This is a genomic window from Saprospiraceae bacterium, assembly GCA_016710235.1.
In the GTDB taxonomy this organism is placed as follows: domain Bacteria; phylum Bacteroidota; class Bacteroidia; order Chitinophagales; family Saprospiraceae; genus Vicinibacter.
In genome coordinates this window covers 2,623,671-2,739,013 of record JADJLG010000001.1, presented here as the reverse complement: position 1 = coordinate 2,739,013, position 115,343 = coordinate 2,623,671, and the positions used below count along the sequence as shown (strand labels likewise).

The following is a 115,343-nucleotide window of genomic DNA, read 5'->3' as shown; positions in this document are numbered from 1 at the left end:
GGATCACTTTGAAAAAGTCGATGATAAATCGGCTGCTCTGGCATGTCGCCGTTTAGCAAAAGAGGAAGGACTCCTCTTAGGCTATTCAGCAGGTTCTACATTAGCGGGTTTGCACCAGATCAAGCAAAGCTTAAAGCCAGAAGATTTAGTAGTCCTCATATTTCATGATCATGGCAGCAGATATCTAGGTAAAATCTACAATGATGATTGGATGCGTGAAAGAGGATTTCTAAATGAAGAACTAACCGTTAAGGAGTTGATCCGAAACAAAAAAGACAAATCATTCTTCTCCACCAAAGCTTCAGAAAACATCCATTCTGTATTGCAAATCATGAAACAATATGATATTTCGCAATTACCTGTACTATCAGATGAGGGAAAAATCATCGGCACTGTGTCTGAAAATGCCATATTGAAATTCATTCTTGAAAACCCGCAGCAACACCCGGAAAAGGAGGTCAGATCCATCATGACAGACGCTATGCCGCAAGTAGAACTAGACCTTCCTTTAAAAAAATTGAATTATTTTTTTGAAGAAAAAATACCTGGTGTAATTACCAAAGATCATATTGGCAATTATCATGTGATAACTAAGTACGATATCGTAAGAGCATTGTAATACTACTTATAAGCTGATGGATGGAATCCGCAATTATCGTGTCCTATTGTGGTCAACTTTAGTACTTTTCATACTTTGCTTATTTAAAGGAATTAATATATCAGGAGAAGATATGGTAGAAGTGATACCATATCTCCTCAAATGGGAAGATCCAACACTTTATTCAAAGGACTTTTACTTGAATTATGTATGGGACCTCAAGTTTTTTGAAAGAAGTACACTTCTCTATATCTTTCATTACTCACCATTCTCAATTGAAATTACATCATATTTTCTTTTTATCTTCTTTGCTTTGCTGATGATCAGTTCCATGATTTTAATCTTCAATTACTTCTTAGAAAGTATAAGAATATCCGTTGTTTTTACATTATTGTATTGCAGTTTTTCGCATTTGACAAGTATAGGGATGAACGAGCTGTATAACAATGTCCCTGTCAGTTCATTTTTTTCTTTTTCGATACTCACCTTTGCTTTTTATGTCATTCTACTTCAACGATATATTATTGCTATCATACTGATTACCCTCGCAGCTTACATCCATCCAGTATGTGGCATGCATGGTTATATTTATTATTCACTGTACATGCTTTTTAAAGAGGGAAATATTCGAAATAACATACGGAAGCTAATAAAGCTCAGTACAATTTTCTTTCTATTTTTCATACCTTATGTTTACTTTTTGCTTCGCTCATCTAAACCGATCAATATAAATTCTACTTTGGTTGCCCAAATCCTTGAATTCAGGATCGGTCACCATTTTTATCCACAATACCAAGGAGCAATACATTGGTTCATTTTCATCCTACTCTGCACTATCTCAATTGCGTATTTCAGAAAATATAATCGTGGCATAATGGGAGTCATCACAGGAGGTTTAGGATTGATAATCCTTTATAGTCTAGGCTTGACAATTTTTTCTATCGAATTTTTGACCAATTCAGTATTATTAATCAGTTCAGTCTGGTTGGAATTTTTCTCCATTGTGGCAGTAGCCGCGATTACCTGGATATTTATTCAAAGCAATTTTAAATTAGAAATTAGGAGTTGGGAAATTTTTATAACAGTGGGCGTATTAATATTAATACTCACCTGGGTAATCGCCGGAAAATACTTACATCAGGAAACTCAATTGCTTCTAAAGGAGCAAATTGAAATTTCAGAGAATGCAAGCAGGATCAGTTCCAAAGGTGATTTATTCATTATCCCTCAAAATTTTACTTATTTCAAAACCATTGCCAAGAGGTCATGCTATGTAGATTATAAATCCATAGCCCACCACCCTGCTTTCCTTTTAAAGTGGTACGAACGTATTCAATCTATATATAATATCAATATTGACGACAGGAGATCAATGTTAAATCTGAACTCATTAGCAGATTTACATTTGGCAAAAACGCCGGACTCTACACTTTCAGTATGGAACAAAAATTTTCAAATTAACTACATTATCAGACCAATTCCAATATCGGAATCAATGTACCCGATTCTCTATAGAACTAAACATTATTGTCTTCAAAAAATTGAACGTGAATAAGTTATAAAGTTCGATACAATTGGAGTGCTTCTTCGATTATCACTAAGGCAATTTCCTTATCATCAAATTCGTCTACGATTACTTTTTTATTTTCCAGTACGGTATATTGTTCAAAAAAGTGTTTTAATTCGGCAGTCCAGAAGTCAGGCAAATCGCGAATGCTCTCCATGAAATTAACACTAGGATCAAAATTAGCCACAGCAATAATTTTGTCGTCTTTCTTGCCGCGATCGTCCATATGCATCACACCGATTACTTTTGCACGAACGAGACATAAAGGAACAATATCCACTTGGGAGAGAATTAAAATATCAAGTGGATCTCCATCATCCCCAAGTGACTGTGGAATGAATCCATAATTCACAGGATATTGAAATGATGTACGTAAGACTCTATCCAGCTTGATCAATCCATAATCCTTGTCAATCTCATACTTTGATTTCATACCTTTTGAAATCTCAACAATTGCATTTATCCGACAGCCTTCCAATTCTGCCGAAATACCATGCCAAGGATGAGCTATGATTTGTGATTTATTCGTAATCATATTGACTGTATTTGATTCGCAAAGATAATGTTTAGGCTAATTCAAATGAATAGAATAGAAATCAAAGATCGACACACCAATCACGGCAGTCATGGTCCTTTATCCATTCTACCTATCATTCCTTACATACTGGCTTGAACTCTTTATACATTAAATATGTTTGAGAGCTTATCATGTTTTTCCGATTATCAAAGATTCTATTAGCAGGTTCATATTGCATAACTCTTGCAGTTATGAGTATTTCTTGCAGTTCTACAAAAAAAATCACAAGCCTAGTGAATTCAAATGATTCTCCTATACCGGTTTATCCGAGTCAATTCAGTTTGCCGATTTCCGTTAGTCGGGAAGAGTTAAACAGTTTGGTTTACAGGCTCTATCAAAACAGTTTTGCTGAAGGATTTCAGTTGGAAAGTGGATATATATGCAATGTCAATTTAAAGGAAGTTCCAGATTTTGAAGCATCAGGTGCTACAATCAAAAGTATTATCCCTTTACAAGTCAATATAATCGCCCACAAAAGCCTGCAACAACTTCAAGCAAATGGAATAATCAGATTGTATATAGATTCACATTTTGAAATTCAGGATAATAAATTTTATTCAAAATCCATTATCAGTAAATATGAGTGGATCACACCTCCAAAGCTCAATGTACTTGGATTTCAGCTGCCTATCCAGACTTTGGCAAACCAAATTATAAAATATGCTGAAAATAAAATGATGGCATCCCTTGATGAATCCATCCAAAATCTAATTGATATCAAGAAGTTGGGATCCCTGGTACAAAAGTACTTTTCTACGCCTTTTTATTCGACTGAGGATTCAATATTGAATGTCTATATCAAGCCCTTGGAAATAGCTTTGGGGCCGATTTCCACCACGGAACATTCTTTATTGATCCCTGCCCTTTTTTATGCAGAATCCACTTTGGATATACAAAGCAATAGAAACGATGATGCAGAGATGAGTTTTTCAATCAGACCTCAAGTTGATAGTATCTCTCACATTTATATATTTAATCGGATTCCATTGGCCTACATAGAGCAATCAATCAGGGAGTCCGTGCATCAGCAGGTTTTTGGGAGCGGAAGAACGAGTTTCTCAATAAAAAACATCAAATTGAGTGGAAATCTTAAAACACTAAATGCAGAAACGGAGCTATCAGGAGCTTTTAATGGTAAATTGAACCTCAAATTTGATCCAAATTTCGATTCTGAAAAACGTAAATGGGATTTGCTCAACTTTGACATGAAAATTGCTGAGGGGCGAACCATTGATAAGACTTTATTTTTTCTAGTCAAATCGGTATTGCAGAGCAAGGTAAAAAACACCATAGAGGACCAATTGAACACGATGGTTCGGGATATGTCACAGTCCATCGAAGCAGAATTAAAACTTAACGAGGTCTCCAAAGGATGCTTTTTGAGTGGTCAAATTGAAAATTACCAAATCCAAAATTTTTTAATACAAGACAATAAACTTCAGTTTATACTCAAAGCTCAACTTTGGGCTAAGCTCGATGTATTGGATTTACCCTATCTTAAAGTGAATTGACACCTTGAGCAAATTGAAAATTACCCATTAAAATTAGCAAGTCCAGTTTCATTGTTCGGTCGGGAGAGGTTTCATTTGAGGAAAGAACAATACTTCCTGGATTGATTCCTGACCGGTCAGCAACATTGTCAGCCTGTCAATGCCAATTCCTAAGCCTGAAGTTGGAGGCATACCATACTCCATTGCTTGTAAAAATTCTTCATCCAGAGCCATCGCTTCCTCGTCTCCCTTTGCCGCTAATACCAACTGATCTTCAAATCTTTTCCTTTGGTCGATAGGATCATTTAGCTCAGTATATGCATTTGCAATTTCTTTCCCATTGACATAGAGTTCAAATCTTTCAACCAATCCAATTTTGCTGCGATGCTTTTTTGCAAGTGGAGTCATTTCGATCGGATAATCGATTATATAGGTTGGCTGTATCAACTGATCCTCAACCTTTTCACTAAATATCTCGTCAATCAGTTTTCCCGTACCCATTGTATCATCGATTTTTATATGCTGTGATCTACAATATGCTTTCAACTCCTCTTCTGATTTGGACTCCACATCAAAACCTGCGTATTCTCTGATAGCATCAAACATACTTAATCGCCTATATGGTTTTGCAAATGAGATTGCCTTGCCAGCAATTTGTACTGTTTTGCTTCCGGCGACCTGAGGCACCATCCAATCCATGAGATCTTCTAGCATTTCCATCATCCAGATATAATCTTTATAAGCAATGTAAATTTCCATAGAAGTGAATTCTGGGTTGTGTGTTCGGTCCATTCCTTCATTTCTAAACATTTTCCCGAATTCATACACACCATCAAATCCTCCGATTATTAATCTTTTAAGGTAGAGCTCGTTGGCAATACGCAAATAAAGAGGTATATCCAAAGCATTATGATGGGTCTTGAAAGGCCTTGCTGCTGCTCCACCATGTATGGATTGAAGTGCAGGAGTTTCTACTTCCAACCAACCCCTGACATTAAAAAAATCTCGCATAAGCTGAATCAATCTGGCCCTTCGTATGAAAATTTCCTTGATATGAGGGTTTACAATAAGATCAACATATCTTCTTCTATATCGCCCTTCGGGGTCAACAAAAGCATCGTGAACTTTGCCATCAGCGTCAACTTTTACAGTAGGCAATGGGTGTAGGCACTTTGAGAGAAAAAAATACTCTGAAACATGTATGGATATTTCTCCTGTTTGGGTAATAAATCCATACCCTTTGACTCCAATAAAGTCTCCTATATCCGTTAATTTTTTGAACACAGTATTGTAAAGAGATTTGTCTTCAGCCGGACAAATCACATCACGGTTAATATAAAGTTGAATTTTGCCATATGCATCTTGTAACTCCACAAATGAAGCCTTTCCCATGATACGCTTCATCATTACCCGTCCGGCTATAGATACTGTGCCAAATTTCTCCGGATCCGCCTTAAACTGACTCTTTAATTCTTGCGAATTGCAAGTTACATCGAATGCCTGTGGTGGAAATGGATTGATATTTAAATCCATCAATTCCTGCAGACCTTCTCTTCTGATGACCTCCTGTTCACTCAATCCTTGCATATGCTTTAAAAGTTGATTAAATTATTTTTTGAATAGTGCACTAATCTAAAATCCAATACCAGTAAAATAATGAAGCCGCTTTGCAAGACAATGGTAATGTGAAATCAAATACCAGACTCAAAATTTTAGTTTAAAAAACGACTTTCGCTTAGTTTTGACCAGCATCGGTGGATTCCAATCTTTTCTGGCGCGAAGATAGAGATATATATTTACTTTATTTAATATATAAAAGTCATTCAGTTCAATTTTGAAAGAAAAAGGGAAATGGTTTACTATCTTTCCATTTCTTCCAGCACGATCTCATGGTCATATTTTCTAAAATCCACAGAGGTCACTCCAGAAATTCCCTGTTCTTCCATGTATACGCCATATAGAACATCGACTTCAGCCATGGTCAATTTATTGTGTGTGATGATGATAAACTGGGAGCTCTTTGAAAACTTGCGAATGATGTGATTGAACTTTTCAATATTGATATCATCTAAAGGAGCATCTACCTCATCAAAAATACAGAATGGGGCTGGTTTTAATAAGTATAATGAGAAGAGTAATGCTATAGCAGTGAGTGTCTTTTCACCTCCGGAAAGTTGATGGATTGACTTTGGACGCTTACCTTTTGGCTTTGCAATGATATCGATATCGCATTCTAATGGATCATTTTGATCCAACAAGATCAAATCACAATCATCATCAGCCGTAAACAAACTCCTAAAGACATCCTGAAAATGAGTCCTTACCTGATTAAAAGCCAACATAAATCCAGCTGTTGCTGTATTCTCAATTTCTTTAATGGTCTCTAACAGTTTTTCTTGAGCCTGGAGAATGTCGGTACGTTGCTCTTGAATTTTATCATGTCGTTCCTTCATCTCCTCATAAGCTTCAAGGGCTAATGGGTTGATTTCGCCATAATTGTCCAATCTCACTTTATAATATAAAGATCGATCTCGCAATTGGTCTTCATCCATATCAATTGTTTCTTGATCCGGAACAAACTGTGATAGTTTCATACTAAATTCAATCTCCGCTTTTTCTTCAGTAGATTGAATCTTATAGCTAGCTTCTGAACGATTGTCTTTCAATGCATTGATGTCACTTTGTAGATCGTTTGACGCTTTCTGAGCTGCCTTTATTTTATTTTCATAAAGTGTGATTTCATTTCTTGCCTCATAATACTCTCTTTCCAAACTTGACAAGTCAGTCTCTAATATTTTCTTAGCTTCGAATCTCTCCCTCAATAATTCTCTTGCTGCTGTCAATGAAGATTTTAATTCGACAACCTCATCTCTATAATTTGCGATCTTTTGCTCATCTTCATTATTCTTACCTGTAATTTCTTCTTTTTGCTGTTGGCGAAAACCCAGTTCTCGCTTATTTGTTTCATGTCTATTTTGCCATTTGAGAACTTCGATTTTAGATTGATTGAATTCATTGAGCACATGAGATAATTCTGCTGATACTTTTCCGAAAACATCATCTTTGTCGGCAATGGATTGAAGCAATAAATCGTATTTATTTCTTGCCAATCCCAAGTCGGAATTTTGGTTCTGAATTTGATTCTTTAGATCCGCGGCTTGACTTTTATTTTTCAGTAGCCTGGATGAAACACTTTCCTTAAACTCGATAAAATGTTGCAATTTAGTTTGCAGTTGTGCCTGGGCTGCTACCAATTCCGTCTCGCTTTTTCTCAGATCAAGTAGATCTGAATTGCGATGATCTAGTTCGAGCTTTTTCAGATCATTCTTAACATCGACTAAATTTCTATCCAGAGCTAAAATCTCAAGCTCAAGGTCTTTGATTTCTTTTTCGAGTTTCTCCAAATTTTTCTTTCTACCGAGTTTCTTACCTTCAAATAAACCCACTGAACCACCTGAAATAGCTTCAGATTTTTTCAGTATTGATCCACTCACACTGACCACGGATATTTCATCCGGAAATCGGATGACATCGTCAAGTTGTTTGTCATCATCCGGAATATATACATTATTGAGCAAAGAGTTGAATAAAGGTTGATACAACTCATCTACCTCAACCAAATCAGAAGCTTTCTTGCAATTTTTAATATCTGCCTGAGTTTTGTGGATTTGCCTGAATTTATCTAAGATAAAAAAATGTGCCTTTCCTTTACCACTACTCATCAACAACTTTATCGCTTTCAATGCTTCGTCCTCGGTATGAACAACATAATAATTCAGATAAGGCTCCAGAAACATCTCAATAGCGTTTCTATATTTTTCAGCAGTGTAGATTAGATCTGAAAGTACAGGAATATCTTTTCTCCAGTTTTGGTGCAGGAATCGAATCGACTCCGGAAATCCCTCCATTTTTTCCACCATGCTTTTGAGCAACTCGAACTCATTTTTCTTTGCATCCTTTGAGCGGTTAAGTTGGCCAATTTTGCTATTCTGCGACTCAATCTCTTTCTGTAAGTTTTTAACTTTTTCTTGACGAATTTCCTCTTCTCTCAGACATTCGGTTATTTTTTGCCTAACGACAATCAAAGATTGATCCTTCTCTATTTTTTGGATTTCAAAATGGGAGAACTCTTGAACTTTTGAATCAAGTTCATTTTCCAATCTTTGATTTTCGACTTGAATATTTTCAATTTGGTTTTCTGCAATTGCGATTGTTTTCTCCAGATCAAAAATAGCTTTTTCATTCAAGCTTTTCTCTTGATTGAAAATATCGACACCTGCTTTAAGATCGTCAAATTCAGTTTGTTTTTCAATATAGATCTGTTCTTGAGTCAAAGACTGATGAGAAGCCTTCTGATATTCAACGGCGCTGTCATCTGCTTCTTGTAAGCGTTGTACTATTTCGAGTTCCAAGCTTTGGAGTCTAACACCCGCAGTTTCTATCTGTTGAGCTATCTGCAATATCTGAGACTCCAAAAGATTTCTTTTTTGATCTTTGACTTGAACATCTCCTTCTGCGTTTCTGATTTCATCCAGGATAAGATTCACTTTCTTTTGAAAATCCCCCAGGTTTTTCTCCTTATCCAGATTTGACTTTTTGAATTGCTCAAGATCGGCTTCTGTATTGCGTACTATAATTTCCTGCTCTCTATGGAGATCAAGTTTTTGATTAATTTGATCTGAGAGGGAATTAATTTTTTCGCGAAGATTGTTCACTGAAATATGGTACAGTAACATGGCTGTAGATCTGTACTTGTCCCGCATTTCAAAATATTTCTTCGCTCTTTTAGCCTGCTTCTCCAGATCTGTCAGGTTGTTATTGATCTCGAAGAGCAAATCTTCTATTCTTGCGAGGTCTTCATTTGTAGCTTTCAGCTTTTGAATGGATTCTTTTTTACGAGCTTTATACTTTGAAATGCCTGCAGCTTGCTCAAACATTTTACGTCTCGCATTCTCCTTATTGGAGAGAATGTCTTCCACCATACCTAAGGCAATAATTGCATAGCTATCCGGACCCACTCCAGTATCAAGAAACAAAGATGTAATATCTTTCAAACGGCAATTGACACCATTCAAACGATATTCACTTTCGCCGCTCCGATAAAGCAGCCTGGAAATGGATATATCCTGATAATCTGAAGGAAGAATGTTTTTGGTGTTTTCAAAATTGAGAGTGACCTGAGCCATCGGGGCGGCTTTCCTCTTCTTTGTACCATTAAAAATGACATCGGCCATTTGAGCCAGTCGGAGTTCCCTGCCTTTCTGTTCACCGAGTACCCATCTGATAGCATCTACGATATTGGACTTTCCCGATCCATTCGGGCCAACTATCCCGGTGATTTCCTCATTAAAATGAATTACCGTATCGTCTGCAAAGGACTTAAATCCTTTTATTTCAAGGCTTTTTAATCGCATATCGGCGCAAATATATTTATGAAAATCGAATATATTAATTTCTCAATGCGACGATCAAAGTATTGCTATATCATTGACAATCAATTATATATAATTTTTTGTATTATATTTTTTTCAAAAAATCAAACGCTTACATATGGCTAAAACAAATTCAATGTTTGTTATTTTTTTTAAAAAAAATGACTCAGAAGCAGCTTTTTCACATAGTTCAGGGGAGCTACATAGATAAACTGTGAAAATCAAAGTTTTAAAAAATTCCACTTACCACTACGTAATACCATCCAGGATAAAACGAGCTGAACAGCCCAGAAAATGATCTCAGCACCCCAGGCCCATGGTAAGCCCATGGTCGCGAAATTGCGAATCGAAAACCACACAAAAATCAGATAACAAATTGTTGATAAAGTCTGGATATAAAAACCTTTGCGAGTCTCTCCAGTACCACTTACGCCATTAAAAAAAATGGTTGAAACGGAATAAATCAACATAATTGGCAATAACAATTTGAAGTAAAAAATACTATCCTGAAAGATCTTCAGATCTTCTCCGCCCAAAAAGGGATGTAGTAAAACTTCAGGAAATAATAATACAGGTGCTGAGATCAAAAATGTAGTGACAAATGCTACTATCGATGAATGATATACTTCCTGAATCACCCTGCGTTGCCTTCCTCTACCTATTGTTTTACTTACTATGGTGTTGATTGCAGTAGCATAACCCCAACATGGAATAGACAATATGAGATAAACCACCCGAATCAAATTAGAAATCGCAAGCTCGTGTTCTCCCAATTTCTCCACCATCGCAAAAAACAAAAACCAAGCTCCTATCCCTACGACTGATTGCAATAAAATTGGTATAGAGATTTTATAAATCGTCCTCACCCATTCCATATGTATCACAGGTATTTTCCGAAGCTTAAAAACCAGGAGTTCTTTATCTAAAGCCATGTACCCAGCAAAAAAAATAAAAGCGATTATCTCGGACAGTGCACTTGCCAGCCCTGCTCCCGCTATTCCCATTTCCGGAAGACCTAACTTTCCAAAGACAAGACCGTAGCAAAGGATCAGATTTGCTATACCTAAAATAAGAGTGTCAATAAAGATGATAGCAGGTCTTGATATTGCCATGTAAAGTGCTACCAGAGCCAATCCCACATAAGCGAATACCAATCCATATACCCTAAATTGCAAAAACTCAAGTGACTTTTCAAGGATAAGATCAGAGTCAATGAAAAATCCTAGGATGAATCTTGCACCAAACTTGAGTATAAGAAACAGCAAAATCCCAATTACCAGTTCAAAGAAAACTATTGCATAGAAGTACTTTTTGACGAAATCATTAGATTTTTCGCCAAATTTTCTGGCCATTAAGATTTGGCCTCCCTTGGAAAACCCAAAAGCTATCGAAGCAATAACAAGATAGAATACGCTAATAACACCTACAGCTGCAAAATCCTTTTCATCGTATTTATACAAAAAAATACTATCCGTCAGGGCTATAATATTCTGACCCGCACTGCCCAACATAATTGGCAGGGAGAGCACGATCAGTTTTTTTGCATTATGGTAAAACGTCTTCACTAAAATCAGGATAGTTTTGGCTTAAAGATATATTTTTTCCTAAAGCAGCTTAAATTTTCATAAAACTTAATCTTTTGACTGTATTGTTCGTTTCCTACCTAAAATTTCTAAAATGCCTGTTTTTCCTAAAGCTGAAACACCCTATGCTACTAAACACAACCAAGTTCTCTCCTGTCATGGGGATAACAGAATAGATCCCTACTATTGGCTGAATGACAGATCCAATCCCAAGGTGATCGAGTATTTGAACTTGGAAAACAGTTATACTGATTCGATGCTAAAGCCTTATGAGACCTTGCGCAAGCAGATATATGATGAGATCATTTCAAGGATCCCTCAAAATGATGATTCAGTGCCATACCTGAAGAACGATTTTTATTATCAACATCGCTTTGTGGAGGGTAAAGAATACCCCATTTACTTGAGAAAAAAGGAGATTGACAGCAGCGAAGAATCAATACTTTTGGATGTAAATGAAATGGCCAAAGGACACAATTACTACCAAATAGGGTCGATAAGTGTAAGTCCGGATAATAAGATCATGGCATATTCTTTTGACTCCATGAGCAGGCGATTATTTGATCTTTGTTTCAAATCAATTGAAACATTTGAAAATTATCCGGAAATAATTCATAACACTGCAGGTTATGCTGTATTTTCCAAAGACAACAAAACTATATTTTATGTAGTCAAAGATCCGATCACATTGAGAGATTATAAAGTAATGAAACATATACTTGGCTCAGATCCAGAAATTGATACTTGTATTTATGAAGAAAAAGATCCAAGCTATTATGCTTCTATCGGAAGTAGTAAGTCGGAGGAATATCTACTAATTCTCAGTAATTCAACACTAACTTCCGAATATAGATATTTATCCATGCATCTGCCACACGAAATACCGGCTGTATTTAGATTGAGAGAAAGAGGACATGAGTATTATATTGATCATCACCCAAATGGATGGGTGATTCGAAGCAACAAAAAAGCGCCCAATTTTAAACTGTTGACTTGCAGTACGAATGACACACAATTAAAAAATTGGGTTGAAATTGTCGGCCATAATAAAGATATTTTGATTGAAGATTTTGAACTTTTTGAGCATTATATAGCAATGCAATATAGACAAAAAGGGTTACAACAAATATGGATAAAACCTTGGAATGAAAGCGCTTTCATGGTACCATTTGATGAAGAGGTTTATTCCTGTTCATTAGGTGTGAATGCTGAAATCAAAAGTTCTTTTGTCAGGATAAATTTTCAATCGTTAAAAACTCCAGTCAGCGTTATTGATTTTAGCTTCGAAGATAGCCAATTTACTATTAGAAAACAGCAACATATCTGTGGATCTTTTCAATCTGAAGATTTTACAACTGAAAGAATATATGCTACTGCTCATGATGGAGCAAAGATCCCAATTTCTTTAGTTTATAAAAATTCAACGCATGTTAAGGCTAATCGCCCCTTGTTACTTTATGGTTATGGATCCTATGGCATCAGTATAGAACCTACCTTTAGTATTCCAAGGCTGAGTCTGCTCGATAGAGGATTTGTGTTTGCGATTGCACATGTCAGAGGCGGCGAAGAAATGGGTAAGAAATGGTATAAAGATGGAAGGCTCCTGTTGAAGAAAAATTCATTTTTAGACTTCATTTCATGCGCAGAAACACTTGTGGCTAAAGGATATGCTGATCCAGCACGATTATGTGCTTATGGTGGAAGTGCAGGAGGATTGTTGATGGGTGCAGTCGTCAATATGAGACCAGACCTGTGGAAGGCAGTAATAGCAGCTGTGCCTTTTGTTGATGTATTGACAACGATGTTAGATGATAGTATTCCCTTAACAACAGGAGAATACGATGAGTGGGGCAATCCAAACGATCCTGTGTTTTACGAGTATATCAAATCCTATTCACCTTATGATCAGGTAAAGCCCCAGGATTATCCTTCCTTGTTGATCACCACCGGACTTCATGATTCACAGGTACAGTATTGGGAACCGGCAAAATGGGTCGCAAGATTGAGGGAATTGAAAACAAACGACAATCCTCTCCTGTTACATTGCAATATGGATACCGGACATGGGGGTGCATCAGGTAGATTTGCCGTACACAAGGAAACAGCAATGAATTACACATTTTTACTAGCCGCAATAGGTCATGAAGATTCCAAATAATATAAATAAACAGCCCCAGTCAAGATACCGCATTCGATTTAAAGATTGTGATCCCTTGGGTCATCTGTATAATACCAGATATTTGGATTACATGCTTGAAGCAAGAGAAGATCATGCCTTTCATGAGTATGATTTAAATCTTGAGGAATATACCCGCACCAGAGGTTTGGCCTGGGTCATTGTTCATCATGAGATTTCATATCTAAGAGAAGCTGCACGAAATGAATTTGTTCAGATCAAATCAAGTCTCATTTATTTTTCTGATAAAATGATCATGAATGAGTATCAAATGTGGAATGATGATATGTCGGAATTGAAGTCACTGATGTGGACTAAATTTCTACACATTGATTTGAAAATGAAAAAATCAATTGCACACCAGGAGGATATAAAGGAACAATTAGGATTACTGATTCATCCAATTGAAGAAAAATCATTTTCTGAAAGACTGGATGTCCTGCGAAAATCTTCCAGTCAATAAAGAGTTAAGGATCTCCAACTTCTAAAAAAGGATTAAAAGGACTTTTATTTTTGCCATTATTTAATTTACATGAATTCAAGTATTCAAACTGATATAGCTATCATCGGAGCAGGTCCTTGCGGTCTATTTACTGTGTTCGAAGCAGGTTTAGTCAAACTTAAATGTCACCTCATTGATGCGCTTCCGAATGTTGGCGGACAGCTTTCGGAAATATATCCTAAAAAACCTATCTACGACATTCCGGGCTATCCTGAAGTACTGGCGGGAGATTTGGTAGCCAATCTGATGAAGCAAATAGAGCCTTTCAAGCCTGGTTTTACTCTAGGAGAAAGAGCTGAAACTCTTGAAAAGACTGAAGATGGAAGGTTTAGAATCACTACCAATCGAAACACTGTAATAGAAGCGCCTGTGGTTTGTATTGCTGGTGGATTAGGTTGTTTTGAACCGCGAAAACCTCCTATAGCCAATATCGACGGTTTCGAGGATAAAGGAGTAGATTATATTGTCAGAGATCCTGAAAAATTCAGGGATAAGTCAGTGGTAATCGCAGGAGGAGGTGACTCCGCACTGGATTGGAGTATTTTTCTTGCTCCAATTGCGAAACAATTGGTTCTAGTCCATCGAAGGACCGAATTCCGAGGTGCTCCGGAGTCAGTAGATAAAATTATGGAACTGGCAAATGATGGTAAAATAAAACTTATAATTGAGTCCGAAGTGATCGGATTATCAGGGAACTCAAAACTGGAACAAGTGGATATCACCACACCACAAGGAATAGTTAAAGTAGCTACCGATTACTACATTCCTTTATTTGGTTTGACACCAAAATTAGGTCCAATGGGAGATTGGGGACTTCAGGTGGACAAAAGTGCCATCGAGGTCAATACCTTTGACTATTCAACCAATATTGAAGGAATTTTTGCCGTAGGGGATATAAATACATATCCGGGTAAGTTGAAATTGATCTTATGTGGTTTTCATGAGGCTACGCTAATGGTTCAATCAGCCTACAAAATTGTACATAAAGGTAAAAAGCCAAGTTTTAAGTATACCACAGTAACCGGAATCAATAGAGAATGAGTAAAGAGACCATACAAATAAATGTAATAGACCGAGATGGTCAGGAAAAAATGATCGAAGCGCCATTAGGTGAATCGTATAGCTTGATGGAAATTCTAAAGGCTTGGGAACTTCCGGTTGATGGCACTTGCGGTGGAATGGCATTGTGCGCCAGCTGTCATATTTATATCCTGAACAATAATAAATTGCCAGTTATGAGGGATCCAGAACGCGATATGCTGGACCAGGTTTTTCATGTATTACCGAATAGCAGACTGGCTTGTCAGATTCCAATTACGGAGGATCTAGATCATTTAAAAATTGAATTAGCACCAAATACCTAATGCAGAAAGTTTCAGGCAGAGCTATTTTTGCTTTGGTTGTTGTTTGTCTGATATGGGGAACTACATATCTGGTAAACAAACTTGGTGTCAGCCGAATGCCACCATTATTTTTCACTACTGTGCGGCAACTGGTTGCAGGTACATTGATCTTGATTTATTTTTTTGTCATTAGAAAGAATCCCTGGCCTGATAGAAATTATTTTATAAAACAAATTCCGTTAGGAATATTGCTCATCAGTGTTGGAAATGGGGTTGGTACGTTCGGATTACAATTTATCGATAGTAGTATATCTGCAATCATGGCTGCACTATCTCCGGTAATAATAGCGATCATGACCATGTACTACAAACCTGAAGACAAATTGACTCCTGAAGGTTGGATTGGCATTGGTGCCGGATTTATAGGTATTCTAATTATCTGTTATGACAAATTGCATACTCCAGGAGATCACAGCAAATTAATTATTGGGCTAAGTCTTAGCTTTTTGTCCATAGCATGCTGGGCTCTTGGTACTGTTTGGAGCAAAAACTATTCATTCCCTGTGTCTCCCTTTATCACGGCCGGATTCCATATGGTTTTCGGTGGCATTCCTGTAGCGGTTTTAAGCTTTTGTCTGGAATCTTGGAAGTCGGTGCACGTAGGCCCTGACTTGGTTTTCATATGGTTATACCTGATCTTCTTTGGTTCGATTGTGGCATATAGTGCGTATATCTACGCATTGAAACACCTTCCTGCAACTATAGTAAGTATCCAGAGTTATATTAATCCTATCATCGCGTTAATTTTAGGGGCTGTGATACTTCACGAGCCTCACAATTTTAAAATCATTACCGGAGCCGCCATCACTTTGCTTGGTGTTCTTTTAATTAACTACTCCTATATCCGTAGCAAAAGGAAAAAAGCCAATATTTCATTCGTTGAGTAAACTTAATTCTTAAAATTGGAGATCTATTTCTAATTAAAAAAAAAACAGCAAAATTGTATTTGGTTTATCCAATACAAATCTAAACAACAAATAAGAAAACACAAGTTTACGCTCTAAAAACCAACTCCAAATTTTTGGGTTAATGATGAATATTTCTACGTTTGACTATCCCTCCTTTTGTCTCCCTTATTTTATAAGTATAAACAAAAGCATGTGGGTCAATTCCTGATATTTTATCCTTTATATCTAAAAGTTCAAACCGAGTGACTATAGTCATTAACACGTCACACGGAGTACTGATCTCCGATGACCCAGGTAAAAATCCTCTCTCTGCCTTGTAAACCGTAATACCTTTTTCAAAGTCGCCCACCAATATTTTTTTTATCTCCTCAGATTTTCCTGAAACCACTGTCAATGAAATATACTCTTCAATACCATCAACCACGTATTCGAAAGTCTTTAATGCAGCGAAATAAGTGATGATCGAGTACATAGCTGGTTCTATACCAAATTCAATTGCAGCAAGCAAAAATAAAATAGTATTCAAAAAAAGAATAACTTCGGTGATACTAAAACCAATTTTTTTAATGGTCGATTCAGCTAGTATTTCAAAGCCATCCAATGCAGATCCGGTACGTGCAACTAAGCCCACTCCTACCCCCAAAATACACCCGCCAAAAATGGCAATTAACAATTTGTCACTGGTCACAGGGTGAATGTGAATCCATTCAACTCCGATCGATAATAAAAAAGTAACGATCAATGATCTAAAAGCAAAATACTTGCCCATATAAAAATAAGCAGGCACCAAAAACAACACGTTCAGAATAATAAAAACAATGCTAAATGAAAAATGGAATTTTTCATGCATAAATATCGAAATACCAGTTACCCCACCATCTAAAAACTTATTTGGAATCATGAATCCTTTTAGAGCAAAAACGGAAAGACCGACACCAATAATCATCAATAAAAATTGCTCAAATGTATAGAGCTTTTTTCCTTCAATACGCCATTTTTTAAAGCTGTAGCTCATTTTCAATTGGAATTATTCAGTTCTTCAATAACCTTCTGCAAGTTTTCTGCCTTCGGCAGATTATAATTTTCGATACAATATTCTGTATGAAAATGATGGACGTTCAAAAAATCTTTCTGAATTTTATTCCATTGCATACGCGTGGAAACCAGAGAGTAGAATTTTAATTCCTGAAACAACTTCTCAGCAGTATCTAGGAACCGATCGGTTCCTAGATAAAGAAGATCTGCATCGGCGATAATTCTTTCCATAAGATTTGTTGGCTTTTGGGGAATTCTAGTGACCTCAATCAAATTGCATATAGTATTAATTTCGACATGAGTGTAATTGAACTGCGGCAGTATTTCACGAGCCAATTTCTGACTTTCAGATTCGTGGTCTTGATACTTCAATGAAAAACCAGAATCATGCAACAAAGCTGCTGTTTTTAAAAGCACAAGTTCATACTTAGTCACTTTCTCGTATCTTGAAATTTCACTTATATTATTGAGCACTTCTAATGTATGCCCAAGGTCATGATAGTAGAGATTCTCTGCTAGCTTTTCCTCTAAAAATTGCAACATGTACCTCTTCAACTTTCCATATAACATATACAAAGATACTTAGACAAACTAGATAAATCGGTTAAATGGTTTTTAAAAAATACATTTCAATTTCGCCTTTGCCTTTAACTGCAATTTTGCCCCTTTGATCAAATTTAAAGAAATTATTAGTCAGTTCATAAGTAGTGTGACCAACATTAATTTTACCTGGGTCGCTTGCGCTCTGCATTCTGGAAGCAGTGTTCACAGTATCACCCCATATATCAAATGCAAATTTTCTCACCCCGACTATTCCAGCCACCAAAGGTCCGGAATGGATTCCTATCCTAACATCGAATCGGCCCCCATCAGACATTTTTCTTTTTACAAAATTCAATAAATCCTTTGCAGCAGAAATAGCATGTATTGCATGATCCGAATTCTGCTTTGGCAATCCTGAGACAGCAAGATATGCATCACCTATTGTCTTTATTTTTTCAAGACCATGCAACTCAATTATATGATCAAACTCTCTGAAATAAGAATCTAATTCCCCAACTAATTCCTCAGGAGAAAGCTCTTCACTCAGTGATGTAAAATCCACAAAATCTGCAAATACAACCGTGACGCTTTGATAATGCTTTGCGGTAGATCTTCCTTTTTCTTTTAACTCATTGACAACATCATTTGGAAGTATATTGAGCAGAAGTTTATCGGCATTCTTTCGCTCTTCATCCAACTGATTGTTTTTCCGATCAAGATTAAGTAGGGCCTCATTCTTAGTATTTTCAAAAACATTTACAATCAAGAACAATATCAAGCTCAACCCTGCCAAATTCCCAACAATAAAATAATGTCGAAAATGCTCTTTCATTTCGTTTTTAAATCCAAATCCTGAATAATCTAAAATTCCGACTATAATTATTGCCAACAAGTTAGCAATCAACCAGAAAATTCCATTTTTTTTGTTACTCAGCAAAACACTCAAAACAGGAAGCAATGACAACCATGGCAATATGCTGGAGACCAGTCCTCCATTCACAAATGCACATGAAAAGGCTCCTACCGATCCAACAAAAATAAAAATGTTGGTTAGAAAACCTAGTTTAATGATATTTCTCTTGAATAAGAACGGCAAAATCGGGAACACGGTTGCATTGAACAACATAGACCAGAAAGTCACCTTCATGTCATACAGTGTAGATACGACGAGATAATAGCTTGAAAACATCGGTGTAATGAAACAGATAATTACAAACAATCTGGCTTGCCTGAGCAATTCATCATTCTCAAAATATTCCTTCGGTATAAAATAATTAATCATAATGAGTCTCTGATTCAAGAAAAGAAATGAAAAGCAAATATGCTTGCTATCAACATTACTAATCCTTGCAACACGCCAAGAATTATGACCATTCCATACTTCTGCCTCAAAGTGTGATCAAATAAATAAGGGATAGAAAGCATAAGTATTCCTTCTGCCACATAAATATACCGGGGCACAATCCCCCAGAAATGAGCATTTTCATAATGCCACCATCCTGCATGTATAGCAAGATATTCATAAAAAGGTATCACAGAACATCCTAACACTCCTGTAAAAATGGTAGCGAGGACTATATTAAATTTATGATGAAATAAATGACCGATATAGCCTATCTGTATTAAGACCACAACCCAACTAAAGGGCATATATATAGGAGAAGCAACCAAAAAAGGTTCATCCTGAGGATAAAATAGTGTATGAGTATCAACGATCCATTTGTCAGCAATCAATTCAGTAAATCCAGCCGCAATAGTAAATAGTACAAAGCGCCACATCGCGACGTCTTTTTTATTCTGTGCATATATGATATACATTGCAGCAAACCCAAAACTCCAAACCGCTCCTCCAATCCATCCCCAATCAACCTTATCCAAAAGGAATATCGCCAACATCGAAATGGGCATGCTCAAAAGAATAAACCATGTTCTGAAATTTTCACTTTTCATAATTATGTGGTTATTGAAATTTTTTCATAATTATTTTAATCAATGTCGGCACTGTAAGCAATATTGACCAAAGGAAAACAGTTGCAGTCAACCAAAATGGAAATTCATCCGACCAAGGCAAACCCCTTTTCCAACGTTGTTTATCATACCATTTAAAAGGCAATAAAATAGCAGGTTGATGTAGGTGCCAAAGTTTGCAAAGTGAAGCAGAACTTTTGTCTTTCTTTAAAATACAATTAACAGCACGACGTGCTGCTTCATTTGCACCTTCCATGGTAGCTAAATCAGTATAAGTCCGGACATAATCTGAAGCGAAAAATAAGTTTTCAATATCAGAGCCTGCTTCAGGTCTCAAATCCCAAGAATTTACAGTGTTGACCAAAAGTGGTTCGCTATTCATGAGCTGGTGCTGATCACCAATTGCTTTAGCGTCTGTAGCATCTTTGATATCCCTGTCTAAATAATAGTCTATCCACATATCATCGGATATTAAAATATTACCGTTGATATTCAAACTGTCTTTGAGTTGAGCCCACACTTCTATGGCGACTTCCTCTCTCGTACATTGACTTGCCCATTTTTTATTATACCTTCCAGGATTAAACCAATTACTGATATCTACGCTAAGTATTCCCTTAACATTGCCATTGCCTTTCGTAGTAATATCATAGCCATCCCAGAATTGGATTTGAGAAATACTTGTCAAAGCCCACTCTGTATCACTATAAATTACATGACCCTCATTTATTTTTACATCTTTGGATAAATAGTACTGAATCCCATTCATCCAGCTTACACTCGGAGCCAGTTGTTTGATGACTTTGAGACATGGATCTGCTTTGATAATTTCATCTGAAATTAATTTTGTGACTTGTTCAACAGGCATAGCAAGGATAAAATAATCTCCACTGATTTCAAATGAACTTTGTTTTGTTTTAATTTCTGCAGAAATAATGGTCTTTGAACTATTAATATTTAATTTGATAGCTTCATTACCATAATTATATTTTACTCCTTTACTGAGTAAATAATCCTTCCAGGGATCTAGCCATTTTTGATTCGTTGGTCCATTGAGCACACGATCCGTGTTGATGGTTGGATCTAGCATACAATATAAAAGCTGAATGAATATACTGCCGCCAGTTTTAGTACTTGCTGTTTCGGCTTTAGCAGCAACGAGGGTTCTGGTCAAACCTTGCACGAGCAGACTTTGATAAGGGCAAGCTTTTCCATCTTGGCCTGGAAACCGATCTGCCTCAAGGAATTCCCACCAACCAATCCTTTCATAAGCATCATTGATACGAATATCACAACAAGTCATCAGCTGCCAGACTTTACGTGAAAAGACTTTGACCTCAGACTCAGTGAGACCTGTGTCAATTCCACTGAAAAGATCATGGATGATGAGTTCAAGATCGGACAAACGTTTAGGAAAAGAAGAAGTCGTCACAATTGGTTTAAAGCCGTATCTGGCAATCATGATACGTGTGGTAGTAGTCAAATTATCAAAAACTCTTTTCTTTTTACCTCCAGATTGAAAAGGAATCCTCTTCATTGTATCCGTGATATGTTTGTAAAAGCCAGGAAAAAAGCGAAATCCATGCTCTCCAGGCAAAGCCACTTTGTAAGGCTGTGCCTCAGGACCGAAATAATCAATACTTCGCGCTTTGCCACCCACATATACGGGATTCTTGTCGTAAACTTCGACTTCATATCCACGTTCAACCAGCTCGTGTGCGGCACTCATTCCTGCAACGCCTCCTCCAAGTACAATAACCTTTTTCATGCTTGTAATCATTAATTCTAACCCCAAAGGGATAACAAAAAATTTATACTATGCGAACAAATCGAATAAAATTTGATTTGCCTGCGAAATACCAAAATTAACAAATATTAGTATAATTGAAATTTTTTTAAACTCACCGAGCTGTTGTATCACACTTTAAGCATTCATTTAATTTAGGAGGCCTCAATTACCAAACGATGTGAAACGATCTACATCACATTCTATAAGCATTAAAAACTGTAGATGAGTCACTCATCAAAAAGCTTTGGTTTTGTATTCATATAAATTCACGCTCGCGAATAGTATGCGATGGCCCGTTTAAACTCCATCCAGAATTCGCATTGCAGGGGCCTCATCAAATTAAGTGCTTGTTCTCAGGTCAATCAAATATTCCCAAATAATATTTGGGCCATTTTGCAAATCACTTTAGATTCAAAAATCCGAAGTCATTCTCAACCAATCTCAAAACTATGATTGGAATAAAAAGATGTAATCACTCTGCTAAAATAAAAAACAAGCCGATCCAGAGATAAGTCCGGATCGGCCATTGCCCAATAAAATATGCTTCTAAAAAATTAGTTACAAACGATTTTTAATGTTCTCATTCCAAATCGCGTTAGACTGTCAAGTCTCGTCAATATTGCTTGAATGTCATTAGCTCCTATTACATAATATTCGGTCTCGATCCTGACCGATTTGCCGAAAACATTACTTTCTGACTTACCATAAAAACTTGTAAAATATTTGACTGAAACGGTTGAACTGCCTGCATCGACAAACAAATTCCTGCAAAATTCAATTAATTTGTCGCCTTTTTGATTATGAACCTCACAATACCTTGCGAAGGTAAAATTAGCAATACAAATAAAAATAAGTAAACTAATAATCTGCTTCATATAGATGGTTTATTTCGGTTACAAAATCAGGTGCATATGTTTTTGTTACTTTTAGAAAAAGATTGCCTTCCTAGAATTATCAGACCAGCAAGTAATCATCCTTTAAATTAAATCAACATGTGCATCAAGACATAGTGAATCGAATTGGAAATTTGTTACCCTAAGCGCAAGACTATTTTATACAATTATTTAATGAATATATAATACTAATACAAACAGGCTAATAAATATGTAATTAATGCAGGCAGTTTTTGCGTCGAACGACACAAATTAATTTATCGAAAAAAATATTAAAACAGTCTAGATTAAGCTCTATTATACAGCTGACCAAGGACGTGTTCCATTATTTTAGATTTGATTTGATCTGCAACTTGAGGGTTAATCTGATTGAGTTTAAACTGAAATTTAAACTTTACTTCATCTTTTGCAAGGGCGCTGATTCGTAGTTTATTTTGACCTGGCTCCAGGTATTCTTCAAAATTTGAAAGTACTTCTTTGAGCTGGTTGTCAATTTCATTTAGTTTGCGTTGTGGATAAACCGGAATCGAAAATTCGACGTTGTACTTTCGGATTTCCTTCTGGGTATAATTCACAATATTGTCATAATATGCTTTAGAGTTGGATATATATATGATATCGTCATCATCATTATGCAGCACAATTTTATGAATATTAATATCGATCACCCGTCCTTTAGCCTCTCCTATTTTAACATAATCTCCTATGGCAATGTCTCTTGAAAATGTAATACTGATACCACATAGAATATCTGCAATGATTTCTTTACTTATGATCGCAATTGCAGCAGCCACGATACTAAGCGCTGTGAGCAGCTTGTTGAATTCGATTCCAAAAAATCCAATAATCATTATCACCAAGCCAATCACCGACAATATATAATAGATATTCTGAAGCCCTCCAATGACATTATCAGAATATCTATCTCCCATTCGTTTGCGCTTTCTATATATAAACTGAGCAAAACGAATGATTATATTGACAGTCAGCCAATAAATTAAAAAATGTAGGATTGATTTTACGACCGCTGTATAATATAAAGCAGGAAGTAAGCTTTGGTCATAAAAGCTCTCTTTCAAAACCCAAAGGAAAAGAACCAATATGATTTTGATGATAAACTTTGCTATTCTGAACATTGGATTCATTCTTCGATTTCTTATCCATCGACTTTTGCGTTATTCACTGATTACGAACGCCTGACTTTTTCCTCTTCCAAATTCTTGATTTGTTATAAAATAAACACCAGGTTTGAAATATGTACAGTCGATAGTCTGTTTTCCTTTAGACATGAAAACTCTCTGTCCAAAGGAATTATATATAATGACAAGATTGTTCGAAACAAGTTCATCCAACTCCAATAATTTACCTTTCTGCTTCACAATAAACTTTTCATTTTCTGGAATATTATCATTTCCAACAGGCGCTGACAACGACACCTCCAATGTCTCAGAGTACTGAAAACAATTACTTGCTTCAACTAACATTTCTACTGGAAAAGAAAAATTGTAAGGTGTTGACGAGGATACAGGGAGGGTAAATGTGAAAGATTTATTGCTTAACTTGTCGATAAATAAATTTATACTGGAAGGTGAAACAAAATCCTGATCAGACATGATAATGATTTTCAAACTATCAGACGACAAGCCCAGATTTGTTACTCTGATTTCAAATACAAGTGAGTCCTTTTTTGATTTTTGATATAATTTCTGCCATTCAACTTCCAATAAGGAGCCACTGAACTTTGCATGACGCAAATTCATCTCTAACGTAGCTATACAATTAGGAATAATTGCCGCTGCCGCGGGCCAAAATGTTCTTTCGGCACCAACTTCCGGAGACCATGAATAAATTTTAGATTTCAAACTGGTATCGCCATAGAGCCAATCATTGGAGCTGCCATTGGTTCTGTACAAAATTGCAGAAGGAGGCCCGGCGCGATACTGATTTGCTTCAGTCAGCAAGTTGCTCAACTCACGAAACAATGAATCATCTTCACAGAACAAAGTATCATACCCAAATGGGTATAAGAGCAAATTTCCGTAAGAATGATAACTCAATGCAGAAATAAAATGATGCTGATTACAAAAATCCTTTACTGCTTCAGTTTCAGGTTCGGAAAAAGGAGCAGAACCTCTGTATGTCTGTGCGCCCGGTACACTACTAGAACCATTTTCATCGTAACCCCAATAATAACCGTAGTTTCTATTCAAATCAACGCCTACGCTTCCATCAGCATTATTACGCAAATTTAACCTCCACAGGCCTCCTCCTCCGGGGACAACCAGTTGATTATAAAAATAACCATCTGGGTTGACTACAGGGATAAAATATAACTCCCGAGAATCCACTAAGCATTTAATGTCTGGATCTTGTGAATAATTTTCAAGCAAATACTGCATAAAAAAAATCAGTTGCATCATACACATCGGCTCTCTACTATGGTGCAATGCATCATAATAAAGTTCTGGCTCATTTTCATCAACCTGGACATGATCTGATATTTTGAGCATATAGATTGGCCTGGATTGATAACTATATCCGACAATTGTTTTTTGGGAAGCAATAGAAGGAAACTCCATTGACATAGAATCCAATTCTCGATAGACCTCATCCAAACTTAAAAATCCTGACTGACTTCCATAGTTAAACGCTCGTGGTGTAGTACTGAAATCGGCATGATGATAACCTCGTGATTGAAAATCCTTCCATTCCTCTTTTAAGCGCGAATTAATTTCAGTTTCAAGATCACTCGATAAAATCTTTGATATGCCAAATTTGCATTTTAATCTATTGTACTCGCTGGCAGGCAATACGGTTAGGTATCCCGGATCCATCTTTTGGGTAGACTCTTCATCCAACTGTGAAAGGACTTGGTCTTCTGAAATTCCATCCGCAATTTCAAAATAGATTGAATAATATCTATCTCTCTGTACCTGAGCGCGTACGCTCTCTGGCAAAGAAAAGAAAAAACCAATAGCGGTAAATAATATACTCAGAACTCTATATTTCATTTCCTTTTTTAAAAGTGATACAAGGAGCATCTTTCACGACCATTTGCAAAGTCTTTTTGATCCGTTCTTCCAATACTACAATTTTATTTTCTAACAGCGCAGTCAGCATTGAATCAATATAATGTCGGACTGTGATCAGTTCCAATTCACTATCAATAACTACTACGTATTCAGCTTTTAATTCTGTCAATAGATTTGAAATTCTTCTACTATCATTCGTCACACATACAGTAAATGTAATGGCAGTATTTCTCATCATATTTACTTTAATCCTATGTTTTTCAAACAAATTAAATAATCGCGCCATATGATGTTCTGCAATAAATGAAAGGTCTGTTGACGAAAAGTGCAACAAAGCTTGATTCTTTTCGAGCACAACAATGGGAGGATACTCGATTTCAATATCAGTAGAAATTAAGCTACCCGCCGACTCCGGAGAAATAAAAGATTTTACATATAGTGGAATGGATTGAAGTTGCAAAGGTTGAATTGTTTTGGGGTGGATCACCTTTGCCCCGTAATATGTCATTTCAATCGCTTCAGTATAAGTCAATCTGTCGAGCTTAGTCACATGGTCAAAAACATTTGGGTCTGCAGTGAGAATTCCAGGTACATCTTTCCAAATGGTCATCGAATCAGATTTCAAAGCACTAGAGAGAATGGCAGCTGTATAATCAGATCCTTCTCTCCCAAGAGTAGTGGTATTATTTTCTGCGGTGGATCCTATAAATCCTTGTGTCACCACGATTTTACCTGCTTGAATGGATGGTCTGATAATATCTTGTATCTTCTTGTTAGTTTCTTTCCATTGAATCCTTCCCTCCCTATAAGTATCATCCGTAAGAATCAAATCTCTTGCATCAATCCATTCAACGTTCAAACCTATAAGATCCAACCAGGCTGTCAAAATCCTACTCGATATCAATTCGCCTATGCTCACTATCTGGTCATAAGTAAAATCATAAGGACTAAGCCTTTCTTCCTCTATCACCCATTCCGCTTCAACAAAATGGCTATTGAGATCAGAAAACACGGGATGATCTTTTTGAATTCCTAATTCTTCAAGGATATGTTCATGTTTTTCTCGAATAGATTGAAGCAATAGTAAAGCTGTCGGTAAGTCCGAAAATTTTTTTTCTACAACTTCTTCCAGTTGATTGGTCGTTTTTCCCGTAGCTGAAACGACTATGATTTGAGCTTTTGAATCGCGATATTTTTGAATGATCTCACCTACATTCTTTATCCCATCACTATTCTTTACAGAAGCACCTCCAAATTTGAATATTTGCATTTTTACCGGCAGATTATTCTATCAATCGTTTTTCATTTCAGCCACTGATAACATTTTGTCTTCGACTAATTGTACCAGATTCAAATACTTTTGGTCCCTTTTGATTTCTCGAGTTCGTTGCAAAGGCAAGTCTACTGAGATTCTGTCAACAATTCTGGAAGGTGGAGATTTTAGAATACAGATTTCATCACCCAGAAACACGGCTTCTGAAATATCATGTGTCACAAAAATTATCGTTGAATGAAATTTTTGCCAAATGGCAGCAAGCATCTCTTGCATTTGCATTCTGGTTTTAATATCCAAAGCCCCGAATGGCTCATCCATCAATAAAATATCTGGATTTGTGAGCAAACTCCGTGCTATTGCCACTCTCTGCAACTGTCCACCTGATAGTGTCGGATAGTCAGCAAACTTTTTTTCATGTCCTGCCAAGCCAACGAGTTCGATCATTTCCAAGGCTTTTGCATTTCTGGTGGCAGTATCTACTCCTTTGTACTTCAAACCCATAGCTACGTTCTCCAAAACCGTCAACCATGGCATAGAAGAATATTGTTGAAATACCATTCCTACTTGATCCTTATCTGTCCTTACCCTTTCGTTGATAAAAACTTCTCCTTCTGTAGGCTGTTGAAGTCCTGCAATATAACGCAGTATTGTAGATTTTCCACTTCCGGACATGCCCAGCAATACTAGAAACTGACCTTGAGCTGGCTTGTCTTCAATGATCAGATCCAAATGTCGGATTACATAAGATTTGTTATCATCATAACTCTGGCTGATATTTCTTAACTCAATGATATTTGGCAAATCTGTCTGATTGTTTTGGCTCATGATGCTCGATTTTTTTCCAACAAAAAATAGGAGTAGATCATCGCTATCAATCCTGCTGCAAATACTATCCATCCCACAGTGCACAACATTGAAATATTCAATATGTATTGACAAAGAATCCCCAGCACAATAGCAAGAATCACAGCTAAAACACCAATCTTTCCTTCCTGCAAACCGGGTCCTACACTTTTGTAATATTTATGAGGATTAATGATTTTATCCATTAGTGCAAAAATTTTATCCTGGATAAGCCCTATACCAATTATCACCAGCAGGAGTGCAAAGACCCGATCCAATTGTCCCTGGCGTGCCTTTGTATAGATTAACGATCCAATTCCCGTCTCTTTATTTAAGAGTTCAGCAATGATAATATAGGTCCAGCTGATTGCTGTCAATACCCTAATATCATCCATCAGTCTTGAGAAAACTCCGGGTAAAAAAACATTTTTGATCATCTGCCATTTACTTGCGCCCATGGTGTAAGCTGTTTGAACATACACCTCCTCTACATCCCATATCCGTTGAACTACCACCGGGATTAGATATACGATTATTCCGACAGCTAGAAAAGCGATTTTCATTGGATCGCCAAGTCCAAACCAAATAATAAATAATCCGGTAAGTGCTGAAAGTGGAAGATACCTCAAAGCATCCACCTGTCTGCTAAATAATGATCGGAATAATGGGAACAGTCCAAGCAAAAATCCTAATGGTAAGGAAATGAGTATAGCCCAAAAATACCCTTGCACATTCAGCCACAAACTTTTTGCGACATTATTTACCAATTTATCTTTGGTAAACAGATCTTGGAAAGCTAAAAGTACCTTGTCCGGTCTTGGAACAATAGGATAAACCTTTACAAATTTGGTCGCTTTTGCTAATTGTAAAGAGTCTGCTCTTGCCAGTGAATCCCGCTGAGCTGCAGTCAAACTTTGCAATTCTATTTGATCAAATGCCGGATCTTGATCAACAACAGGTCTTGTTTCCGAAAATGCTTCCGCCAGTACCCACCATACAGCTACTGTGATGCAAAATCCCAAGAGCGTCAAAATCCACATCAGCGAGGAATTGATTTTTCCACGCAATTCAAACCACTTACTCATAATGCCTCAATTATTCGCCGATCAACTCAAAATCTGTCCTTCTATTTCTACTCCTTCCATTATCCGAATCATTTGTATCAACGGGTTTATCAGGTCCGTTACCAATGACTACGAATCTATTTCGGTTCATTTTGTGTGTTAAAATCAAATATTCCACGACAGATTGTGCTCTTTTTTTCGATAAAGCAACATTTGCTTCTCTTGATCCGACATTATCCGTATTTCCTTCGATTCTTATTCTAGAATTCGAAAAAGCTTTTGCAATATCAACGAATTCTTTGTCAATAATATATTTAGCATTTTCATCTAAATTATACTCTCCACTCCTGAAAGTAATTGAAACTCTCTTCGTAGCTATAGCTTCTTTAGACTTAGCTTCCCCTTCTGAAACTTTGGTAAACTCTTTTTGACCCTCAGCATCGTGTTCTCTACCAGATAGACTGGTTGCTTTGATTGCCTCAGGGTAGCTGATAATGCGCCAATTGGGTACTTTCCCTTCTGCATAACCTTCGTTCTTATACGTATTCGTCATTTTGGTGTACAATTGTTCTGCAGTGACTCCTTTGTAATTTGGATTAAGACTGAAGAAATTCATGTTATCACCGTGAGTTGCCAAGCGCACATTATTGATGGCAGAATAAGCATCATCTTCAGTAAATCCCGTGAAATTGTCTGCAAGTATTTTAGCCGCTTTTCTTTTATTGGCATCACTTGAGTTGATCTCTGCAGCTCCTCGCATCCAGCCCTCATACAATTTATTCAATTTATCCTTATTATTTTCTGCCCATGCGCGTTTTGCTATAAATGCATCAGCTATGATATTTGAAGCTGATCTTGTGCTTTCCAATATCCTGGCACCGGGCACAGATTTCAAGCAGGCTTGATCATCCGGACTCCATACCACAGCTGCGTCAACTTGCTGGCTTTTAAATATTTGAGCAGCATCTATCGCACTCGGTTGCTTGACCAGCTCGACTTCAGATGCTTTCAAGCCTCCTGCTTCAAGCATCCACAATAAGAACGAATGCGAGGGTGACATTTCTGCCACGGCAATTTTTTTTCCACGAAGGTCTGCAACGCTATTGATTCCTCGACGGACGACGATCGCATCCCCACCCCTTGACCAGTCGCTCTGGAACACCACTACAGGGTCAAAGTCGGCCAAGCCGGCAATCTCAGTTGGCAAGGCATCTATAGTACACCACAATAAGTTCACTTCGTCATTTCGAAATGCTTCCCTAGAGACGGGTACATCATCCAATATTTTAAACTCCACAGGAAATCCATACTCTTTGTAATAACGAGAATCTGTATTGGCTTTGAATCCTTCATTGAAGTATTCACCACCTGCATAACCTCCCCAGGTTACAACTCCAACTTTAACTGCCTGTTTGCTGAGTGACGAACTGCCTGATGTGGCTGATCCTCTGCTATTCGTACCTGATGCATCAGATGATGCTTCTGCACCTTGTTTTTTGAGCTGTTGACCGATTCCTGTATTATTAAGAAGATACCTTCCTGCAAAAAATAGTGCAGCCAGGATAATCAATGTGATTAGAAATTTAGAAAAAGCAGTTAACCGTGATGCCATATCTTAAAATTTGAATTTATTTTTCGTTAAAAAAATCATCATAAGGATTTGTTTCTTGCGCCTTTTCCCTTTGCGGTATGGGGCTATCAAGTACCAGAGCAGTATCTCCGGCGATTAATTCGTCTTTCTCTTTGCCTAAGATTTTGGAGACACCTTCTGTCTCCCACTTCTCCAACATTTTTAGCCCTTCTTCCTCAAACACGCCATTTTGCAAATCTACAGAGGACATGAAGCTTTCAGACATTTCCATAAACCTTTCCATCTCTCCCACTTTCGTGCTGACATCATCAGCCATAGCCTCGAGAGCTTCCTCAAACAGAGCTCGTTTATCTTTGTCCCCAGTAATCACGCTCATAGCAGATTTCATGGCGCTGTTGCTTGCATATATGGCTTCTCTTTCTTGTTCCTTCAATGTCACTTCATTAGTGATATCTTCAGCCATTATTTCTGAAGATTCATACATTCTATTGAGAACTTTGTATAGTATATCCATTTTGCGATAAAGGTCAGTCAACTTGATGTTGGAGTCTTTCAATCTACCGGCTTGCCGGGATTTCAAAACCATCACTGCCTCCTGGTTCCCTTCGCGCGCTTGTTGGGCTTGCCCCATGGATGATTCTATTTGTTTGCTGTTATTATGGATTTGTTCTCTTAGAAGATGCATCTGGGACCTCAATTTGGCAATTTGCTTGTTCATTTTGCCAAGATTATCTTTTAAGTCTTCGACGTAAGACTTTAATATACCTATTGGATCGATTCTTACAAATAATGCGGTCAGCCAGCGCATTGTGCTTTTATACATGTACCAAACTAAATTCCTTGCTTTTGGGTCAAGGATCATATAAATCAAAATACCCAACGCTATCAGCATGCCCGCCAAATACAAGGTGTTGCTAGCTAAAGCTATTAAAGTCCCTAAGAAGGCGTATATCAAATAAGCCCCACCAGAAAATATGAGACCGAGGACTATTGAACCGGTAACTCCCTCTGGTCTATTCCAAAAACTCTTTTTCTTAAATTCCATAACTAACGATGGATGTATATACAGTTCTATTTTAAATATTGTTCCATTTTACGGATGTCTGCTTGGATATTATCGACAACCTGAGCATAACTGGCTACAAAATTAGCCTGGTTGGTTTCTACTTTTGTTTTGGCATTTTGCAACTCTGACTGAATGCTATCAAACCTTTTTTGAGATTCAGCTAATTCTTTTTTCAACAATTCTATTTGTTCAGATTTTTGCTTCATGGACAGATCCAATGCCTTTTGTTCATTTTCCTTCTGACTGATCTGTGTTTGTAAAAATTGAGCTGCTGATTGATTGAAGTTTTTTTCTTCGAGCTCGAGGATTGAAAGATACTTTTTTGCAGAATCTATCAACTGCAGTGGTTGTACATTCATTGCCTGGGCTGCTGCATATGCAGTTTTGAACTGATTTGATTCATCCATGTTCTGGAGTTTAGCCACAGATTGCACTGCTTTCTTATACTCCAGGTAATCAAATCCTGCCTGATTGTTTTTTTCTAATACTTGTGCAAGAATCTCTAAAAACCTTTCAGAAGACTGTCCTAAAGGAATTTGGGAAACTTGGGGTGAGCCGGCCTTTTTGGGATTTTGATCAGTGCCGTCATTAGATTTGTCGCCAGATTGCTGAACTCCTTGTCCAGCACTTTCATCTGTTACAATAAAAATAGATTTTAACTTATCAAATATCGGCATGGTGGTCGATTAATTTCAAGATATGCAAAAATCGTTGATTTTAATGACAATTCTCAATTTTTCGGACCTTTTTTGTGCCTTGCTGCGAGCAAAGTATATGATTAGTTCATTCAAGATTAATCTTTTATAGATAAAAATCTTTTACCAAGTGATGGTAATCAAGAGATCGTTTGCCCTGTTCATCATACAAAATCAGATGATTGAGTTCAATAGATGCCAATGATCTTCCATACTTTAACAATGCAACACTGGGTTCAGAATGCTTGTTGTGATATACTTTAGTCATCTTTACACAATAGATTGATTTACTTAAAAAGTTAGCGCTGAGTTGTGGTTCTTTATTAAATGGAACTACCACAAATATTGAACCTTTCTGCTTCAAAAACAAATCACATACAAGACTCAATTCATTGAAATCCAGTGAAGTTTGATTTCGTTGTTTGTTCTTTGAGACAGAGGGCGAATAAACTTTCTCATTAAAGTAAGGTGGGTTGCATATGATTACATCATAGCGTTTATTGGGTACAAAGTTTTGGATTAACGAATGTTGTACTTTAATTCTTGCAGTCCATGTTGAATTTTTTACGTTGGCTTCTGCAACTTTAACAGCAAGAGGATCCGTTTCTACGGCATCAATTACGGAAGATTGATCGCTCCTTTGTGCCAGCATGATTGCCAACAACCCACTACCGGTACCAATGTCTAATATTTGTGCACTCGCACCTACTTCGGCCCATGCTCCAAGCAATACAGAATCAGTCGTAACCGGAAAACATATACCTGTAGTACAAATACTGAATTGCTTAAACTTGAAACCAGGATTCAGCGGTGAAAGCGATTTCTCACTTTGCAATTCTTCCAGAGATTAGCGATTTTTTTATTGCTGATGATAGGCTTGGTTATGTACCAACTGCGTTCCGCATTTTGGGCAAGGTACAGCAGATCCAGCCCCTCCTTCACAACCTTTAGCACAGATAAAATGCCATACTCCTTTAGCATTCTGCGGTGGATCCTTTGGTTGTGGTGGTGCAGTAGTGGGAGTAAAATTTTCCGGCACTTGGATATTTGGTGCAGGATTGGCATTTTGCGTGTTTGTAGCAGCTGAATTTTGATTTGAGGATTTGCTTTCAGCGTTCTTACAGCTTAGACCCAAAACCAAAACAACAAATAAGCTAATTATTTTAAGTGTATTCATTTCAATTGATTATTTGTTTTTAATAACGATATTATCCACTCTATATGTTGTGGTTTGAGTCGAATTATTTCCCTTATAAACAAAAGCAATATAAAAGTCCGAAGTAAAACTGCTTAGATCAATTATACCACTAGGCACGAAAGTGTTGTCGCTGTCTGCTTGAGTTGCCAAACGAGGAGTCAAATTTTGCCATGATGCCGTTTTCACATTTGTTCCATCATAATTTGTCGAAATCAGTACACTCAAACCATCATGTAGCCAAAACGCTTTTGCTGACTCAAAAGACAGTATTTTGGATTGAGTACCTTTAATTTTAGGGGTCACCAACCATGTCTCCATATCGCTGCTGGTATCATTGAATGCAGTTGCCTGTGCATAAACATTACCTTGGAATACTTTAGCCAACCATAATCTGGTGCCAGTAGTAGCTACATTTGTCCAGCCCGACATATCCAATACAGCATTATTGGCATATCCATCAAACGAAAAATTCAAAGAATCCAAAGCACCTCCTCCTCCACCGGTACTCCCACCAACAACATCTGCCTTGGACCGTATGGACAGTTGTTTCACTTTATTTGTGCCACCCTGTGTTACAATTCCTGTGATACTCAAATTACCAACTGGAAAGTTATCGCCCGAAAATTTTGCCTGTGATCTGGTGTAAAGTTCAAGATTTCCACTTGCATCTGTCAAAATGCAAGATCCAGAATAAGTTGTGCCTCCTAGTTTACTGATATTAACATCCTTGATTTGTACAAGAGTGGACTCAAGAGATTCAAACTCTGCGTTGATTTCTGCTAAGGTTTTAATTTTTGCTGTCACAGTCCCAGTACCCACTTTCGTCCCATTGGCGATGGGAACTTTGTTCACTTGCAATAAACCATCAAACTCCGACAATTCCTGCCCACCTACATTGACAGAAATCTCATCGCCAGTTGAAAAACTGTGATTTGCATCAAAGCGAACAGTAATTCCTCCAGATGCGTCTTGCATCTGCAGATTGAATCCATGGATATTCAAATTGTCCTTATCACTGATTACAATTCCTTTTATATATTTATCATTTGGAATTTGAGTAGTTGATCCAGAAAACAAAGATCTAATTTCCGCAATAGATACTGTATTCGCTCCTCCCCCGCCAATACAAGGAGTTTGGTTCATTTTTACATCATATGTATCCCGAATAAAAATTTGTTGATCAGAGCCAAATACACTGAAAATTCCAACAACAGAACCATTTTCTGCTGGCACTTGCACACCAGCGAAACTTGCGAAACCACTGCTTCTGATAATCAATGTTTGTTTAGTGCAATTTGTCAATGTAAGATTTACATTCTTTTGCCCTACAGCATCAGCATAAGTTTTTCCCACATCTGACCGAACAAATTCTACATTATCTAACTGAATGAGTGTAGACAAATGAGGAGTTGCTAATGATCCAATAGCTATTTTGCGAGGAGTGATAGTTTGATTTATGGGGCCTGCAAAAATATATTGATCTACAATCAAGTCTTCTATCCCAGCTAAATTAGTAAAATTACCAGATTGGTAAGTTCCCAATCCGAGTTGGATCAAATTATTGTATGCACCAATAGTAAGTCCTTTGCACTTGATCCCTACTTTCATTCCGATCGGAAATTGGTTGTAGATACCTGTGCGATTGATTAATATCTCTATTCCGGCAGATGAATCCTGGACGACAATTTTCTTATAAAAATTACCTGATCTATCATCAGCAACAACAATTGCATGAATCAATAAATCATCATTGATCGTTGTAAATGCACCTGGCACATACTTCGATTTCAAAGTAAGGATATCAGAATTTGCTGAAAATGGCAATTCATTAATGACTATAGGCGGCTCGTCAAAATCATGATCAAGACAGGCTGTTACACCAAATAATATCAATACACCTAAAATTAATATTAATTTGCTTTTTATTGTTTCCATAAACTTATATTTAAACTAAGATTATAATTGATGCCCTGCAGATAAAAGTACTTATTTGGAAATACAGTGGGATCTTTAGTTTCATAATCGAAACGGGACTGTTCAAATCCACCAGAAATCATATTTTTATTATTGAGCAAATTATTTGCGGCAAAACTTATAGACGAAAACCTCTTCCAAAAATTGAAACTCTTGTAAATAAAAAAATCCAAACTAAATGCCGAAGGCAGTTTTTCTTGTTCAATGATTGATTTAAACTGGCCGGAGGCTCTATCTAAATCTTCCACTGCTTCCGGCACACGTCTTAGAGGGTTAATATCAACATAATTCTGGTCTACATAGCTTGCCGTAAGCGTAAAGAAACCGCCTTTTTTCAATTCATATTTCAAACCCCCTGAAAGTGCTGTTTGAGGTGTCCCCGAAACTCTAAATTCTTTCAGATAGATTAAATGTTTCGTTGACACATTGCTGAACTTGTCAAATATCAATAGCTCAGGTCTTGAAGTGTAGATATAATCTCCAGCACAAATGACAGCTGTCATAGATATGCTGTATCCGAGCTTATACTCTGCTGAAGCTTCAATTCCCATATGTCTCTGATCCAATCCAGTATAAAATGAATTGATCAAACCACCATCTCCCAATTCATCTAATCCTGTAGACTCCAAACCTTCATCAAGAAAAAAGAATTTAGGTTTGGTTTGATTTTTGATATTGATCAAATATCCCCTTAGTTGCATTTTTAATTTTGGAGCTCGGTGATAATACGATATAGAATTGTCTTGAATACTTTTATTTTCTGCTTCAACTAGCAAATTTCCAGAGTATTGTGGCGAAGAAAAACTTTGTTCAAAAGTAGGAGCTATCGATTGATAAGCAAAATGCCCTACCACATAATTTCTTCCATTTATTTTGTATGTCAACTGAAACTTAGCACCATAGCCTAAATTTGAAGTCCATTCCGACTTCCCCTTTGAATTTTCAAAAAGTGCATTTTGCCATTTTCCTTCTCTTTGGTGACCGGTGTGGTCCAATTGTCCACCAAACATCAGATCCCAATGTTTAAGTCTTAAAACCCATTGATTAAAAATGGTGTATTTGTTAGTATTTCCACTATAATTGTATGCTACTAAATCACCTTCTTTACTCAAATAATTCACTTTCGAAATGTTCGGATTTTGCTTGGTTGGATCAGAGATAAAATCCTCGCGATCCAAATAAAAATCCGCACCGAGCAAGTCTCTCAATTTTGCATAATAATTCACTTGTTGAAATTCTAACCGATAACCTGCATCAACCAGCCATTTTTTCAAAATCCATTGGAACTGAGAGTAATGCTCTAACTCAGCTGGGTCATTATAATAATCAGATAAGATGTATATAGCACTCTTCCCGGTAGTAGTACTGCCTGGTATGCCGTTTACATCCTGAATCGTGACAATGTTTGATCTGTTGGCATTATAGAATGAATGCCAATTCAATTGTCTGGCACTTTCATTTTCTGTGAGCAACTTTCTCACAACATCTGCAGCTACAGGATCTTTAATATATGAAGGCAGTTTTTGATAATAATCTGGTCTTGGATCCGTTGCATTGGTCCAATCTAGCTGAGTCTTTTTTCGCTTTCCTTTGAGGCCCATAACACCTGTTTCAAACTTGAAGTGATCTGATACTGGCATTGAATATTGCAACATGGCTACCGGAATGGATTGGTATGCTGCTCTTGAGTTTCTCTTTTCCCCCGATTGATATCCCCAATAGGAGTTATATAGATTATTATCTGCGAGCTCGTACATCTCTTTAGTGGCAGGACTTGATTTTCCGCGATAAACTGGAGCCAGAACACCTGTAAAAATTATCTCTCCCTTGTTTTTGAATTTTTTACTTATGGCACCATGTACGCCCCATGCATCATAATAAACACCCTCAATAAAAGACTCATGAGTCCATCTCCTATTGACTCCAAGTAAAATATCCACCGATGGGCTTAATTTTCTTCCAAACTCTAAACCAAGCCTTTGTGCGACGTTCCTGTTACTCATTCCGGTGAGCATCTTCAACTCTTTCCTATATTGATCAGGTCTGATCTTGATCCACTGATTTACACCGGCGCTGCCAAATGAAGGTGACATAGTTGTATACCCGTAATAATCATCTGAATATCTCGTCAATTCATTTTGACCAGAAAACAAATAAAACTGCGTATGAGCATAATCCAATCCATTGAACAAAAAACCATTTGCCCCAAGCTCATTCCAAGCATAATCCAGTCCTCTGTACCTATATCGGAATGGGCTAAATTGAAATGAAATTGCTCGCCCAACTGCATCCTCCGAGGAACCTAATAAGCTATATACTTCAGCGCTTTCAGAGGCATCATCTTCTGTGTCTTCTATAACTACAGAACTGATTTGATCAGGTTGAATAACTATCCTTTCCAAATTGATTTCTATGCCATCAGAGGGCCATATACTCATATCTACTCCATAATCCAGTGACTGGTAGCCATCTTTGACAAAGTGCAAAAATTCTTTGCCTGAGAAACGATTCATATTCAGATTGAATTGGCCCAAATTGTCTGTCAGATACTCTGTTTTTTCCAAGCCAATCTTGATTTGCACATCAGGAATCCCCTCTTTTGTCAATTTATCTCTGACTATACCTTTATAAGCCTGAGCATGACTGTTGAGGGATGCAGCCAACAAAAAAATCCATGCTAACAGTAATTTCAAATGCATCGTCTTGTTCTTTCTGGGTCAATATTAGGCATTTTTGTTATATTGAAAGGGAAATTTAATAAAGATTATGTCTCTACATACGGAACCTGTACCCAGTGTTTATTGTTCGAAATAAAATTAAAGGAACTTTATCTTCAAACTCTTAATTTTCGGTTTTTCTTTGAAATGGATCATATCAAACTTGTATTTCCACTTATTATAGCATTTTTTAGCTGTTCTAACCCGTCTCCGTTAAAAGCTCAAAGGTACCAGGTAACCTGTATAGGTTTTTACAATTTGGAAAACCTCTTTGACACTGTTGACGATTCGCTCACCTTCGATGAGGAGTTCACACCGACAGGATTAAAAGTCTGGACTGAAGAAAAATACCAAGACAAAATCAATAGACTGGGTACTGTTATAAGGGATTTAGGAAAAGATGTGACACCTGATGGTGTAGGGATTCTTGGTGTTTCAGAAATAGAAAATATTAAAGTTTTAGAGGACCTGGTGAGGTCCAAAAATCTCTCTGAAAGGAATTATAAGATCGTTCATTATGATTCTCCTGACGCACGAGGGGTGGATGTAGGATTGTTGTACAGAGAAAAGTTCTTTACAGTACTTTCATCACAATCTGTAAGGGTGGACCTCATAGACGAAGATGGAAAACCTAAAAAAACAAGAGACATTCTTTTAGTTAAAGGACTCATTGGGGACAAAAAGTATTATGTCAGTGTAAATCACTGGCCATCCCGAAGAGGAGGAGAAAAACTCACTGCAAAACAAAGAAATCAGGCTGCCAGAGTAAACAGACAACTTGCAGATTCCATTTTAAACATTGAACCAGATGCAACTTATCTCATGATGGGTGATCTGAATGACAATCCTTCCGATTACAGCATGACGAAAATAATTCAGGCTAAAAAAGACCTGAAAGAGCTTACATCTCGTGATTTTTATAATCCATTTTATAAAAACTATAGCACTGGCGAAGGGACATTAGCCCACGATGACGCTTGGGGATTGTTCGATCAAATTGTGTTTACACCCAATGCTCTCCAAAAAAATCCTGGGAGCTTTTATTATTACAAAAATCAGATTTATCGCAAAGATTTTATGATGGAAACATCAGGGCACTATCGCAATTTTCCTAAACGGACTTTCTCTGGTGACATCTACAATTATGGATATTCAGATCATTTCCCAGTTTTAATCTATTTGATCAGACCTGATTAGCGGGATATGGATTTCGTACCATCTGAAATCCGGCTTTCCACAGAGCAGCATGAGGTTATGGACAGATTAACTGAATGCAGGGGACAGGTTTTTCTCACCGGTAAAGCCGGTAGCGGAAAATCTACCTTACTCCAAATCATTAGAAACAACAAGGATTTTCAAAGCATTGTGCTGGCTCCTACGGGGGTTGCAGCGATCAATGTCCAAGGCCAAACCATTCATTCTTTTTTCAAATTCCCGCCAGGGATAATTCAAAGGTACAATACAGGAATTCAAAAATTGATCAAAAAAGCTGACGTCATTATCATCGATGAAGTCAGTATGGTGCGAGCAGACCTATGTGACCATATTAATCTCGCATTGCAAACAAATACCAAATCTAAAAAGGCATTTGGTGGCAAACCGATCATTTTTGTGGGAGACTTATTTCAGTTACCACCCGTTGTTAGCAGACTTGAAGAAGAATTTATTTCCAGTCAATATGAAAGCCCTTATTTCTTTTCTTCACGCATTTTAAAAAGCCTATCTGATTTTGAATTGATCGAACTAAGAGATATCTTCAGACAAAAAGATCAGAGTTTCATCCAGTTGTTAAATCGAATTAGAAAAAATGAGTGCGGTGAAGAAGATCTGTTTATACTGAATGAACGTCTCCTCCGACCCGCAAACCACGAGTATGATGAATGGGTGATACACCTATGTGGAACTAACGCCACAGCTCAAGGAATCAATCTTAAGAAACTAAGTGAGTTGCCGGGAGTGCCTAAAACTTATCCTGCAAAAGTGACAGGGAAGGTTAATATAAATCAATTCCCTATCGACCAAATGCTCACCTTGAAATCAGGAGCTCAAATCGTATTTCTTAGAAATGACCCTGACAAACGATTCGTAAATGGGAGCCTTGGAAAGGTTATCGAATGTAAGCAAGAGAGCTTACTGGTTAGCATTGAAGGTCATCAAGAACCCCTGGAAATTAATGCGGTACTTTGGGATCAGATTGAATATCACGTGGATAGCCAAGGTAAAATCAATCAGAACATAATAGGCAACATCAGTCAATTTCCAATTAAGGCTGCCTGGGCTATTACTATACATAAGAGCCAGGGAAAAACTTTTGAGAAAGTACATATTGACCTGGGGTCAGGTGCCTTTGAGAATGGACAACTATATGTTGCTTTAAGCCGGTGCAAGACTCTTGAGGGCATCAGTCTCCGACATCCCATAAGGTACAGAGATATCAGAACAGATGATCGAATAGTAGATTTTATGAATCAATTCAGGTGAAATTTTGAATAGCCTTGCTTTAGGATTCATCCAATTCATTGTATCTTGCCAAAGATTAAATTGGTTAAATTTATGAACAAGCATCACAAACCTAGCCGCGCTGAAGATCAAGCTTCCATGAGAAAATTTGCAATGATTGCAATCGCTACTGTCTTAGTACTTATGATCGCTATGTATTTTATTTATAAAGCAAGCGCATAATACCTTACTGTTGAAATATAATCTTGATATCAGACTGGAAAGTTCTCCTGCCTGGATAAAAACTGTTCTGGCTGATTTTGACAGCTTCCTAATTGATCATGCGGATTGCGAACGAAAAGCTTCAGCAGTAGCCTTAAGTTTAGTAGCAAAATATCCCGATAAGGTAGAAATCATTCCGGAACTTATCGACACAGCTCTAGAAGAACTCGAGCATTTTAGAGCTGTGTACCAAATCATGGAGATGCGCAAAATCAAACTGCAGCACTCTATCCCGGAAGATCCTTATATTAAATTATTGATGTCCAGGATGCATTCCGGTCTTCAGGAAAGATTTTTGGACAGATTATTGATTGGGTCTGTATTCGAAACAAGAGGTGCTGAAAGATTTAAACTAGTTGAAGAAAATCTGGAAGATGCGGAATTAAAAAAATTTTACAAAATGCTTTGGACTTCTGAAGCCAAGCATGGAAATATTTATGTAAAAATGGCTTTAAACTATTTCGATGAAAAAAAGGTGTACCAAAGATTGAATTGGTGGTTGGATCAGGAAGCTGAAGTCATAACTTCACTACCTATTCGAGCTGCATTGCATTAAAACAACCTGTAAAGAAATGCACGAACATTTTGTTATAGAATCTAGAAGTGATTTGTGGTATTATGGATTGGCAGGAGGGGCACTTTATATTGTACTGATTTTAGGATTGGGTTTCCTTGCCAAAAAAAATAACAAAGAAAAATTATTCTCCAAGGTATTGTTTTGGTTTTTACTTCTTAGAGAAATAGTATTTTTTGTAACGATAACGATGCAAGGAAAATTCACATTGGTAGATTCTTTGCCACTTCATCTTTGTACCATTTCTTATATTTTCTGCATAATCTACTTCTACAACAAAAATAGATTTTCATTTGAATTCTTGATGTTACTTTCACTTGGTGGAGCAATTCAAAGCTTGCTGACTCCTGAAATGACACATGGATATAGCGATTATTTTTATGTAGATTATTATATCAGCCATTGCACTATTATCATGACTCCTTTTTATGGATTTTTCATTGATCATTACAAACCCAGAAAACTATCTTTCATGTGGGTGTGGCTGATCGGACATATTATATTAATGATTGTAGGAATGATCAATTCATTAATAGGTTCCAATTACATCTATTTATGTGCGAAACCAAAGGTGGATAATGCAATGGTAGATGGATTTTTTCCGAATCATCTGGTCAGTTTTGAAGTGTTCGGCACTTTACACATTATTTTATTCTATGTGTTTTTTAGATTTGTCTTCGCCACGAAAAAGCACACATATTAAAGCAGTATGGAAAATATATCTCCACTATATGCCATTTCGCCAATTGATGGCAGGTATTCAGTTCAAAGCGAAAATCTGAGAAACTATTTTTCAGAAGCAGCGCTATTTAAATTCAGAATATGGGTAGAAATTCAGTATTTGTTGGAATTAATTTCAACCAAAGTCCTTACTTATCAACTCTCCGGTGATGAAATTAATTACCTTGAGGGATTGTACAAAGAATTTTCCCTTACTGACGCATTTGAAATAAAAAATATAGAGTCCACAACAAGACATGACATCAAAGCAGTAGAGTATTTTATTAAAAATAAGTTGCAGCGAATAAATAGAGAAGATTTATCCGAATTTGTACATTTCGCACTCACCTCACAAGACATAAACAACACAGCAATACCATTGTCTTTGAAAGCGGCAACATATGAAGTGATTCTTCCGAAGCTAGATGAACTCCACCAAACGCTTTTTGAACTCGGTAAAAACTGGAAAAAAATTCCCATGCTTGCAAGAACCCATGGTCAGGCAGCAAGCCCAAGTTCACTTGGAAAAGAAATTTTAGTTTTTTGGGAAAGGCTTGGCAAGCAACTATCCAAATTAAAACAATACAAGTTTTCAGCTAAGTTTGGTGGCGCAACCGGCAATTTTAATGCACACCGAATCAGCTTTGAGAATGTAGACTGGGAAAGTTGGGCTGATCAATTTATATTCAAACTCGGCCTGAGCAGACAACATTTTACGACCCAAATAGCACATTACGATGAGATCGCAGAGTATTTTCAAATCATCGTACGCATCAATACAATATTCATCGATTTATGCCGAGATATTTGGGCTTACATTTCGATTGAATATTTCACCCAAGTAAGCATTTCAACCGAAGTAGGCTCTTCCGCAATGCCTCATAAAGTAAACCCTATTGATTTTGAAAATGCCGAAGGAAATTGTGGGATCTCAAATGCAATTAGTCAACACTTTGTTGAAAAACTTCCCATTTCAAGATGGCAGAGAGATCTTACTGACAGCACAGTCCTGCGCAATATAGGTTTGCCTATAGCACATTTGATGATATCTGTGGATTCCATCTTGCGAGGATTTTCAAAATTAAAGGTTAACTATACCAAAATTGAGGCAGATTTAGGGAATAATGTATTAATCTTAGCAGAAGCGATCCAGACCGTGTTACGTAAAGAAGGTGTTTCTCAACCGTATGAATTATTAAAGGCATTTACAAGAGGAAAAAGTCAGCTCTCAAAAGAGGAATTGATCCAGTTTATCAATGGTTTACCTGTTTCTCTTGAAACAAAACAGAAGTTGCTGTCTCTATCCCCCGACAAATACACCGGCTATGCTTGTGACGAGCACTTTCCTGAACTTTGACCCTACTCCTTTTCAAAAGTTAATGATTTAGTAACATAGGTCATGGTTTTCAGTCCCATTAACTGGTTGTAACTTTGTTTATTTTTTAAAACAACCAAACCTTATGAATTCAAAATGGATTTTACTGTTTTTCATTAGCTCTCTTTTATCCACCCAGGGTTATTGTCTTGGTAATTCTCAATTGATTAATGCCATGCCATTTGATTCCATTCGGCCTGTCAAGTGGTATGATCAAATTTCATTAAAAGGCTATATACAGCTTCGGTACAATCGTCTGCTGGAAACAAATGAAAATCTCGCATGTGAATCCTGTGATCGATCATGGGGCAAAAACAACAGCTTTTCTTTAAGAAGGGTCCGTCTATCTATTTCAGGGAAAGTAAATCCGAAACTTTCATTTCAACTCCAAACAGATTTTGCCAGCTCAGCTTCCTCAACGAGCCCACATTTTAATCAAATCAAGGATGCTTATTTTGATTATGCAATAGACAACAAGCAAGAATTCAAGATCAGATTTGGTCAGAGTAAAATTCCCTTTGGATTCGAAACGATCCAATCCAGTAGTCTGCGTTTACCTTTTGACAGAAGCGATGCTATCAACAGTGGTGTAGCAAATGAAAGAGATTTAGGAATGCAATTGTACTGGACTCCCAAAACAATAAAAAATATCCACAATGAAATTCTTTCGATGGGTCTAAAAGGTTCTGGGGATTATGGTCTGTTCAACTTTGGAATTTATAATGGCCAGACAGGCAACAAAATAGAACTGAACAACCAAGTACATATGGTTTTGCATACTAGTCTACCCCTCAAAATCAAAAATCAAATTGCTCAGATCGGTATAGATGCATATAATGGCAAATTTGTTGTCTCGAGTTTAAGCAAAAATGTAAGCTCAACAGAATCTAATAATGAATTCAAAGACCAAAGGATCGGAATGCATGCGATTCTCTTCCCAAAACCAATAGGTATTCAATTGGAGTATAATGCAGGCAAAGGACCAAAATTCAACCCTCTGAATTCTACAATTGAAGCAGCCGATTTATCAGGTGGATATGCGATGTTAATATATAATTTGAAACTTGAGAAAGGTCATCAGCTTATGCCTTTTGTTAGATACCAAATATTTGATGGTGGCAAAAAAGCTGAATTAGATGCCAGAGCATATAATATAAAAGAATGGGAAATAGGAATAGAGTGGCAACTCTACAAAGCCTTCGAGATTACAGCCTCCTATTTGCTTTCGGATAGACGATATGACGATGGTACAGTTCCAGGTAACTATCAGAAAGGAAACCTATTGAGACTACAAGCACAATGTAGTTTCTAGTTAATAAAGAAAATAACAAAAGTGATCAATGACAGCTTAATCATTGATCACTTTTTATTTTGTCAAGAAACCGACAAATTAATCTTCGGTTAGAGCCAAGTTTATATTAATGAAAAGTGACAAGTAAAGGTCAAAGAATCTCTAAGCTGAATAAATTGTTCTTTGCTTGATTCGCAAGGATAGATTTTTCTTTCACGTTGTGAATTCCCAATTCAGTTGGTCACCTTATTATTGATCCAAATTATAAAACAATGTATACAAGTTTTCTCTCTTCAGAACAATCGAACAACAGATTAAAGTTACCCAATTATAAAATAAGTAGATACAAATTTACTCACTTAAGATCAATTACATTGCCGAAACATGCATGATCTGATCCCTTATTACTGTGTGAAATCCATTACTCGATTTTAGCTTGCACAACCATTAAGTCAGGCTATAAGTTTTTATTTCTTTTGACTATGTGATTCGGCTCAATTTCCTAGATGCAAAATCTAGGATTAATTTACTACAATTGGCTGAAATGCTAATTTTCCGGTTACTTATTTTATGATAGTTACATTTCCCAACTTCGTATATTCCTTATTGTCCGGACAGGTATACCTAACACAGAAACCGAATACATCCGGTCCCAGAACTTCACCTTTATAATCACCTCTCCATCCACTAGTTTGATCAGTGGTCCTAAACATTTCCTGACCCCATCGATTTGTTACAACGAATTCCATTTTTCGTATAAACGGACTTCTAACATATAGAACGTCATTGTGAGAATCTGCATTTGGACTGAAAGCATTTGGAACGAATACTGTTTCTTCACAGGTCAAAACCGTTACAGTTACGCTCGCCGTGGCGGTACATCCTAAATCATCAGTAACTGTTACTGTATAAGTTGTAGTTTTTTCCGGCATTGCAAGTGGATTGTAAATATCGGTTGCAGACAAGCCATCTCCCGGCTCCCATTTGTATTTATATCCGGATTGATTTACTGTGGTCAATTGCGATTTTACACCAGCAACAATAATTTCTGGTTCAGCTTTCGCGAATACTTCTTTACTGAGATCCTTTACCTGGATAATATGGCTAAGTGTCCAAACGCAACCTTTTCCATTATTGATTTCTACTTCATACATTGTAGTATTATCAGGCTTTACTGTTAGTTTAGCTTCTTTATCCGAACCTATTATCCCTTCTTTTGGGGTCCAAGTATACGTATATTCTGATGCGAGATTGCTTTCCACAATCAACATTGCTTGATCTCCTCTACAGATATCGTCAGGACCGGTTATCATAGCATCTAATTCATACAAATAAACCCGAACAGTATCTCTGTTTCCGCAATCATTCTGATCTCTTGTTTTAAGGATATAAAATGTTGTGGTGTCAGGATTCACTCGTACCGGATTTTTTCCTATTTCCTTACCATATTGATCACACCATGTTAATGTGATATTTGGATTAATTTGTTCTGCATTTAGATCGACAGGACCTTTTTCACATAAAGTTGTATCATTTGGAATTTTATAATCCTGTCCTAAAATCAAAACTTCCGGAACAAAAATATCCACCTCCCTTTCTGCTTCACAAAATGGGAATGCCGGATCGCTAATATGAACAACATATACGGTCGATTTTCCCCCACAGAAAATTGGATTAGGGGAATTAGGGTCACTCAGATAATCCGATGGCGTCCATCTGTAAACATAATTTGGATTGAATGTTGAATTCAGCTCAATGCAGTCTCGAAAACAAACGAGATGCTTTTCGTCGATCTCATCATCAATCAAAACAACTTTGACCTCTTTTGAGAGAGTTCTTGTACAGACACTATCCACCACTAAGGTAACAATATAAGTACCTGATTTTTCATAAGTATAACTTGTTACAGGCAAGTTTGATTTACCTTTTCCATCACCGAAGTCCCAACTCACAGTTCTATTACCTGAGGTAGCAACGTCAATCTTTAATTCGCCACATTTATTCTTCACTGAAAATTCTGGATTTGGTGGAAGGACAGCAATCACTTCAATCGTGTCCATTTTTTCACAACCATGTGCATTCACAGCGTGATAAATGATATTATATGAACCTGGTGTAGATATATAAATCTTTGGCGTCAAGCTATTCAATCCATTGATAATTATTGGATTGGACTGCCACTCAATCGTGAGAGGAACATTAGGCTCAAGATTAGTAATCATAAACATTTGTGTATCACCGGCACACATAACGATTTGAGGATTATACCTTAATTTGACGGATTCATCCAAAATATGGATTTCTCTTGTCACCTGGCATTGATCATCCTTCCCTGCCATTACATATATCGTAGTATTTCCATTAATAGTGGTGTTCAGTTTGGGCCCATTGGCAAGTACCGGATTGAAGTTTGCATTCAACGACCACTTAAACACTGTCGTCGAATCTGAAGACGCGGTAAGTTCAAGTTTTCCATCACAAAGTGTGGTATCTCCCGTTACATTTAAATTAACTCTACCCCTTACCAAAACATCTATGGACCTTTCAATACTACAGTTTGCATCCGAAATAGTCACTTTATAGGTTGTATTTTGATTTGGGCTGGCAACCGGATCGCTAGGGATCGTGAGATCCAGACCTGTAATTGGTGCCCAGTTATAATTATAGGAAGTATTTGGATTCTTAACCAGATGCACTTTATCGCCGGAGCATATGTTTAATGGTCCGGGCACTAATTCCACCTCAATATTATTTACTGTTATGATCTCTGTTTTAACAGAAGTACAGCCAAATCGATCTTTTACTGTCAATTCGATGGTGATTCGACCATCATCAGACAATACGAATATTGGATTCTTTACACTTGAACTGAAATTATTATTTCCACCGGTTACTTTCCAACTATAACTTACGATTGAATCCTTTGTTGTGGAAAGATTCATTAAGCTTAATATCAAATTTGTTTTGCAATCAACGACATAATTAAAATTAGCATTTAAACCCGGATCGATAACATCGATAGTAAGAGTGGCTGTATCCACACATGGACCATTATAAGATATTAAGACAACTTCATAACGCCCAGGTCCGGGATAAACAAACACAGGATTCTGATCTGTAGATTTTAAATTTCGATTCCCATTCCAATCAAAATACCACTCGTAATTGGTAGATTGAGTGCTAGTATTTGAGAAACTTTGTCTCAAACCATCACAAGCAGGAGTAGATTTGGTGAATGAAGCTGTAGGTCTAGTTCCACATGGAACTATGTTTAATTCAAAATCGCGATGCGTGCTAGAAATTATTTTACCAGCTCTGTACTCATCTACACAAACGCCTACTAAAAATTGGCCTATAATATTCGGTGTACCTGTAATAATTCCTGTTTTAGGATCGATGGATAAAACTGTCCCGGGTAATCCCAAGTCATTTGTTAAGTTTGATAAGCTAAATGATCCTCTCCAAACCACTTCTAAATATGGTGGAAAATCTGATTTTCCAGCCGGACTTGCAGAGTCTTTACCATTCAATGGAGCACACAATCTATAAACCAATGAGTCGTTGTTCAAATCAACCGCAGAATGATTAAATGTGATTGGCGTATTGACACAAGCGTAAATAGGAGGAAAAGGCCCGAATACTGCTCCAGAATTACAATTTAATAAACTTGCAGCTGTGATGTCGGCCTCTAAGGTCATGCCCGTGTTCAATGGTGATTCAATATTTAGCAAAGTTTTATTTCGACAACATCGTTGGTAAACCAATTTATATCCTCTTTCATCAAAAGGCAATGTGAGAGTATCCTTGTAAATTGTCTGGTGAACACAAACTTCATCATTAGGTCCAATACACCATCTATTAATACTCTCGCTCAAAGTATCATCATTGATGAGAGTCATCTTATAAGTTCCATTATAGACTCGCCATGCTTCTTGATTGTCTCCATAAAAAATTCCTACCAAAGCAGGATTGTCAAAATAAACATCATTATCACCGTTCTTACAGTCTCTTCGCACAATCAAAGTCACTTCATACTGGGAATGATCCAAGCATCTATAACTCAACTGCCCTCCCACTATATGCGTTGCAAAAGATGAAGAAGGAACAATCCAGGCACAAAATAATAAGACTAAACTCGCTGAAAGAGATTTGCAGATTTTTGATATATTAAGTTTCACACTTTCCATTTCTTGTTTTTTATTCATCCCACAAAAAATCATCTTACTTCAATTATTTCAACTCGTCTTTCTCGGGAAGCATCAATCATATAAATAGATCTCATATCTGAAATATCGTCAATGATCGATTTAGGTGCTGTATCTTCTCCGTATTGTTCTTGCGATATTTTTAAACTACCGTTCTTTATGTATTTGAGCAACACTCCTTTCTTGTAGCGGCTGAACTCATTCTCAACAGACCTTACCCGTCTCTGACTTAAATTATAATTGTAATCGTTGTTTGCTCTAGGGCTTGCAAAGCCTTTCAATACTATATCAAATATTTTACCTTGGCTTAATTCAGTTTCTAAAATATTTAAAAACAATTCCAACTTTTCTTTGCCACCTTTAATTTCAAAATCAAAGAAATTTTCCATGTTTATTTTAGCAGATAGATCAGTATTGTCTTTAGTTGTCAATCGAAGGTAATTCCTTATGAACTCTGCTTTTTTAGGATAGTAAGCTGCAAATGTTTGGAAATAGGAAAGATTCGTAGTTTTTGAATTTGACCTTGGATTTGGTCTATCATTATCAAAATACAATACCAACGGCAGCATACTATTTAGTATCTTGTTCAAATACACTTTCTCAGTAATGATACCATTTGCCTTGCAATCAATTTTAACTTCGTTAGTAGTCTGGGCATAACCGGGTTTACTCACAGTTATTCTGTAACGATGACATCTCACTACTTCAAACTGTTGAGAATTTCCAGGAAGATTATTAATGATAACAGGTTGAAATCCAAGTGAATCTAAATCCAGGAATGTAACAGTACATCCGGTCAACTCTTGTTTTGTCTTTTTATCAAAAGTCATTACATCTAACTTCACGGCTTCAGGTGTCAGGTAAATTTTCTTCACCATATCTGTAGCTTCGCCAGGTTTTGTGCTCATAAAAACTACTGACGCAGGAATGTATCCCGGTTTAGATACTTCCAACTTGTATTCTCGGTCGCATTGAATAGGGAATTCACCCAGGTTACTATCACCGGTCTGCACAATTAGCGGCGTAGCTTTCGGATCTTGGAGATCATATAATTTAATCGTTGAATTGTTGAGATCTATATTAGTTCCGGTCTCATATACCAAAGTTTTAAGATTAATATCACATGACTCAATATGAGCAGTAAAAATATCCAAACAACAAGCTTCATTCAAATCGTCTATATATTTTGCTCCTGTCCGATTCGAAGCTAGAAAATACTCTTTTGGCTTGGCGCCTTTTGCAAAATAAATATCATCATAACTTGAATTCAAAGGTGATCCCATATTTTTAATCGTTCCCCAGCCTCCTGTTAACTGCCTCACTGAATATACATCAAAGCCTCCTAGTCCAAGATGCCCATTTGAACTGTAATACATCGTTCTGCTCTGCGAATCGAATGAAGGACTTATATCATCTTGGGCAGTGTTCAGACTACCCAAATTCATTGGCTCAGAATAGTTACCCTCTTTGTCAATTACGCTGTACCATAGATCATAACCTCCTTTACCACCTGTTCGATTTGAACTGAAGTACAACACATCTTTAGACAATTCTGTATTGAAACCAATATTTGGATGAGTTTGACTGCTGCTTGAAGAATTTATACTCTCCGGACACTTTACTGCTTCACCAAAATTTCCTTTTTCATCAATGGTACATCGATAAATATCACACCTTGTGTCATGATAATTGAGATGATCACAAATTGTAAAGTATGCAGATTTTTTATCAGATGAATAGGCTAGATTCCCAACACTTTGACCGCCCTTTCTGAAAGCTGCTTGCTCCATCAATTTTGGCTGGGAGCCTCTGTTTGATTCCAATATATTTGAAATATACTTCTTTGGTAATGTCGTATTTTCCATATTTGGAAATCGCATAGAGCTGAACATAAACTTGTCGCCCATCGATACAGGAGCAAACTCAGAAAATTCAGTATTGACATCATTTCCCAAACGAGTAATAGTGGTGCCTTTTACAGGATGATTGACTTGATTGATTGCCCATTCACAAGCTTTAATTTCTTTGTCAGCTATGGCTGAATAATAGGCATCTTCTCCCCCTCTTTCGCTTTTATAAGTATTGTAAGCTACTCGTGCACCATCATAATCTCCCATCCTTTGTTTGACCTGTCCCAACCAGTAACCTGCTAAAGGAAACAGATTGTTATCATTATGTTCCAAAACTTTAGTATAATACTCCGCAGCAATTTTAAATGAATTAAACAGTCTTCCAGACTCAGCCAATTTATGCATCACCTGTACGTCTTCAACATCAAATTCAAGTGCTTCTTTATACTTATTGAGAGCATCATAATAATTTTTCTCGGCCATCGATTTATCGGCCTGAGATAAAATGGAACTTTTTGTTTGGCCATACACACCTACGTGAAAAAACAACACAGCCAAAATGAAAAATATATTTTTCTGTTTCATCTCTTAGTAGTTGATAGAATTATAAAATAGGACATGCTTTAGCTTCAGCCAATGGTCTGGCCTTCGTAAAAATATAGATCAATGAGAACTCAGGTCCCCCTCTTCCATTAGTCGCTTTCTTCCAAGGAGAAGTATTGACATCGTAGCTAAATCCAGCATACCATTGATTATACTCTAAAGCGATTTTAGGAATAAAATCTCTTTCAAACCTGGTTGCAAGACCCAAGAGCAAAGCCAATTCTTTGCCTCTCTTTGTTCCCGCATATATTTTACCATACAAACCTACTACAGTTTCATTGTATACTGATTGTTGCTGGAATTGTCCGTGCAAGAGTAAATCCAGTCTTTTGGTAAGCTGAAAATTGGGTGTCAAATTAATGTTCAGCCTTAGCGGCAATTTTGATGAGGCTGACTGATCAAAAAACTTCTGCTCAGGTTTATTTAAATGAAATAGACCAGCTCCGAAGTCTATTTTTGTTCTCTTAGACTTTTGCCATCGATAGTTGAGACCTGTAGCAACATCAAAGAAGTTATGGTTTGTTTTATCAAATGTCTCACCACTTGGACTACCAGGCACATATTGTGATCCGTTATATTGTTCATCCCAAGTCAAATTTTCTGTTAAAAATCTGCGATTAGAGCCCCCCAACAGAACTCCTGCAGAAATAATATTCCTGGGAGTGATAGGATAAGCATATGAAACCGAAATACCGACATAAGCTAAACTCAATTTAGAATCACCGGCTTGATCATAATTCATGAGCAATCCCCCTGAAAAAATCCCTTTAGTCGTCCATTTTTTTGGATAAAATCTTTTATCCACCGAACCCGTAAAGGTCATATACTTCACTAAATCATTTACAAACCACTGATTTCGATAGTTTAACGCTGCTCTCACGTCTCCATTAAAAACTCCTGTCAATGCAGGATTGACATTAATTGGTGAAGTATAAAATTGAGAATGATGAATATCCTGAGCAATTGCTTTAAACCCCAATAGGAAAAAGCATATACTGAGCAAACCTTGGGCTAAATATCTGTTCACGAGTTTATATTTTTAATTAACCTAATATTTAAAACATTGTGATTTAACACAATATATAAAGCTAATCAATAAATCAAATCTCCCTGTTCAGAATTTGTGAATCGGCATGGGAACCCGTTCAGATGAGCTTGGACTTTATCAATACGTACTGCAAATATAGAAAATTATTGTATAGATTATTATTTTATTTGTTAACTATACATTCTTCTGATTATCATCGGCTTATCTTCATATTGATGAATTCTTTTTGGATCCAAAAATCCGACTTACCTTTGCATTATGCGTGGTTTTAATTTTAAGTTAAGTGTTCTTTCCGTAGTTTGCCTTGTTACACTTTTTGGATGTAGTGAAGATTTTGAACTCACAGAAAAGTGGAAGGACATACCTGTAGTTTATGGTTTTTTGAACCGAGCAGATTCTGCACATTATATCAGACTAGAAAAAGTGTTCGTAAGTGAGGATATCAGTGCTTCTACAATTGCTAAAAACGCAGATTCGCTTTATTATAATGATGCGTTTGTAAAGCTTTTCAATCTGTCGACAAGGAATGAGTTTATTCTCACTCGAGTTGATGCTTCCAAGGAAGGCTACACTAGAGATACCGGCGCTTTTGCAACTGTACCTAACTACATGTACAAGCTCCCGAAAATTGCCGGACAATTTCATTCTAATGATTCTGTTATGCTCATTATAGATAGGCAGAATGGTTTGCCCCTTGTTACTGCTAAAATCAAAATGATAAAAGACCTCGTCTTCTCCATACCGGATACGAGCCAAAATATTAAAGTGCTTTCATTTGTACCTGATAATATTCAATCGTTTGCGTGGGCGACCTCGGATGCAAGCCTTTTTAGTTTTGATATTATCATTCATGTACAAGAAAAAAATACCCAAACCGGCGCCATCACTGTGAGGAGTATTAAATTAGCCAAACTGAGGGATGCCCCAAATAAGTCGGTGACCTTTACAAATAATGACTTTTATGATGCACTAGCCTCTCAACTTACAGTTGATCCTAATATCACCAGATTTCTGAAGGATGTAAGTTTGGATTTAAGAGCAGGTGGTCCGGAAATTCAATCCTTAAATGACCTAGTGAGGGCAAATACAGGAGTTACAGCCTCACAAGAAATACCTAGATATACGAATCTGTCTGAAGGATTTGGTATATTCAGCTCGACCCATTCAATTGTGCTGGCTATGAATATTGATCAAAAAACCTTGACAGAAATCAGGAAAAATAATTCCACAAGGCTGCTTAATTTTTAATGTTTTCTATTAACTGACTTTTTGGCAGACTTCTTTTGAATTTTACTTTTATATTGCTATTGTCTGGCAGTTTTAACTGACACAACTTCACTACTGCCCTCATGGCACAAGGCTTGTTTATAAAAGGAAAAAGAAATGAAAATATGGGAAAAATAATTGGAATAGACTTAGGAACAACAAACTCGTGTGTAGCAGTGATGGAAGGCAACGAACCTGTAGTCATAACAAATGATGAAGGGCGTCGCACAACTCCATCCGTAGTAGCATTTTTGGACAATGGGGAACGTAAAGTAGGTGATCCCGCTAAAAGACAGGCTATCACTAATCCTCAAAAAACAGTTGCGTCGATAAAAAGATTCATGGGAGCCAGATATGATGAAGCTGGAAAAGAAATCTCAAGGATGGCTTATAAAGTTGCAAAAGGAGATAATAATACAACTCGTGTTGATATTGACGGCAGAATGTATTCTCCCCAAGAAATTTCAGCTATCATTCTACAAAAAATGAAAAAAACTGCTGAAGATTTTCTGGGACAATCTGTTTCAGAAGCTGTAATTACAGTGCCTGCATACTTCAACGACTCTCAAAGACAAGCGACCAAAGAAGCCGGAGAAATTGCTGGCCTCACAGTTAAGAGAATCATCAATGAACCAACGGCAGCTGCACTGGCTTATGGACTCGACAAGAAAAATAAAGACATGACCATCGTCGTATATGATTTAGGAGGTGGTACATTTGACGTTTCTGTCCTGGATTTGGGTGAAGGAGTTTTTGAAGTAAAATCGACAAATGGTGACACGCATTTAGGTGGAGATGACTTTGACCAAGTAATCATCGATCATCTGGCTGAAACTTTCAAATCTCAAGAAAATATCGATTTAAGAAGAGATCCAATGGCTTTGCAGAGACTGAAAGAAGCTGCAGAAAAAGCCAAAATTGAATTGTCAAGCTCAACTGAATCTGAAATCAATTTGCCTTATATTACATCAGTAGACGGTGTGCCAAAGCACTTGGTCATGAAACTTTCTCGGGCCAAATTTGAGCAACTCGCTGACCAGTTGGTTCAGCGAACGATCAAGCCTTGTGCAGATGCATTGAAAGATGCTGGTTTGAGCAAAAATGACATTGATGAAGTAATATTGGTTGGCGGCTCTACAAGAATTCCCAAGATTCAACAAGTCGTTGAAGAGTTTTTCGGAAAAAAGCCAAACAAAGGTGTAAACCCCGATGAAGTGGTAGCAATCGGTGCAGCAATCCAAGGTGGTGTTTTGACCGGTGAAGTGAAAGATGTCTTGCTTTTGGACGTAACACCTTTGTCCATGGGTATAGAAACAATGGGTGGTGTATATGATGTGGTAATCGAGGCAAATTCGACCATTCCAACCAAAAAGTCTAAAGTATATTCTACCGCTGCGGACAATCAACCTTCAGTTGAAATTCACATTCTGCAAGGCGAGAGACCTATGGCGAGAGACAACCGTTCTGTGGGTAGATTTATCCTGGATGGTATCCCACCGGCACCAAGAGGTGTACCGCAAGTTGAAGTGACATTTGACATCGATGCAAATGGTATCTTAAATGTCTCTGCAAAAGATAAAGGAACAGGAAAGCAACAAAATGTACGCATAGAAGCATCAACAGGTCTTTCAAAAGAAGAAATAGAAAGAATGAAAAATGAAGCTTCAATGAATGCCGATGCAGATAAAAATGCAAGGGAACGCGCTGACAAAATCAATGAAGCTGACTCTGTCATTTTCCAAACAGAAAAGCAACTTAAAGAGATAGGCGATAAAATCCCTGCTGACAAAAAGCAACAAATAGAATCAAATCTAGCTGCATTGAAGACTGCGCATCAGTCTCAAGACCTTGAACAAATTAAAACTCACTTGGAAGCGCTCAATGCTGCCTGGATGGCTGCAAGTCAAGACATTTACCAAGCAACGCAAGGCGATGAAAATGCAGCTCAAAATGGTTCTAATGGAGAAAATGCTCATCAAACTAACACAGGAAGCGAAGGCGTTACTGATGTTGAATTCGAAGAAGTGAATAATAATTAATCACATAGATTGTATCTAAAGCCCGGGAAATTTTCCGGGCTTTTTTATTTTAAGCCGCCAAGACAACCCATGTTTTTGGCCCTTCATCATTATGTTATATCTTTAAGCTGTAAAATCAGAATAGAATGTCATCATTTCAAATTTCCGGAAAATTGACAAAAATTTATCCGGTAGAAACCAAAGGAAATAATTTTCAAACTCAAGAGTTTGTGCTTGAAACTCAGGAAAGATATCCTCAATTTGTCAAATTCCAGCTGACCCAAGAAATGTGTGGGACAATTGATAAGTACAATGAGGGAGATCAGCTCAATGTATCCTTTAATATCAGAGGGAGAGAATGGCAAGGTAAGTATTTCAACAACCTCTCAGCATGGAAAATCGAAAACAGTGCGACTTCAACTCCTGCAGGCCAGAGTATGTTGGCTGAAGAAAACCTGAATCAAATTTCACCGGACGATGATCTTCCATTTTAATGAGAAAGCTGCTTCGATTTGCCTTCTGCTTCTTCGCCGGTTTCACGCGAGCCTTTAGTCAGGATGAGCAAATACTGATTATCGATCTGGATGCTTTGAGTTATAATATTGATTGGCAAATCTTCAATTCTGAGGACAGGGACGAAGTCATCGGCACCATCAGAAATGCCTGGTTAGGGCGTGGGCCAAAACCATCAGAATGGGACCTTCACTTTAACTCTGATTATGGTAAAATCAGGTTAAAATGGAAAAATCGTCAAGAAGACTGGGAATTGCGCTTGGGAAATTACTATTTAAGCATTACCTCAACTTGGCCTGGCCAATGGGATTCTTGGAGGGTTTCTGATAATGATAAGACTTACACCATCTCTGCAAAATATGACAACGAAGGATTTCAGTGGACTCTGTCAGACCAAGCTCAAGAGATCGGCTGGTGTTTCAATTTGTATTACTCGGACTTCTGGACTTGGAAATATCAAGGCAATCAGGAAAAAATGACAGATCCACTCATAATGGCTTTGGTTTTTCTGGCCACTTATTATTCAATAGAATAAGCTGGGCTATTTTTTGTTAACAATTTCCTTTTTGTTGATTTTTAGTTAAAAAGTGACTTCGAGAATCATTCTTTCGTCATAATTTTGATTTAAGAATGAAACCAACATGAGCAATGATTGCATTGCATGGCCTAGGCTATGCTTGATTTTTGGACTCATGGCCGTAACTAGTTTGAATTTAGTTGGCCAGAGCGACAGGATGTCCATTTCCAAAAGAAATTTAGATTTAACCAATGCTGATATTTATTGTGCCGGTTTAGCAAATATTTGGAATGGCGAATACTCTATTCAGGTTCCAAAACCGGAGAATATTGAGAAAATCCTTGCTGAGGTTTACTTTGAGGTAGAGGACAACAATCAACACATTCCTACGGATAAGCTGGTTCTCTCATCCGGTGACCAAACTGTTCAAGTGGCTTTGCCTAAAAGAAAATTCGACAAAACTGCCAAAAAACACTATTTTGTTTACCGTGCTCAGCTCTTTTCAGAAAATGGCCAAATACAACTCAAAGGTTCCAATCAAAATGTGCCTGTTTGTTACAAATTGATTGTATTTCGTGGTCAAACCGATCAAGAAAAACTTACGGTTAACTAGCATAATTCATTAACTTACAGAAACTGTCAATACTTAAGTATAGCGCATCGATTTGTGGCTATCATTAAGTTTTTAATGAACGTCGTTTGTTGCAGTAGATTAGCAAAGATCTGTGATTCGCTTATGCGCTACATGATTCGCATCCTTCAGACATATCGCATACTTTCCCTTCTTCGAATTGCTGTTGTATTGGCTCGACAGCATGCAACATTTGAAGAATATCCTCTTTAGCCATGGCTGTCTGCTTTTGTGGCACCATCTCTACTTCTTCTATCATGTTGGTTGCTTCACCATTTGCAGCGACAAACTTTCGCTGGTGCTTCTCTGAAAGTGTGAACTTAATGGGGTCGACGGCAGCTTTGGTCCTTAAGTAGTACATACCCGTCTTGAGTCCGCGTTGCCATGCGTGAAAATGCATCGATGACAATTTGCCAAATGTTGCATTCTCAAGAAACAAATTCAAACTTTGGCTTTGACAAATGTATGCACCTCGGTCAGCACTCATATCGATAATAGATCTCTGGCTGATCTCCCAAGCCGTCTTGTATAGCTCCTTCAAATCCTGTGGAATCTGATGAATATGTTGTACCGAGCCGTTGGAAGCCATGAGCTGCTCCTTCATTTCTTGGTTCCATAATCCCAGTCTGATCAAATCTTCAAGCAAATGTTTATTGACTACTATGTATTCACCAGATAAGGTTCTCCTTGTATAGAAATTTGAGGTATAGGGTTCAAAACATTCGTTATTTCCCAATATTTGAGAGGTACTTGCTGTCGGCATTGGTGCTAAGAGCAAGCTATTACGGACTCCGTACTTTTTAACTTCCTCCCTCAATTTGTTCCAATCATAATTTGCTGAAGGTGTTACATCCCAGAGATCGAATTGAAACAATCCTTTACTGATAGGTGAACCTTCAAAACTTTGGTATGCTCCGTGTTGCTTGGCTAGGTCACAAGATTCTGAGACAGCACCGTAATAGATTGCTTCAAAAATTTCAATATTTAATTTTCTTGCTCCTTCACTGTCGAATGGCAATCTCAATTTGATAAAGGCGTCGGCAAGGCCTTGAACACCGATTCCTATCGGACGGTGGCGCAGATTTGAGTTTCGTGCTTCCGGGATAGGGTAATAATTAATATCGATTATTTTATTAAGATTGCGCGTTACTACCCTGGTTACTTCGATCAACTTATCAAAATCAAAACGCCCGTCTATAACATATTTTGGTAGCGAAATACTCGCAAGATTGCACACTGCTACTTCATCCTCTGATGTGTACTCCAGAATTTCCGTGCACAAGTTTGATGATCGAATAGTCCCAAGATTTTGTTGATTTGACTTTTTGTTTGCAGCATCTTTATAAAGTATGTATGGCGTTCCTGTTTCTATCTGACTTTCCAATATAGAGAACCACAGATCTTGGGCATTAATTGTTTTCCTTGCTTTACCTTGCTGCTCATACTTCTCGTAAAGTGTTTCAAATTCAACACCATACGAATCATAAAGACCTGGAGCTTCATTTGGACAAAACAATGACCACTTGGCATTTTCTTTAACACGTTTCATGAATAAGTCAGGCATCCACATTGCGTAGAATAAATCTCTTGCTCTCATTTCCTCCTTGCCATGATTTTTCTTGAGGTCCAGGAAATCTTCGATATCCGCATGCCAAGGCTCCAGATAGATAGCGAAAGCACCTTTCCTTTTTCCTCCACCCTGATCCACATACCGTGCAGTATCATTGAATACTTTCAGCATTGGAATAACACCGTTGCTGGTGCCACCAGTACCTTTGATATAGCTTCCTTTTGCTCTGACGTTGTGTATGCTTAAACCTATACCCCCGGCGGATTGCGAGATCTTAGCGCATCTGCTCAATGTTTCAAAAATCCCCGATATAGAATCATCTGTCATAGACAGCAGGAAACAGGATGATAGTTGTGGTTTGGGTGTACCGGCATTGAATAAAGTAGGTGTGGCATGAACAAACCACTTTTCAGACATTAAATGGTAGGTCTCAATTGCTGCCTCTACATCATGGCCGTGAATCCCTATCGCCGTCCTCATCAGAAGGTGTTGTGGTCTCTCTACGACCTTGTTATGCATTTTCAATAGGTATGACTTTTCGAGTGTTTTGAATCCGAAATAATCAAAGCTGTAATCTCTGTCATAAATAATAGCTGAATCTAAAGTATCCCGATGCTTGAGAATCACCTGCATAGTTTCCTCTCCAATCAAGCCAGCCTTCTGTTGAGTTTTAGGATCTATATAATCATACAAAGCCTCCATGGTTTCTGAGAAGGATTTGTTGCTGTTTTTGTGGAGATTAGACACAGCTATCCGTGCTGCCAATAATGCATAATCTGGATGCATTGCTGCGAGTGAAGCAGCTGTCTCTGCAGCCAGATTATCCAGATCAGAAGTACTCACTCCGTCGTACAATCCCTGAATTACTTTTTTTGCGATCTCAATAGGTTCAACAAACTGACTGTCAAGAGAATAGCATAATTTTTTTATCCTGGCGGTAATCTTGTCAAAGCTGACAGCTTCCTTCTTGCCATTTCGTTTAATGACTTGCATTGGTACTTGATTGAAAGGTTAGAAAATAGGTTTTGGGAACCGGTTAAAACTCCTCGTCTACTGTGAATACTTTTTTCTCAGTGCCGGTTTTTACTCCAGCTTTCTGGTATTCAGCTACTCTCTTTTCAAAGAAATTGGTTTTGCCTTGCATAGAAATTAGTTCCATCCAAGGGAATGGATTTTCAACTTTATAGACCTTCTCATTGCCCAAAGCGACGAGTAGTCTGTCTGCTACGAATTCGATATACTGACACATGAGGCTCGCATTCATCCCGATCAAGGCCACTGGTATGGCGTCTGTCACAAAATTTTTCTCGATTTCAACTGCCTCTGTAATGATGGCTTCTATTTTGGATTTAGGTATCTTGTTTTGGATATATTGGTTGTAAAGCATGCAGGCAAAATCACAATGCATGCCTTCATCTCGAGCGATCAACTCATTCGAATGGCTCAATCCCGGCATTAATCCACGTTTTTTTAACCAGAAGATGGCACAAAATGATCCGCTGAAAAAGATCCCTTCCACTACTGCAAATGCGATCAATTGTTCAACAAAACTCCCCTTTGAAATCCACCTCAATGCCCAATCCGCTTTGCCTTTAACACAGTCTAGGTGATCAATAGCATGGAACAAAAAGTCCTTTTCCTTTGCATCTTTGATATAAGTATCAATCAACAAGGAGTAGGTTTCAGAATGTATATTCTCCATCATTATCTGAAAACCATAGAAGAATTTAGCTTCGGGAAACTGGACCGACCTAAGCATATTCTCTGCCAAGTTCTCGTTCACAATTCCATCACTTGCTGCAAAAAATGCCAATACATGTTTTATAAAATGCCTCTCATCATCATTGAGCTTGTACTGCCAATCAGCTATGTCAGATTGAAGGTCCAACTCTTCAGCTACCCAGAACGAAGCCTCTGCATTTTTGTAAAATGCCCAAATATCATCATGTTGAATAGGGAAAATTACAAAACGATTGGGATTTTCGGTCAATAATGGCTCTGGAAGCTGGTTCATTTTTGAGTTTGTCTTTAAATTGTTAGGCATCTGCAGTTTTTGGGGTCACAAAATTATACAATTGCAAAAGTTATATATGAATAATTTTAATATATTTTTTTATTACACATATAAACTCTAGAATTACAATTTTTTGTGATGTTAAACCGGCGAAACCGCCAAAAAATAACACATTACATAAAAATTATATATCTGCCTCAAAAATACATCAAGATTGGTGTGTTTTTTTTAAATACTTATCCACATATTGTGGAAAACCTTAATAAGTAGCTGATTACGTATTTATTATATAATAAATTTGTTTAATACAACTGTGGATAACATATTCAAATTGTTTAAAATGCATACATTTTTGATAAAAAAGCCCTTACAAATGATTTACTTTTTGTATAAATGAGCTTCAATGGATCTCAACAACTCAGGGGAGAAATCAAATTTTCTCCTATACCGGTTCAGGTAAGAACGCCAACCTTGGAGCCCCCCGGTATGGATCACATATAATTCATCCACACCACTGATAGAATCAATTCCACGGTCCAGTGCCCAAAATAGGCGTCCTGTGTAAATAGGGTCTAATAGAAGAGAATTCAAGTTATAAAACGCAGCAATAAAATCAATATAATCTTGTCTGCCAGATCCGAAATGCATGGGTTCAGGATCCGCAAGAAGCCGCAGCCTTCGATTTTGGAGAGGTCTGATAGCTTTCACTGTGGGTAAAGTCAACACCTGACAATTATAAGTAGACGACAAGATAGCCGCACAGCTTGCACCCGACCCCGTAGGAATGCATATAGTCTGCTCTGGTCTGTCTTGAAAACCTTGCCACCCTACAAGTTGCTCCTTTAACCCTTGCTCTGCCAAAGCACCTGGTGCACCTTCAGGAATCCAATAATACTCTGCACCGATCCATCGATTAAGGTCCGTACGCTGGTTGCGCTGTATATTTTGTATGTCGATCCCCCATGAAAGGCAATCTTTAACCATTGGAGATCCAAATGAGGAGTTATAACCGGCAATGAAATAAGTCGTGGGTATCTTCAAGGTATGACAGGCAAAAGCCAATGCATGCAACAGATTAGAATGTGCTCCTCCGGTAGTTGCAATGCCATACTTGCCGGATTGTAAATAATCCAGAAGGTAATACTTTAACTTCCTCCATTTGTTACCGCTGATGATCGGGTGTAACTTATCCTCTCTGGCAATCATACAAGGTTTACCAGAACCCGGAAGAAAACATCGATCGATGGAAGAAGGTAGCTGGATACCAAGTCCAGATTCCAATTGATTGATCAATCTATCATCGTTCATTCCTAGGGCTGGTTTCCAACAACCACCGGATTGGCTTCAATGTATTATATGGGATGAGCTCTTGTTGAACTACAAGATTGGTATGGATGTGCTGGACTACTTCATCTATGTCGTCAGTGACTAAGATAAGCCTCTCATCGACGTCAGAAATTGTACCATGCTGTTTCATATCTTCAATATATTCGATCAGATTTTTATGAAACTTACTGTCAAAAATTATAACGGGAAAATTTTTCAACTTTCCTGTTTGAATGAGAGTCATAGCCTCAAAAAATTCATCCATCGTACCAAATCCACCAGGCATCACCACAAATGCAAATGAATACTTGATCAACATCTTCTTCCTTGTAAAAAAGTATTTCATGTTGACATGCTTGTCCAAATAAGGATTTGGTTTTTGTTCAAACGGGAGGATGATATTACATCCGACACTTTTGCCGCCTACGGATTTTGCTCCTTTGTTTGCGGCTTCCATGATTCCGGGTCCTCCCCCGGTCATAATAGTAAATCCCAGCTGAGATATTCTTGCTGCAATTCTTTCAGTCTGCTTATAACTTGGATGGTCAGGGGTAAATCTGGCAGAACCGAAAATTGTCACGCAGGGACCTACAAAGTGCAAGGCTCTGACCCCTTTAAACAAATCGATAAAAACATCGACTAAAAACCATAGCTCCCTCCATCTGGATTTAGGACCTTCTAAAAATTTTTCTTCTGATTGCATTACCTGTATTCTTTTAAATCCAGCCACAAGGCTAATAAATTTTTGAAAAAAAATCTATGATGCTGTTAGAAATCGCAGAACTTCCTCATTTGGGCTAGATGCGTTTGAAGCAAAAGGCATATTATCTCAAAAAAACTCATAAAACATTAAAATAATTGTTAATTTTCCGCAAAACAAAATCTCCGTATGACTCTTTCTCAACTCTCAAATCCCCAGCTGTCTGTTTCCAAAATGGCTGCAAATCTGATTCCTTCCGAGATCATCAAATTAGGACAGGAGGTTGGTGCAAGAATTAAAAAAGGAGAGCAGATAGCGAATCTCACAATTGGTGATTTTGATCCAAAATTGTTTCCCATACCAAAGCTGCTGGAAAATTTGATCGTGGAGGCATATCGAGAAGGTCAAACGAACTATCCTGCGGCAAATGGGATTCCAGAACTTAGGCTTGCACTCACAGATTTTCTACATCAGCGCCTAAACATTGATCTGGAGCCGGATGAAATTCTTATTTCCGGCGGTGCGCGTCCCTTGATTTATGCATTGTACCAAACTATTGTCGATCCGGGTGATAAGGTAATTTATGCTGTGCCTTCCTGGAACAACAATCATTACTGCCATTTATGTGGGGCTGAGGCCATAGAATTGGAAGTGGGTCCGGATAAAAATTTTATGCCTCAAAAAGAAGATATAGTACCTCATATTAAAGAAGCGGTCTTGTTAGCTTTATGTTCACCCCAAAATCCGACCGGGACTACTTTTTCCCGCCAAAACCTGCAAGATATTTGCAATATGGTGGTCGAGGAAAATTTGAGAAGGAGTAAAGACAAAAAGCCTCTTTACATCATGTATGATCAAATTTACTGGCAGTTGACATTTGGTGAGAACCAACACCATCACCCATTGGAAGTGGTCCCCGGCATAAAAGAATACGTTGTATATATCGATGGTGTTTCCAAGTGTTTTGCAGCAACGGGCGTAAGGGTTGGATGGGCATTTGGACCGCGTAATATTATCGATAAAATGCGAGCGACATTGAGCCATATCGGAGCCTGGGCACCAAAAGCAGAACAGTGGGCTACAGCTCGATTTTTGAATGATCCTTCTGCCATCGCTGATTATTTGGATTGGTTTAAACCTGAAGTAGAGGAAAGGCTCAGAAGCTTATATGAAGGTTTATTCAGATTACAAAATAAAGGATACCCTGTAGAAGTGATCTCCCCGCAGGCAGCGATATATCTCACTGTAAGGTTCCCTTGGATTGGAATGTCCACTGCTAATGGCGATGAATTACAAAATATGAAAAAAGTTGCTTCTTATTTGATTGATACATGTGGTATTGCAATAGTACCTTTTAACGCATTTGGAGCTTCCGATGAGTCTGAATGGTTTAGAATTTCTGTTGGTACTCTGGCAAAAGACGAAATTCCACAAATTTTAAGTCATTTGGAAAATGGTCTCAAACAATTACAAAAAATATAAAACCAGTCTTTTGATATAATCCAAGTGATTCAATTAAATTAAGATACATTAAAAGACAATAAATATTTTGCCTTTGAGCAATCCATTTTTCAATTTTCAAATTTTATAAATTATGTGGTCTAAACATCCCCGTGCCCTACCCTTTTTATTTTTTTCTGAAATGTGGGAGAGATTCGGATACTACCTGATGATCGGAATTTTTACTCTGTATCTCAAAGACGTTGAAACAGGTTATGGAATGACAGAAGCAGAGTCTGCAGACTTGTACGGTACTTTCATTGCTCTTGTTTTTCTCACTCCCTTTCTAGGAGGATTGATAGCAGATCGTTATTGGGCATATAGAAAATCTATTATTATTGGCGGCTTGTTGATGGGTGCAGGTTATTGTTTGATGGCTGTACACAATCTAGCAGTATTGTATGTAGCAATGTTTCTTGTGATAATTGGAAATGGTTTATTCAAACCCAATATATCAACACTTCTAGGTAATGTATATAATCAAGATAAATATATCGACAAAAAGGATGAAGGCTACAATATTTTCTATATGGGTATAAATATAGGAGCATTCATTTGTAATTTTTTTGGCGCCGCGTTACAAATCATGTTAGGATGGTCATATGCATTTATTGCAGCAGGTATAGGAATGTTGCTAGGAGTAATTATTTTTATAATTGGGACAAAACACTATATCCAATTTGATATCAAAAAAGGTGTCAAAGATGGTGATATGTCTTTCACAAAGATTATATTCTTGATTTTGTTGCCTTCGGTAATATTTGGCTTAGTAGGTTGGTTTTTACCTGGATCATTCTTCGGATCGGACAGCACCGATTCATTCATTTTTGCTTGCATACCTGTGCTTTATTTTTATTCATCCATATACTTTAAAGCGAGTAGCGACGAAAAGCGACCTATCGCAGCATTGTTGGCAATTTTTGCTGTGGTTATATTATTCTGGGCTGTGTTCAAACAGAATGGATCTGCCCTGAACACTTGGGCAGACCGCTACACAGATCGGCAGGTATCCGGGGTTTCTGAAAATGTCTTCCAAAGTCTCAGACTTTCCAAAGAGATACAATACAGCAAAGATAGCGTGGCACTATACGATGATCAGTTTCGGATACAGAAATCAAATGGTATGGTGGTCAAAGAATTCAATTATCCAACTTACTTCAAAAATAATCCCCCTGAATTAAATCCACCGGAAGGGGATAAAATTTCAGTCTGGTCTACAAATTTAAGTCAATCAATCAACCCGGCATGGGTGATTATTCTAACACCTTTGGTCATTGGATTTTTTAGCTGGCTAAGGCGGAAACGAAAAGAACCCAGTACTCCTGCAAAAATTGCATTGGGTTTGCTCATTTCTGCATTTTCAGTAGTTTTTATGATTGGGGCCGTATGGGCTGGTCACAATGGTGCTCAAAAGGCAAGTGTCTGGTGGTTGATCATGAGTTATGGAGTCATCACAATAGGTGAATTATTTCTAAGCCCGATGGGATTATCTCTGGTATCAAAACTAAGTCCTGTCCGTATTACTTCCCTCATGATGGGCGGATGGTTTTTATCTACAAGTATAGGCAACAAACTATCTGGTGTACTTGCAACAATGTGGGATAAGTACGAGATGAAATCGCAATATTTTTATGTCAATTTTATATTATTGGCCTTTGCTGCAGCGATAATGTTTTTACTTTTGAGATGGCTTAATCAGATCATGAAGGAAAAAGGGATTCATTAATGCAATTCAATAAAATCAAGTATAGATGGCCAGGCATGCAGTAATTATGGCAGGAGGAGTTGGGTCGAGATTCTGGCCATTAAGCAGAAACCAAAAACCCAAGCAATTTTTAGACATATTGGGTACAGGAAAGTCTCTGCTGCAACAAACAGTAGATCGACTGAGTACATTAGTAAGTATGCAAAACATTTGGATTGTTACACATGAAAATTACAGAAATTTAGTCATCCAACAATGTCCTGCTATTTCTTTAACTAATATACTGAGTGAGCCATTTCGCAGGAATACAGCTCCCTGTGTTGCATTTGCTTTAACTTCAATCCATCAACAAGATGAAGATGCGAGCATGTTGTTTGCACCTGCTGATCATATAATTTTAGACGAAGATAAATTCGTGGAAGATTGCAATGTTGGTTTTGACTTTATAGAAAATAATTGTGCATTACTCACATTTGGAATTCAAGCTACTATACCTCATACAGGGTACGGTTATATAGAATACAACGAGTCGGTTTCTGATCCGTTTGAAAAGGATAACATTTTTCCTGTGTTAAACTTTGTCGAAAAACCGGACCATAATACAGCATTAAAATATTTACATCAAGGTAATTATGTTTGGAACAGTGGAATTTTTTTGTGGCATATGAAAACAATATCCGAGGAATTTCAAGCTTATTTACCGGGTTGGTTGGAAGAATTCAACAAAGAGAATATTCATAATAATATAAGGAAAATTTATGAATCTATCCAAAGCATTTCCATTGACTATGCAATACTTGAAAAATCAAAAAGAATTTTTGTAAAAAAGGTAAATTTTGGTTGGAGTGATTTGGGTTCCTGGGGCTCATTATATGATCATCTACCACAAAATGAAGATTCCAATGCAATGATTGGGAATGGCATACTTGCCTTGCAAACCAATGATTGCCTCATACAAAATACAGAAAAAAAATTATTGGCAATTTACGGATTGAGGAATATGATCGTCGTAAATACTGACACTGTATTGATGATATGTGATAAAAACGAAGAACAAAATATTAAAAAACTTCTAAAAGAAGTGGAAGATAAATCCGGAGATAAATTTTCATAGAGTCTGTGAGCGATTTCAAAAGAAATCTGCCTATTTGAGGAGCACAACAAATAGATCAATCAAAATCGTGAGCATTTGTAATACCAGGAGGTGGAGCATTTCGATGCGAATTAGTAAGTAGGTTTGAACCGGATGTATTTATTAATGGAAGACATGCTGGGCTTTCAACGTCGTGTTGGGTTTTGTACCAGGAACCAAAAATTCATATCCTGTTCATTTTAAGTCCTTATCTTGCAGTCAAATTCAATCTCGGGAATGAAAAGGCACTTAGCGTTCTTGCTGACATTAATTATTGGGCTTATAAATTCAGTCTCTGCACAATGTCCCGATATCATTACCACTACTACAAATCCGAACTGCATACCCTCTTGTGAGCTGTGTTCCGGTGAAAGCATTACCATTACTTTGACAGGTGGAGATTTACCAAACGGCGGAAAGATCAATTATTATTATAGTGACAATTTTGGCTTCAACCCTTATAACGGTGAAGGAACTTACATTGGATTCTCAACGATAAGTACCCCAAATCCACCCTGTAGGATTTGTCCTTCTTTGGTGGGACTTATGATAGATGCTTGTGGTGGTGGTGCAGAAGCTGACAATGAATTTTTCATAGTTTGGACAGGTAGTGGTTTCAATACTTCCGATCTCAATTTTACCTACGACCCTTCGAATAGTGCTGGACCTGGTAATGGACATATTGGAGGTGGAAGTTGTAGTCTGACAGCAGGCAATGCTGGATTAATACAAGGATGTGCAGCTACTCCTGTAGGTGGATCCTATAATTTACCGTCAAATGCAATATTAGTTGTGTTCACCAGTAGTTCTGCTTCTACAAGTTATGATTTTGGCGGTGTATGTGGAACCGGATTGAAAATATTTGTTGCACAGAGCACCTGTGATCGAAGCATTGGAGCTTTTTCAAATGTCACTTCAACTGGACTTCGAAATCAAACGCTTTCCATTGACGGATGTGGCTGCAGTTCTTCTGCCCAATACGATACCGATGATCCTTCGCTGATGGGTGATGGTGACACTTGGGCTGGAGGTGTAGGAAATGATGGCTGTGCAGCTCCGGGAGTCAATGCACCAAGTTACACTCCGGCACCAAGCACCATTAGTCCATACGTATATAAGATACCTGACTCATGGTGTGACAAAGATTATGAGATCGTTGGGATCATTGATCCTAAACCGGATCCAATGTGTTGTGGAGAAGAATTTACAGAAAGGATTCTAATCAGTGTCAGATGCCCAAAAGCAAAACCGACAACTATAAGAGTCTGTGAAAATCAAATAGGAAATGGAACCGGTACTTTTACTTTGAGCGATGGCGAAGATATCATTTTAGATGGGAGCATAGGGACAGTACAGTGGTTTAGAGACATGGCTGGGACCCAACCAATTAGTTCCCCATATACGACCGTTTCGACAACAGTTTATGCCCAAGTTGTGAGCGGGAAATGCAAGTCAGCATTAGTGCCTGTAATGCTTGACGTAATTAAAATCCCAAGAGCAAGGGCTACTTTCGATGAAAGTTGTGATATGGGAAATGGTGAAGCTGAATTTCCATTAGACGACTTGATCAACACTATCTTGAATGGTAATTCCGGAACAGTAAAATTTTATGAAGACATCAATGCGACGATTGAAATAACACCACCATACACATCCAAGACGAAAACAATATATGCAGTTATCGACGATGGTGAGTGTACTTCAAAACCTGTTGACATCAGATTGGTAGTTTTGGACCGACCCAAAGCCATACCCGCAGCTGAAACCAAATGTGATGAAGGTGGTGGATTTGCACTTTTTCAACTTACTAATTTGGATAACGGAATAGGTGGCTCTGGAAAAACAATTACTTACTATGAAGATCCGGATTTATTAATACCTATAGTGCCTCCTTATAAAACCCAAACAAAACATATTTTTGCCGTTGTTTCTGATGGCAAATGTGATTCAGAACCTGTTGATGTTTACTTGAGAGTCATAAATCTGCTATCCATACCACTCGTATCAGATAAAATGTGCGACAATGGTATGGGACAGGCGAGTTTTGATTTAGTAGATATAAAAAAACAACTTACAGGTGGAGATACCAGTGTTTTGATAAAATGGTTCAATGACAGTTTGTTGACGATGCCTATTAATCCACCTATTATCATTACTGTAAAAGATACAATCTATGCACAAATCAGCAAGGACTCATGTAAATCTTTAGCAATTCCAATCATTTTAGAATCTGTCAAAAGACCAGCTGCAAAATCAGCGAGTATAATTCTATGTGCAGATAGCACAGGCCGTGCAGTTTTTGATTTGAGCTTCCTTGTGGATTCAATCAATGGAGGAGATAAAAATCTTTTTGTAATCTTTGCTCAAGATAGCTCATTAAAACAACTGGTAAATGGTAAAATAAATACCAGTAAGGATACTCTATGGGCTGCCACAATTGATGGACAGTGTTTTTCGATTCCCGTTCAAGTTTTTTTAGAGGCTAAACCAGGACCACAATTTTTTACTCCATTTGACACAACAGTTTGTGGTTTCTATATTTTACCCAATATCTTAGGTAATCAGCTTTCATCGAAGGCTGCATACTATAGTCTTGACTTTGGAAAAGGGAAGCAATTCCAAGCAGGAGATACTGTAAAACAAGCACAGGTAGTATATTTGTTTGACAAAAGTGGCACATGTGATGCAAGAGACAGTTTTGATGTACTAATTGATATAGCACCAGATGCGGGATTAGATAATGTTGTCACAGTATGTGAAGGAAATATTGTTGACTTAAGAAGCGTATTAAGCCTAGGAGATCCTAATGGAACATTTATTGACCCTGCAAACACAGGATCGCTCAATCAAAGTTTTTTCAATACTTCCGGAAAAAGTGGATTCACATTTGATTTTGAGTATATTGTTTCAAACAATTCAAGCTGTCCGGATGATACGGCTACACTCGGTATCAAAGTTGTTAAGCAGGTGGAAGCCGGCAGAGATACCATAGGTCTTTACTGTGAAGGTGACAAAATTGATCTGAGTTCATTATTAAATCTTGCAGATGTTGGCGGAAAATTCTCATATCTACCAAATGATTCAATTCTTTCAAATAATATCTGGGATAGTAATATTTCCGGACCAGGCTCTTTCCTTGTTCAATATAAAGTTGGCGATGGATTTGCATGTCCCGTTGACAGTTCAAAATTTATTCTGATTTTCCAAGAAAAAATTCAGATAGATCATATTGACACATTGTCAGGGTGTGGATACGTGGTACTCCCTGATATTACCGGAAAAAATGTACAAAACAACACTATATATTCATCGCTTCCTCTTGGTCAGGGGATAAATTTCCAAGCAGGAGATACAATTAGAAACACAGGATTAATTTATCTTTTTGGATATAATCAAAATTTCTGTCCTGATGAAGATTCTATTTATGTAAATATCCTAGCTTCCGTGAGCTCGAATTTTATTCGCAATAACTTGTGCTCTAGAGATTCATTTTTGATAGGTGGGCAGTATTTTTCGAAATCAAATCCAAGTGGCATTGTCACATTAAAACAATTCAATAGCAATTGCGATAGTATTGTAAGCATTAATTTGCTCTATCTTCCTGATGTGAGAGTAGATTTTAAACCGAATGCTTGTCCTGGGGAAATATTTAGTATCAATGGGTCTACATATTCGGAGCAGAGGCCGAGTGGAACAGAAATTTTAACCGATCAAAATGGCTGCGATTCCACTGTTGTCATTCAAATCAATTACATCAAGACTAATATTGGAAATTATTCTGCTTCAATTTGTCCGAATGAATCAATAGTACTGAATGGAAAAAATTACAATGCGTCTAAATTATCAGGGATGGATACAATCAAAGGTGGATCGATATTCGGTTGCGACAGTATCTTCCAAGTGAATTTACAGCTTAAAAATATTTCGCAATTCAATTATCGGGACACCATTTGTGAATCCGATTCAGTCACTTTAGGAGGAATTCAATTTGATAAAAATAATTCGCAGTACAGAGATACCATTCCGGGTGGAAGTATGAACGGTTGTGACAGCATCATTTCAATCTCATTCTACATCAAACCCGAAATCAATACAGACTTACAAAGCCGGCTGTGTGAAAATCAATTTTTGACCATTAATGGCACGAGATATGACATTACAAATCCTTCGGGAATTGAAAGATTCCCTTCCCAGAACAATTTAGCCTGTGATAGTATATTACATATCAAATTGTTTTTTGACAAAGCGGTTTCCAGTAATTACATATCATCACTCTGTGATGGAGATAGTGTAATCGTAAATAATAAATATTATAGCGCCTCAAAGCTAACAGGAAATGATACATTATATGGACAGTCTGCCGGAGGATGCGATAGTATCGTATTTGTGCGATTTAATCTATTGCAACAATCTTCCTATTTTATCAGAGAAACTCTATGTGAAGGTGAAGATTTGATCATAAATGGGACGGTATTCAACGTCGACCATCCAAGTGGAACAGTACAATTGAAAAATGGCGCACGGAATGGTTGTGACAGTACGATAACGATCAATTTAGATTTTGTTTCTTACCAAATTCAATATACAAAATCCCTAACCATTGCACCAGGGCAGAGTGTAAAATTGGATGTCAGTACAACAATGAATCCAACAAGCATTGAATGGATTCCATCGATTGGATTGAGTTGCGATAACTGCCTCAATCCAGAAGCAGCGCCTACACAAAATACATCATATCAGTTGAGGTTGGTGGATAGTCTTGGATGTGAAATTCTCATCAACATTCAAATCAATGTCAAGCTTGAAGATGATGTCTATATACCAAATATTTTCTCACCTAATGGAGATAATATCAATGACCACTTCAAGGTGTTTTCTCAAAATCCAAACGCCATCATCGCCAATTTTGTAATCTATGACAGATGGGGTGAACAGGTATATAGAGAAACTGATGTTAGCGTTCAATCTCATACAGGATGGAATGGATTATTTCATGGTTCGCTGATGAATCCAGGAGTATATGTTTATCTAGTTCAAATAGAAATACCGGGAATAGGCTCAAAAACACTTTCCGGAGATATGACCCTAGTCAGGTGAAAAATGGTGATGGAGAATTAACTTCAGAACAATTTTTCAGAATCAATGCCAAGTTTAAAACCAACCTGTTTTTTTCCTTCTGGTGGTTTTAGGTTTGATCCCAAACATTCCCAGTAAACCACGAGTCAATTCCCTGGCTACCGTTCGGCCGACTTGCCTGGTAACAGTACTTCCCATTATTTTGTCAAGCGTACTTTTTTCTTTTCGGCCAAGCCTTTCATCTTCAGATTCTTGCTCTTGTGAAGTCTGTTCTGCTTCGTCTATTTTTTGTTGTAATATCTCTGCTGCAGATTCTCTGTTTATTTCTTCATTGTAATAAGCTGCAATCTCACTGGATTGACAAATATTATCCATTTCAGAATCCGATAATACATCCATTCGTGATTGGGGTGGACACATCATAGTTTGCACTAATGCCGTCGGGATACCTTTCTCGTTTAGAGCAGTCACAAATGCTTCACCAATACCGAGTTCAGTAATTTTTTGGGAAACATCATAATACTCAGTAATCGGATAATTCTCAGAAGCTGCCTTTATTGTTTTTCTATCCTTTGCAGTAAATGCTCGCAGGGCATGTTGGATCTTCAAACCTAATTGGCCAAGAATAGACTCAGGAATATCATCTGGATTTTGAGTGATAAAGATCAAACCAATGCCTTTTGATCGTATCAGTTTGATAATTGTTTCAAGCTGATTGAGCAAAGCTGGAGTTGCTTCTTCAAAAAGTAGATGTGCTTCATCCAAAAAGAATACCAGCTTTGGCTTTTCCAAATCACCCGCTTCAGGAAATTTAGAATAGATCTCAGCCAGCATCTGAAGCATAAATGTTGAAAAAAACTTAGGCTTATCTTGAATATCGGCTGCTCTCAATATGCTGATTACTCCCCTTCCTTGTCGATCTGTCCGAATCAAATCATCCACCTCAAATGATCTTTCACCAAAAAACTTGGAAGCTCCTTGCTGTTCAAGTTCGATGATCTTTCTTAAAATTGTGCCCACGGAAGCAGGGGAAACAGTTCCAAATTCCTTTTGAATAACTTCCTTCCCTTCGTTCGTGATAAACTGCAAAACTTTTTTGAAGTCTTCAAGGTCCAAAAGCAATAAACCATTGTCATCACAAAATTTAAAGACAAGAGAAATAACACCCTCCTGAGTATCATTCAAACCTAATATTTTTGAAAATAGAACCGGACCAAATTCAGATACAGTAGCCCTCAATCGAGCACCTTTTTGATCTGAGATACTGAGTAGCTCCACAAAATTACCTTGAGGGATCCACTCCATCCCGATAAGTGAACTTCGTTCAGCAATTTTTTGATTTTGTGTGCCTTCCAAAGCAATTCCGCTTAAGTCACCCTTAATATCCAACAAAACACAAGAGACTCCTTTGTGACTGAGTTGTTCCGCAGTAAGTTGCAAAGATTTGGTTTTTCCCGTACCGGTTGCCCCTGCGATCAATCCATGTCTATTAATGGTTTTGAGAGGTATAGAAACCGGGCATTCAGCAAAAACCTTTCCATCTAACATCCCTGCCCCAAGCAGTATGGATTCGCCTGAAAACTGATATGCCGATTGAATTTGACTTATAAATTTGTCTGTCATTTTGAGTATTAACTTTGGACAAAGGTACATGTATCCGAAAAAATATTGTAGTTTGCCCTCAAATATGGATAATAAGTAATGAGGAGTTTACTTACGAAAGATTGTCTGTCGGTTCATAGACAAGGATTTCTATTGATTTCTTGCTTAATATTTATTCAGAATATCACAATAGCTCAACATTCTGTCTTGTATACTCTGAGAGACGCCAAAAGTATAGCGAGTGGAAGGACAGGTGCAGTAATGTATAACCCTCAGAACGGACTAAACAATCCTGCACATAGTGTATTGACCAAAAGTAATGGGCTGTACTTCCTAGCTTCAAATTACTATGGGGTTTCTGGTTTGTATCAAGGCAATCTTGCATACGACTTTAAACTGCAGTCAAGAAATGGATTTAATTTTTCATTGAATTACGATGGATCTCCAGAGCTAAATGAGAGCCTGGCTAACTTTGCTTGGTCAAGATTAATTAAAAAAGATGCAGCACTGGGAATTTCGGTGTCAGGGATGATGAGAAGTTTGCCTGAGGCAGAAAATCAATACGGTATAATTGTATCAGGCGGTTTTCAATTTAAGTTAATTGATCATGTGCTTTTAGGTGGTATGGTTAGAAATCCATTGCCCGTCGAATCAAAACCAAATCTTTTTACCTTACCCGCACTCTATGCATTTGGTGTGAACTATTGCCCATTAGAATTTGTCAACTTCAATGCAGAGCTTCAAAAACAAAGCGACTATCCGATAAGTATTCATTTTGGAGTTGAGTATTTTCCACACCAAAAAATCGGAGTATGGCTAGGATATCAAAGTAGAACTAATGGCGTGAGCATTGGGACGAAATACAAGATGACTCAAAAGATATCAGCAGAGTTTTTTGGAGAATACCAGAACGTCTTAGGATTTCATTTTGGCTTGGGTGTGAATTGCAGATTGCATGTTCCAAATTCACTTTAGTATGAGGATACTTTTATTATCCGCAACTGAGGAAGAAATTTCCACTACCGTTCGTCATCTGGAATCGAATGCGCTTACATCAAGTTTGACTGACTTTAAAACAAAAAACCATGAAGTTAGAATTCTCGTCTCTGGGGTAGGTCCTGTCCATATGGCCTTTGCCTTGGGGAGGTGGTTTGATTCAAAGCAATTTGATTTAGTCTTGCACGCAGGTATTTGTGGTTCATTCAATGATAATTTTCCAATTAATTCAATGCTTGAAGTGGTGCGTGAACGATTTGCAGATTTAGGTGCTGAAAATGAGGAAGGTCTAACTTTAGATATTTTTGATTTAGGCCTCGATAATCAAAACAGATTCCCATACAGTGATGGGTGGTGTGAAAAGAAGAAAATCGGCATGGAATTAAACCTCCCCAAAGCCTCGGGTATTACAGTGATGCGTTCCACCGGAACTCTTAGTACCACAGAGCGCTTAAAATCACAATATCAAGCTGATATAGAAAGCATGGAGGGTGCTTCGGTTTTCTATGCATGCAGAATGTTGGACATACCCTTTGTTTCAATACGCTGTGTTTCAAACATGGTTGAAAAACGCGATAAATCGAAATGGAATATTGTAGGCGCAATTGAAAATTTAAATAAAACTTTAATCAAAATTTTCGATCAGGATTAAGAGAAGTTAATACTTTAGACTTTTAAAATTTTTTAGCAATCTTTAAAATTAATACCTAACCATTCCAGACTTAAAATAAATATAGACTTTATTCGTTTTTTTTGAATCGGAAACATGGCATTAAGAATATATTTTTTATCCTTTGGCAGATCAAATTTGATTATCCAGTTTTGACTTTGCGATATTTTACCTGAGACTAATTATCATTCACACTAATGTGAATTACAGTTCAATAGATTAAGGTAAGATTTTAAATCAGACCAGGCTTAAATCGTAAAAGCTTGGGTTACTGTATCGATGATTTACAAGGGAGTTTGGACGAATATATTGCAAAGTATTGAACTAGGTGATATTGTAGTGAAGTATTCGACCAATGCTTGTGATGTGCCGGGAGGATTTCGCATTGCGAATATCGAATGAAACTATTCACTCATTAATAAAGGCACAAAAACTAATAGGCCAATCCAATTGCTTTAAAGACGGACAAGCTGTGTTTTCAATTTTTCAAGTGGATGCTTAATGAGTACTCATTATAGTCACATTTAGTCTGGTTCAAAAATCCATTTTTGAGAATAATGTAAGACTTAAAATTTTCAAGCCATTTTATTTGATACGGATCTTCAGTTTCAAAGCTTGGGTTAATACAAAATAATACTTTGCTTGCATATCTTTATTGAAAACGACAAAGGGCCACTCTAAGAGCAGCCCTTCATGGATATGTTCAAAATTACTTCAATATTACTCCAATACAACTTTTCCCCTTTCCAATTGGCTTGAAGACCTCAACTGAAAATAATAAATACCCGTATTCAAATGAGCTGGCAACTCAACTTCAATTTGAGTTTTACCTATTTTTATTGGGTCAGCTAATTTTTGGAACAACACTTTTCCAGATAGATCTAACAATTCAAGGTCTACACTATGATCCGAGCCAAGATTATTCAATTCTATGATAAGTTTTTCACCTTTTTTAATTGGATTCGGATAATAATTGTGTACCTGAAATGTGCTTGTGGCATGTGTAAACTGAGAACCACCAATTTGAGCTTGGATAAAATCAAAATACTCTTTAGCATTCAATGACCTCGTACGTGACCCCAGAACTGAAGATGTAGTTGGATTTTTATAATTAAATGAATTATCTAAATCTCCAATCCTAATTGCTGTGTAATTCAAATCGGAAGCAGAATGATTTAATGCATGCATCTCCAGAGCTAGCAAAGGATTCACACCTGGTTTTGAAAAATCAAAATTCGAAGGAATAAACTTCCAATGTACTGGAATTGCCGTCACTGGTAAATTGCCTTGGACAACATCGTATAATAAATCAAAATCAGAATAATCAATTTTTGAATCGGAATTTACATCTGCTGCAATCAGTGTCAACGGAGTCTTAATGATTTCAGAATTCAATATGTGTCTGATCAAAACGACAACATCATTAATATCCAGTCCATTTATATTGTCTTGCTTTTTATCAAGTAAAATTCGGTAATCATTACCCTTTTTTAAGTCTTTCAAAGTAAAGTTACCTTCTTTTGTACTTTTATCTGACACGGAATTTACAGTCCAAATGGTATCTATCTGAGTAGTGTAAGTAGTGTCTGAATGTCTTACGTAAAAAATATTTCCGCTCTGAGTTCGTATCGTATCATACCTGGTTTGAACATGCATGATCTTAGATGATTGTAGGCTAAATGAATTCATTTGATCCGCAGCTACATTTACTGCTTCTATTGGAATAAGATTGGAAGTCAAAATTTTGCCGCTTAAAATCAATGATGAAGTTCCACCACCTATTAAACTGTCTCTCATGCAGTTGGGGATTCTTGCATTATTGTTTTGTATTTCAATAGTTGTCTTACAAAAGCTTTGATTGCCAAATGTATCTGTGACCCATATTTCGACTTGGTTTTTACCTAAGTCGGCACATGTAAATACCCTGGAAGTATTTTTCGGATCTGAAGAAAAAGAGTACCTCAAATTCTTATATCCGCACTTATGGAACGAACCAAGATTGAGATCTTTTGCCCATACTTCTATCATTCCATCCTCAGGAACGCCATCCCTGTTACTATCAACAGGCATTAATGCTACAATTAGTCCGGTAAGGCAGTATGGAGTTGGGGCAATATTGTTGGTCACAGTCACCTTCATTTTGCACTTCACTACACTACCACATCCATACTCTGCTATATAATAAAATTCAGTGGTACCGACAGGATATACGCCTGATGCATCAGGTCCTTTCTGTATTGAATAAGGTGAAGTATTTGTGATCTTCGAAATAGCTCCACATTTTGAAAATGCTTTGACAGAATCAAGTTTAACAAAAGCTCCCTTACAATCGTTTGTCGCCGCCACGATTGTATCTTTGAGACAATTGATATAAGCACCTGTATCTTTGGCTACAATTTTAATCACCTGAGTATAGGTCCATATACCCACCGGTGGATTAGCGTTTGGAACATAGGTGCACCAATCTATGACTTTCCAATCACGTAAAATCTTCATACACCCATCTGCAACGGTAAACTTCATATCCTTATAGGAATACATGGGTTGACTACAACCTACTTTCTTAAAAGTTGGATAATCATAAGGTTTAGGTAGCAATCTGGGATCCGCACTAGGATTGCATCCTTCCAATTCTAATGAAGGAGGCCAGTTGATGTCTGCGACACCAAAGCCGGCAGAGCCACTAGCCACAGTGATGATCTGAGTACAAGTATGAGTGTTCCAGTGCTTATCCTCATATTCCCACGTTCTTTCTATGGTTCCTATACCACAAGAATTCGTGTTGTACTTGACTGATTTTGGAGCAGGAGCATAGACCTTTTTATAATTCTCCCAAACCCAAGCTTTACCCCATCTGTCCAGATCAGACAAATCTTCACTACACCAAACTGTAACGTTTGGAGGACATTCCAACCACACACTTTGAGGGGCAGCACTACCTTTAGCATATGTAAATAGCAAAAATAAACCAGCAAGCCACAATGACCTAAAGAGGCCAATAAATGGATTATTCATATTATAATAAAATGATTTACAACCAATTACCGTAGATGGGAATGATGTGTGTGGTTCGGTTATGGTGCAAATATATAAATATATTATAATATGAAGTATATATATCTAAATTTTATAATGTGTTAATTTATAATCCAACCGACTAGAAATAAAATTAAGGCTGAGAAAATCGAAAAAACTAAATTAGCGCCATTTAGTAAGTTTGCTTATCCGCCGTTGTACCAATTTGTTACCTTGCCGGTCTAAAATCACAACAGAATATAGGCCCTCTGCCAAAAATCCAAGGTCCAATTCCAATTGGCTTTCTTTGGAGATCGCTTTTGCCAGCAACAGTGTCCCTGATGAAGACCAAATCTGCAAAGTGTTTGTATAAACTAAAATATTCTCCGGAATTGTAATTTGCATGCGGTCAGAAACAGGGTTGGGACTCAAGACTAGGCTCGAATTCTCCATTAGATCATGATTCTGCACTCCTTCAGAAAGAATCAATTTCACCTCTAAGATAAAAGGATTCGGTCTCACTTCTTGTGCTCTATCTTTGACCCAGGGATTGGGTTCATTTGTTGGGTTCCATAATCCTCCGATGATCCATCCGATAACTGCGGTGTCATGATCCTTTAATCTTGAGAGATCAACTCCATTGATAGAATCATTAAAATATTCTTTATTGTGGACAAATTCAGCTGCAGCTCCAAAAAATCCGGGCAATCGATCAGAGAAAAAGGTTTCTGAATAATTTCCATCTTCATCTATTTTTATTGAGCTGATATGATCCACGAATGGCACCTGAGCATCTCTCTCCACTTCAGCGTTTGAGTTGATAAAATACTCGGACATTCCTCCAAAAAAAATATGATATTCAGCATTAGGTTGAATACTGCTATTTGCTAAAAGAACATGAGGACAATGATAATTTGCGAGGCGTTGTTCAAATCCGGCAATTTCCACGACTCCATTTTGATTTATCCTGGATAAATTATAAAAAGGGCTTTGAATATTCTCTTGAAATACACCGGAAAATAAAATAATATCTCTCTGAATACCTTTTTCTTTTTGTACATGAATATTATAGTCTCTCCGATGAAAATTAAAGACATCATTAAACTCCTGAATTTGGATTACTCTACTGCTATGTTCATTCAAAGTAAATATTAAAGTCCGGTCAGTGTACTGCTGATCGATCAATCCTGAATTAGATGTGTATTTTCCCTTTACGCGATGTCCTCCAATCAAATAAAACAACGAATCTGCTTTTACTAATTTACCACCTGTAACTGTAAAAATTGGATCCTCCCAAATGCTGATACAGGAATCAATGAAATTTCCTGTACTCAGTGTCATTGATAATGCTTCCAGATTAATCACCATCATGTAAGGTAAAGTCTCATATATCCCCAGGTAAGTTTCACCATATCCTCCCATGATATAAAGCTTATTTCCCTCTTGTACGTACTGTGAGTTAGCGCTATTTAAAATCTTTAAAATTCGCGGGTCCATTACTTTAAAGTCCCACTGAATTGCTGATAATTGTCCTACCTGGAAAGAATATATATTTCGATTTGAATTTTTATAATTGAATCCCTCCTCCTTGCCATGCAATCCATCTACCCTACCACCAAATATCCACAAAGTATCTTTCCACTCACCATAAGAAAAAGAATGCACACCCGGCCATTCTTTTAAAGTAAATGTATCAAATTTAAAATTGAACTTTACCTGAGCAAAGTTTAAATTAGTCAATAATATGAAAATCAGTAAAACGAAATATCTATTTTGAATCATTACCATCATCCAATGTATAAGACAATTCCATCCATTTTAAAATCAAACTATCATTTTTGAAATTTGGATGGCAGTTCAGTTTATGAGTAATCCGATCCCCTTTCTCAAGACCACCGGTTGAGACCAGTTCATCACTGATTTTGCCTTTAAACTTCTTTAATGCAAACCCGAGTTCAAGTCTGTCTTTTGTTGCTGGTTTGAGTTGTGCAATTACATGTGTACGATAAACAGGAACTATAGTTTCACAAGGACATATTTTAGCTTCTGGAAAATGGCCAATAGCCAAGCTGATGATATGATCAAAAAGCGGCTTCAAATTTGGTTTTGCAAACAACATCTTTTCTACAAAAATCGGAGCATTTTGAAGATATGATTCAGAAACCATGAACGGCTTCTTTTCTTCTAAATAAGAATCTATTACGATTGATTTTTTAGAAGCTCCTAACTCCTTATATTGATTTAAAAACTCTTTAATCTGTTTAGGATCTACTAATTTTTCTTTTTTAATAAGTGCATGCCACTCTCCCAGACTTAATCCACTGGTAGTTTTTAAATTACGAATGATCGAAGATACATACGCGATTGAAGGATGAATTGAATATTGCATAACTGACTACCATTTTTCTTTTGGACCAAGAGGCACTCCAAAAAATCTCCTGATGCTGTACTTACCGGTGCCGTAAATCAAAACATGGATCAATCCCCCGGTGATGGCAATATTCTTCATAAATAAAATACTCTGGATATTATATGAGCCCGGCGGAGCTTTCCAAAATGCATGAATAATAAATGTAACCGGAATCCAATAAATCATCAATAAAATGACCGCAAGCGTTGGTCTATAACCAATAATTAAAAAAATAGCTCCAACTGCAAGCACTACCGCACTTGTATAAATTAAAAATTCGGGTTGCCATGTAATACCATATTCAAACATGGTCGTTTTCGTCCTTGTAATGAATTTTATAGACGTAAAAGCTTCGAATAAAAAAATAGCTGAAAGGCAGATGCGCGCTAAGAGGTCAAATACATCTCTCATTTAATTCTTCAGATTGAAATTTTCAAACAGATCAACAAGCAATATCTACTAATGTGAAGAGCAAGCTATAAATCGCAATACTCACACTTCTCAGGGTTCCTGGCTTTGGAGAAGGAACTCTATTACAATCTAGGCAGAAAACGATTGCCCGCAGCCACATGAAGACTTGGCATTAGGATTATTGAAGCTAAATCCTCGATTGTTTAAACCTTCAACCCAATCAATTTCCATTCCTGCCAAATAAAGTCCATGAGATCTCTCCATCAAAATTTTCATACCATCTATATCGAAGACTTGGTCAGATTCTTTCTCCAGATCAAAGCCGAGCATATAGCTAAATCCTGAACAACCTCCCCCTTTGACTCCTACTCGAAGGCCATACTCTTTCGGTACCTGCTGTTCTGTTCGAATCCGCCTTAATTGCTGTACTGCAAGATCACTGATCTTAATTGGTGCCTCTGTTATTGTTTCCGTTGACATAATTTTCGTTTAAAGGGATAAACAACATAGCCGGCTTTTTAGTTTATTTACATCCAATTTTGGACTAGAAACTACAATTATGGAGTGGATTGTTGAGCTTTTGAAAATCAGTGTACCGGCAATTATAGTTGCCTGGGTGGTCCGTACAATGATGATGCAACATTACAAACAGCAGAGAGAAGAAATGAGGCTGCAATTGTTGCAAAAAGGTCTGGAGCAAACTTTACCACTCAGACTGCAATCTTATGAAAGGCTCGCTCTGTGTATGGATCGGATTCGACTCCATGCTTTGAGCAATCGATATAATACGACAAAATTAGATCCAAAGGATCAAATACCCGTCTTGATGCTTGGTGTACAGCAGGAATTTGAGCACAACATTGTTCAACAATTGTACGTCAGTGATCAATTATGGAATATCATCCAGATCACTCGAAATGAGGTGATGCATCAAATCAGTCAGTTGTCAGAACCGGATAGTAGTTCGGCCAACGCGGAAGTAAAATTTCAAAAAGCTGCTGAAGCTGCTGATCGCTTTATAGATTCATCTTTGACAGCTATCAAAACCGAGATCAACACATTATTGAGATAGTTTGACTTTCAAGTGGCTAAGCATATCCACAGTCATAGACTCCAAATCAAAAGTTGGCTTCCAAGCCCAATCATTTCTCGCAGAACTATCATCAATTGATTGATTCCAGGATTCTGCAATTTGTTGCCTGAAATCAGGTTCATAATTGATCGTAAAATCAGGTAAATGTTTTAGAATTGAAGCATATATCTGAGCAGGAGTAAAACTCATACCGGCTACATTGTAAGAAGTTCTGATATGAATATTTTCACTTGGCGCATCCATCAACTGAAGTGTTGCTTTAATGACGTCATCCATGTAGATCATTGGTAACATGGTATCTTTTTTCAGGAAGCAATTGTAATGCCTGTCTCTCAATGCTGCATGATAAATTTCAACGGCATAATCAGTAGTTCCTCCTTCCGGTATGCTTTGCCAACCAATAACTCCGGGATAACGAATGGACCTGACATCCAGACCATATCTTTTGTGATAATACTGTGCCCAAAGTTCGCCTGTCACCTTGCTGATACCATAAACCGTGGACGGTTCAAAGGAAGTGTGTTGCGGAGTGGATAGTTTTGGTGTTGTAGGGCCATAAACCGCTATAGAACTGGGAAAAAATATCCTTTGAATTGATTTTTCTACACATACCTGAAACACTCCCAACGTTCCGTCCATATTAATTCTCCAGGTGAGTGCCGGATTTTTTTCACCATTGGCTGATAGCAATGCCGCTAAATGATACACTGTATTGATTTGGTATTGATCTATAGCAGATTTAATTCCTTCAGTATCTAAGATATCCAATTGAATGAATTGCCTTGGCTTTTCAGCAGGTACTCTGATATCGGAACAAATGACGTGATCAAGTCCAAATTTATCCATTAGTGCTTTACTCAGCACTGTGCCGATTTGGCCGTTTGAGCCGAGAATAAGGATTCTTGTTTGCATTCCAATTTTCAAATAAGACACAAAAAAAGCCCTAAAAAAGGGCTTCAAATAGCATAAAGTTTATTTTAATTTGATCGATGATGTTCCCACAAGATATCCTTTGTTGTACACCTCCACCTGGTAGGTGCCCTTCTCAAAAGCACCAGGATTTTTCCAATCTCCACAAACTTTTTTCTCTTCATTTTGATAGTCCGTTTCAAACTTTGTAGAATAACGGATATTATCACCTGTGGATTCACTTTTCATTACACCGGAACCTTGTGCTTCTATTGCCTGAGTTTCTCCGATCGGATTGATGACTCTGACAAAAAACGCTTCAGAACCGGCGTCGGTATTCATATTCTTTGTAGTATTAAAACACACTCGCAAAAAATCAGTATTTTTTGCTCTGGTAACGGAATTCGGCTTTTTGCCGTCTTTATCTTCAAATGCCTCTACATCAATTTTTGCGACCGGAATTACTGCAGCACGATTCACTCTCTTTGATAAGGCAGTTTTCTCTGAACTCAGAGTCTCTTTTTCGGTAGACAAAGCTCTTTTGGCTTCTGTAAGTTGAGCATTTTCAGCAGATTTTTTCTCTACTTCCATCGTAAGGCTCTGTTTGTCCTGCTGCAATCCTTCATTTGCGGAAGTCAACACCGCATTTTCTTCTTTCAGTTTGCTTATCTGAGCCATGTAGTCCTGAAGCTTGGTTTTCATATTTGTCATCTCAACTTTGGCTGCAGCTAAGTTTTTACTGTCCTTAAGGAGAGAAGAAATCTTGTCTTTCTGGATTCTCAGTTCTTCTTTCTGCGAATCTATCAAAGTATTCAATTCAGCGTTGTTGGTCTTCATATCGTTCAACTCAACCATGGCATCTTGATACTGTTTTTCCAAGTCGGTTTTTGCTTTATCCAGCATTTCGAGCTCATTCTCTTTCACCAGATTATCGTTCTGCAAACTTCGATTGTTTACAAATTGGTATACGTTGAGTCCTAGCAAAGCCATGATTCCAATAATCATTGCTGCTTTCAGGTTCTGATTTGATTTATCCGCCATTTTTTTAAAATTTTTTGTTTGGATGAATGGAGTTTTGAACGTAAAAATAAAGAAAATAAGATGCCAAAGTGGCAATTTGATTGATATTTGGGTGAATAATTGCAATTTAGCGCAATTTTTAAACAGTTCCATATGACTGCTCTAGATAAAATTCTCTTTTTAGATATTGAAACTGTCTCACAGTTTAGGACTTATGACGAACTCGACGAAAGGTGGCAGAAACTTTGGGATCACAAATGCAAGTCTTTCCATGTTCCAGACAAATCAACCGACGAGCTATATGCACAAAAAGCTGCTATTTATTCTGAATTTGGTAAAATCTTATGCATAGGACTCGCCTTTGAAAGAAACGGTGAGGTCAGAACTAAAGCCATCATTGGCGAAGATGAAAGTTCAGTTTTGCAGGAATTCTTTGGAATTGTCAACCAGCATTTTGCCAGACCTGAGTCAAATGCCTTTTCAGGTCATAATATCAAAGAATTTGACATTCCCTACATTTGCAGAAGAGCAATGATACATCAGTTAGAATTACCACTGATACTTCAGATCGGAGGCAAAAAGCCCTGGGAAGTAAAGTATCTTTATGATACCATTGAACAGTGGAAGTTTGGAGATCAAAAGAGCTATGTATCATTAGATCTGCTTGCGGCCTGCCTTGGGCTCGAGAGCTCTAAAGGAAAAATGGACGGGAGCATGGTGGGACATTATTATTGGAACGAAGCTGATCTGAATTCTATAGCTGAATATTGCCTGGAAGATGTTTTGCTCAGCATGAAAGTTTACAAAAGAATATTTGCACCTGATCAGCATTAAATTCAAACATTTAAATTATATTATAATTTAATTTAATGTAAAATAAATTAATTAATAACACTATATATATCACACATATATTTAATATAAATCGGTGAGGCAATTGAATAATGATAACTATTAAATAATTTATTTAATTGTATTCCTTTTTAAGTCATAGGGTTATATTTTTTTTAAGAAAAACTTTGAACTGCGATTGCGTTTATTAGAAATCTGAGTTATCTTTGTATTTTAATCACAAAATCGACCTGAGATGAGGAAGTTTATACTATTATTATCTCTTAGTATTGCAATTCAAGTCAATATTAAAGCACAGGATTGCATAGACACTGTCTCCAATGCATTATCTATTATTACCAAAAGTTCATTTGGAGGACCGGACTGCTTATTTACCGTGAGATTCTGCTTAAAAAAAACAACGGAAGATGCAGTTAAGATAGATTATGCTGTGACTCACACCTACGGTACGATGTACAGAACGATCAATGTTGCAGCGTTGCCAGTAGGATCGGTGATTTGTGAGCATTTTACTTTTGTAGCTGATTGTAATTCTACGGCTTCTTTTCTAGCTGTAGGAAAGAAAGCAAATGAAATTGTTTGCGGTCAGGTTTCAGATTTTATCATACTGCCCATCCGTTTGAGCGCTTTCGAAGGTAGTTTAGACAGATCAGGAATGGTAACTTTAAATTGGAATACTGCCACTGAAATCAATTCAAGTCATTTTGTCATTCAACAAAGTGTAGATGGAAGGACCTTTACTGATGTTGGAAGAGTTAAAGCACAAGGAGATTCCAGAACTGAAATCAGATATCGCGCCGAAGTAAAGTTTAACGACAGGGCAAGGACAAATTATTTTAGACTTAGAATGATAGATCGAGATAATTCTAGTGCTTATAGTCCATTGATCAGTATTGCAAAATCGGGAGGACGCTTGGTCATCTCTCCAAATCCTGCTTCAAGTTTTTTGACAGCATCTTCAGGTTCTCTGGAGAACCTTGAAATTTTTAATATTTCTGGCGTAAAGCAAAACGTAAATCGGATTGACGCCAATCAAATCGATATAGCTGATTTAATCCCAGGAGTGTACTTTGCTCGTTCCAGTGATGAAGTTGTGCGCTTTATAAAAGAGTAAAAGATGTTTTCAATCCTATATAAAAAAGCCGTCTTTTTTGATGGCTTTTTTTGTTTCATCACGACTTACTAAACCAAGATCAGATCAAAAAAATATAACGATGCCATCAGCCCTTATAGCCCCTTCCCTATTATCTGCTGATATTCTCCATTTGGAACGCGATATTGAAATGGTAAATTCCAGTCAGGCAGATTGGCTTCATTTAGATGTTATGGATGGAAGTTTTGTACCCAACATTTCATTCGGTTTCCCTATTGTAAAAGCAGCTTCAAAAATTTCGACAAAACCACTAGACGTTCATTTGATGATCGTAAATCCTGACAAGTACCTCCATGAGTTTAAAGATGCCGGTGCACATATTTTGACGGTCCATCTCGAAGCTTGTACTCACTTGCATCGAAGTATTCAAGCAATCAAAAGTTTGGGCTGCAAATCCGGAGTTGCTATCAATCCACACACCCCTGTCACAGCACTCTTCGATGTTTTGGAAGATGTGGATGTAGTTTGTCTTATGTCAGTAAATCCGGGATTTGGGGGACAAAAATTTATTTACAGAAGCATACATAAAATCAAACAACTAAAGGAAGAAATCATCAGCAGGAATCTGAATACAAAGATTGAGGTGGATGGTGGTGTAGGCCGACAAAATGCTGAAGTAATTCTTCAAGCAGGTGCAGACATATTGGTTGCCGGAAATGCAATTTTCGGGGCAGAACATCCAACTGAAGAAATCAAGCATTTAAAATCAGTTTCTGTTCATACTTATATTTAGTAGAAAGCGTTTATGGATTCAACAACCTTCCAGTAAATCAAGCATCTCTGTGTCCTATAAGTCGATCTTAATAATAGTTTTCCTAATGAGCAGCATTTATTCGAATTCTGCGCAAGAGGGAAAATATCTGGTACGAGGTACGGTAACCGAGGCGAATTCAGGAAAGCCGATTGAATTAGCTACTTTATTTATTCCACAAACCAACTATTTTGCAGAGAGCGATGTAAATGGAAGTTTTGAAATCAAACTCAATTCTTCGCGAAAGCAAATTTTAAAAATCCACAGATTGGGATATGAAACCGGTGAAGAATGGATCATTTTTCCAAAAGATCAATCTATTATAAATCTCCAAATCCATTTGAAGCAAGTCGTGAGTACAGAAGTGCTCATACGATCTGACAAAAATACAGATGGACCGGCTGTAAGGGAAAATGCTGTTTCATTCCAGTTGCTTCCTACAGTTTCAGGAAATATAGAAAGTGTACTTCCTAGTATAGGACTTGGCATCAGGCCCGGAGCAGGCGGTGAGCTTTCTTCGCAATACAGTGTTCGCGGTGGAAGTTATGATGAAAATCTGGTTTATATCAATGATTTTGAAGTCTATAGACCTCAAATTATCAAAAACAGCCAACAGGAAGGATTATCTATAGCGAATCCGGACCTCATTAACGATTTATATTTTTCTTCCGGTGGCTTTGATGCCAAATATGGTGATAAGATGGCTTCCGTTTTAGATATAAAATATAAAGTACCTGAGGAGTTCAAAGCCAGCGTCCAAGCTAGTTTGCTTGGGGGCAGCCTGAGCATGGAAGGGAGTACCCACATCCCAAAAATTAAAGACAGAAAATTAAGATTTTTATTAGGTGCAAGATATAAGTCCAATCAGTACTTATTGAGTTCTCTTGATGTTAAAGGAGAATATCAACCAAGGTTTTTCGATCTTCAGACTTATTTGAATTATAATCTCGGTCCCAATGCTCAACTCAATTGCCTCATTAATTGGAACTACAGCCAGTTCCATTTAATTCCAGAATCCTCGACAGTTGGCAAAGGTAATTTTCTTCAGGTCTTGAGATTGAATACTGTTTATTTCGGCTCTGAAGACGACTTGTTCGACCAGAAAATGGCCGGATTATCTTTTACATACTTTCCTCAAAAAAGAAAAATACCACACTTTGTAAAAATGCTCGCTTCTACCTATCTGGGAAATGAGGCTGAGCATTTTGACATCCAAGGCTATTACAGACTTGCGGAAATTGAAATAGGGAATACTTCTTTGACGGAAGCTAAAGAAGTCAGCTTATGGGGAGAAGGTATACAACACAATTACAGCAGAAATTATTTAGAATCCATAGTTTATTTGGGTGAAATTCGAGGAGGGATCGATTTCAAAAATATTGAAACATTCTTCAAAAATCACTTCGTTCAATATGGATTCCAATATAAAAATGAGCTATTTCAGGACAAGGTTAACGAGTGGCAAAGGATAGATTCTGCGGGATATTCTTTGCCTTTTGGAAGTGGTAAATTATTGGTGAATGAGGTAGTCAAAGCTGAAAATGAAATCCATTCAGGCAAATGGAATGTATGGTTGCAAGATCAATTCAATCAAAACATTGGAGACAGTTATCAGCTCAAATGGACACTTGGTCTGAGAGGACTTTATTCTATGCTCAATGATCAGTTCATGCTATGTCCCCGTGGAAAGATTGAACTCTTACCAATACAAAATTCTGCGCAACGAGTCCTGTATTTAGCCGGAGGCATCTACGCCCAACCACCATTATTCAGGGAACTTCGCGATCCCAGTGCACATGTTGAATTGAATCAGAAATTTCAGAGATCTGTTCATTATGTGTTAGGATACAAATCAGACTTTTTATGGAAGCCCATCAGCGACAAACCATTTAGATGGATAACTGAATTTTACTATAAGACATATTCTGACTTAGTATCTTATGACCTGGACAATGTGAGGATCAGATACAGCGGACACAATGATGCAAAAGCATATGCGATTGGTTGGGACAATCGAATCAACGGCGAATTCGTACCCGGAGCAGAGTCTTGGGTCAATATTTCATTTTTAAGAACTAGAGAAAGATTGAACGGTGTACAACACAAAACTCATGTTGATGCTCAAAGTGATGGCAAAGACGTAGCAGATGTTCCCAGACCTACAGATCAACTTTTTGCATTGAGCATGTTTTTTCAGGATTATCTGCCCATGAATCAAGATTTTAAAATGCATCTGCAAGGAACAGTGGCAAGTGGTCTTCCTTATGGCTTCAGAGGCAACAACATCGTTTATAGAAATGAATTCAGGCACAAAGCCTACCACCGAGTGGATATAGGGTTCTCCTACAAGCTTTGGGGTGAATCCAAATCCGGCGTCAGAAGATATAACTGGACGAGGTATTGCCGCTCAGCCTGGGTTTCATTGGAAGTATTCAACTTATTAAAAGTAAAAAATGAAGCATCCGTGAGGTGGATTAAATCCATTTATGATTACCAGTTTGCTATACCTAACTATCTGAGTTCCCGTAGAATAAATTTAAAATTGCGCTTTGATTTTTAAAAAATGTATTAAATTTGCGCCTCTTATGCCGGTAAAGTCTCATTTTGGGAGTAAACAGGTATGGGTCTAATTTTAAAATACAAAACAAATGGCCGTTAAAATCAGATTACAGCGCAAAGGGCGCAAGAAAGCACCTTTTTATCACATAGTGATTGCAGATTCCCGATCTCCAAGAGATGGAAAATTCATTGAAAAAATTGGTAGTTATAATCCAACTTCCAGACCTGCAGTCATTGAGATCGATCGCGACAAAGCATTCGATTGGCTAATGAAGGGAGCACAACCCACAGATACAGTAAATGCTATTCTCAGGTACAAGGGCGTACTTTATCGTAAACACCTGCAGCGTGGAGTAAGTAAAGGGGCTTTAACACCGGAAAAGGCTCTTGAAATGTACAATAGCTGGATCACCGGCAAAGAATCCGACATCCAGATAAAAGTAGATGCCCGCAAAAAAGAAATCGCAGACTATCACAAAGCTGTTAGCGGTGAAAAGAAAGAAAAACCTTTAAAAGTTGAAGAACCGGCAGAGGCTCCTGTAGAAGATGTTACTGAAACTGTAAACACTGCTGAAGCAACTGTGGAAGAACCAAATCCCGCCCAAGAAGAACAGACTAAAGCTGAAGAATAATATATGGCCATCGTTGTAATTTTGAATTATTAGTTTAAAATATAGCGATTGAGGCATATTTATTCAAATATAATATAAAAATATTAAAATTTTATTCAGACCTGGCAAGATGCAAATTTTGTCAGGTTTCGTCATTCAAAAAAAAGTTACCATGCAAAAACTTGATCAGGATTACAAAGAAAGGCTACAAGCAGTTGCCCAAATTATTCAGTCTTCAGATGAATTGGCGTCTTATCTCGAAGAAGAAGGCGCTGATCAATATAAGTTGTTGCAAGACGCATACGAACCACTCATTTCCGAAATTTATGAAGAAGTAACAGAAAACAATCCGCTTCAAATCATTGAGTTGGAAAAAGTACTTATCCACCCTTATTTTGAAGGATTATTCATCCCCAGAATTTTGGGATATAGTGTCTTAAGAGCGGAGTTGAATGACGAGATTAAATCTGTCAGACCTCTTGATCACTTCAAAGAAATATTGATCGCGATCGCAAATTCTGCCAACTTTGACGTCATCAAACAAAGAATTGGCCAAACGGTACAATTAGGTTTTGCTTTGAGTAGCGATATTTGGATTACAAATCTGTTGGACAAAATTGAAAATAAAAAAGTCAAAGCATTTTTAAGTTCAATGAAATTGGATCGTTTGAGAGATATCAAAGAAAGACATAACTTACTCCAGCGATACAGTAAGCAGTTTTCTCACTACAATTTTTTTACTGCACAATTTCCGCAATCTGTAAATGAGCTCAAAATTGAATTTGCTACCATCAGAAATTTTCTGCTTCAGAGAATACAATTCAAGTCCAAGCATGACTCCTATATTAATGAATTACACGAATTGGTTTCCAAACGCGAATTTCAAAAAGAGCCGGAACACCTGGAATTACTCGCAATCATCGCTAATTTTATTCAATTGAGTGAAAAAGAAAATTCACATTTGGAAAAAGCTTTTCAGGATGTAAGAAATAACAATCCTTCCTTTACTCAAAACTATTTCCAGTTTCTAAAAACAGCATACAAAGCAGATATTGAATTTGGTCCACAAGCAGACAGAAAAATATTTACTTTGCTGGATAAAACTAAACATGACGACCTCCTCAAATATTATCAACTAATGGAGACTATCCATACCAAAGGATTTGTCCATGATGATGTCCTCGATGCTGTGAATGCTTTTTACTCGCAATATGAAGGGATGTCTATTAATAATGAATGTCTGCGACTTGCTCTTTTGCAGCAATTCCGAAGAGTGATGACAAATCTCACTGAACCTGAATATCATTCTTACTTTGAACTGAGTAGAACATTTGCATCATACATGAATATCTTCAGCAATTCTGCTTTCAATCAGGAAGTAGAAAGTTTGAGCATGGATTACATTAGAAAATTACTTGCATTTTATAAAGACAAAAGAAGTAAAGAATATCAAGACATCAGAAAATTTGTCACTGCGAATTTTACCGAATTCGATTTTCTTACTGAAAAAGAAGTTGTTGACTTATTCAAAATCAAAAGAAAGAAAAAAGCAGATACAAACAATGCTTGACAGCTAAAGTGAAGTTTGAACCAAGTCCTGACAAATCATTTTTGGATATTTACTTCTTATCCAAAATTTCTCTCTTGTGGAAAATAATGTCGTTATATAGTAATATATGCCATCTTTTCAATATTTGTAAATTATTGATTTAGAGAGAATTTTAAGCTTATTTTGAGATCATTCCCGCGAATAGAGATGATTGATTATTTTTGAGGTACTGATCAAAAACGAATTTTCTGTCATATACCAATCCTGATATCAGCTACCTCCTGCTGTGGCATTTGAACCGCTACGGTTGGATTGATTTACCAGGCATTGGTATTTTTGAGGGCCAGCACCAAAAAGCTTATATTGACCACAAGGACAGTAAGATCTATCCCAGTAAGTTGGTTGTAAGTTTTCATCATACTGAAGGCAGCAAAGCCCAAGAATTGGTGGATCACATCTGTGAAGAAACAGGATACAAAAATGAAGATATTGAAAATCTTCTAGGTCAACTTTCATTAGAATTAGCTTTACAATTGAGAGCCGGCAACCAAGCTGAGTTTTATCCACTAGGCATGTTGTCATTAAAGGGAGATGAATACACTTTTTCCAGCTATGGATACAATTTGAATGAACGGTTTTATGGTATGGAAGAACTGCCAATCAGTCCTGCAATCAAAACTGTTGAAGAGATCCTGCCATTGACAGTACTACCGCAGCCGAGCCAACAGAGCAAATCCATTTTTAAGGAGTTTAAGTACTTGTTTTGGGCGATAGGTCTTTTGTGGCTTATCTTTCTTGGATTGATGTTCTGTCCACCACGTTCTTCGGATCCGGATTCCAACAAAACGAAGCATGATGTGCGGAAAAATGACTCCACGCCTACTCTCAAAGATTCAGTCCAACTTTCAACAGTGGATACCTCAAAACATATGGCTACAGATTCTGTTTTTACTCAGAAACAAAGCGACAAAATACCAATCGATAGCTTTCAAGATGAAGTAATCCTCACTGATAAAAATATCTCCACTATGGACACAGTGATAAAAAATAAAAACTGTATCATCATCGTGGGATCTTTTAAAGTAGAGTCAAATGCTGACAGATTAGAAAAAAAAATACGTCAAAATGGACAACAAGCCTTTAGAGGCAGATTCCAGGATTTTTATCGTGTAGGAGTTAAATTTGATTGCTTTCATCAGAATTTGCAAGAAGTCTTGATCCAACTAAAAGCGAAGTACCATCCTCAGGCTTGGATTTTAAAATACAATGAATAGGAATATGAATTTGAGCAGATTAAAATATTTGGATTCAGGACAGTTTTTTCTTATTGCAGGACCATGTGTTGTGGAAAGTAAAGAACTATGTCAAGAAGTGGCTACACAACTTGTAAAAATCAGTCATCAATATCAATTACCATTTGTTTTTAAAGCATCATACCGCAAAGCGAATCGAAGTTCAGCAACCAGTTTTTCTGGTATTGGAGATGAAGCAGCTTTAAAAATCTTGCAAGAAATCGGTGAGCAATACGATGTTCCCGTAGTGACTGACATCCATACTGAAGAAGAAGCTGTTATGGCGTCCCACTTTGTAGATATTCTGCAAATTCCTGCATTTTTGTGCCGTCAAACAAGTCTGCTCATTGCAGCTGCAAAAACTCAAAAACTCATCAATATCAAAAAAGGTCAATTCATGAGCCCGGAAGCCATGAAATTTGCAGTGGACAAAGTAAAAAAAGCAGGTAATGATCGAGTTTGGCTTACCGATAGAGGAACGTGCTTTGGCTATCAGGACTTAGTTGTGGATTTCAGAGGCATACCAACAATGCAATCTATGGGAGTACCTGTGGTCATGGACTGTACACATTCCCTACAGCAGCCCAATCAAATGGAAGGAATCACAGGGGGCAGGCCTGATCAGATTCCAACGATTGCGAGAGCTGCGATTGCAGTCGGAGCTGATGGATTATTCATTGAAACGCATCCCTCCCCTGCTACTGCCAAATCTGATGGCGCCAATATGTTATCCTTGGACCAGATGGAACCATTGATTGGCAGATTAGTGAAAATCAGACAAGCAGTCCTGTCGTTATGATTCTTCAGGTAGACTATAGACTACTACCTGAATTCATTGACAATGAAACTGTTCATCGCAGGATAATCAGCGAAAAAATTAACCTGCCACCAGAAGACTTTGATTATAAAATTATCAGGAGAAATATTGATGCAAGAAAACAAGTAGAATTTGTTTTACATGCAGAAGTTTATGTATCCGAATCCCTATCTGAGAGGGCGCTATCGTTTCCAAATTTCAAATTTAAAGATGTACATGAAAGCCCTGAGGTACACATCATAGGTGCAGGCCCTTGCGGTTATTTTGCTGCATTAGAATGCTTATTACTCGGCTTGAAACCAATACTCATAGAAAGAGGTAAAAACGTTCAAGAACGAAGGCGTGATCTAAGGATTTTGCAGCAAGAAGGAATAGTCCATCCGGATTCAAATTATTGTTTTGGCGAAGGTGGCGCCGGTACTTATTCAGATGGAAAACTTTATACCAGATCAAATAAAAGAGGAGACATTCGCAAAGTATTACAACTCCTAGTTTCTCATGGTGCGCTCGAAGACATACTGGTAGATGTCCATCCACATATTGGAAGCAATAAACTACCAAAAATAATAGAGCGGATCAGACATACAATTGAAACTTGCGGAGGTAGAATATACTTTGAACATCGTGTATTAGATTTTAAAATTGAAAATCGATTAATCAAAGAAATCATTTGCAACAAATCCTCATTTACACCAACTCAGGTTGTATTGGCCACAGGACATTCTGCAAGAGATATTTATGGATTGTTACATGAGAAAAATGTGTTCATCGAGCCAAAAGATTTTGCACTCGGTGTCCGTGTGGAGCATCCCCAAATTCTTATCGACCGAATGCAATACCGCCAAAATCCCCGTCACAAAAACCTTCCACCTGCTACTTACTCATTATCTTGCAATGTAGATCAAAAAGGCGTTTTCTCATTTTGCATGTGCCCAGGAGGTATGATAGTGCCCGCAGCTACTGCTCCGGGAGAAATCGTAGTAAATGGAATGTCTTTGTCACGCAGGGATTCTCCGTTTGCAAATAGTGGATTTGTTACGTCGATCAATCAGGAAGATTATCTACAATTCAACGAACACATTCCTATCGCTTTGCGTGCAATGAAATATCAACAAAATGTTGAGCAAAGAATGTTTCAAGCAGGAGACCAAATTTCTCAGGCAGCACCGGCTCAAAAGCTAAAAGATTTTCTCAACAGGAAACTCAGTCCCACTTTACCAAACAGTTCTTACATTCCGGGTATCTTTCCTGCGACTTTACATGAATTGCTGCCAAAGCCTGTAACTTTTCGACTACAAGAAGCTTTAAAATATTTTTCAAAAAAAATGAAATATTATATTTCTGATGAAGCAATCCTTGTAGGTACGGAGTCCAGAACTTCAGCACCTGTAAGAATACCTCGTGATCCTTTAAAATTAAACCACCCCCAGATATTGAATTTATTTCCCGCTGGTGAAGGTGCAGGTTATGCAGGTGGAATCCTTTCTGCTGCAATGGATGGTCAAAGAGTAATCAGCCAGATTCATGGAATTGTAGATGCCAATATTTCATAGGGTTTCAATTTAATAAAATATAATACCACAAATTGTTTGAGCTGATGGCTTATTGCGAGTCTCATTTCATCAACTCTTTGCTTTACAGATTTTTTGATTTACTAGTATATATTTAATAATTACAAGCACTGCACATCTGTTCTTGGCGCTTTTGTGAATACTATTAATGAAATACTAAAATAGGCAATTTTATTTTCTCCAGAGCAATCGGATTATCTGGTAAAATATGCCTGGTTATCATATACTTTATGGAAACCTTGTATTCGATAATCGCATTGCAAAACCCTTCGGTCGCATCATAAGCTTAGATTGTATATTCAGTTACAATTCACCTTTGTCCATTATGATGTGAAAATTTCGATAATACTCCTCTTCCAACCATCAATGCAGCCCCTAGAAGCTTAAGTTTGAGTCCAATCCGAACAAAATTATCATTGATTTATTTGTCAGTTTTATAATTTACCTCAGAATAATGATAAAGTTCATCACGCTGACAAATGCACAAAGTAAAATTAAGTCAAAATTGATTTAAATAAATTGAATATCTCAATTTAAAGCAATTTGTTGGACAACAAATTATGCATTTAATTCAATCCAAATTTGCAGAATTTAAATTTTGTTTTGATGGTAACAATTTTACCATTATAGACATAATCAAGCATATTATTGAAAAAAAAATCAGCCTTGATCCCTTTAGATTAAGGCTGATTATTGAATGAATGAATGAAAACTAACGAATGATAATTACTTATAATACAAGATCGTGCCAAAAATCAAAAAGCTAAAAAAATATTGCATTTTTTTATTTTCCTTGAATAAAAATTGGCTGTAAAAAAAATCGGCGTTGAACGATTAATTCAACGCCGGAGAATGAATGAGAATGAAACCTAAATCTTTATACAAATTGTAAGCTCAAAGATGTAAAATTCGTGCCAATCTTTACAATCAAATCATCATATTTTTAATATATAAATTATTATAATTTATATATAATTGTATTTCAAATATTTACAATACATTTTTGTAAATATTATTCATTTGCTTCATCAGTTTATCGATTCTAAGTTCCTCCAGATGAAATATAAATTCCTCTAAATACTTAGATTGCAAAACTTTGTTTTTCTGCAGTTCCACTATTTCTGCTGCCAGTTGTTCAGGACTGGTGCAGTCAACCTGGCTTACCGATCTTCCGCCAGCTTCTACAGTAGCACAAGCTTTGTGCACGATGACAACGGTACCACAAGCTAAGGACTCCAGAACGGGGAGTCCGTATCCTTCATATAGGGAAGGGTAAATTGCCAAATTGGCTGCCTTGTAAAAACATCTGAGCTGAGGTAATGTAACGTTGGACAATATTTTGATCCATGATGAAAGACCTCTGCTTTCAATTCTTTGCAGTAACTCATCCTTCAAAGGTCCGGATCCGATCAAGTAAGTAGTTATTCTGTCGCAAAGCGGAATCAGAGAATATGCATCTATGATACTTTTGTGATTTTTTCTTTCATTAAATGTACCCACACTTAGAATAAAATCCATTGGGGGATTATATGACTGTCTCCAATCTGACCACTCTGCCGTACTGGGTTCACTATAATAAAACGGCAAGCAATTCTGATATACAACCTCCAGTTTGGCTTCGTCAGCTCCATAATGCTCTATCAGGTCATTCTTGGTCATCTGACTCATGCAGATTATACGATCCGCTCTACGAATTGCGTACTGAGTCTTCAGGTGATAAATCATTCTGTCTGCCCATTTATACCCTTCAGGTCTCAGCTTAAAAATAATATCATGAACAGTCACAACTGTTGCTACTTTAGATGCCTTAGGAAAGTAAGGCAACTCATTTGTCAACCCATGGAAGATCGAACTTCCAGGGATTTTATGATACAAACCAAAAACACGATTTAAACCTAAAAAATTAGTGTATTCTATGGTTTTTTTTTCATTAGCAGTGTCAAAATCTGTGGGCTTGTTCAATCTTGGTGTACATAAGAACAATTTATCTTCCGGATAAAATTGATGATATGAATTTACCAACCATCGGGAATAATTTCCTAGACCGGTTGGATTGTAGAAGTATCTTTTTGCATCAAAATAAATATGCATGGTGGTTTGATTAAAATCCAGCGTTACCGGTATTGTATTGATTGGAAGGAATCCGGATAAATTCAAGGCTCCCGGGTTTTACTCCAATAAAAAAAGTGTATGAATTGAGTGCCGGAGTCCAGTTAAAATTAAAGACCCAACAATGCAAGTCTCTTTCTAATCCAATCTGAGGAAAAGTAATTTTATCTAACCTAATATCATAACCAATATTGCCTAGAGTAATTTTCCATTTCGGGGTAAGCGGTAAATTACCACGGACATTGAATGTATGGGTAGAAATATAAGCAGTATCCTTTCCACTACTTTGCCGGTTGGCAGCCAATTGTACGTTATAAGATAGTGAAAAATTCCTAAACAAATCTTCAATCCGATCGTAAGCTTGTGTACCTGACTGCTTTCCCTTTTTCCTTCCTAACAAATCGAGAATTTGACCTATAGATGCCTGCGATGAAATACTCAAGTCTGCCCGATCAAAATAAAATGGATGGTTTTGTTTGCTCCAACGATATTGGTTTCGACGGTATTCTACCCCGTTAATATTCTCCCTTAAATAAGGATCAAGAATTGATGATAAACTCAAATAAACATAACCCCATAAAACTCGTGTATTTCCAGATAAGAATAAAGGAGAAAGTTTAAACGAGTCTGCGAATACATTATACGTTGAATTGATTGAAAGGCCCTCCAGAATAGCTAGTTTATGACTTATTGAATCTTTTGACCTGCGATATTTCATTTCTACCCGGTTGTTTACACCCATATTGATCTGAAAATTCTCCGCCCCCACTCCACTAGTTCCAAACGGACTGTTTGCAAACTTGAAATACTTTTGTACAACATCATACTCACTTCTGTTGTCAGTAGAATGATAGCGATAATAATTAAAAAAAGAGCTTGAATAATCAGGTGCAAATGACATAGAAACTGAAGGACTGATTTCATGTCGTATACCTTTAAACCACGAGCGTGTACCTTTAAGCATTCCATATAATTTTGTACTTGCAGACAAAGAAAAATCCATGGTACGAAGTGCTACAAAATTGTTTTGTTTGTCAGTAATTACTCTACCATAAATGTATTTCATTTGAATGGAATCATAATAAGTAGTTGTGTCCAAATATTTATCTTGAGTTTTAAAGAAATATTCTTCTCTATAATTTGCTGATGGAGTAATGCTGATATAGCGAAGTACGTTGAATGAGGCATTTGCACTCAATCTATGAAATGCGCCGTACTGTAAAGTATCCAGAGTTTGACGCCTGAACAAGAGTGAATCTTTTGTTTGAAGTTGATTCCTTGCACTTGCACTATAATTCACCAATATTTTCTCATACCATGCTTCATTACTTGCAATTTTCTTGGATTTTCGTTTGAATACTGCCTTCTGTCTCATTGAAAAATCAACACTTGGCAATGTCAATTGCACGTCGTTTGTTCTAGTCACCTGAGAGTGTGACATTCCTGCAGAAAGACTAAATGGCGAATTCGGAAACTGGTAGGTAAAATTAAAATTCGACCGGAGTGTATTATTCAGATAGTTACTGGCATTTCTCTGGGTAGCTCTGGTATAACCATTAGTTTCAATATCTATACTTCCGCCTATATTGCGATAAGGGTGAGCGCCTGCAGCTTGCCTGTGTACCCAATGAATACTCAAGGGCTTTCTGGTTTCATACCCTATGGTATCCGAAAAAGCTGCTTTTAGATATTGGAAATCGACATTAAAGGATCCGTCATACTTATATCTCTTCGAGTAATTTCCACTTGGATTGATTCCCCAGGAGCCTTTAAAATAAACTATTCCAAGTAATTTAAGATCAAGATACTGACTTACCGGAATATAATAACCGAAGTTTCTAATTCCAAAACCATAGGTTTGGCTGTATTCATAATCCTTTGGAAAGAGAATGCCTGATCTCCGATCTGGAGAAATCGGAAAAAATCCAAAAGGAAGCATCAATGGAGGTGTAGGCACCTCAGCTATCTTGACTATCGAAGGGCCGACTACGATTAGTTTGTTTGGTATAACTTTTTGCCTCTTACTGTAAATACCAAAATGAGGATGTGGAGCATCGCAAGTGGTAAAAATTGCATTTTGATTATAAATGACATCATCCCCACCAGAATCATTGCTTTGTTTTGAAATAAACTTTGTTTTTTCTCCATGGATATAAACATCATCTTGCCTGGACACGACCTCAGTGACTATTCCTTTCCTGGTTTTAAAATTGTATTGAATTTCTTGGGCATCAAATTTTTGATCGCCGTCTTCAAAATTCGGTACACCTGTCTTCATACCTGCACTATCCAATAAGGGCTTTGCAGTGGCTACGCTAGATTTCATATCAATGGTAATAAAATCTGCATGCACTTGCATGGTTTTATACTTGATATAAGCTTCTCCATATAAAAAAATCAATCTCTTTAAGTAATCAAAACGGATGCTGTCCCTGGCTCCATATTCGACTTTTTCATCAATAGCATCTTTGGAGACAACATAAAGATCCGCCCCACTAAGTACCAGACTATCCAGGTCAGGTTTGAGGCTATCGAGTGGAGTTATAGATTGGCTATACAGTGGAATTGCAGAGCAAAGCGCAATGAGAAAAAGGCAAGTTGATGATATTATATATTTCCACAATGTCTTTTTCACTAAAAAATAGTATGTTTTATATATAAAATTATAATATATGTTTATATTTGTACCGACTAAAGGCTTTACATGAAAAACTACGACCGTCTTTCAACGGGCATTTTGTGTCTGTTGGTAATGACTTTTCAGCATTTAACACTTATTTTTAATGCATCTACCCTGTATGCCGCAAATTTAAAGAATATTTCGGGTCCTGTCATTGTTTTGGACCCTGGACATGGTGGCAAAGATCCAGGCGCAAAGGGTCAATATTTCAAAGAAAAAGACATCTGCCTGCTACTTGCTACCAAGCTGCGAGATAAACTGTTCAGCACTGTTCCCGGGTGCACGGTGATACTCACTCGCGAAGACGATAGATTCATCCCATTGCACGAACGGACTTCGATTGCAAATCAATCCAAAGCTGACTTATTGATTTCAATCCACTGCAACGCAATGCCAACGAATGCTGCTAAAACCAGAGGGACAGAAACTTACGTAATGGGATTGCACAAGTTGCAAGAGAATCTGGATGTTTCCAGAAGAGAAAACGCTTCGATTTTTCTTGAAAATGATCACGACATCCACTATGACACCTATGATTTCAACAGCCCAGAGAGTTACATCCTCAGTTCTCAGTTCCAATCCTTGAGAAACAAGCAGAGTCTTGAAATAGCCAGAATGGTCGAATCCTCCTTTGGTGGTAGTCATCCCGGAGGTAGTCGCGGAGTAAAACAAGCGGGTTTCCTAGTGTTACATCAATCCAATTGCCCTTCGATTCTCATCGAAGCTGGATATATATCCCATGCTGATGAAGAAATATACCTTGGCTCTGACCAGGGCCAGGAAGAAATCAGTGAAATGATCAATCGTTCTGTTGTGGATTACCTCAATTCAAAATTCTACACAATTATTCCGGAAGGTCTTGCTGCCTATTCAATTGCCCCATTGAATGAGGAGACATGGGTGGTAAAACACCCGGAGGAATCAAATATAGGAGTTCAAGCACTCAGTGACTCGAAGACTATTTACAAAGTGCAGGTAGCCGCTAGCTTTAAAAAAGAAATAGACAAATCACATCGGCTTTGGCAGCAGCTACCACAATGTACGCAACAACAAGAATCAGATTATTTCAAATACTATGTGGGCTGTTTTTCAGATAAAGAGGCTGCTACAGCTGAAAAGGAAAGAATCCGTGCGCTTGGTTTTAAAGATGCATTCTTGGTGCATTTCAAAGAATAGTGGCATTTCAGTATTAGCCCAAACATATCAGCAAAAAGAACTAATTTTGCGTTTTAACCTGAGATATAAATCTTCATATTGAAACTTAACATAAGCAACGAAGTAAAAATTGGCATCCTTGGGATAGTCACTTTAACCTTACTTATATTTGGATTTAAATATCTCAAGGGAAATAATTTATTAGATAAATCAAAGTCTTATTATATCTACTATGATTATGTAGATATGCTGGAGACTTCTTCCCCAGTTTTGATACGTGGTATTAAAGTGGGATCAGTTATCAAAATAGAGTTGGATCCAACATCAACATCACGTGTCCAGGTCACCATTGATATCAGGAATGGTATTAAGCTCCCTCAAAATACTACGGCTGTGCTTAAGTCTGCGGGCTTGATGGGAGGAAAAGTCATTGAGCTCGTTTTTGACCATCATTGCATGGGTGAAGATTGTATACCTGAATTCTCAATCATCAAAGGCGCTAGCGAAAGCATATTGGGTACAATGTTTCCAAAAGGTGAAATGGTGGACTATATACAGACTGCCAGCAGAGAAGTCCGTCTTGCATTTGACTCGATCACTGATCCGGGAGCCAGTTCTCAACTCTCCATGACAATCAAAAACCTCAATAAGACGATTTATAATATCAATTCTATCTCAGAGCAAATCAGCAAATTGCTTGATGCTTCCTCCAAACATATTCATAGCACACTTCAAAGTACTGATGTCCTCACATCTACTTTAGCGAAAAATTCAAATTCTATTAATCGAACCGTGACCAACTTGGAGCAAATCTCTGAGGAGATTAAAAAGTCCGAACCGACAAAATTGGTTAATAAACTTGACCTAACAGTAGACGAGAGTAAAAAGACTATTGCTGAATTGAATAAAATGCTGTCGGAAAGTCAAAAATCATTCACCCAACTGAACCAAATGATCACACAGGTAAATTCTGGTCAGGGAACATTAGGAAAATTAATAAAAGATCAAAGCCTTTATACCAATCTTGACAAAACATCAAAAAACATGGAGCTGCTCCTTCAAGATATCAGACTAAATCCCCAAAGGTATATCCATGTTTCTGTCTTTAGGGGTAAAGGTGACAGGTACGTCCTCCCGGAAAATGATCCCGCGGACCCTGAAAAGCAAAAGAACTAAACTTCAAATGCTTTTTCTTTGGCATATTGCTTAAAGAAATCCATACTGTCGGGATTTCTCATCGCATCGGCGTTGTAAGCTTTGGATAAGTCCTTTCGCAGTAACACTTTTTTAACCGGACTTTCCATCTTTTTTCCACTAATCGTGTAAGGTATATCGGGCACCACAACCCACTCATCCGGAACGTGTCTTGGTGAATATTGGCTCCTGAGTGCTTTTTTTAGCCTATCTATGAGTTCATTGGATAGGAATTCTCCCTGATTCATCGCAATAAATAAGGGCATAAAATGATCTCCGTTGCTCAGTTCCAGATTGATTACAATGGCATCTCTGATTTCCGAAAACTGATTGATCACATTATAGATCTCTGCTGTCCCGATTCGAACTCCATGCCGGTTCAATGTGGCGTCACTTCTTCCATAGATAATCACACCTCCATGACCTGTAATTTCTACCCAGTCGCCATGCAGCCACACATCAGGATACATCTCAAAATAAGAGGCACGATATCGTGAATAATTTTGGTCCTTCCAAAAATATACAGGCATGCAGGGCAAAGCTTTGGTAATTACCATTTCGCCTACTTGTCCTATAACTGAATTTCCATCTTCATCCCAAGCATGTAGATCCACTCCCAATGCGCGTGCCTGGATTTCACTTTTGTATACAGGTTTATTAATGGCTGAGCCCACAAAAGCTGTGCAGACGTCTGTACCGCCACTCATAGAGCAGAGCCAAACCTCTTTGTGAACCTGCTGGTAAATATAATCGAAGGCTTCCGGAGGTAAGGGAGAACCTGTTGAGCCGATGCTTCTAAGTTGTGTTAATGGAAACTTTTCGCTGATGGCCAACTGGGCTTTCATGCAGGCAACAATATAAGGCGCACTAGTACCCAAATGCTGCAAGCCTAGATGATCAGCCAACGACCAGATGAAATCCAAATGAGGAAACGCTGCACTTCCATCATATAGCACTGCTGTGGCACCGGCTAGCATCGAAGCATGTACAAAATTCCACATCATCCAGCCGGTTGTCGAGTACCAGAAAAAACGCTCTCCTTCATGGACATCATTTTGCAAATGCAAATATTTAAGATGCTCCAGTAACATCCCGCCTTGTGAATGTGTAATCGCCTTAGGCAGTCCGGTAGTTCCTGAAGAATATAATATCCAAATGGGGTGATCAAATGGAACCCGTTCAAAGCACAAAGAATCAGCAGCATCAATTTTCATGATCTCATTCCAGCCCACATTCATTCCTTCTGAAACAAACTCATAGCCGAGATTTGATATCCATATCACCAGTTGAATGCTTGGAATTTTTTGTGTGATTTCTTTTACATTTTCTCTTGAATCAAAAGTTTTACCACCATAGGTGTAGCCATCTACGGCAAGTAATACTTTCGGTTCAATTTGCTGAAATCGATCAACTACACTGCTTACGCCAAAATCGGGTGAACAGGAACTCCATATACAGCCCATGCTCATTGAAGTCAATAGTCCAATTGAAGCTTCAGAAATATTGGGCAAATAAGCAGCTATCCTGTCTGATTTTCGCATACCAAATTCAAACAAATAATTTTGCAATCTTGCACAAGATTGTTCAAGTTGATCCCAATTCAGATACTTGGCTTCTTGCGTTTCGGTGAGGGATATTATTGCAGGAAATTTACTTGTCTTCTTTCTAAAAATGTGCTCTGCATAATTAAGAGAAATACCTTCAAACCATTTCGTATAAGGCATTGGAGATTCGTTGCGCACTTGAGAATAATGACCAGAATATTGCACCTCAAAATATTCCAATATTTCCTTCCAGAATAAATCTATTTCGTCAACGGACCACTTCCACAATTCGTCATAAGAAGGAAAATGAAGTTGATATTTGGATTGAATATGATTTGTAAAATTTTGCAGGTGGCTCTTTATAATTTCATCTTCTCCCGGTGTCCACAATTTATTAGACAATTCATTCATTACAAAAAAAATATGGCTTGAAAATTCAATTGATATCCATTTTATCCGCTATTTTTTCTAATAAAGAAACCTGTTTTTCAATAGCATTTCTCAGTTGACCAAAGCCTTGTTCTGATTCTGACAATACGGTTTCAGGCTTCTGAAGACGTGTACTAATTTTAGCTTCCACCTTCCAGATTTCCTTTACCTCAGAAATGTGCATAGAATACGAGCTAAAGTCTGAATTATCGGAATGTAGTAAAATGCATTGTTCTTCCCTTAGGCGATTAGTTAGTCTTTTAACAACGATTCCATTGTTGTGAATCACAATAAAAATATCTGCGGAATTGATTTTAGATTGCCAGTTGATACGATGCAAATAGCTGCTGATGATGATATCATTATCAAATAAAGTGGGCATCATGCTCTCCCCACAAACTTCAAATGACCGCAATGAACAATCCGGCAACAGATCAAATTGTGGTAAAGAATACCTTGGAAGAGAATTAATAAATTCCACATCTGCATATTGTGCAGCATAACCCGCATGGGCTGGTAAAGGTACATGTACGATTTTCTCATTATTGGAATGATCTGTAATGACAGCCAATACTTGAATTTCCTTGGTGCTGATCTCATTGACCAACATAGGACCTTTACCTGTAAACAAGTATTCTGCACGAACTGGAAAGCAACGAACCACTTTCTCTAACAACTCTAAACTAATATCTCGTCTTCCTTTCAATATTGGATGAAGGGATTGTGGCAGGCATTCCAATTTTGCTGCAAACTGACGGGCTGAACGAATTTCATGAGAAGACAGGAGTTTTTCGTAAACCTGTATAAATCTCTCAGTCAAAACGTGTATCATTGCTTCGTTTGATTTGAACTGTAAAGTTACATTAAATTTTATTTATAACAAATATTTATAATATGACCAATGAAGTCCAGTATCTTTGTTGCAGCTAGATTTTTTAAAGCATGTTATCCCGACCTAATAGTATTCGTGAAATCAAGCAAATTCCTGTTGTCCCTTATGCCACCGTTAGGGAAGATTTGCAAACCGGAGATTTAGTATTCTGCTCCGGAAGATATTGGATTTCAAAGTGGATACGATATTTTAGCAAATCCATGTTCAGCCATGTAGGGATCATTTACAAAGATGAATATCTCGACAGGATCTTAATACTCGAAGCAGAAATCATCTACGGAGTTCGATTGGCACCCTTATCAAAATATTTGAAAGATTATCATGGCAATCATAGGCCTTACAAGGGTTATATGTTGTTGGCGAGATTGAATACACCTATTAGTCAGAACGAACTAAAGCAAGTGATTAGTTTTGGTCTTGACGAGTTGACAAGACCTTATGACAACTGGGAGATTTTTCGAATTTTATTGCGGGTGATGTTTAAAGTAGGTAAGAAAGAGCGCAACAGAAGTTATATCTGTTCAGAATTGGTGGCATCAGCATTCAAAAAAGCGAATATCAAATTTAAAGCTAACAATACATATATCAGTCCTGATGAGGTCGCCCGCTTCCCGGAATTGCAGTTTATCAAACGGATTTTATAGGAAATCTCCCATAATGCTGTTTCTTCGGGATGAGCTGCTCCGAGTATTTTGACTACCTTTGCTTTTTATGGGGAAAGTGATCGCTATCGCAAATCAAAAAGGGGGTGTAGGCAAAACAACTACCGCCATCAATCTAGCTTCCTGCCTCGCCATTTTAGAAAAAAAAGTTCTCCTAATAGATGCCGATCCTCAAGCCAACTCTACATCCGGCACAGGGGCAGACCAGAACATTCAGGAGACTACGCTGTATGAATGTATGATCGAAGGCGCTGATCCACATGAAGCCATAGTGGAAACAACCACTCCTTATCTGTTCTTACTTCCAAGTAATATTGATCTTGTAGGAGCCGATATTGAATTGGTCAATATGCCAAATCGGGAACTGGTCCTCAGGAATGTGATCAATCAGGTCAAAGATGAATATGATTTTATTTTCATCGACTGCTTACCCTCATTGGGTTTGATGACCGTCAATGCATTGTGCTCAGCTGATTCTGTTCTTATCCCCATCCAATGTGAGCTTTTTGCTTTGGAAGGATTATCAAAAATTCAAAACACAATATCCATAGTCCAGCAGAACTTCAATCCTGAACTAAAAATAGAAGGAGTGCTGTTATCCATGTATGACAAAAGGCTTAGAATATCCGCAATGGTGATCAAAGAACTTAAAGAGAATATTGACTTGCCGATTTTTGATACCATCATTCACCGGAATTCAAAAATAACTGAGGCCCCTCTTGTCAAAAAACCTGTTGTATTATATGATGCAGCGAGCAAAGGAAGCATAAATTTCCTTCATTTGGCAACAGAGTTTATGAATAAAAACAAGAACAATGAATCAAAAAAATGAACTTGGAAAAGGGTTAAAAGCACTCTTAGGAAATATCCAAAAAATAGATAATACCAAAACGAGTTCCGGACAGAACATTTCAAGCACAATTGAAACGAACAATATCCCTATCGAATGGATAAGTGCCAATGCAGGCCAGCCAAGGAATTTTTTTGATCAGGAAGGTCTGGAAGAGTTGGCATCATCTATTAAGACCTATGGCATCATACAGCCGCTCACTTTGCGCAAAAAAGCCGATAAACAGTTTGAAATAATCTCAGGAGAAAGAAGATATCGCGCAGCAAAAATAGTAGGCCTCAAAGAGGTTCCTGCATATGTCAGGGATGCAGATGATACTCAAATGCTCGAAATGGCTCTTGTTGAAAATATCCAAAGAGAAGATCTCACTCCAATAGAAATAGCCATCACATTTCAGCGTTTGATCGATGAATGTAAAATTACACAAGAATCACTCTCGGAGAGAGTAGGAAAAAAAAGAAGCACAATTAGTAATTATACGCGATTGCTAAAATTGCCTCCGGAAATACAAAATGCGGTAAGAGAAAAAAAACTAAGCATGGGACATGCCAGGATTTTGGCAGGAATTGAAAATCCATTACAACAAATCACATTATACAAAGACATTATTTCTAAAGACTTGTCAGTCAGAGATGCGGAAAAAATAGCTTCCGGATTTCAAAGGGCAAAAGGTAGAATTAAAATCAGTGCCTCAAAGTCCCCGGTTTCTGACCTTCAATCCATAGAAAGAAGACTTTCTGAAACGTTGGGTACAAAAGTTAATCTGTCAAGAAAGTCGAATGGTCAAGGTCAAATAGTGATTAAATTTAACTCTGATCAGGAATTGAACGCTATTCTGGATTCAATTATAGAAAACTAAATTGATGTTTCCAATTTTGCAGATTTGTTTATTACGCCTTGCTAAATTCCGGTGGTTAAAAAACCAATTGATCATATCTACACTTATTTTATTTTCATTAAGTTTATCATACGCTCAAACAGACAGCATTCAAATCCTAAAAACAAATGAAATTAAAGATACAAATGCAATTGTGACCAAAAAATCGAGTTCTAATGTATTAAAAATACTGTTTGCAGGAAAGCCGGGCAGAGCCCTTGCTTATTCGTTGATCATACCGGGTGCCGGACAAGTGTACAACAAGAAATATTGGAAAGTACCTGTAGTCTATGGCGCTCTGGGAGTTTCTGCATATTTGATTTACCAGAATCAAAAGGAGTACAACAGGTATGATAATGCTTTTGAAAGCAGGGTCATGAATAAATCCAATCCAATTGACGAATTCAAAAATTCACTTAGTCTGGAAGGGATTGTAGCATATAAAAATTATTATGATAAAAATCTCCAACGCAGTAAAATTGCTTTGGTCATCTGTTATTTATTAAATGGTATTGATGCCTTCGTGGATCGACACCTGATGACTTTTAATGTGAGTGATGACCTGAGTTTAGAGTTAGCTCCAGCTCAGCAGACACAAATGCAGGCCGGTCTGGCACTCAATCTTAAATGGAAATAAATTATAAAATTGGAATTCAAGCTAAAAAATTTATTACATCCAGCCTAGTGCTTTAGCAAATTTTAGCATTTCAGCCTGATTAGAAATTTTAAGCTTACCTGTCAGCAAAGCCATCATTGGATTCAATTCACCCTTCAATATTTTTTTAAAATTCTCATCTGTAGCTTTCACTGTACATATTGGCTCTCCGACAAAACCCTCATCAACACAAACTTCACCATTGGCTATTTGAACAGTAAGCTGTCCTCCACCCTCTCCTTCCAGGTCAAAATGAAAATTGGATTCCATTCCTTCTATCACCGAAGGCTTGATTTTGGTCGGAAGTCCCAATAGAAATTCTTTAGAAGTCATAAGCCGTTGATTTTATAATTTCACTTTTTTAATAAATGCATCTATGCCTTTTGATTTGAGGCTAGAAAGTACTTTTTTTGCTTTGATCTCCTCCTCAAACTGATCCACTACAACAGAATGGAATTCTGAGTCAGCAATGATCATTCTGATCGAATTGCCATAACCCAATTTTTGCAATTTTGCGATCTGCTTGTCAGCATGTGAAGGAACAAGAAAACTGCCTGCGATTACAAAATAATAAACGTGCATTTTGCTGCTGTCAAGTTTTGTCGTATCCTGCTCAGCAGGTGGATTGAACGGAACAGAGGTCAAACTGCCTTCCTGGATTTGAATCTCAAGGTCTGCATTTGGACCCTTTGATTTAGTTTTAGGTGCATTTTTATTTGCAGGTGGTACAGATTGAAACATTTCCTTTTGAAATTCTTCCTCCCGGATCATTCTAGACAATGGTACCCAGCTATCAGATTCTTTTTTCCTAACGCCTGTGATTTTGAGCTCGGTACGCCGATTCTCCTCATGTTCTTTATCTGAACATGCAACCTGATTCTTACACCTGTTTTTTATCAAAGTTTCGCCGTAACCCTTATAGCTGATCCTCGTCGAATCGGTTCCTTTCATCAATAAGTAATTCATGGCAGCACGAGCGCGATTATTGGAAAGTTCTAGATTATAGTCATCATTTCCTCTGGCATCTGTGTGAGACCCCATCTCTAGTTCCAGGCCAGGATTATCATTAAAAACATAAACCACATTATCCAAAATCTTCGCTGCATCTGGGCGGATCTCCCACTTGTTGTAATCATAATTTATGTTTTTTATCTCAAATGATTTTCCGACGCTTGCTTTTTGCAATTCAATATTGGCCAACAATGTTCCCAACCCTGTGCTACTGATATTGTCTGCCACACCCGGTGTCACATCACTGATTCCATCTAGACACAAAACACAACCTTTGACGTTCACATAAGCTTCAATCCTCTTGGACAGATAGCCCTCTTTTCTAATTAACATGGTGTAATGATTATCATTTTTTAATGTGAATTGAAAATTGGGAGAGGCCGATTCAGAGATTACAAGTTCCTCTTTTGCCAACGTGCGATTATAAATTTCTATCAATGCACCGGTGATTCCATCTTTTGCATTCTGGGCATTCATGTCTTCATCTGCCAGAGTTACGTCAAAAATGTAACCTGGAGATCTTTTCATTTCCAATTTTAAGAACTGTTTATGCTCTTTCTCATCTGTGGCTACAAACTGTATCAGCAGGTTTTCCATATCCGGTTTGGTAAGGCTCATCTGATACTTCCTGCCCTCCGTCAGACTAGTGCTGAAATAGCCATTTTCATCTGTAATTCCCGTAGCTACAAGTTCCTTGGTAAGGCTGTCGGTAATCTCAACTGCAGCAGCCTTTATATACCCTCTGTTGAATGCTTCATACACATAAGCATTAACCAAAATATCCTGCGCGTTGAGTCTGACTAAAAGCGAACACAATAAAAAAAATATAAAAGACTGAAAGTGAAGCATTTTCATAAGAAATGGTGGGCTTTTAAAAACCTGATTGTGAATATTTACAAAAATTGCTCCAAATTTGTTCCCATGAGGTTAATTTTCATGGGTACCCCTGAGTTTGCGGTACCCTCACTTGAGTCATTGGTCGAAAGACATGAAGTAGCCGCTGTGGTAACAGCTACTGACAAACCCGGGGGAAGAGGTCATCAACTTCTTCAATCACCGGTCAAACAAGCTGCGCAGCGTCTAAACATACCGATACTGCAACCGGAGAAGCTAAAAAACAAGGTATTCCTTTCCCAGCTTGAGGGCTTTAAGGCTCAAATCTTTGTCGTAGTTGCCTTCAGGAAATTACCCGAGGTGGTCTGGGATATGCCTCCATTGGGAACGATCAATCTGCACGCTTCTCTACTCCCACAATACCGAGGGGCAGCTCCTATTCAAAGAGCGATACTCAAAGGTGAAAAAAAATCAGGTCTGACGAGTTTTCGTCTTACACACGAAATCGATGCAGGAGACATTTTGTTACAGGAAGAAATGTTGATCGGCGATGATGAAACCGGAGGAGAATTATACCAGAGAATGATGAACAAGGGAGGAGAAATCCTTTTAAAATCGCTTGAGTTATTAGAAAGTGGTGACTTCAGCTATATCTCACAAAAAGGACTTACTAGTTCAGAAGCTCCAAAAGTATTCCATGAGGACACACGCATTCTCTGGCACAACAAGACTATTGATGTCTATAATCTGATTCGTGCATTCAGCCCTTATCCATCGGCTTGGTTCGAGCAAAATGGTGTCCAATACAAAATTAAAAAAGCAAAAGTGGAACTCTCTACGCATGATTCTGAACCAGGTACTTGGAACACCAAGCAACATGGGACACTAAAAATAGCCTGTACAGATGGCTGGCTTGAGGTATTGGAGATTCAGGCTCAAGGCAAAAAAGCTATGCAGACCCGAGAATTTCTGAATGGCCTAAGATTATAATTTTTACCCGATTCGTATTGCTGCAATAAGCACTGATGCTCTTGCTCTCACAATTAAAGAGTTTCTTCCAACCACCGGTAAAATTCGCCTTGCCAGAGCAATCCATTCTGCATTTTCAAGATGTGGTGACCTTCATCAGGAAAATAAACCAACCTCGATTTTACATTCTGCAAACGTGCAGCAGTGAATGCTTCAAATGCTTGGGTATCGGGAATTCGATAATCTTTTCCTCCCTGTATAATTAGGATCGGCGTATTCCAATTCTGAACAAATCGATGTGGAGAAAATTTCTTGTAAGATGCAGGTTGTTTCTTTTGCCAATATGGTCCTTTTAAATCGAAGTTGGCAAACCACATTTCTTCTGTGGATCCGTACCAACTATCCAGATTGAAAGACCCACAGTGTGTGATCATCGTTTTGAACCTGTTCTTATGGATTCCGGCTAACATCATGACCGAATATCCTCCATAACTAGCTCCCACCGCTCCTCGCCTGCTCTTATCCACATATGGCTTTTCTGATACCTGATCGATGGCTGCCAGATAGTCTTTCATCACCTGACCACCCCAGTCTCCAGATATTTGTTCATTCCAAGCAGTGCCCCAGCCCGGCATACCCCTTCTGTTTGGAGCGACTACGATATATCCATGAGCAGCCATCAACTGAAAGTTCCATCGAAAGCTATAAAACTGACTCAAAGCAGATTGCGGACCGCCCTGACAGTAGAGCAAAGTTGGATATTTGCGTGCAGGATCAAAATCCGGCGGGAAGATCACCCATGCGAGCATTTTTTTCTTGTCCGAAGTAGTAATCCATTGTTTCTCGATCTTAGACAATTTGATTCGATCGTAGATATAATCATTGACCCGGGTGAGTTTTTCAGCGTGAGACGTTTTTGGATCCAAACTATATATTTCAACAGCATGATTCATGTCTGTTCTTTGGCATATTAGTTTACCATCAAAAGCCTGTCCTATTATATGATTGTAATCGACTTCTTCATTACTCAATTTTCGAATCAATTTTGCATCAAAAGGATCAGAGATTTGAGATAAGGGTATTTCAAACAAAGCAATGACACCTCTATATGGCGCAGTAAAATAAATGGATTTTCCATCTCTACTCCAAATAAATTCATTGACGAAATCATCCCAGTTTGCCGTGAGATTATATCTTTTTTTTGAATTTAAATCCTGTACGATTATATCTGTTTTATCTGATTCACAGCCGTCACGTTTCATCGATATCCAAGCGAATTTTGTACCATCAGGACTAAATGCAGGATTGCGGTCATATCCATTCATTCCTGCAGTGAAGTTTGTTGTTACGCCTGTACTCAAATTATAAAAATAGATATCAGAATTTGTAGATACAGCATAATCTTTGCCTGTTTTTTTCACACAAACATAAGCCAAAGTTTTGCTGTCAGGACTCCAGGCCAATTCATCTTTTCCTCCATTTGGAAATGTAGGAGCATCCCATTGTTCACCTGGCATCAGATCTTTTTCATTTCGAATTATATTCTGGTCGACATCTGCTAAAAAAACGTGTTGAAAATTCCCATCCTCCCAAACATTCCAATGTCGAAACATCAAGTCATCATAAATTTTTGCTTCAGACTTGACCAAATTAGGATAATAGTCCGCTTTAGTTTTTTGACATTTGACATCCCGTGTAAACATCATTTTTGAACCATCGGGAGACAGTGATACATTGGAATACTCCTGATCTGTGATTGCAAATTTGTTTCCACTGATATCGGTCCACATACCTGCAGTAGATAAAATTGTTTTTCCGGAATATGAATTGCTGAGTTCACCGCCAAAAGCTTGTCCACCACCATAAGGTTCTGTACTATTCGAAGTGAGATTGTGCGCAAACAAATAGCTGGTACCCTTATTTTCTGCCTGATCAAATCTGGTGACGGAATAAAATACTTTTTTTCCATCAGCAGACAATTCCAAACCATTCACCCTACCGAGAGACCATAAGATCTCAGAGGTCATCACTTGAGCCTCACTATGATAAAAAAGAATAAAACTTAAGACCGAGAATACTAATCGCTTCATGAAAAATATCAAATTATATTTAATTATTTCAAATTGAAATTTTAATCTCTTGAACTGATCTTAGACAAAAGTCTAAGCATCTCCAAATACAACCATACTATTGTAACTAAAAGGCCCATAGTTGCATACCACTCCATATATTTTGGCAGGCCTGCTTCTTGACCTTTCTCAAAAAAATCAAAATCGAGAAGCAAATTCAAGGAAGCGATGATCACAACAAACAAGCTCACTCCTATTCCCAGAATCCCGGTGTCGTGGATCATCGGTACAGAGATATGAAAGAAACTCAGTACAAATGAAATGAGATACATGAAAAATATTGAGGCTGTGGCAATGATAATCACCGATTTGAAACGCTCTGTGACTCGAATTATACGGCTTTGATATAAAAACAACATCAGAAAAAATGATGCGAGGGTCAAGCTGACCGCATGAAAAATAATTCCTTGAAATGCAGAAGCATAGAGCAGAGAAATGGTGCCGACAAACAACCCCTCAACTACTGCATATATAGGCACAATAATCGGAGACTTTTCTTTCTTAAAACTTGCAATCAATACAAGTACAAGTCCTGCAATTGCAGCAGGCCAAAGGAACAAATTGCTAGGATAATACCATCCTATTGCCGCACCTGCGAGCAATAATAGTCCTCCCAAAAGGGATGTCCGGACAGCGCCTTGTGTTGTCATGGTCGCTCCAAGCGAAGCAAGGTGAGAAGTGTTTTCCAGGATGCTGTCTTTCAAGACAGGATTTGAACTGTTTTTGAAAAATTGAAATGCCATTTTTTTAAAATTTTATTGGTGTAAAACAAAGGTAATATTATATTTTATTTCAAAATAAGAAATCAGAACTAGCTTTCTCAATCGTCTGAAGGTACGCGCAGTTTTATTTATGCTCTCGAGGCGAATGGGCAATTATACCCTGGTATTTGGGATAAAATAAGCTTGCTGTGTTTGAGAACTTGCTCTATCGGCCATTTTTGTCTAATTTTGCCGGCTAAAATTTCATCCATGATTAGTGCAGTTAACATCACATTAGCCTATGGCAAAAGAATCTTGTTTGACGAGGTAAATATTCACTTCACTAAAGGTAATTGTTACGGCGTGATAGGTGCCAATGGAGCCGGCAAATCAACTTTTCTCAAAATCTTAAGTGGTGAAGTAGTGCCAAACAAAGGTTCGGTTGAGATTACTCCAGGAGAAAGGATGGCTGTATTGAAGCAAAATCAATTTGAGTTTGATCAATGGACAGCTCTACAAACTGTATTGATGGGTCACAAAAGACTTTGGCAGTTGATGCAGGAACGAGATGAGATTTATGCGAAGCCGGACTTCTCAGAAGAAGACGGTAACAAAGCTGCTCAGCTTGAAGAAGAATTTGGCGAAAAAGGAGGCTACACTGCAGATAGTGAAGCGGCTACACTATTAAGTTCTTTACAAGTAGCTGAGGAGTTTCATCAAATGTCGATGAGCGAAATCCCCGGACCCGTAAAAGTCAGGGTTCTGCTGGCACAAGCTTTGTTTGGAAATCCTGACATACTGCTACTAGACGAGCCCACCAATGGGTTGGACGTAGAAACCATCAATTGGCTTGAAAATGTACTTGCAGATTATCCCAATATTGTCATAGTAGTGAGTCACGACAGACACTTTCTGGATGCTGTCTGCACCCATGTCGCTGATGTCGATCGTCAAAAAATTCAGATTTACACAGGTAACTATACATTCTGGTACGAGTCCAGCCAGTTGGCAGCACGCCAGATGAGTGACAAGAACAAGAAGATGGAAGAGCGCAAAAAAGAACTCCTCGATTTCATTGCTCGATTCAGTGCCAATG

General features: G+C 37.5%; 88 protein-coding genes (2 of these 88 cut by a window edge). 43 read left to right on the top strand and 45 right to left on the bottom strand.

Annotated elements, in window-relative coordinates; all coding sequences use genetic code 11:
• A protein-coding gene (locus IPI99_10885; protein ID MBK7341023.1) for a pyridoxal-phosphate dependent enzyme crosses the window boundary here: on the top strand, positions 1 to 619 show its end. The gene continues 743 nt to the left of window position 1, outside the view; the window shows 619 of its 1,362 coding nt (coding positions 744-1,362); its start codon lies off the left edge, out of view; its stop codon occupies positions 617 to 619.
• A gap of 16 nt (positions 620 to 635) precedes the next feature.
• Complete coding sequence (locus IPI99_10880) at positions 636 to 2,153, top strand: hypothetical protein (GenBank protein MBK7341022.1); 1,518 nt, start codon at positions 636 to 638, stop codon at positions 2,151 to 2,153.
• Between the two features lies 1 nt (position 2,154).
• On the opposite strand, the gene IPI99_10875 is transcribed toward IPI99_10880, so the two are convergent.
• Positions 2,155 to 2,676, bottom strand: a complete 522-nt coding sequence (locus IPI99_10875) for an inorganic diphosphatase (protein MBK7341021.1) — start codon at positions 2,674 to 2,676, stop codon at positions 2,155 to 2,157.
• Positions 2,677 to 2,933: 257 nt separating this feature from the next.
• Here IPI99_10875 and IPI99_10870 point away from each other — a divergent pair, with 257 nt between their 5' ends.
• Positions 2,934 to 4,253: a DUF4403 family protein gene (locus IPI99_10870; GenBank protein MBK7341020.1), complete on the top strand. Its 1,320-nt coding sequence runs from the start codon at positions 2,934 to 2,936 to the stop codon at positions 4,251 to 4,253.
• Between the two features lie 48 nt (positions 4,254 to 4,301).
• Here the strand turns inward: IPI99_10870 and lysS are convergent, their stop codons facing one another.
• From lysS to IPI99_10855, 3 genes are all read right to left on the bottom strand, one after another.
• Entirely contained in the window at positions 4,302 to 5,819 is a 1,518-nt protein-coding gene (gene lysS / locus IPI99_10865) for a lysine--tRNA ligase (GenBank protein MBK7341019.1), read from the bottom strand.
• Between the two features lie 272 nt (positions 5,820 to 6,091).
• Positions 6,092 to 9,646 carry a chromosome segregation protein SMC gene (gene smc, locus IPI99_10860; GenBank protein ID MBK7341018.1) on the bottom strand — a complete coding sequence of 1,185 codons (3,555 nt, stop codon included), beginning with the start codon at positions 9,644 to 9,646 and terminating at the stop codon, positions 6,092 to 6,094.
• 239 nt (positions 9,647 to 9,885) lie between these two features.
• Positions 9,886 to 11,229 carry an MATE family efflux transporter gene (locus IPI99_10855; GenBank protein ID MBK7341017.1) on the bottom strand — a complete coding sequence of 448 codons (1,344 nt, stop codon included), beginning with the start codon at positions 11,227 to 11,229 and terminating at the stop codon, positions 9,886 to 9,888.
• Positions 11,230 to 11,341: 112 nt separating this feature from the next.
• On the opposite strand from IPI99_10855, the gene IPI99_10850 reads away from it, so the two are divergent.
• The 5 genes from IPI99_10850 (at position 11,342) to IPI99_10830 (ending at position 16,215) form a co-directional block, all read left to right on the top strand.
• The gene (locus IPI99_10850) at positions 11,342 to 13,405 is read left to right on the top strand and encodes a S9 family peptidase (GenBank protein ID MBK7341016.1); all 2,064 of its coding nucleotides are present in this window, start codon (positions 11,342 to 11,344) and stop codon (positions 13,403 to 13,405) included.
• Between the two features lie 55 nt (positions 13,406 to 13,460).
• Entirely contained in the window at positions 13,461 to 13,886 is a 426-nt protein-coding gene (locus IPI99_10845; GenBank protein ID MBK7341015.1) for an acyl-CoA thioesterase, read from the top strand.
• Between the two features lie 69 nt (positions 13,887 to 13,955).
• A complete protein-coding gene (locus tag IPI99_10840; GenBank protein ID MBK7341014.1) occupies positions 13,956 to 14,966 on the top strand; it encodes an NAD(P)/FAD-dependent oxidoreductase in 1,011 nt (336 codons plus the stop codon).
• Complete coding sequence (locus IPI99_10835) at positions 14,963 to 15,289, top strand: 2Fe-2S iron-sulfur cluster binding domain-containing protein (protein ID MBK7341013.1); 327 nt, start codon at positions 14,963 to 14,965, stop codon at positions 15,287 to 15,289. The genes IPI99_10840 and IPI99_10835 overlap by 4 nt, the downstream gene beginning before the upstream one ends.
• Positions 15,289 to 16,215, top strand: coding sequence for an EamA family transporter (locus IPI99_10830; GenBank protein ID MBK7341012.1), 927 nt, complete (start codon positions 15,289 to 15,291; stop codon positions 16,213 to 16,215). The genes IPI99_10835 and IPI99_10830 overlap by 1 nt, the downstream gene beginning before the upstream one ends.
• A 139-nt stretch (positions 16,216 to 16,354) precedes the next feature.
• On the opposite strand, the gene IPI99_10825 is transcribed toward IPI99_10830, so the two are convergent.
• The 18 genes from IPI99_10825 to IPI99_10740 form a co-directional block, all read right to left on the bottom strand.
• Positions 16,355 to 17,182 carry a YitT family protein gene (locus IPI99_10825; GenBank protein MBK7341011.1) on the bottom strand — a complete coding sequence of 276 codons (828 nt, stop codon included), beginning with the start codon at positions 17,180 to 17,182 and terminating at the stop codon, positions 16,355 to 16,357.
• 71 nt (positions 17,183 to 17,253) lie between these two features.
• The gene (locus tag IPI99_10820; GenBank protein ID MBK7341010.1) at positions 17,254 to 17,814 is read right to left on the bottom strand and encodes an HD domain-containing protein; all 561 of its coding nucleotides are present in this window, start codon (positions 17,812 to 17,814) and stop codon (positions 17,254 to 17,256) included.
• Positions 17,815 to 17,875: 61 nt separating this feature from the next.
• Positions 17,876 to 19,096: an adenylate/guanylate cyclase domain-containing protein gene (locus tag IPI99_10815; GenBank protein ID MBK7341009.1), complete on the bottom strand. Its 1,221-nt coding sequence runs from the start codon at positions 19,094 to 19,096 to the stop codon at positions 17,876 to 17,878.
• A 14-nt stretch (positions 19,097 to 19,110) separates the two neighbouring features.
• Entirely contained in the window at positions 19,111 to 19,764 is a 654-nt protein-coding gene (locus IPI99_10810) for a hypothetical protein (GenBank protein ID MBK7341008.1), read from the bottom strand.
• A 10-nt stretch (positions 19,765 to 19,774) separates the two neighbouring features.
• Positions 19,775 to 21,550 (bottom strand): NAD(P)-binding protein, encoded by a 1,776-nt coding sequence (locus IPI99_10805; protein MBK7341007.1) that lies wholly within the window; start codon positions 21,548 to 21,550, stop codon positions 19,775 to 19,777.
• Positions 21,551 to 22,125: 575 nt separating this feature from the next.
• Positions 22,126 to 22,446 (bottom strand): hypothetical protein, encoded by a 321-nt coding sequence (locus IPI99_10800; GenBank protein MBK7341006.1) that lies wholly within the window; start codon positions 22,444 to 22,446, stop codon positions 22,126 to 22,128.
• 305 nt (positions 22,447 to 22,751) lie between these two features.
• Positions 22,752 to 23,600, bottom strand: a complete 849-nt coding sequence (locus tag IPI99_10795) for a mechanosensitive ion channel family protein (protein MBK7341005.1) — start codon at positions 23,598 to 23,600, stop codon at positions 22,752 to 22,754.
• Positions 23,601 to 23,639: 39 nt separating this feature from the next.
• A complete protein-coding gene (locus tag IPI99_10790; protein MBK7341004.1) occupies positions 23,640 to 25,475 on the bottom strand; it encodes a zinc carboxypeptidase in 1,836 nt (611 codons plus the stop codon).
• Positions 25,465 to 26,766 (bottom strand): aspartate kinase, encoded by a 1,302-nt coding sequence (locus tag IPI99_10785; GenBank protein MBK7341003.1) that lies wholly within the window; start codon positions 26,764 to 26,766, stop codon positions 25,465 to 25,467. The genes IPI99_10790 and IPI99_10785 overlap by 11 nt, the downstream gene beginning before the upstream one ends.
• Positions 26,767 to 26,787: 21 nt before the next feature.
• On the bottom strand, positions 26,788 to 27,597 hold the full coding sequence (locus tag IPI99_10780; GenBank protein ID MBK7341002.1) for an ABC transporter ATP-binding protein: 810 nt from the start codon (positions 27,595 to 27,597) through the stop codon (positions 26,788 to 26,790).
• Positions 27,594 to 28,700 (bottom strand): ABC transporter permease subunit, encoded by a 1,107-nt coding sequence (locus tag IPI99_10775; protein ID MBK7341001.1) that lies wholly within the window; start codon positions 28,698 to 28,700, stop codon positions 27,594 to 27,596. The genes IPI99_10780 and IPI99_10775 overlap by 4 nt, the downstream gene beginning before the upstream one ends.
• A gap of 10 nt (positions 28,701 to 28,710) precedes the next feature.
• Positions 28,711 to 30,291, bottom strand: coding sequence for an OmpA family protein (locus IPI99_10770; protein MBK7341000.1), 1,581 nt, complete (start codon positions 30,289 to 30,291; stop codon positions 28,711 to 28,713).
• Between the two features lie 16 nt (positions 30,292 to 30,307).
• Positions 30,308 to 31,315, bottom strand: a complete 1,008-nt coding sequence (locus tag IPI99_10765) for a hypothetical protein (protein MBK7340999.1) — start codon at positions 31,313 to 31,315, stop codon at positions 30,308 to 30,310.
• 26 nt (positions 31,316 to 31,341) lie between these two features.
• Positions 31,342 to 32,013 carry a hypothetical protein gene (locus IPI99_10760; GenBank protein MBK7340998.1) on the bottom strand — a complete coding sequence of 224 codons (672 nt, stop codon included), beginning with the start codon at positions 32,011 to 32,013 and terminating at the stop codon, positions 31,342 to 31,344.
• 124 nt (positions 32,014 to 32,137) lie between these two features.
• The gene (locus tag IPI99_10755) at positions 32,138 to 32,866 is read right to left on the bottom strand and encodes a methyltransferase (protein MBK7340997.1); all 729 of its coding nucleotides are present in this window, start codon (positions 32,864 to 32,866) and stop codon (positions 32,138 to 32,140) included.
• 24 nt (positions 32,867 to 32,890) lie between these two features.
• On the bottom strand, positions 32,891 to 33,208 hold the full coding sequence (locus IPI99_10750) for a hypothetical protein (GenBank protein ID MBK7340996.1): 318 nt from the start codon (positions 33,206 to 33,208) through the stop codon (positions 32,891 to 32,893).
• Between the two features lie 9 nt (positions 33,209 to 33,217).
• Entirely contained in the window at positions 33,218 to 35,164 is a 1,947-nt protein-coding gene (locus IPI99_10745) for a choice-of-anchor J domain-containing protein (protein ID MBK7340995.1), read from the bottom strand.
• The gene (locus IPI99_10740; GenBank protein ID MBK7340994.1) at positions 35,152 to 37,896 is read right to left on the bottom strand and encodes a hypothetical protein; all 2,745 of its coding nucleotides are present in this window, start codon (positions 37,894 to 37,896) and stop codon (positions 35,152 to 35,154) included. Before IPI99_10740 ends, IPI99_10745 begins: the two co-directional genes overlap by 13 nt.
• A 282-nt stretch (positions 37,897 to 38,178) precedes the next feature.
• Here IPI99_10740 and IPI99_10735 point away from each other — a divergent pair, with 282 nt between their 5' ends.
• The 6 genes from IPI99_10735 (at position 38,179) to IPI99_10710 (ending at position 44,622) form a co-directional block, all read left to right on the top strand.
• Positions 38,179 to 39,117, top strand: a complete 939-nt coding sequence (locus tag IPI99_10735; protein ID MBK7340993.1) for an endonuclease/exonuclease/phosphatase family protein — start codon at positions 38,179 to 38,181, stop codon at positions 39,115 to 39,117.
• Between the two features lie 6 nt (positions 39,118 to 39,123).
• Positions 39,124 to 40,401, top strand: a complete 1,278-nt coding sequence (locus IPI99_10730) for an AAA family ATPase (GenBank protein ID MBK7340992.1) — start codon at positions 39,124 to 39,126, stop codon at positions 40,399 to 40,401.
• A gap of 211 nt (positions 40,402 to 40,612) precedes the next feature.
• Complete coding sequence (locus IPI99_10725; GenBank protein MBK7340991.1) at positions 40,613 to 41,197, top strand: tRNA-(ms[2]io[6]A)-hydroxylase; 585 nt, start codon at positions 40,613 to 40,615, stop codon at positions 41,195 to 41,197.
• Between the two features lie 16 nt (positions 41,198 to 41,213).
• Entirely contained in the window at positions 41,214 to 41,918 is a 705-nt protein-coding gene (locus IPI99_10720) for a TIGR02206 family membrane protein (protein ID MBK7340990.1), read from the top strand.
• 6 nt (positions 41,919 to 41,924) lie between these two features.
• A complete protein-coding gene (purB, locus tag IPI99_10715; GenBank protein MBK7340989.1) occupies positions 41,925 to 43,292 on the top strand; it encodes an adenylosuccinate lyase in 1,368 nt (455 codons plus the stop codon).
• 103 nt (positions 43,293 to 43,395) lie between these two features.
• Positions 43,396 to 44,622 (top strand): porin, encoded by a 1,227-nt coding sequence (locus IPI99_10710; GenBank protein ID MBK7340988.1) that lies wholly within the window; start codon positions 43,396 to 43,398, stop codon positions 44,620 to 44,622.
• A gap of 542 nt (positions 44,623 to 45,164) precedes the next feature.
• Here the strand turns inward: IPI99_10710 and IPI99_10705 are convergent.
• The 3 genes from IPI99_10705 to IPI99_10695 are packed head-to-tail and all read right to left on the bottom strand — an operon-like array spanning position 45,165 to position 52,286.
• Positions 45,165 to 48,806, bottom strand: a complete 3,642-nt coding sequence (locus tag IPI99_10705) for a PKD domain-containing protein (GenBank protein ID MBK7340987.1) — start codon at positions 48,804 to 48,806, stop codon at positions 45,165 to 45,167.
• Positions 48,807 to 48,817: 11 nt separating this feature from the next.
• Positions 48,818 to 51,241, bottom strand: coding sequence for a PD40 domain-containing protein (locus tag IPI99_10700; GenBank protein ID MBK7340986.1), 2,424 nt, complete (start codon positions 51,239 to 51,241; stop codon positions 48,818 to 48,820).
• A 19-nt stretch (positions 51,242 to 51,260) separates the two neighbouring features.
• Positions 51,261 to 52,286 carry a PorP/SprF family type IX secretion system membrane protein gene (locus IPI99_10695; protein MBK7340985.1) on the bottom strand — a complete coding sequence of 342 codons (1,026 nt, stop codon included), beginning with the start codon at positions 52,284 to 52,286 and terminating at the stop codon, positions 51,261 to 51,263.
• Between the two features lie 279 nt (positions 52,287 to 52,565).
• Between IPI99_10695 and IPI99_10690 the strand changes: the two genes are divergently transcribed.
• From IPI99_10690 to IPI99_10670, 5 genes are all read left to right on the top strand, one after another.
• Positions 52,566 to 53,555, top strand: coding sequence for a DUF4249 family protein (locus IPI99_10690; protein ID MBK7340984.1), 990 nt, complete (start codon positions 52,566 to 52,568; stop codon positions 53,553 to 53,555).
• Between the two features lie 143 nt (positions 53,556 to 53,698).
• Positions 53,699 to 55,612 carry a molecular chaperone DnaK gene (gene dnaK, locus IPI99_10685; protein ID MBK7340983.1) on the top strand — a complete coding sequence of 638 codons (1,914 nt, stop codon included), beginning with the start codon at positions 53,699 to 53,701 and terminating at the stop codon, positions 55,610 to 55,612.
• A gap of 125 nt (positions 55,613 to 55,737) precedes the next feature.
• Positions 55,738 to 56,085: a DUF3127 domain-containing protein gene (locus tag IPI99_10680; protein MBK7340982.1), complete on the top strand. Its 348-nt coding sequence runs from the start codon at positions 55,738 to 55,740 to the stop codon at positions 56,083 to 56,085.
• Positions 56,085 to 56,639, top strand: a complete 555-nt coding sequence (locus tag IPI99_10675; GenBank protein ID MBK7340981.1) for a hypothetical protein — start codon at positions 56,085 to 56,087, stop codon at positions 56,637 to 56,639. Before IPI99_10680 ends, IPI99_10675 begins: the two co-directional genes overlap by 1 nt.
• 157 nt (positions 56,640 to 56,796) lie before the next feature.
• Positions 56,797 to 57,234, top strand: a complete 438-nt coding sequence (locus tag IPI99_10670) for a hypothetical protein (protein MBK7340980.1) — start codon at positions 56,797 to 56,799, stop codon at positions 57,232 to 57,234.
• Positions 57,235 to 57,355: 121 nt separating this feature from the next.
• On the opposite strand, the gene IPI99_10665 is transcribed toward IPI99_10670, so the two are convergent.
• From IPI99_10665 to IPI99_10650, 4 genes are all read right to left on the bottom strand, one after another.
• Positions 57,356 to 59,815: a ribonucleoside-diphosphate reductase subunit alpha gene (locus tag IPI99_10665; protein ID MBK7340979.1), complete on the bottom strand. Its 2,460-nt coding sequence runs from the start codon at positions 59,813 to 59,815 to the stop codon at positions 57,356 to 57,358.
• Between the two features lie 43 nt (positions 59,816 to 59,858).
• A complete protein-coding gene (locus IPI99_10660; GenBank protein MBK7340978.1) occupies positions 59,859 to 60,836 on the bottom strand; it encodes a ribonucleotide-diphosphate reductase subunit beta in 978 nt (325 codons plus the stop codon).
• 378 nt (positions 60,837 to 61,214) lie between these two features.
• Positions 61,215 to 62,144 carry a hypothetical protein gene (locus IPI99_10655; GenBank protein ID MBK7340977.1) on the bottom strand — a complete coding sequence of 310 codons (930 nt, stop codon included), beginning with the start codon at positions 62,142 to 62,144 and terminating at the stop codon, positions 61,215 to 61,217.
• Positions 62,134 to 62,865: a TIGR00730 family Rossman fold protein gene (locus IPI99_10650; GenBank protein ID MBK7340976.1), complete on the bottom strand. Its 732-nt coding sequence runs from the start codon at positions 62,863 to 62,865 to the stop codon at positions 62,134 to 62,136. The genes IPI99_10655 and IPI99_10650 overlap by 11 nt, the downstream gene beginning before the upstream one ends.
• A gap of 216 nt (positions 62,866 to 63,081) precedes the next feature.
• On the opposite strand from IPI99_10650, the gene IPI99_10645 reads away from it, so the two are divergent.
• The 4 genes from IPI99_10645 (at position 63,082) to IPI99_10630 (ending at position 72,296) form a co-directional block, all read left to right on the top strand.
• Positions 63,082 to 64,344, top strand: a complete 1,263-nt coding sequence (locus tag IPI99_10645; protein ID MBK7340975.1) for an aminotransferase class I/II-fold pyridoxal phosphate-dependent enzyme — start codon at positions 63,082 to 63,084, stop codon at positions 64,342 to 64,344.
• A 112-nt stretch (positions 64,345 to 64,456) separates the two neighbouring features.
• A complete protein-coding gene (locus IPI99_10640; GenBank protein ID MBK7340974.1) occupies positions 64,457 to 66,088 on the top strand; it encodes a peptide MFS transporter in 1,632 nt (543 codons plus the stop codon).
• Positions 66,089 to 66,113: 25 nt separating this feature from the next.
• Complete coding sequence (locus IPI99_10635; GenBank protein MBK7340973.1) at positions 66,114 to 67,181, top strand: NTP transferase domain-containing protein; 1,068 nt, start codon at positions 66,114 to 66,116, stop codon at positions 67,179 to 67,181.
• A 255-nt stretch (positions 67,182 to 67,436) separates the two neighbouring features.
• A complete protein-coding gene (locus IPI99_10630; protein ID MBK7340972.1) occupies positions 67,437 to 72,296 on the top strand; it encodes a gliding motility-associated C-terminal domain-containing protein in 4,860 nt (1,619 codons plus the stop codon).
• A 54-nt stretch (positions 72,297 to 72,350) separates the two neighbouring features.
• On the opposite strand, the gene IPI99_10625 is transcribed toward IPI99_10630, so the two are convergent.
• A complete protein-coding gene (locus tag IPI99_10625; GenBank protein MBK7340971.1) occupies positions 72,351 to 73,898 on the bottom strand; it encodes a DUF853 family protein in 1,548 nt (515 codons plus the stop codon).
• 78 nt (positions 73,899 to 73,976) lie between these two features.
• Here IPI99_10625 and IPI99_10620 point away from each other — a divergent pair, with 78 nt between their 5' ends.
• Both IPI99_10620 and mqnB read left to right on the top strand, forming a co-directional pair.
• A complete protein-coding gene (locus IPI99_10620) occupies positions 73,977 to 74,852 on the top strand; it encodes a hypothetical protein (GenBank protein MBK7340970.1) in 876 nt (291 codons plus the stop codon).
• 1 nt (position 74,853) lies between these two features.
• Positions 74,854 to 75,525, top strand: a complete 672-nt coding sequence (mqnB, locus tag IPI99_10615; GenBank protein MBK7340969.1) for a futalosine hydrolase — start codon at positions 74,854 to 74,856, stop codon at positions 75,523 to 75,525.
• A gap of 738 nt (positions 75,526 to 76,263) precedes the next feature.
• On the opposite strand, the gene IPI99_10610 is transcribed toward mqnB, so the two are convergent.
• From IPI99_10610 to IPI99_10590, 5 genes are all read right to left on the bottom strand, one after another.
• Entirely contained in the window at positions 76,264 to 78,558 is a 2,295-nt protein-coding gene (locus IPI99_10610; protein MBK7340968.1) for a T9SS type A sorting domain-containing protein, read from the bottom strand.
• Between the two features lie 183 nt (positions 78,559 to 78,741).
• Entirely contained in the window at positions 78,742 to 80,340 is a 1,599-nt protein-coding gene (locus IPI99_10605; protein ID MBK7340967.1) for a hypothetical protein, read from the bottom strand.
• The gene (locus tag IPI99_10600; GenBank protein MBK7340966.1) at positions 80,327 to 80,947 is read right to left on the bottom strand and encodes a hypothetical protein; all 621 of its coding nucleotides are present in this window, start codon (positions 80,945 to 80,947) and stop codon (positions 80,327 to 80,329) included. The genes IPI99_10605 and IPI99_10600 overlap by 14 nt, the downstream gene beginning before the upstream one ends.
• A gap of 6 nt (positions 80,948 to 80,953) precedes the next feature.
• Entirely contained in the window at positions 80,954 to 81,379 is a 426-nt protein-coding gene (locus tag IPI99_10595) for a DoxX family protein (protein MBK7340965.1), read from the bottom strand.
• A gap of 129 nt (positions 81,380 to 81,508) precedes the next feature.
• Positions 81,509 to 81,859, bottom strand: a complete 351-nt coding sequence (locus IPI99_10590) for an iron-sulfur cluster assembly accessory protein (GenBank protein ID MBK7340964.1) — start codon at positions 81,857 to 81,859, stop codon at positions 81,509 to 81,511.
• 79 nt (positions 81,860 to 81,938) lie between these two features.
• Here IPI99_10590 and IPI99_10585 point away from each other — a divergent pair, with 79 nt between their 5' ends.
• Positions 81,939 to 82,451 carry a hypothetical protein gene (locus tag IPI99_10585; protein ID MBK7340963.1) on the top strand — a complete coding sequence of 171 codons (513 nt, stop codon included), beginning with the start codon at positions 81,939 to 81,941 and terminating at the stop codon, positions 82,449 to 82,451.
• On the opposite strand, the gene IPI99_10580 is transcribed toward IPI99_10585, so the two are convergent.
• Positions 82,440 to 83,384: an NAD-dependent epimerase/dehydratase family protein gene (locus IPI99_10580; GenBank protein MBK7340962.1), complete on the bottom strand. Its 945-nt coding sequence runs from the start codon at positions 83,382 to 83,384 to the stop codon at positions 82,440 to 82,442. The genes IPI99_10585 and IPI99_10580 overlap by 12 nt on opposite strands.
• A gap of 60 nt (positions 83,385 to 83,444) precedes the next feature.
• The gene (locus IPI99_10575) at positions 83,445 to 84,422 is read right to left on the bottom strand and encodes a hypothetical protein (protein ID MBK7340961.1); all 978 of its coding nucleotides are present in this window, start codon (positions 84,420 to 84,422) and stop codon (positions 83,445 to 83,447) included.
• 132 nt (positions 84,423 to 84,554) lie between these two features.
• On the opposite strand from IPI99_10575, the gene IPI99_10570 reads away from it, so the two are divergent.
• The 9 genes from IPI99_10570 to IPI99_10530 all read left to right on the top strand — a co-directional run bounded on the left by IPI99_10570 (position 84,555) and on the right by IPI99_10530 (position 95,538).
• A complete protein-coding gene (locus IPI99_10570) occupies positions 84,555 to 85,235 on the top strand; it encodes a ribonuclease H-like domain-containing protein (GenBank protein ID MBK7340960.1) in 681 nt (226 codons plus the stop codon).
• A 253-nt stretch (positions 85,236 to 85,488) separates the two neighbouring features.
• A complete protein-coding gene (locus tag IPI99_10565) occupies positions 85,489 to 86,367 on the top strand; it encodes a T9SS type A sorting domain-containing protein (GenBank protein MBK7340959.1) in 879 nt (292 codons plus the stop codon).
• 100 nt (positions 86,368 to 86,467) lie between these two features.
• A complete protein-coding gene (locus IPI99_10560) occupies positions 86,468 to 87,139 on the top strand; it encodes a ribulose-phosphate 3-epimerase (protein ID MBK7340958.1) in 672 nt (223 codons plus the stop codon).
• An 85-nt stretch (positions 87,140 to 87,224) separates the two neighbouring features.
• On the top strand, positions 87,225 to 89,717 hold the full coding sequence (locus tag IPI99_10555) for a carboxypeptidase-like regulatory domain-containing protein (protein MBK7340957.1): 2,493 nt from the start codon (positions 87,225 to 87,227) through the stop codon (positions 89,715 to 89,717).
• An 88-nt stretch (positions 89,718 to 89,805) separates the two neighbouring features.
• Positions 89,806 to 90,348 carry a 30S ribosomal protein S16 gene (rpsP, locus tag IPI99_10550; protein ID MBK7340956.1) on the top strand — a complete coding sequence of 181 codons (543 nt, stop codon included), beginning with the start codon at positions 89,806 to 89,808 and terminating at the stop codon, positions 90,346 to 90,348.
• Positions 90,349 to 90,499: 151 nt separating this feature from the next.
• Positions 90,500 to 91,897: a hypothetical protein gene (locus IPI99_10545; GenBank protein ID MBK7340955.1), complete on the top strand. Its 1,398-nt coding sequence runs from the start codon at positions 90,500 to 90,502 to the stop codon at positions 91,895 to 91,897.
• Between the two features lie 272 nt (positions 91,898 to 92,169).
• Positions 92,170 to 93,150 (top strand): SPOR domain-containing protein, encoded by a 981-nt coding sequence (locus tag IPI99_10540; GenBank protein ID MBK7340954.1) that lies wholly within the window; start codon positions 92,170 to 92,172, stop codon positions 93,148 to 93,150.
• 4 nt (positions 93,151 to 93,154) lie between these two features.
• Positions 93,155 to 93,967: a 3-deoxy-8-phosphooctulonate synthase gene (gene kdsA, locus IPI99_10535; protein ID MBK7340953.1), complete on the top strand. Its 813-nt coding sequence runs from the start codon at positions 93,155 to 93,157 to the stop codon at positions 93,965 to 93,967.
• A complete protein-coding gene (locus tag IPI99_10530) occupies positions 93,964 to 95,538 on the top strand; it encodes an FAD-binding protein (protein MBK7340952.1) in 1,575 nt (524 codons plus the stop codon). The genes kdsA and IPI99_10530 overlap by 4 nt, the downstream gene beginning before the upstream one ends.
• A gap of 1,008 nt (positions 95,539 to 96,546) precedes the next feature.
• Here the strand turns inward: IPI99_10530 and IPI99_10525 are convergent.
• Together IPI99_10525 and IPI99_10520 are read right to left on the bottom strand one after the other, a co-directional pair.
• A complete protein-coding gene (locus IPI99_10525; protein ID MBK7340951.1) occupies positions 96,547 to 97,647 on the bottom strand; it encodes a glycosyltransferase family 4 protein in 1,101 nt (366 codons plus the stop codon).
• A gap of 10 nt (positions 97,648 to 97,657) precedes the next feature.
• Positions 97,658 to 100,300, bottom strand: coding sequence for an LPS-assembly protein LptD (locus IPI99_10520; GenBank protein ID MBK7340950.1), 2,643 nt, complete (start codon positions 100,298 to 100,300; stop codon positions 97,658 to 97,660).
• A 69-nt stretch (positions 100,301 to 100,369) separates the two neighbouring features.
• On the opposite strand from IPI99_10520, the gene IPI99_10515 reads away from it, so the two are divergent.
• Complete coding sequence (locus tag IPI99_10515; protein MBK7340949.1) at positions 100,370 to 101,521, top strand: N-acetylmuramoyl-L-alanine amidase; 1,152 nt, start codon at positions 100,370 to 100,372, stop codon at positions 101,519 to 101,521.
• 78 nt (positions 101,522 to 101,599) lie between these two features.
• Entirely contained in the window at positions 101,600 to 102,676 is a 1,077-nt protein-coding gene (locus IPI99_10510) for an MCE family protein (protein ID MBK7340948.1), read from the top strand.
• On the opposite strand, the gene IPI99_10505 is transcribed toward IPI99_10510, so the two are convergent.
• Positions 102,673 to 104,649 (bottom strand): acetoacetate--CoA ligase, encoded by a 1,977-nt coding sequence (locus IPI99_10505; GenBank protein ID MBK7340947.1) that lies wholly within the window; start codon positions 104,647 to 104,649, stop codon positions 102,673 to 102,675. The genes IPI99_10510 and IPI99_10505 overlap by 4 nt on opposite strands.
• Before the next feature lie 25 nt (positions 104,650 to 104,674).
• Entirely contained in the window at positions 104,675 to 105,499 is an 825-nt protein-coding gene (locus IPI99_10500) for a LexA family transcriptional regulator (GenBank protein ID MBK7340946.1), read from the bottom strand.
• A gap of 110 nt (positions 105,500 to 105,609) precedes the next feature.
• Between IPI99_10500 and IPI99_10495 the strand changes: the two genes are divergently transcribed.
• The 4 genes from IPI99_10495 (at position 105,610) to IPI99_10480 (ending at position 108,585) form a co-directional block, all read left to right on the top strand.
• A complete protein-coding gene (locus IPI99_10495) occupies positions 105,610 to 106,203 on the top strand; it encodes a hypothetical protein (GenBank protein MBK7340945.1) in 594 nt (197 codons plus the stop codon).
• 67 nt (positions 106,204 to 106,270) lie between these two features.
• Positions 106,271 to 107,053 (top strand): ParA family protein, encoded by a 783-nt coding sequence (locus IPI99_10490; protein ID MBK7340944.1) that lies wholly within the window; start codon positions 106,271 to 106,273, stop codon positions 107,051 to 107,053.
• Positions 107,037 to 107,930, top strand: a complete 894-nt coding sequence (locus tag IPI99_10485) for a ParB/RepB/Spo0J family partition protein (GenBank protein MBK7340943.1) — start codon at positions 107,037 to 107,039, stop codon at positions 107,928 to 107,930. The genes IPI99_10490 and IPI99_10485 overlap by 17 nt, the downstream gene beginning before the upstream one ends.
• A gap of 4 nt (positions 107,931 to 107,934) precedes the next feature.
• Positions 107,935 to 108,585 (top strand): hypothetical protein, encoded by a 651-nt coding sequence (locus IPI99_10480; protein ID MBK7340942.1) that lies wholly within the window; start codon positions 107,935 to 107,937, stop codon positions 108,583 to 108,585.
• A 33-nt stretch (positions 108,586 to 108,618) separates the two neighbouring features.
• Here the strand turns inward: IPI99_10480 and IPI99_10475 are convergent, their stop codons facing one another.
• Together IPI99_10475 and IPI99_10470 are read right to left on the bottom strand one after the other, a co-directional pair.
• Entirely contained in the window at positions 108,619 to 108,936 is a 318-nt protein-coding gene (locus tag IPI99_10475; protein ID MBK7340941.1) for an SCP2 sterol-binding domain-containing protein, read from the bottom strand.
• Between the two features lie 12 nt (positions 108,937 to 108,948).
• Positions 108,949 to 110,469, bottom strand: coding sequence for an OmpA family protein (locus IPI99_10470; GenBank protein ID MBK7340940.1), 1,521 nt, complete (start codon positions 110,467 to 110,469; stop codon positions 108,949 to 108,951).
• 66 nt (positions 110,470 to 110,535) lie between these two features.
• On the opposite strand from IPI99_10470, the gene IPI99_10465 reads away from it, so the two are divergent.
• Positions 110,536 to 111,438, top strand: coding sequence for a methionyl-tRNA formyltransferase (locus IPI99_10465; GenBank protein ID MBK7340939.1), 903 nt, complete (start codon positions 110,536 to 110,538; stop codon positions 111,436 to 111,438).
• 53 nt (positions 111,439 to 111,491) lie between these two features.
• On the opposite strand, the gene IPI99_10460 is transcribed toward IPI99_10465, so the two are convergent.
• A complete protein-coding gene (locus IPI99_10460) occupies positions 111,492 to 113,507 on the bottom strand; it encodes a S9 family peptidase (GenBank protein ID MBK7340938.1) in 2,016 nt (671 codons plus the stop codon).
• A gap of 41 nt (positions 113,508 to 113,548) precedes the next feature.
• Complete coding sequence (locus tag IPI99_10455; protein MBK7340937.1) at positions 113,549 to 114,289, bottom strand: Bax inhibitor-1/YccA family protein; 741 nt, start codon at positions 114,287 to 114,289, stop codon at positions 113,549 to 113,551.
• Between the two features lie 228 nt (positions 114,290 to 114,517).
• Here IPI99_10455 and IPI99_10450 point away from each other — a divergent pair, with 228 nt between their 5' ends.
• Positions 114,518 to 115,343, top strand: the 5' portion of a protein-coding gene (locus IPI99_10450) for an ATP-binding cassette domain-containing protein (GenBank protein ID MBK7340936.1). It continues 800 nt past the right edge of the window; the window shows 826 of its 1,626 coding nt (coding positions 1-826); it begins with the start codon at positions 114,518 to 114,520; its stop codon lies off the right edge, out of view.

What these genes read in the sequence shown, in the direction of transcription:
- IPI99_10680 (MBK7340982.1), top strand. Translation starts at nt 55,738, where the DNA reads ATGTCATCATTTCAAATTTCCGGAAAATTGACAAAAATTTATCCGGTA.
- IPI99_10810 (MBK7341008.1), bottom strand. Translation starts at nt 19,764, where the DNA reads ATGAAAAGTGAAAATTTCAGAACATGGTTTATTCTTTTGAGCATGCCC.
- IPI99_10635 (MBK7340973.1), top strand. Translation starts at nt 66,114, where the DNA reads ATGGCCAGGCATGCAGTAATTATGGCAGGAGGAGTTGGGTCGAGATTC.
- purB (MBK7340989.1), top strand. Translation starts at nt 41,925, where the DNA reads ATGGAAAATATATCTCCACTATATGCCATTTCGCCAATTGATGGCAGG.
- IPI99_10455 (MBK7340937.1), bottom strand. Translation starts at nt 114,289, where the DNA reads ATGGCATTTCAATTTTTCAAAAACAGTTCAAATCCTGTCTTGAAAGAC.
- IPI99_10595 (MBK7340965.1), bottom strand. Translation starts at nt 81,379, where the DNA reads ATGAGAGATGTATTTGACCTCTTAGCGCGCATCTGCCTTTCAGCTATT.
- IPI99_10765 (MBK7340999.1), bottom strand. Translation starts at nt 31,315, where the DNA reads ATGGAATTTAAGAAAAAGAGTTTTTGGAATAGACCAGAGGGAGTTACC.
- IPI99_10780 (MBK7341002.1), bottom strand. Translation starts at nt 27,597, where the DNA reads ATGAGCCAAAACAATCAGACAGATTTGCCAAATATCATTGAGTTAAGA.
- IPI99_10870 (MBK7341020.1), top strand. Translation starts at nt 2,934, where the DNA reads ATGAGTATTTCTTGCAGTTCTACAAAAAAAATCACAAGCCTAGTGAAT.
- IPI99_10795 (MBK7341005.1), bottom strand. Translation starts at nt 23,600, where the DNA reads ATGTTCAGAATAGCAAAGTTTATCATCAAAATCATATTGGTTCTTTTC.
- IPI99_10630 (MBK7340972.1), top strand. Translation starts at nt 67,437, where the DNA reads ATGAAAAGGCACTTAGCGTTCTTGCTGACATTAATTATTGGGCTTATA.
- IPI99_10770 (MBK7341000.1), bottom strand. Translation starts at nt 30,291, where the DNA reads ATGGCATCACGGTTAACTGCTTTTTCTAAATTTCTAATCACATTGATT.
- IPI99_10850 (MBK7341016.1), top strand. Translation starts at nt 11,342, where the DNA reads ATGCCTGTTTTTCCTAAAGCTGAAACACCCTATGCTACTAAACACAAC.
- IPI99_10675 (MBK7340981.1), top strand. Translation starts at nt 56,085, where the DNA reads ATGAGAAAGCTGCTTCGATTTGCCTTCTGCTTCTTCGCCGGTTTCACG.
- IPI99_10760 (MBK7340998.1), bottom strand. Translation starts at nt 32,013, where the DNA reads ATGCCGATATTTGATAAGTTAAAATCTATTTTTATTGTAACAGATGAA.
- IPI99_10555 (MBK7340957.1), top strand. Translation starts at nt 87,225, where the DNA reads ATGAGCAGCATTTATTCGAATTCTGCGCAAGAGGGAAAATATCTGGTA.
- IPI99_10665 (MBK7340979.1), bottom strand. Translation starts at nt 59,815, where the DNA reads ATGCAAGTCATTAAACGAAATGGCAAGAAGGAAGCTGTCAGCTTTGAC.
- IPI99_10545 (MBK7340955.1), top strand. Translation starts at nt 90,500, where the DNA reads ATGCAAAAACTTGATCAGGATTACAAAGAAAGGCTACAAGCAGTTGCC.
- IPI99_10670 (MBK7340980.1), top strand. Translation starts at nt 56,797, where the DNA reads ATGGCCGTAACTAGTTTGAATTTAGTTGGCCAGAGCGACAGGATGTCC.
- IPI99_10575 (MBK7340961.1), bottom strand. Translation starts at nt 84,422, where the DNA reads ATGGCGGATAAATCAAATCAGAACCTGAAAGCAGCAATGATTATTGGA.
- IPI99_10690 (MBK7340984.1), top strand. Translation starts at nt 52,566, where the DNA reads ATGCGTGGTTTTAATTTTAAGTTAAGTGTTCTTTCCGTAGTTTGCCTT.
- lysS (MBK7341019.1), bottom strand. Translation starts at nt 5,819, where the DNA reads ATGCAAGGATTGAGTGAACAGGAGGTCATCAGAAGAGAAGGTCTGCAG.
- IPI99_10530 (MBK7340952.1), top strand. Translation starts at nt 93,964, where the DNA reads ATGATTCTTCAGGTAGACTATAGACTACTACCTGAATTCATTGACAAT.
- IPI99_10620 (MBK7340970.1), top strand. Translation starts at nt 73,977, where the DNA reads ATGAGGAGTTTACTTACGAAAGATTGTCTGTCGGTTCATAGACAAGGA.
- IPI99_10710 (MBK7340988.1), top strand. Translation starts at nt 43,396, where the DNA reads ATGAATTCAAAATGGATTTTACTGTTTTTCATTAGCTCTCTTTTATCC.
- IPI99_10625 (MBK7340971.1), bottom strand. Translation starts at nt 73,898, where the DNA reads ATGACAGACAAATTTATAAGTCAAATTCAATCGGCATATCAGTTTTCA.
- IPI99_10495 (MBK7340945.1), top strand. Translation starts at nt 105,610, where the DNA reads ATGTTATCCCGACCTAATAGTATTCGTGAAATCAAGCAAATTCCTGTT.
- IPI99_10500 (MBK7340946.1), bottom strand. Translation starts at nt 105,499, where the DNA reads ATGATACACGTTTTGACTGAGAGATTTATACAGGTTTACGAAAAACTC.
- IPI99_10480 (MBK7340942.1), top strand. Translation starts at nt 107,935, where the DNA reads ATGTTTCCAATTTTGCAGATTTGTTTATTACGCCTTGCTAAATTCCGG.
- IPI99_10485 (MBK7340943.1), top strand. Translation starts at nt 107,037, where the DNA reads ATGAATCAAAAAAATGAACTTGGAAAAGGGTTAAAAGCACTCTTAGGA.
- IPI99_10825 (MBK7341011.1), bottom strand. Translation starts at nt 17,182, where the DNA reads ATGATTATTGGTGTCGGTCTTTCCGTTTTTGCTCTAAAAGGATTCATG.
- IPI99_10655 (MBK7340977.1), bottom strand. Translation starts at nt 62,144, where the DNA reads ATGAACGATGATAGATTGATCAATCAATTGGAATCTGGACTTGGTATC.
- kdsA (MBK7340953.1), top strand. Translation starts at nt 93,155, where the DNA reads ATGAATTTGAGCAGATTAAAATATTTGGATTCAGGACAGTTTTTTCTT.
- IPI99_10790 (MBK7341004.1), bottom strand. Translation starts at nt 25,475, where the DNA reads ATGAAATATAGAGTTCTGAGTATATTATTTACCGCTATTGGTTTTTTC.
- IPI99_10605 (MBK7340967.1), bottom strand. Translation starts at nt 80,340, where the DNA reads ATGATTCAAAATAGATATTTCGTTTTACTGATTTTCATATTATTGACT.
- IPI99_10660 (MBK7340978.1), bottom strand. Translation starts at nt 60,836, where the DNA reads ATGAACCAGCTTCCAGAGCCATTATTGACCGAAAATCCCAATCGTTTT.
- IPI99_10640 (MBK7340974.1), top strand. Translation starts at nt 64,457, where the DNA reads ATGTGGTCTAAACATCCCCGTGCCCTACCCTTTTTATTTTTTTCTGAA.
- IPI99_10880 (MBK7341022.1), top strand. Translation starts at nt 636, where the DNA reads ATGGATGGAATCCGCAATTATCGTGTCCTATTGTGGTCAACTTTAGTA.
- IPI99_10720 (MBK7340990.1), top strand. Translation starts at nt 41,214, where the DNA reads ATGCACGAACATTTTGTTATAGAATCTAGAAGTGATTTGTGGTATTAT.
- dnaK (MBK7340983.1), top strand. Translation starts at nt 53,699, where the DNA reads ATGGGAAAAATAATTGGAATAGACTTAGGAACAACAAACTCGTGTGTA.
- smc (MBK7341018.1), bottom strand. Translation starts at nt 9,646, where the DNA reads ATGCGATTAAAAAGCCTTGAAATAAAAGGATTTAAGTCCTTTGCAGAC.
- IPI99_10585 (MBK7340963.1), top strand. Translation starts at nt 81,939, where the DNA reads ATGGAGTGGATTGTTGAGCTTTTGAAAATCAGTGTACCGGCAATTATA.
- IPI99_10750 (MBK7340996.1), bottom strand. Translation starts at nt 33,208, where the DNA reads ATGAATACACTTAAAATAATTAGCTTATTTGTTGTTTTGGTTTTGGGT.
- IPI99_10525 (MBK7340951.1), bottom strand. Translation starts at nt 97,647, where the DNA reads ATGCATATTTATTTTGATGCAAAAAGATACTTCTACAATCCAACCGGT.
- IPI99_10475 (MBK7340941.1), bottom strand. Translation starts at nt 108,936, where the DNA reads ATGACTTCTAAAGAATTTCTATTGGGACTTCCGACCAAAATCAAGCCT.
- IPI99_10835 (MBK7341013.1), top strand. Translation starts at nt 14,963, where the DNA reads ATGAGTAAAGAGACCATACAAATAAATGTAATAGACCGAGATGGTCAG.
- IPI99_10505 (MBK7340947.1), bottom strand. Translation starts at nt 104,649, where the DNA reads ATGAATGAATTGTCTAATAAATTGTGGACACCGGGAGAAGATGAAATT.
- IPI99_10470 (MBK7340940.1), bottom strand. Translation starts at nt 110,469, where the DNA reads ATGAAAATGCTTCACTTTCAGTCTTTTATATTTTTTTTATTGTGTTCG.
- IPI99_10490 (MBK7340944.1), top strand. Translation starts at nt 106,271, where the DNA reads ATGGGGAAAGTGATCGCTATCGCAAATCAAAAAGGGGGTGTAGGCAAA.
- IPI99_10775 (MBK7341001.1), bottom strand. Translation starts at nt 28,700, where the DNA reads ATGAGTAAGTGGTTTGAATTGCGTGGAAAAATCAATTCCTCGCTGATG.
- rpsP (MBK7340956.1), top strand. Translation starts at nt 89,806, where the DNA reads ATGGCCGTTAAAATCAGATTACAGCGCAAAGGGCGCAAGAAAGCACCT.
- IPI99_10700 (MBK7340986.1), bottom strand. Translation starts at nt 51,241, where the DNA reads ATGAAACAGAAAAATATATTTTTCATTTTGGCTGTGTTGTTTTTTCAC.
- IPI99_10565 (MBK7340959.1), top strand. Translation starts at nt 85,489, where the DNA reads ATGAGGAAGTTTATACTATTATTATCTCTTAGTATTGCAATTCAAGTC.
- IPI99_10785 (MBK7341003.1), bottom strand. Translation starts at nt 26,766, where the DNA reads ATGCAAATATTCAAATTTGGAGGTGCTTCTGTAAAGAATAGTGATGGG.
- IPI99_10820 (MBK7341010.1), bottom strand. Translation starts at nt 17,814, where the DNA reads ATGTTGCAATTTTTAGAGGAAAAGCTAGCAGAGAATCTCTACTATCAT.
- IPI99_10730 (MBK7340992.1), top strand. Translation starts at nt 39,124, where the DNA reads ATGGATTTCGTACCATCTGAAATCCGGCTTTCCACAGAGCAGCATGAG.
- IPI99_10840 (MBK7341014.1), top strand. Translation starts at nt 13,956, where the DNA reads ATGAATTCAAGTATTCAAACTGATATAGCTATCATCGGAGCAGGTCCT.
- IPI99_10570 (MBK7340960.1), top strand. Translation starts at nt 84,555, where the DNA reads ATGACTGCTCTAGATAAAATTCTCTTTTTAGATATTGAAACTGTCTCA.
- IPI99_10580 (MBK7340962.1), bottom strand. Translation starts at nt 83,384, where the DNA reads ATGCAAACAAGAATCCTTATTCTCGGCTCAAACGGCCAAATCGGCACA.
- IPI99_10805 (MBK7341007.1), bottom strand. Translation starts at nt 21,550, where the DNA reads ATGAAAAAGGTTATTGTACTTGGAGGAGGCGTTGCAGGAATGAGTGCC.
- IPI99_10515 (MBK7340949.1), top strand. Translation starts at nt 100,370, where the DNA reads ATGAAAAACTACGACCGTCTTTCAACGGGCATTTTGTGTCTGTTGGTA.
- IPI99_10560 (MBK7340958.1), top strand. Translation starts at nt 86,468, where the DNA reads ATGCCATCAGCCCTTATAGCCCCTTCCCTATTATCTGCTGATATTCTC.
- IPI99_10815 (MBK7341009.1), bottom strand. Translation starts at nt 19,096, where the DNA reads ATGATTAATTATTTTATACCGAAGGAATATTTTGAGAATGATGAATTG.
- IPI99_10830 (MBK7341012.1), top strand. Translation starts at nt 15,289, where the DNA reads ATGCAGAAAGTTTCAGGCAGAGCTATTTTTGCTTTGGTTGTTGTTTGT.
- IPI99_10610 (MBK7340968.1), bottom strand. Translation starts at nt 78,558, where the DNA reads ATGAATAATCCATTTATTGGCCTCTTTAGGTCATTGTGGCTTGCTGGT.
- mqnB (MBK7340969.1), top strand. Translation starts at nt 74,854, where the DNA reads ATGAGGATACTTTTATTATCCGCAACTGAGGAAGAAATTTCCACTACC.
- IPI99_10600 (MBK7340966.1), bottom strand. Translation starts at nt 80,947, where the DNA reads ATGCAATATTCAATTCATCCTTCAATCGCGTATGTATCTTCGATCATT.
- IPI99_10800 (MBK7341006.1), bottom strand. Translation starts at nt 22,446, where the DNA reads ATGAAGCAGATTATTAGTTTACTTATTTTTATTTGTATTGCTAATTTT.
- IPI99_10465 (MBK7340939.1), top strand. Translation starts at nt 110,536, where the DNA reads ATGAGGTTAATTTTCATGGGTACCCCTGAGTTTGCGGTACCCTCACTT.
- IPI99_10460 (MBK7340938.1), bottom strand. Translation starts at nt 113,507, where the DNA reads ATGAAGCGATTAGTATTCTCGGTCTTAAGTTTTATTCTTTTTTATCAT.
- IPI99_10705 (MBK7340987.1), bottom strand. Translation starts at nt 48,806, where the DNA reads ATGAATAAAAAACAAGAAATGGAAAGTGTGAAACTTAATATATCAAAA.
- IPI99_10650 (MBK7340976.1), bottom strand. Translation starts at nt 62,865, where the DNA reads ATGCAATCAGAAGAAAAATTTTTAGAAGGTCCTAAATCCAGATGGAGG.
- IPI99_10745 (MBK7340995.1), bottom strand. Translation starts at nt 35,164, where the DNA reads ATGGAAACAATAAAAAGCAAATTAATATTAATTTTAGGTGTATTGATA.
- IPI99_10590 (MBK7340964.1), bottom strand. Translation starts at nt 81,859, where the DNA reads ATGTCAACGGAAACAATAACAGAGGCACCAATTAAGATCAGTGATCTT.